The sequence below is a fragment of the Gordonia sp. IEGM753 genome (genome assembly GCF_050321825.1).
Taxonomy (GTDB): domain Bacteria; phylum Pseudomonadota; class Gammaproteobacteria; order Pseudomonadales; family Pseudomonadaceae; genus Aquipseudomonas.
The window spans coordinates 2,708,394-2,821,622 of record NZ_JBNQGB010000001.1; the positions used below are offsets into that span (position 1 = coordinate 2,708,394).

The 113,229-nt window shown below is 58.9% G+C and carries 116 protein-coding genes and 2 pseudogenes (2 of these 118 running past the window's edge); 62 read left to right on the top strand and 56 right to left on the bottom strand.

Features of this window, described 5'->3' with window-relative positions; translation table 11 throughout:
- Nucleotides 1–24 carry the end of a polyphosphate kinase 2 gene (ppk2, locus tag ACQR3R_RS12095; RefSeq protein WP_428272417.1) on the top strand. It extends 894 nt beyond the left edge of the window, so the window shows 24 of its 918 coding nt (coding positions 895–918); the start codon falls outside the window, past its left edge; it ends in the stop codon at nt 22–24.
- Nucleotides 25–50: 26 nt separating this feature from the next.
- Here ppk2 and ACQR3R_RS12100 read toward each other — a convergent pair whose 3' ends face one another.
- The 5 genes from ACQR3R_RS12100 to ACQR3R_RS12120 all read right to left on the bottom strand — a co-directional run bounded on the left by ACQR3R_RS12100 (nt 51) and on the right by ACQR3R_RS12120 (nt 5,605).
- Nucleotides 51–395 (bottom strand): DUF202 domain-containing protein, encoded by a 345-nt coding sequence (locus ACQR3R_RS12100; protein WP_428272419.1) that lies wholly within the window; start codon nt 393–395, stop codon nt 51–53.
- Nucleotides 392–751, bottom strand: a complete 360-nt coding sequence (locus tag ACQR3R_RS12105; protein WP_428272420.1) for a DUF202 domain-containing protein — start codon at nt 749–751, stop codon at nt 392–394. Before ACQR3R_RS12105 ends, ACQR3R_RS12100 begins: the two co-directional genes overlap by 4 nt.
- Before the next feature lie 65 nt (nt 752–816).
- Nucleotides 817–2,148 carry an MFS transporter gene (locus tag ACQR3R_RS12110; protein WP_428272421.1) on the bottom strand — a complete coding sequence of 444 codons (1,332 nt, stop codon included), beginning with the start codon at nt 2,146–2,148 and terminating at the stop codon, nt 817–819.
- Nucleotides 2,149–2,232: 84 nt separating this feature from the next.
- Nucleotides 2,233–4,410 (bottom strand): acetate--CoA ligase family protein, encoded by a 2,178-nt coding sequence (locus ACQR3R_RS12115; RefSeq protein WP_428272422.1) that lies wholly within the window; start codon nt 4,408–4,410, stop codon nt 2,233–2,235.
- A 40-nt stretch (nt 4,411–4,450) separates the two neighbouring features.
- Complete coding sequence (locus ACQR3R_RS12120; protein ID WP_428272423.1) at nt 4,451–5,605, bottom strand: acyl-CoA dehydrogenase family protein; 1,155 nt, start codon at nt 5,603–5,605, stop codon at nt 4,451–4,453.
- A gap of 153 nt (nt 5,606–5,758) precedes the next feature.
- Here ACQR3R_RS12120 and ACQR3R_RS12125 point away from each other — a divergent pair, with 153 nt between their 5' ends.
- Nucleotides 5,759–6,646 carry an IclR family transcriptional regulator domain-containing protein gene (locus ACQR3R_RS12125; protein ID WP_428272424.1) on the top strand — a complete coding sequence of 296 codons (888 nt, stop codon included), beginning with the start codon at nt 5,759–5,761 and terminating at the stop codon, nt 6,644–6,646.
- Nucleotides 6,647–6,658: 12 nt separating this feature from the next.
- Nucleotides 6,659–6,976 (top strand): DUF7693 family protein, encoded by a 318-nt coding sequence (locus ACQR3R_RS12130; protein WP_428272425.1) that lies wholly within the window; start codon nt 6,659–6,661, stop codon nt 6,974–6,976.
- A 183-nt stretch (nt 6,977–7,159) separates the two neighbouring features.
- Here ACQR3R_RS12130 and ACQR3R_RS12135 read toward each other — a convergent pair whose 3' ends face one another.
- Together ACQR3R_RS12135 and ACQR3R_RS12140 are read right to left on the bottom strand one after the other, a co-directional pair.
- Complete coding sequence (locus tag ACQR3R_RS12135) at nt 7,160–7,495, bottom strand: hypothetical protein (RefSeq protein ID WP_428272427.1); 336 nt, start codon at nt 7,493–7,495, stop codon at nt 7,160–7,162.
- A gap of 149 nt (nt 7,496–7,644) precedes the next feature.
- Nucleotides 7,645–8,661 carry a M14 family zinc carboxypeptidase gene (locus tag ACQR3R_RS12140; RefSeq protein WP_428272429.1) on the bottom strand — a complete coding sequence of 339 codons (1,017 nt, stop codon included), beginning with the start codon at nt 8,659–8,661 and terminating at the stop codon, nt 7,645–7,647.
- A gap of 116 nt (nt 8,662–8,777) precedes the next feature.
- Between ACQR3R_RS12140 and ACQR3R_RS12145 the strand changes: the two genes are divergently transcribed.
- The gene (locus ACQR3R_RS12145) at nt 8,778–9,413 is read left to right on the top strand and encodes a TetR family transcriptional regulator C-terminal domain-containing protein (RefSeq protein WP_428272430.1); all 636 of its coding nucleotides are present in this window, start codon (nt 8,778–8,780) and stop codon (nt 9,411–9,413) included.
- A 45-nt stretch (nt 9,414–9,458) separates the two neighbouring features.
- Here ACQR3R_RS12145 and ACQR3R_RS12150 read toward each other — a convergent pair.
- From ACQR3R_RS12150 to ACQR3R_RS12170, 5 genes and pseudogenes are all read right to left on the bottom strand, one after another.
- Nucleotides 9,459–10,280, bottom strand: a pseudogene (locus ACQR3R_RS12150) (DMT family transporter); the annotation flags it as partial.
- Nucleotides 10,280–10,978, bottom strand: coding sequence for an ABC transporter permease subunit (locus ACQR3R_RS12155; protein ID WP_428272609.1), 699 nt, complete (start codon nt 10,976–10,978; stop codon nt 10,280–10,282). The pseudogene ACQR3R_RS12150 and the gene ACQR3R_RS12155, both read right to left, overlap by 1 nt.
- A 5-nt stretch (nt 10,979–10,983) precedes the next feature.
- Nucleotides 10,984–11,697: an ABC transporter permease subunit gene (locus ACQR3R_RS12160; protein ID WP_428272431.1), complete on the bottom strand. Its 714-nt coding sequence runs from the start codon at nt 11,695–11,697 to the stop codon at nt 10,984–10,986.
- A 143-nt stretch (nt 11,698–11,840) separates the two neighbouring features.
- The gene (locus ACQR3R_RS12165) at nt 11,841–12,623 is read right to left on the bottom strand and encodes a transporter substrate-binding domain-containing protein (protein WP_428272432.1); all 783 of its coding nucleotides are present in this window, start codon (nt 12,621–12,623) and stop codon (nt 11,841–11,843) included.
- A gap of 29 nt (nt 12,624–12,652) precedes the next feature.
- On the bottom strand, nt 12,653–14,656 hold the full coding sequence (locus ACQR3R_RS12170) for an aminotransferase class I/II-fold pyridoxal phosphate-dependent enzyme (RefSeq protein WP_428272433.1): 2,004 nt from the start codon (nt 14,654–14,656) through the stop codon (nt 12,653–12,655).
- Between the two features lie 196 nt (nt 14,657–14,852).
- Here ACQR3R_RS12170 and ACQR3R_RS12175 point away from each other — a divergent pair, with 196 nt between their 5' ends.
- Nucleotides 14,853–14,975 carry a hypothetical protein gene (locus tag ACQR3R_RS12175; protein WP_428272434.1) on the top strand — a complete coding sequence of 41 codons (123 nt, stop codon included), beginning with the start codon at nt 14,853–14,855 and terminating at the stop codon, nt 14,973–14,975.
- A 413-nt stretch (nt 14,976–15,388) separates the two neighbouring features.
- Here ACQR3R_RS12175 and ACQR3R_RS12180 read toward each other — a convergent pair whose 3' ends face one another.
- Complete coding sequence (locus ACQR3R_RS12180; RefSeq protein WP_428272435.1) at nt 15,389–16,438, bottom strand: diguanylate cyclase domain-containing protein; 1,050 nt, start codon at nt 16,436–16,438, stop codon at nt 15,389–15,391.
- Between the two features lie 352 nt (nt 16,439–16,790).
- Between ACQR3R_RS12180 and ACQR3R_RS12185 the strand changes: the two genes are divergently transcribed.
- From ACQR3R_RS12185 to ACQR3R_RS12210, 6 genes are all read left to right on the top strand, one after another.
- Complete coding sequence (locus ACQR3R_RS12185; RefSeq protein WP_428272437.1) at nt 16,791–17,639, top strand: LuxR C-terminal-related transcriptional regulator; 849 nt, start codon at nt 16,791–16,793, stop codon at nt 17,637–17,639.
- Between the two features lie 103 nt (nt 17,640–17,742).
- Nucleotides 17,743–18,870 carry a polyamine ABC transporter ATP-binding protein gene (locus ACQR3R_RS12190; RefSeq protein WP_428272438.1) on the top strand — a complete coding sequence of 376 codons (1,128 nt, stop codon included), beginning with the start codon at nt 17,743–17,745 and terminating at the stop codon, nt 18,868–18,870.
- Between the two features lie 39 nt (nt 18,871–18,909).
- On the top strand, nt 18,910–20,052 hold the full coding sequence (locus ACQR3R_RS12195) for an extracellular solute-binding protein (protein ID WP_428272439.1): 1,143 nt from the start codon (nt 18,910–18,912) through the stop codon (nt 20,050–20,052).
- A gap of 30 nt (nt 20,053–20,082) precedes the next feature.
- Nucleotides 20,083–21,000, top strand: coding sequence for an ABC transporter permease subunit (locus tag ACQR3R_RS12200; RefSeq protein ID WP_428272440.1), 918 nt, complete (start codon nt 20,083–20,085; stop codon nt 20,998–21,000).
- 1 nt (nt 21,001) lies between these two features.
- Nucleotides 21,002–21,829 carry an ABC transporter permease subunit gene (locus ACQR3R_RS12205; RefSeq protein ID WP_428272441.1) on the top strand — a complete coding sequence of 276 codons (828 nt, stop codon included), beginning with the start codon at nt 21,002–21,004 and terminating at the stop codon, nt 21,827–21,829.
- Nucleotides 21,822–23,294, top strand: coding sequence for an aldehyde dehydrogenase family protein (locus tag ACQR3R_RS12210; RefSeq protein WP_428272443.1), 1,473 nt, complete (start codon nt 21,822–21,824; stop codon nt 23,292–23,294). Before ACQR3R_RS12205 ends, ACQR3R_RS12210 begins: the two co-directional genes overlap by 8 nt.
- A 9-nt stretch (nt 23,295–23,303) precedes the next feature.
- Here ACQR3R_RS12210 and ACQR3R_RS12215 read toward each other — a convergent pair whose 3' ends face one another.
- Nucleotides 23,304–24,257, bottom strand: coding sequence for a LysR substrate-binding domain-containing protein (locus tag ACQR3R_RS12215; RefSeq protein WP_428272444.1), 954 nt, complete (start codon nt 24,255–24,257; stop codon nt 23,304–23,306).
- 146 nt (nt 24,258–24,403) lie between these two features.
- On the opposite strand from ACQR3R_RS12215, the gene ACQR3R_RS12220 reads away from it, so the two are divergent.
- On the top strand, nt 24,404–25,582 hold the full coding sequence (locus ACQR3R_RS12220; protein ID WP_428272446.1) for an amidohydrolase: 1,179 nt from the start codon (nt 24,404–24,406) through the stop codon (nt 25,580–25,582).
- A gap of 45 nt (nt 25,583–25,627) precedes the next feature.
- A complete protein-coding gene (locus ACQR3R_RS12225) occupies nt 25,628–26,932 on the top strand; it encodes an MFS transporter (RefSeq protein WP_428272447.1) in 1,305 nt (434 codons plus the stop codon).
- Nucleotides 26,933–27,068: 136 nt separating this feature from the next.
- On the opposite strand, the gene ACQR3R_RS12230 is transcribed toward ACQR3R_RS12225, so the two are convergent.
- From ACQR3R_RS12230 to ACQR3R_RS12280, 11 genes are all read right to left on the bottom strand, one after another.
- On the bottom strand, nt 27,069–28,547 hold the full coding sequence (locus ACQR3R_RS12230; protein ID WP_428272448.1) for an aldehyde dehydrogenase family protein: 1,479 nt from the start codon (nt 28,545–28,547) through the stop codon (nt 27,069–27,071).
- On the bottom strand, nt 28,540–29,505 hold the full coding sequence (locus ACQR3R_RS12235) for an NTP transferase domain-containing protein (protein WP_428272449.1): 966 nt from the start codon (nt 29,503–29,505) through the stop codon (nt 28,540–28,542). Before ACQR3R_RS12235 ends, ACQR3R_RS12230 begins: the two co-directional genes overlap by 8 nt.
- Nucleotides 29,506–29,563: 58 nt before the next feature.
- On the bottom strand, nt 29,564–31,072 hold the full coding sequence (locus tag ACQR3R_RS12240; protein WP_428272450.1) for an aldehyde dehydrogenase family protein: 1,509 nt from the start codon (nt 31,070–31,072) through the stop codon (nt 29,564–29,566).
- Nucleotides 31,053–32,126, bottom strand: a complete 1,074-nt coding sequence (locus ACQR3R_RS12245) for a phosphotransferase (protein ID WP_428272451.1) — start codon at nt 32,124–32,126, stop codon at nt 31,053–31,055. Before ACQR3R_RS12245 ends, ACQR3R_RS12240 begins: the two co-directional genes overlap by 20 nt.
- Nucleotides 32,127–32,131: 5 nt before the next feature.
- On the bottom strand, nt 32,132–32,476 hold the full coding sequence (locus ACQR3R_RS12250) for a cupin domain-containing protein (protein WP_428272453.1): 345 nt from the start codon (nt 32,474–32,476) through the stop codon (nt 32,132–32,134).
- 257 nt (nt 32,477–32,733) lie between these two features.
- Nucleotides 32,734–33,102 carry a cupin domain-containing protein gene (locus ACQR3R_RS12255; protein WP_428272454.1) on the bottom strand — a complete coding sequence of 123 codons (369 nt, stop codon included), beginning with the start codon at nt 33,100–33,102 and terminating at the stop codon, nt 32,734–32,736.
- Complete coding sequence (locus tag ACQR3R_RS12260; RefSeq protein ID WP_428272455.1) at nt 33,095–34,378, bottom strand: nucleotide disphospho-sugar-binding domain-containing protein; 1,284 nt, start codon at nt 34,376–34,378, stop codon at nt 33,095–33,097. Before ACQR3R_RS12260 ends, ACQR3R_RS12255 begins: the two co-directional genes overlap by 8 nt.
- 32 nt (nt 34,379–34,410) lie before the next feature.
- The gene (locus ACQR3R_RS12265; RefSeq protein WP_428272456.1) at nt 34,411–35,490 is read right to left on the bottom strand and encodes a polyamine ABC transporter ATP-binding protein; all 1,080 of its coding nucleotides are present in this window, start codon (nt 35,488–35,490) and stop codon (nt 34,411–34,413) included.
- Entirely contained in the window at nt 35,483–36,289 is an 807-nt protein-coding gene (locus tag ACQR3R_RS12270) for an ABC transporter permease subunit (RefSeq protein ID WP_428272458.1), read from the bottom strand. The genes ACQR3R_RS12265 and ACQR3R_RS12270 overlap by 8 nt, the downstream gene beginning before the upstream one ends.
- Nucleotides 36,286–37,146 carry an ABC transporter permease subunit gene (locus tag ACQR3R_RS12275; RefSeq protein ID WP_428272459.1) on the bottom strand — a complete coding sequence of 287 codons (861 nt, stop codon included), beginning with the start codon at nt 37,144–37,146 and terminating at the stop codon, nt 36,286–36,288. Before ACQR3R_RS12275 ends, ACQR3R_RS12270 begins: the two co-directional genes overlap by 4 nt.
- A 96-nt stretch (nt 37,147–37,242) precedes the next feature.
- Complete coding sequence (locus tag ACQR3R_RS12280; RefSeq protein WP_428272460.1) at nt 37,243–38,217, bottom strand: extracellular solute-binding protein; 975 nt, start codon at nt 38,215–38,217, stop codon at nt 37,243–37,245.
- Nucleotides 38,218–38,492: 275 nt separating this feature from the next.
- Here ACQR3R_RS12280 and ACQR3R_RS12285 point away from each other — a divergent pair, with 275 nt between their 5' ends.
- Nucleotides 38,493–39,425 carry an FCD domain-containing protein gene (locus ACQR3R_RS12285; protein WP_428272461.1) on the top strand — a complete coding sequence of 311 codons (933 nt, stop codon included), beginning with the start codon at nt 38,493–38,495 and terminating at the stop codon, nt 39,423–39,425.
- Between the two features lie 98 nt (nt 39,426–39,523).
- Complete coding sequence (locus ACQR3R_RS12290) at nt 39,524–40,807, top strand: nucleotide disphospho-sugar-binding domain-containing protein (RefSeq protein WP_428272462.1); 1,284 nt, start codon at nt 39,524–39,526, stop codon at nt 40,805–40,807.
- A gap of 26 nt (nt 40,808–40,833) precedes the next feature.
- Here the strand turns inward: ACQR3R_RS12290 and ACQR3R_RS12295 are convergent, their stop codons facing one another.
- The 6 genes from ACQR3R_RS12295 to ACQR3R_RS12320 form a co-directional block, all read right to left on the bottom strand.
- Entirely contained in the window at nt 40,834–41,943 is a 1,110-nt protein-coding gene (locus ACQR3R_RS12295; RefSeq protein WP_428272464.1) for a hypothetical protein, read from the bottom strand.
- Between the two features lie 10 nt (nt 41,944–41,953).
- Complete coding sequence (locus tag ACQR3R_RS12300; protein WP_428272465.1) at nt 41,954–43,105, bottom strand: M24 family metallopeptidase; 1,152 nt, start codon at nt 43,103–43,105, stop codon at nt 41,954–41,956.
- Between the two features lie 66 nt (nt 43,106–43,171).
- Entirely contained in the window at nt 43,172–44,026 is an 855-nt protein-coding gene (locus ACQR3R_RS12305) for an ABC transporter permease subunit (protein WP_428272466.1), read from the bottom strand.
- Nucleotides 44,023–44,871 carry an ABC transporter permease subunit gene (locus tag ACQR3R_RS12310; protein WP_428272467.1) on the bottom strand — a complete coding sequence of 283 codons (849 nt, stop codon included), beginning with the start codon at nt 44,869–44,871 and terminating at the stop codon, nt 44,023–44,025. Before ACQR3R_RS12310 ends, ACQR3R_RS12305 begins: the two co-directional genes overlap by 4 nt.
- Nucleotide 44,872: 1 nt before the next feature.
- On the bottom strand, nt 44,873–45,988 hold the full coding sequence (locus ACQR3R_RS12315; RefSeq protein ID WP_428272469.1) for an extracellular solute-binding protein: 1,116 nt from the start codon (nt 45,986–45,988) through the stop codon (nt 44,873–44,875).
- A gap of 75 nt (nt 45,989–46,063) precedes the next feature.
- A complete protein-coding gene (locus tag ACQR3R_RS12320; protein WP_428272470.1) occupies nt 46,064–47,164 on the bottom strand; it encodes a polyamine ABC transporter ATP-binding protein in 1,101 nt (366 codons plus the stop codon).
- A 132-nt stretch (nt 47,165–47,296) separates the two neighbouring features.
- On the opposite strand from ACQR3R_RS12320, the gene ACQR3R_RS12325 reads away from it, so the two are divergent.
- Nucleotides 47,297–48,190: a LysR substrate-binding domain-containing protein gene (locus tag ACQR3R_RS12325; RefSeq protein ID WP_428272471.1), complete on the top strand. Its 894-nt coding sequence runs from the start codon at nt 47,297–47,299 to the stop codon at nt 48,188–48,190.
- Between the two features lie 3 nt (nt 48,191–48,193).
- Here ACQR3R_RS12325 and ACQR3R_RS12330 read toward each other — a convergent pair whose 3' ends face one another.
- Both ACQR3R_RS12330 and ACQR3R_RS12335 read right to left on the bottom strand, forming a co-directional pair.
- Entirely contained in the window at nt 48,194–48,553 is a 360-nt protein-coding gene (locus tag ACQR3R_RS12330; RefSeq protein ID WP_428272472.1) for a cupin domain-containing protein, read from the bottom strand.
- Nucleotides 48,554–48,571: 18 nt separating this feature from the next.
- Complete coding sequence (locus ACQR3R_RS12335; RefSeq protein ID WP_428272473.1) at nt 48,572–49,969, bottom strand: FAD-dependent oxidoreductase; 1,398 nt, start codon at nt 49,967–49,969, stop codon at nt 48,572–48,574.
- 158 nt (nt 49,970–50,127) lie between these two features.
- Here ACQR3R_RS12335 and ACQR3R_RS12340 point away from each other — a divergent pair, with 158 nt between their 5' ends.
- A complete protein-coding gene (locus ACQR3R_RS12340) occupies nt 50,128–50,952 on the top strand; it encodes a helix-turn-helix domain-containing protein (RefSeq protein WP_428272474.1) in 825 nt (274 codons plus the stop codon).
- A gap of 3 nt (nt 50,953–50,955) precedes the next feature.
- On the opposite strand, the gene ACQR3R_RS12345 is transcribed toward ACQR3R_RS12340, so the two are convergent.
- Complete coding sequence (locus ACQR3R_RS12345) at nt 50,956–52,287, bottom strand: aminotransferase class I/II-fold pyridoxal phosphate-dependent enzyme (RefSeq protein WP_428272475.1); 1,332 nt, start codon at nt 52,285–52,287, stop codon at nt 50,956–50,958.
- 84 nt (nt 52,288–52,371) lie between these two features.
- Here ACQR3R_RS12345 and ACQR3R_RS12350 point away from each other — a divergent pair, with 84 nt between their 5' ends.
- The 5 genes from ACQR3R_RS12350 to ACQR3R_RS12370 all read left to right on the top strand — a co-directional run bounded on the left by ACQR3R_RS12350 (nt 52,372) and on the right by ACQR3R_RS12370 (nt 55,807).
- Nucleotides 52,372–53,268: an EamA family transporter gene (locus ACQR3R_RS12350; RefSeq protein WP_428272476.1), complete on the top strand. Its 897-nt coding sequence runs from the start codon at nt 52,372–52,374 to the stop codon at nt 53,266–53,268.
- A gap of 125 nt (nt 53,269–53,393) precedes the next feature.
- Nucleotides 53,394–54,185: a helix-turn-helix domain-containing protein gene (locus ACQR3R_RS12355; RefSeq protein WP_428272477.1), complete on the top strand. Its 792-nt coding sequence runs from the start codon at nt 53,394–53,396 to the stop codon at nt 54,183–54,185.
- A 73-nt stretch (nt 54,186–54,258) separates the two neighbouring features.
- A complete protein-coding gene (locus ACQR3R_RS12360) occupies nt 54,259–54,870 on the top strand; it encodes a LysE family transporter (protein WP_428272478.1) in 612 nt (203 codons plus the stop codon).
- A 73-nt stretch (nt 54,871–54,943) separates the two neighbouring features.
- Entirely contained in the window at nt 54,944–55,459 is a 516-nt protein-coding gene (locus ACQR3R_RS12365; protein WP_428272479.1) for a GNAT family N-acetyltransferase, read from the top strand.
- A 30-nt stretch (nt 55,460–55,489) separates the two neighbouring features.
- Complete coding sequence (locus tag ACQR3R_RS12370) at nt 55,490–55,807, top strand: NIPSNAP family protein (protein ID WP_428272481.1); 318 nt, start codon at nt 55,490–55,492, stop codon at nt 55,805–55,807.
- A gap of 170 nt (nt 55,808–55,977) precedes the next feature.
- Here ACQR3R_RS12370 and ACQR3R_RS12375 read toward each other — a convergent pair whose 3' ends face one another.
- Nucleotides 55,978–56,373 (bottom strand): VOC family protein, encoded by a 396-nt coding sequence (locus tag ACQR3R_RS12375; RefSeq protein WP_428272482.1) that lies wholly within the window; start codon nt 56,371–56,373, stop codon nt 55,978–55,980.
- Between the two features lie 16 nt (nt 56,374–56,389).
- Nucleotides 56,390–57,133 (bottom strand): SDR family oxidoreductase, encoded by a 744-nt coding sequence (locus ACQR3R_RS12380; RefSeq protein WP_428272483.1) that lies wholly within the window; start codon nt 57,131–57,133, stop codon nt 56,390–56,392.
- A gap of 127 nt (nt 57,134–57,260) precedes the next feature.
- On the opposite strand from ACQR3R_RS12380, the gene ACQR3R_RS12385 reads away from it, so the two are divergent.
- From ACQR3R_RS12385 to ACQR3R_RS12485, 21 genes are all read left to right on the top strand, one after another.
- Nucleotides 57,261–57,506, top strand: a complete 246-nt coding sequence (locus ACQR3R_RS12385) for a hypothetical protein (RefSeq protein ID WP_428272484.1) — start codon at nt 57,261–57,263, stop codon at nt 57,504–57,506.
- Between the two features lie 378 nt (nt 57,507–57,884).
- Complete coding sequence (locus tag ACQR3R_RS12390) at nt 57,885–58,736, top strand: ATP-binding cassette domain-containing protein (protein WP_428272485.1); 852 nt, start codon at nt 57,885–57,887, stop codon at nt 58,734–58,736.
- A gap of 41 nt (nt 58,737–58,777) precedes the next feature.
- The gene (locus ACQR3R_RS12395) at nt 58,778–59,779 is read left to right on the top strand and encodes an ABC transporter substrate-binding protein (protein WP_428272486.1); all 1,002 of its coding nucleotides are present in this window, start codon (nt 58,778–58,780) and stop codon (nt 59,777–59,779) included.
- A 28-nt stretch (nt 59,780–59,807) separates the two neighbouring features.
- The gene (locus ACQR3R_RS12400) at nt 59,808–60,584 is read left to right on the top strand and encodes an ABC transporter permease subunit (RefSeq protein WP_428272487.1); all 777 of its coding nucleotides are present in this window, start codon (nt 59,808–59,810) and stop codon (nt 60,582–60,584) included.
- Nucleotides 60,581–61,348, top strand: coding sequence for an SDR family oxidoreductase (locus tag ACQR3R_RS12405; protein WP_428272488.1), 768 nt, complete (start codon nt 60,581–60,583; stop codon nt 61,346–61,348). The genes ACQR3R_RS12400 and ACQR3R_RS12405 overlap by 4 nt, the downstream gene beginning before the upstream one ends.
- Nucleotides 61,349–61,361: 13 nt before the next feature.
- A complete protein-coding gene (locus ACQR3R_RS12410; protein WP_428272489.1) occupies nt 61,362–61,913 on the top strand; it encodes a cupin domain-containing protein in 552 nt (183 codons plus the stop codon).
- A 4-nt stretch (nt 61,914–61,917) separates the two neighbouring features.
- A complete protein-coding gene (locus ACQR3R_RS12415) occupies nt 61,918–62,802 on the top strand; it encodes an alpha/beta fold hydrolase (protein WP_428272490.1) in 885 nt (294 codons plus the stop codon).
- Entirely contained in the window at nt 62,799–63,635 is an 837-nt protein-coding gene (locus ACQR3R_RS12420; protein ID WP_428272491.1) for an IclR family transcriptional regulator domain-containing protein, read from the top strand. Before ACQR3R_RS12415 ends, ACQR3R_RS12420 begins: the two co-directional genes overlap by 4 nt.
- A gap of 1 nt (nt 63,636) precedes the next feature.
- A complete protein-coding gene (locus tag ACQR3R_RS12425; protein WP_428272492.1) occupies nt 63,637–64,434 on the top strand; it encodes an SDR family oxidoreductase in 798 nt (265 codons plus the stop codon).
- Nucleotides 64,427–66,109 (top strand): thiamine pyrophosphate-binding protein, encoded by a 1,683-nt coding sequence (locus ACQR3R_RS12430; protein ID WP_428272493.1) that lies wholly within the window; start codon nt 64,427–64,429, stop codon nt 66,107–66,109. The genes ACQR3R_RS12425 and ACQR3R_RS12430 overlap by 8 nt, the downstream gene beginning before the upstream one ends.
- 10 nt (nt 66,110–66,119) lie before the next feature.
- On the top strand, nt 66,120–66,923 hold the full coding sequence (locus ACQR3R_RS12435; RefSeq protein WP_428272494.1) for an aspartate dehydrogenase: 804 nt from the start codon (nt 66,120–66,122) through the stop codon (nt 66,921–66,923).
- Nucleotides 66,924–66,932: 9 nt separating this feature from the next.
- Entirely contained in the window at nt 66,933–68,429 is a 1,497-nt protein-coding gene (locus ACQR3R_RS12440) for an aldehyde dehydrogenase family protein (RefSeq protein WP_428272495.1), read from the top strand.
- Nucleotides 68,426–69,391, top strand: coding sequence for a VOC family protein (locus ACQR3R_RS12445; RefSeq protein ID WP_428272496.1), 966 nt, complete (start codon nt 68,426–68,428; stop codon nt 69,389–69,391). The genes ACQR3R_RS12440 and ACQR3R_RS12445 overlap by 4 nt, the downstream gene beginning before the upstream one ends.
- A gap of 13 nt (nt 69,392–69,404) precedes the next feature.
- Entirely contained in the window at nt 69,405–70,547 is a 1,143-nt protein-coding gene (locus ACQR3R_RS12450) for an FAD-dependent monooxygenase (RefSeq protein WP_428272497.1), read from the top strand.
- Between the two features lie 100 nt (nt 70,548–70,647).
- Nucleotides 70,648–70,875 carry a recombinase-like helix-turn-helix domain-containing protein gene (locus ACQR3R_RS12455; protein WP_428272499.1) on the top strand — a complete coding sequence of 76 codons (228 nt, stop codon included), beginning with the start codon at nt 70,648–70,650 and terminating at the stop codon, nt 70,873–70,875.
- Between the two features lie 21 nt (nt 70,876–70,896).
- Nucleotides 70,897–71,931 carry a Rieske 2Fe-2S domain-containing protein gene (locus ACQR3R_RS12460; RefSeq protein ID WP_428272500.1) on the top strand — a complete coding sequence of 345 codons (1,035 nt, stop codon included), beginning with the start codon at nt 70,897–70,899 and terminating at the stop codon, nt 71,929–71,931.
- Nucleotides 71,932–71,966: 35 nt separating this feature from the next.
- Nucleotides 71,967–72,926 carry a 2Fe-2S iron-sulfur cluster-binding protein gene (locus tag ACQR3R_RS12465; RefSeq protein ID WP_428272501.1) on the top strand — a complete coding sequence of 320 codons (960 nt, stop codon included), beginning with the start codon at nt 71,967–71,969 and terminating at the stop codon, nt 72,924–72,926.
- A 375-nt stretch (nt 72,927–73,301) separates the two neighbouring features.
- Nucleotides 73,302–74,531, top strand: a complete 1,230-nt coding sequence (locus ACQR3R_RS12470; RefSeq protein ID WP_428272502.1) for a hypothetical protein — start codon at nt 73,302–73,304, stop codon at nt 74,529–74,531.
- A 109-nt stretch (nt 74,532–74,640) separates the two neighbouring features.
- Entirely contained in the window at nt 74,641–76,017 is a 1,377-nt protein-coding gene (locus tag ACQR3R_RS12475; RefSeq protein ID WP_428272503.1) for a pyridoxal-phosphate dependent enzyme, read from the top strand.
- A complete protein-coding gene (locus ACQR3R_RS12480) occupies nt 76,014–77,192 on the top strand; it encodes a PLP-dependent transferase (protein WP_428272504.1) in 1,179 nt (392 codons plus the stop codon). The genes ACQR3R_RS12475 and ACQR3R_RS12480 overlap by 4 nt, the downstream gene beginning before the upstream one ends.
- A 2-nt stretch (nt 77,193–77,194) precedes the next feature.
- Nucleotides 77,195–78,634, top strand: a complete 1,440-nt coding sequence (locus tag ACQR3R_RS12485) for a M15 family metallopeptidase (RefSeq protein ID WP_428272505.1) — start codon at nt 77,195–77,197, stop codon at nt 78,632–78,634.
- A 4-nt stretch (nt 78,635–78,638) separates the two neighbouring features.
- On the opposite strand, the gene ACQR3R_RS12490 is transcribed toward ACQR3R_RS12485, so the two are convergent.
- From ACQR3R_RS12490 to ACQR3R_RS12515, 6 genes are all read right to left on the bottom strand, one after another.
- Complete coding sequence (locus tag ACQR3R_RS12490) at nt 78,639–79,097, bottom strand: GNAT family N-acetyltransferase (protein ID WP_428272506.1); 459 nt, start codon at nt 79,095–79,097, stop codon at nt 78,639–78,641.
- Between the two features lie 138 nt (nt 79,098–79,235).
- On the bottom strand, nt 79,236–79,367 hold the full coding sequence (locus ACQR3R_RS12495) for a hypothetical protein (protein ID WP_428272507.1): 132 nt from the start codon (nt 79,365–79,367) through the stop codon (nt 79,236–79,238).
- 326 nt (nt 79,368–79,693) lie between these two features.
- Nucleotides 79,694–81,562, bottom strand: a complete 1,869-nt coding sequence (locus tag ACQR3R_RS12500) for an amidohydrolase family protein (protein WP_428272509.1) — start codon at nt 81,560–81,562, stop codon at nt 79,694–79,696.
- A 159-nt stretch (nt 81,563–81,721) separates the two neighbouring features.
- Entirely contained in the window at nt 81,722–82,786 is a 1,065-nt protein-coding gene (locus tag ACQR3R_RS12505) for a LuxR C-terminal-related transcriptional regulator (RefSeq protein WP_428272510.1), read from the bottom strand.
- A 50-nt stretch (nt 82,787–82,836) separates the two neighbouring features.
- On the bottom strand, nt 82,837–83,670 hold the full coding sequence (locus ACQR3R_RS12510; protein WP_428272511.1) for a nitrilase-related carbon-nitrogen hydrolase: 834 nt from the start codon (nt 83,668–83,670) through the stop codon (nt 82,837–82,839).
- Nucleotides 83,667–85,166, bottom strand: coding sequence for a cytosine permease (locus ACQR3R_RS12515; RefSeq protein WP_428272512.1), 1,500 nt, complete (start codon nt 85,164–85,166; stop codon nt 83,667–83,669). Before ACQR3R_RS12515 ends, ACQR3R_RS12510 begins: the two co-directional genes overlap by 4 nt.
- A 153-nt stretch (nt 85,167–85,319) precedes the next feature.
- On the opposite strand from ACQR3R_RS12515, the gene ACQR3R_RS12520 reads away from it, so the two are divergent.
- Together ACQR3R_RS12520 and ACQR3R_RS12525 are read left to right on the top strand one after the other, a co-directional pair.
- Nucleotides 85,320–86,216, top strand: a complete 897-nt coding sequence (locus tag ACQR3R_RS12520; RefSeq protein WP_428272513.1) for a LysR substrate-binding domain-containing protein — start codon at nt 85,320–85,322, stop codon at nt 86,214–86,216.
- 107 nt (nt 86,217–86,323) lie between these two features.
- Nucleotides 86,324–86,968: a TetR family transcriptional regulator C-terminal domain-containing protein gene (locus ACQR3R_RS12525; protein ID WP_428272514.1), complete on the top strand. Its 645-nt coding sequence runs from the start codon at nt 86,324–86,326 to the stop codon at nt 86,966–86,968.
- 16 nt (nt 86,969–86,984) lie between these two features.
- Here the strand turns inward: ACQR3R_RS12525 and ACQR3R_RS12530 are convergent, their stop codons facing one another.
- Together ACQR3R_RS12530 and ggt are read right to left on the bottom strand one after the other, a co-directional pair.
- Nucleotides 86,985–87,518: an isochorismatase family protein gene (locus tag ACQR3R_RS12530; protein ID WP_428272515.1), complete on the bottom strand. Its 534-nt coding sequence runs from the start codon at nt 87,516–87,518 to the stop codon at nt 86,985–86,987.
- Nucleotides 87,519–87,587: 69 nt separating this feature from the next.
- Nucleotides 87,588–89,315: a gamma-glutamyltransferase gene (gene ggt / locus ACQR3R_RS12535; protein WP_428272516.1), complete on the bottom strand. Its 1,728-nt coding sequence runs from the start codon at nt 89,313–89,315 to the stop codon at nt 87,588–87,590.
- Nucleotides 89,316–89,450: 135 nt separating this feature from the next.
- Between ggt and ACQR3R_RS12540 the strand changes: the two genes are divergently transcribed.
- Nucleotides 89,451–89,963 (top strand): methylated-DNA--[protein]-cysteine S-methyltransferase, encoded by a 513-nt coding sequence (locus ACQR3R_RS12540; RefSeq protein WP_428272517.1) that lies wholly within the window; start codon nt 89,451–89,453, stop codon nt 89,961–89,963.
- Between the two features lie 28 nt (nt 89,964–89,991).
- On the opposite strand, the gene ACQR3R_RS12545 is transcribed toward ACQR3R_RS12540, so the two are convergent.
- Nucleotides 89,992–90,579 carry an NUDIX domain-containing protein gene (locus ACQR3R_RS12545; protein WP_428272519.1) on the bottom strand — a complete coding sequence of 196 codons (588 nt, stop codon included), beginning with the start codon at nt 90,577–90,579 and terminating at the stop codon, nt 89,992–89,994.
- A gap of 52 nt (nt 90,580–90,631) precedes the next feature.
- The gene (locus tag ACQR3R_RS12550; RefSeq protein ID WP_428272520.1) at nt 90,632–91,069 is read right to left on the bottom strand and encodes a hemerythrin domain-containing protein; all 438 of its coding nucleotides are present in this window, start codon (nt 91,067–91,069) and stop codon (nt 90,632–90,634) included.
- A gap of 152 nt (nt 91,070–91,221) precedes the next feature.
- On the opposite strand from ACQR3R_RS12550, the gene ACQR3R_RS12555 reads away from it, so the two are divergent.
- Nucleotides 91,222–91,653: a GNAT family N-acetyltransferase gene (locus ACQR3R_RS12555; protein ID WP_428272521.1), complete on the top strand. Its 432-nt coding sequence runs from the start codon at nt 91,222–91,224 to the stop codon at nt 91,651–91,653.
- 32 nt (nt 91,654–91,685) lie between these two features.
- Here the strand turns inward: ACQR3R_RS12555 and ACQR3R_RS12560 are convergent, their stop codons facing one another.
- The gene (locus ACQR3R_RS12560) at nt 91,686–92,036 is read right to left on the bottom strand and encodes a hypothetical protein (RefSeq protein WP_428272522.1); all 351 of its coding nucleotides are present in this window, start codon (nt 92,034–92,036) and stop codon (nt 91,686–91,688) included.
- 160 nt (nt 92,037–92,196) lie between these two features.
- On the opposite strand from ACQR3R_RS12560, the gene ACQR3R_RS12565 reads away from it, so the two are divergent.
- The 9 genes from ACQR3R_RS12565 (at nt 92,197) to ACQR3R_RS12605 (ending at nt 97,099) form a co-directional block, all read left to right on the top strand.
- The gene (locus ACQR3R_RS12565; protein WP_150714095.1) at nt 92,197–92,445 is read left to right on the top strand and encodes a hypothetical protein; all 249 of its coding nucleotides are present in this window, start codon (nt 92,197–92,199) and stop codon (nt 92,443–92,445) included.
- A gap of 20 nt (nt 92,446–92,465) precedes the next feature.
- Entirely contained in the window at nt 92,466–92,795 is a 330-nt protein-coding gene (locus tag ACQR3R_RS12570) for a DUF6388 family protein (RefSeq protein ID WP_428272524.1), read from the top strand.
- A 25-nt stretch (nt 92,796–92,820) separates the two neighbouring features.
- Nucleotides 92,821–93,525, top strand: coding sequence for a DUF1275 family protein (locus ACQR3R_RS12575; RefSeq protein WP_428272525.1), 705 nt, complete (start codon nt 92,821–92,823; stop codon nt 93,523–93,525).
- A 72-nt stretch (nt 93,526–93,597) separates the two neighbouring features.
- Complete coding sequence (tusD, locus tag ACQR3R_RS12580; protein WP_428272526.1) at nt 93,598–94,020, top strand: sulfurtransferase complex subunit TusD; 423 nt, start codon at nt 93,598–93,600, stop codon at nt 94,018–94,020.
- The gene (gene tusC, locus ACQR3R_RS12585; RefSeq protein WP_428272527.1) at nt 94,021–94,383 is read left to right on the top strand and encodes a sulfurtransferase complex subunit TusC; all 363 of its coding nucleotides are present in this window, start codon (nt 94,021–94,023) and stop codon (nt 94,381–94,383) included.
- Nucleotides 94,383–94,676, top strand: coding sequence for a sulfurtransferase complex subunit TusB (gene tusB / locus ACQR3R_RS12590; RefSeq protein WP_428272528.1), 294 nt, complete (start codon nt 94,383–94,385; stop codon nt 94,674–94,676). Before tusC ends, tusB begins: the two co-directional genes overlap by 1 nt.
- A complete protein-coding gene (locus ACQR3R_RS12595; protein WP_428272529.1) occupies nt 94,673–95,008 on the top strand; it encodes a TusE/DsrC/DsvC family sulfur relay protein in 336 nt (111 codons plus the stop codon). Before tusB ends, ACQR3R_RS12595 begins: the two co-directional genes overlap by 4 nt.
- Nucleotides 95,005–96,006, top strand: coding sequence for a glycosyl transferase family protein (locus ACQR3R_RS12600; protein ID WP_428272530.1), 1,002 nt, complete (start codon nt 95,005–95,007; stop codon nt 96,004–96,006). The genes ACQR3R_RS12595 and ACQR3R_RS12600 overlap by 4 nt, the downstream gene beginning before the upstream one ends.
- A gap of 91 nt (nt 96,007–96,097) precedes the next feature.
- Nucleotides 96,098–97,099 (top strand): glutathione S-transferase C-terminal domain-containing protein, encoded by a 1,002-nt coding sequence (locus ACQR3R_RS12605; RefSeq protein ID WP_428272531.1) that lies wholly within the window; start codon nt 96,098–96,100, stop codon nt 97,097–97,099.
- A 115-nt stretch (nt 97,100–97,214) separates the two neighbouring features.
- Here the strand turns inward: ACQR3R_RS12605 and cysG are convergent, their stop codons facing one another.
- From cysG to ACQR3R_RS12635, 6 genes are all read right to left on the bottom strand, one after another.
- Nucleotides 97,215–98,609, bottom strand: a complete 1,395-nt coding sequence (gene cysG / locus ACQR3R_RS12610; RefSeq protein ID WP_428272533.1) for a siroheme synthase CysG — start codon at nt 98,607–98,609, stop codon at nt 97,215–97,217.
- Nucleotides 98,610–99,890 (bottom strand): serine--tRNA ligase, encoded by a 1,281-nt coding sequence (serS, locus tag ACQR3R_RS12615; protein WP_428272534.1) that lies wholly within the window; start codon nt 99,888–99,890, stop codon nt 98,610–98,612.
- Between the two features lie 15 nt (nt 99,891–99,905).
- Nucleotides 99,906–100,280 carry a fluoride efflux transporter CrcB gene (gene crcB / locus ACQR3R_RS12620; RefSeq protein ID WP_428272535.1) on the bottom strand — a complete coding sequence of 125 codons (375 nt, stop codon included), beginning with the start codon at nt 100,278–100,280 and terminating at the stop codon, nt 99,906–99,908.
- Complete coding sequence (locus tag ACQR3R_RS12625) at nt 100,280–101,602, bottom strand: AAA family ATPase (protein WP_428272610.1); 1,323 nt, start codon at nt 101,600–101,602, stop codon at nt 100,280–100,282. Before ACQR3R_RS12625 ends, crcB begins: the two co-directional genes overlap by 1 nt.
- A gap of 210 nt (nt 101,603–101,812) precedes the next feature.
- The gene (gene lolA, locus ACQR3R_RS12630; RefSeq protein ID WP_428272536.1) at nt 101,813–102,436 is read right to left on the bottom strand and encodes an outer membrane lipoprotein periplasmic chaperone LolA; all 624 of its coding nucleotides are present in this window, start codon (nt 102,434–102,436) and stop codon (nt 101,813–101,815) included.
- A gap of 56 nt (nt 102,437–102,492) precedes the next feature.
- A complete protein-coding gene (locus tag ACQR3R_RS12635) occupies nt 102,493–104,898 on the bottom strand; it encodes a DNA translocase FtsK 4TM domain-containing protein (protein ID WP_428272537.1) in 2,406 nt (801 codons plus the stop codon).
- Nucleotides 104,899–105,457: 559 nt separating this feature from the next.
- On the opposite strand from ACQR3R_RS12635, the gene aat reads away from it, so the two are divergent.
- From aat to infA, 3 genes are all read left to right on the top strand, one after another.
- Entirely contained in the window at nt 105,458–106,138 is a 681-nt protein-coding gene (gene aat / locus ACQR3R_RS12640) for a leucyl/phenylalanyl-tRNA--protein transferase (protein WP_428272538.1), read from the top strand.
- A 56-nt stretch (nt 106,139–106,194) separates the two neighbouring features.
- Complete coding sequence (locus ACQR3R_RS12645; protein WP_428272540.1) at nt 106,195–106,902, top strand: arginyltransferase; 708 nt, start codon at nt 106,195–106,197, stop codon at nt 106,900–106,902.
- A gap of 111 nt (nt 106,903–107,013) precedes the next feature.
- Nucleotides 107,014–107,232 carry a translation initiation factor IF-1 gene (gene infA, locus ACQR3R_RS12650; RefSeq protein WP_002553999.1) on the top strand — a complete coding sequence of 73 codons (219 nt, stop codon included), beginning with the start codon at nt 107,014–107,016 and terminating at the stop codon, nt 107,230–107,232.
- A gap of 175 nt (nt 107,233–107,407) precedes the next feature.
- On the opposite strand, the gene clpA is transcribed toward infA, so the two are convergent.
- Nucleotides 107,408–109,678, bottom strand: a complete 2,271-nt coding sequence (clpA, locus tag ACQR3R_RS12655) for an ATP-dependent Clp protease ATP-binding subunit ClpA (RefSeq protein WP_428272541.1) — start codon at nt 109,676–109,678, stop codon at nt 107,408–107,410.
- A 30-nt stretch (nt 109,679–109,708) separates the two neighbouring features.
- Nucleotides 109,709–110,071 carry an ATP-dependent Clp protease adapter ClpS gene (gene clpS, locus ACQR3R_RS12660; protein ID WP_428272542.1) on the bottom strand — a complete coding sequence of 121 codons (363 nt, stop codon included), beginning with the start codon at nt 110,069–110,071 and terminating at the stop codon, nt 109,709–109,711.
- Nucleotides 110,072–110,296: 225 nt separating this feature from the next.
- Between clpS and ACQR3R_RS12665 the strand changes: the two are divergent.
- Nucleotides 110,297–110,518, top strand: a pseudogene (locus ACQR3R_RS12665) (cold shock domain-containing protein); the annotation flags it as partial.
- Nucleotides 110,519–110,641: 123 nt separating this feature from the next.
- On the opposite strand, the gene icd reads toward ACQR3R_RS12665, so the two are convergent.
- Nucleotides 110,642–111,898, bottom strand: a complete 1,257-nt coding sequence (icd, locus tag ACQR3R_RS12670) for an NADP-dependent isocitrate dehydrogenase (protein WP_428272543.1) — start codon at nt 111,896–111,898, stop codon at nt 110,642–110,644.
- Here icd and ACQR3R_RS12675 point away from each other — a divergent pair.
- Nucleotides 111,897–112,124 carry a hypothetical protein gene (locus tag ACQR3R_RS12675; RefSeq protein ID WP_428272544.1) on the top strand — a complete coding sequence of 76 codons (228 nt, stop codon included), beginning with the start codon at nt 111,897–111,899 and terminating at the stop codon, nt 112,122–112,124. The genes icd and ACQR3R_RS12675 overlap by 2 nt on opposite strands.
- A gap of 278 nt (nt 112,125–112,402) precedes the next feature.
- Nucleotides 112,403–113,229: the 5' portion of an NADP-dependent isocitrate dehydrogenase gene (locus ACQR3R_RS12680; protein ID WP_428272545.1), read on the top strand. Its footprint extends 1,399 nt past the window's final position; only the first 827 of its 2,226 coding nucleotides appear in the window; its start codon is at nt 112,403–112,405; its stop codon lies off the right edge, out of view.

Below are 113,229 nucleotides of genomic sequence, written 5' to 3' on the forward strand. Positions count from 1 at the left end.
ATCATTGTGCCGCAGGTGTATTGAAGCCTGCCGCGCGGTTGATCGCGGTGCTATGAAGCCCCTTGCAGCGCGATCGAGACGATCGCGCTCAAACAGGCGATTAATGAAACAGCGGCAACGGCGACCATTGCCAACGCGGACGGCGCACCCGTTACCGCGCTGTCCAATAACTGCCGACGCCGCCACTCCCCATAAAAAAACAACGATGCCGAGGCTAAAAGCAGGGCAAACGCGAGCAAGGTGACAGGGGTTTGCTGGTGCACCCAGCCCGAACGCAGCGCCAATAACGCATTGGTCAGAACCGCCAACCCGGTTCGGTTCCAAGACAGTGCAGTTCGTTCCGCTTGCAGCCCCGGGTCTCGCGACTGCCGTGCTTCACTGTGCAAATGAATCACGTTAACCGTGCCACCAGCAGCGCCACAATCGCCGCCGTAATCAACACCGCGACGCCGGCAATCAGCGGGATGGCAATCGTATTGGGCAAATTTTGTGCGTGACGCATGGCGATTTCATTGGCTCGCCAACGAACATACGCCAGTGTGCAGAGCATCGCAGCCAGCAATCCAAAGACAATCGCCAGCCCCGCCACCACCATCGGCGGGCCTAAGGTGGTGGCGAACTGATCGAGCACCACGCCTCCCGCCAATAGCCCGAGTGCGGTGCGAATCCAGGCCAGAAACGTTCGTTCGTTAGCCAGTGAAAACCGGTAATCCGGTTCCTGGCCTTGTTGACGCCACAACGGTGCGCGCATTGCTGACTCCTTCTTGAAGACGGCGCAAACAAGCGGTTGTCACCACCCGCCTGCGACCGCCCGACTTACGGTTTAGCCGGTACTTTGGTTGCAGGAATGGCTATCAGGATAACAACCGCGCCGATCAGGGTCAGGCACCCCAGAATCGTCAGGCCGGCGTATATGCTGCCGGTGCTCGACTTCATCCAGCCCACGAGTGTGGGGCTCACAAACGCACCGATGCCGCCCAGGCTGGTAATCAGAGCGATGCCGCTGGCCTTGGTATGACTGGTCAGAAAGGTGGCCGGGATCGTCCAGAACACCACAAAGCCACCGTACGAGGCCGCAGCCGCAATCGACAACAAGGTAATCGCGAAGGGAATGCTGTGCGCGAACAACGGCAGCAACGCGAAGCACAGCGCAATCACCACCGCGCAAGCTGCAAGGTGCCAGCGGCGCTCCATCTTCAGGTCCGAGCTATAGCCGACGATGTAAGTGCCAGCCGCACCGGCCAGAAACACCGCACTGGATAACAAGCCGACATCGACCAGATCCTTCACCCCGACGTCCCTGATGATGGTCGGCGCCCAAAAACCGATCGCGTTGAACGACACCAGCACGCAGAAGTAACCGACCATGCCCACGTATACCTTGGGGTTGCGTAAAGCTTCGCGCAAACCGTGGCCCTTGCCACGCGGCTGGCCTTTTTCCTCGACAGCGAGATCACCCAGTACGATGGCTTTTTCGCGGTCGCTGAGCCACTTCGCATCGCCTGGTTGGTCGCACAGGAAATAGAACGCAATGATGCCAAGGAATACCGCCGGCAAGCCTTCCAGCAGGAACAGCCACTGCCAACCGTGCAAACCATGCAAATTGGCCATGTGAACCATGATCCAGGTCGACACCGGTCCGCCAATGATCCCTGCGGTGGCCGCACCCATCATGAAAAAACCGGTGACTCGACCGCGACGCGCGGCCGGAAACCAGTAGGTCAGGTACAGGATCACTCCCGGAAAAAACCCTGCTTCAGCGGCACCCAGCAAAAAACGCATGACATAGAACTGCGTCGGTGTGTTCACGAACATCATGGCGCTGGAGATCACCCCCCACAAAATCATGATGCGCAGTAACGTGCGGCGTGCGCCTATGCGTTGCATCCAGATATTGCTCGGCACTTCGAACAACACATAACCAATGAAAAACAGCCCGGCGCCCAAGCCGTAAGCGGCCTCGGAGAAACCCAGGTCGTTCATGAACTGGAGTTTGGCGAAGCTGATGTTCGCCCGGTCAAGATAGGAAACGATGTAGCAAATGATCAGGAACGGCATCAACCGCAGCGTCAGCTTGCGGTATGTGCGTTCAACCTCGTCGGACGAATAGCTTTCTACAAAGGCAGGTGACTGCTGAGAAATATTCATGTGACCCTCGATGACTCAAATGTGAAGTCGATACAAAGGAGCGGCCGAAACGATCGGTCGCCAGGATGTCTGGAACCCTCGGCGTCAAGAACTGACCAAGGCCTCGGCACTCGCAACGTATGGCTGCGACGCCTCGGCGCAGGGGGTTGAAAACGGCTTCGCCAGTGCATCCCCGGCCTTCACACCGTCACCTTGCTTCATCACAAACAGCGGATTGATATCCAGCTCCTGCACCACTTCTCGCAGGTCGACGGCCATTGCCGACAAACGCATCAGGGTGTCAATCAACGCGTTCACGTCAGCCTTGGGACGACCGCGTGCGCCGTCCAGAATCGCAAACGAGCGCAACTCACGCACCATCGACTCTGCTTCGCAGCGAGTGATCGGCGCCAAACGGAAACTGACGTCCTTTATCACTTCGGCAAAAATGCCTCCCGCCCCGACCATGACCGCCGGACCGAATAATGGATCGTTGTTGATACCAAGGATCAACTCCGTACCGCCGCTGATCATCTCTTGCACCAGCACGCCATCGAGCACTGCGTCGGGCGCATGGTTTTGTGCGTTACAGATGATCTCATCGAAAGCAGCTTCGACGGCAGCAGTGCCGTGGACACCGACCCGAACCCCACCGGCTTCGGTTTTGTGCGGGATGTCTGACGATTGAATCTTCATCACCACCGGCATGTGCATGGTTGCTGCGAAGCGTGCGGCTTCTGCGGGACTGGTCGCAAGCGCTTCGTGCGTGACACCGATGCCGTACGCCTGCAGCACTTTCTTTGCTTCAAACTCTGTAAGGTCGGTAGACCGGCCACGCAGTGACTGGCGTATGTCGGGGCGATCCAGCACCAGCACTTCTTCACTCGACACCTGCGCCAAACGGGCTTGCGCTTCGGCGAACGCCCACAACGCGCTGGCGCCCCGTGCGCAACGAACCGGCGACTGATAACGCGCGATGCCGGCGGCGTCCAGAATGTCGTAGGCTGCCTGCACGCTCGATGGGGCCGCGTTCCAGGCCACCAGCACCGGTATGTTGCGCTCCTCACTGATACGCACAATCTCGTTGGCCAACTCGACCGCCAAAGGGCCACTGGCAGCAGCCAGCGCCAGGCCGATCATGTCGACATTCGGGTCATCGGCGAGTTGCTCCAGGGTTACGCGCAACAGGCTGGCATCGTTCAGCAGGCTGGCGGTCACGTCCAACGGATTGGCGACCGCAGCGAACGATGGCAGCACCTCTTTGAGCGCACTGACAGTCGCCGTGGCCAGCACTGGCAATTGCAGGCCGCCATTGGCTGCACCGTCCGCCATGGCGATACCGGCACCGCCGGATATGGTGACGATAGCCAGACGATTACCTTTCGGCAAACGGCCCGACAGCAGCGCTTTGGCGCAGTCGGCAAGGTCGCCGACATCGTTGACTTCGATGATGCCGCTCTGCCGGAACGCAGCGCGATAAAGCGCCATCGAGCCGCCAAGGTTGGCGGTGTGCGAGGCCGCAGCCCGGGCGCCCGCCTCTGAGGTACCGACCTTCCAGATCAGCATCGGTTTGCCAGCGCTCAGCGCTCGACGACCAATGCCCAGTAATCGATGCGCGTCCTGAAAACCTTCGACGTAGCCGGCGATGACATGGGTGTGCGGGTCGTCGATCATCGCTTCCATGAAGTCGAGCGAGGTGGTTACCGATTCGTTGCCGGTCGAGACGTAGTGCCTGAAGCCGATACCTTCCTGGCTGGCCAGCATCACGATCGAATTGCCAAATGCGCCGCTCTGCGAGGTCAGGCTCAAGTGGCCTGTCGGGTAGGTCTGTCCGTAAGGAGCGCCGAAACCGACATGAATGCCCTCAGTGATATTCATGTAGCCCTGGCAGTTGGGGCCAATCACCTGCATGCCGAATGAGTGCGCAATCGCGGTGATGTGACGTTGCGCCTGCGCGCCCTCTTCACCGGCCTCGGCAAAACCCGAAGACAGAATGACCGCGAACCGGCAGCCCTTCTTGCCGAGTTCGGCCAGTGCCTCGGGCACACGTTTCGCCCCGACCGCAATCACCGCGACATCTGGCACTGTCGGCAGCGATGCGACATCGGGGTAACAGGTGTAGCCGGCCACTTCTTCGTAGCGCGGATTGATCGGCAAAATCTGCCCGGCGAAACCCTTGGCCTTGAGGTGAGCGATGGGTTGCCCACTGATCGAGGCGAGGTCCTGCGAGGCGCCGATGACGGCGATGGAGCGTGGTTTGAAGAACAGCTCAAAAGTAGACATGACGACTTCCTGCAACAGAGGAGACGGGCCGACGTTCGCCTTAGCGATGGGCCGCAAGGACGTGCTTGGCGATGTTCAGCTGATGGATCTGGCTGGTGCCCTCATACAGGCGAAACAGCCGAACATCCCGATACCAGCGTTCAATCGAAGCATGGTCGGCGACATACCCGGCGCCGCCGAACATCTGCACGCAGCGATCTGCGACACGTCCACACATCTCGGTTGCGAAGTACTTGCACATAGACGCTTCGAGCACCACGTCTTCACCGCGATCGCGTTTACGAGCGGTTTCCAGAATCATTGAGCGCGCAGCGAAGATTTCAATTTGGCAGTCGGCGATCATTGCCTGAACCAACTGATAGTTCGCCACCGGCTGACCGAACTGGACACGTTGGGTCGTGTGCTCGATGGCCATTTCCAGCATGCGCATCGCCGGCCCGGTAGACAGGGCCGCCAGATGAATACGTTGTTTGTTGAGGGTTTTCATCACGGTGCGAAAACCGTTGCCTTCCACGCCACCGATCAGGTTGGCGGCCGGCACCCGACATTGATTGAAGTAAACACTGCTGACCGGTGAACCGGCCTGGCCCATCTTGCGGTAAGGCACGCCGGTGGTGAGTCCGGGCATGCTCCGTTCGACGATGAACGCCGACACGCCTTTAGCGCCGGTGCTACCCGGTTGGGTGCGGGCAGTGACCGTGAATACATCGGCAATCGGGCCGTTGGTGATGTAGCACTTCTCACCGTCCAGCAGGTAATCATCACCTTCACGTTGCGCTGTGGTTTGCACGTTGGTGGCCTCGGAACCGGCCTCGGGCTCGGTAACGGCCAGGCAACCGGTCCACTCGCCGCTGGCCAGACGCGGCAGATAGCGCTGCTTTTGCGCTTCGGTGCCATCGACAACAATACCTTCGGAACCGATGCCGGTATTGGTGCCGACCCGGGCGCGGAACGCCACCGAACACTGGGACAATTCAAACGCCGCCAACACCAGTTCTTCGGTGGTCAACCCTGCACCGCCATAGGCTTGCGGGATGCTCCAGCCGAAATAGCCGTTGTCGCGCAGGTTCTGCACCAAATCGGCGGGTACTTCATTTTCGCGTTCGACTTCTGCTTCTCTGGCAAAGGCTTTGTCGCGCACAAAACGGCGGACATCACCCAGAAACAAGTCGAACGCTTGTTGATCTCTGATCATTGCTGTTCCACCTATTGTTGTATTTATTAGGTAGAAAATATGGCACCGACGTTGGCGCACAATCAAATAGAGTTCCGCTCTGCGGAACACTGTTTGAATAGTTGGAACACCTGGCGCAGTATCTTGATCATTAGTTGAATACCGGAGGCAATCGTGGCGACAAATGACAAAACCAAGCGCCAGATGATGACCGCTTTGCACCAGCGAGACAGCGGCACTCACACCGCTCCCGGGGATTGGCATTCGCCGGCCAGACACTACCTGCCAGAAGACTTCGCGGATGATCGGCAATTTGCCGCGACGCTGGCGCGAGGCCTGGAGATTCTGCATTGCTTTACGGCACGCGACACGCAACTGGGCAATGCTGAACTGTCCTCGCGAACCGGCATGGCAAAAGCCACGATTTCACGCTTCACGTACACGCTGGTGCGCCTGGGCTATCTACGGATCAACCGTCAAAACAACAAGTATCAACTGGGCTCGGCCGTTCTATCGCTGGGCTATCCGTTACTCGCCAGCCTCAACATCCGGCAGATCGCCCGGCCGTTCATGAAAGAGCTGGCGGACCATATTCGTGGCTCGGTGTCGCTTGGCATGCGTGACCGGCTCAGCGTGGTTTATCTGGAAAGTAGCCGTAGCGCGGCCCCTATGAGCCATCCGCCCGACGTTGGCCTGAGTTACCCCATCGTCAGGACGGCCATGGGTCGCGCGCTGATCGCGGCGTCTTCGCGCGATGAGCGCACGGCACTGCTGAACGAGATAAAAGTGCGCACGCCCGACGACTGGAAAACCTTTCAGGTGCGCATTGAAGAAAGTGTCCAGGAGTTTTATGACCATGGTTTTTGCGTGTCGTATGGCGACCTGCGGCGTGAGATCCATGCCGTCGCGGTGCCCATGCGGCCAATGGCTGATGGCGAAATACTGGTGTTCAACTGCGGCGTATCGGCGTTTATGCTCAACGAGGGTCAACTGAAAAACGACATCGGTCCACGGCTCGTCTCGATGGTGAGAAGCATCGAAGGCATGCTGGGCATTTACTAGGATGAGCAACCGATGACATTGAACGACAACGCGCCCGCCATCACCGCTCGAGAGGTGTATCAGTTGCTGAAGGATGTGGCATTGGGTACGCGCACGCTGCGCAGCAACGGCTCAACCAACGGTAACGGTCATGTGGCCGTCGCGATCGATGGCTGGCAGCTCACGCTTTTCATCGAGGGCGATGTTCTGCGGCATTGCGAACACTGCATTTCACCAGAAGGCAGAAGCGCAACCGTGGAAACCTGGCAGCGTTACGGCACCGACCCGGTGGCCTTGTTAAGTGGCTGGGAACATCAACAGTGGGTGCAGCTCATCAAACCGTTGCGATGATGGTGAAAAGGCCTGGGTCGCCATCGCTGGCAAGCCAGTCTCCTACGGATCGGTGGTGAATGCCGCCATTCAGGGTTCCAACACAAACCCGTCGGAAACCGGCTTGCCGGTGATGGCGATTTTGGAATCGCGAACAAGCTCCCACCGGCATATCTACTGCCGTCGACGTTGTGGTCGCTTTTATTACTGAACGTTCTTTAGCTTGACCACATCACCCGATACCGTGGTGGTGTAACCGGTCAGAACCCAAGCCCAGAACCAGTTTTCCTGGACCTGGGTATTAATCATTGCGTCTCCGCCCTTGGCCTTGATTGCTGCATCCTGAGCACGAACAAAACGGCTGTTCTGACGGATAGGGATCACGCCGAACAACAACATGCCAGTGGCACTCGCTTCGCTATGACCGACGACCGTGTACTGGTCGCTGTCATAGTGCTGGGTGTTCATCGGAGCGCCGGTGCAGCCCGCCAAAACCAGGCCGAACAGAGTGACGGCAACGACTTTGCTGATGTGATTCACTGTAAAACTCCATAGGTAAACGCCCGGGATCCATCTCTCGGGCGGCGCACACTCTAACGGATGAGCCAAGTGATGGGTATCGGTCTGATACGCCATCACCGAGCCATTGACTCCCCTGTGCTAAAACCAAATGGGTGAAATGAGCTTTTTTAATTCGGGTCCAGCAAGCCGCCGCTCCAGTTGCGCGATACCCGGCTACCCGTGAACTTCGCCACCACCATGCCTTGAGGTACCAACCGGTCCCGATGGCGGGTGACCATTCGCCCGGCCTGTTCGGCAAACAGCACCACTTCGGAAGCAGGATCACCCGGGCGGCGCAGAATTCGGGCAAAGCGCTGCCCTTCCTCGACAAAATCGCCCAGCTCTTTTTCAAAGATCAGCACACCGGGATGCGGAGCAAGAATGGTTTCCATGTGGCCCATTTCCATGACCTCGACAGGCCAGTCAGCGGGCACCAATGCTTCATCGACAGCCCCGACACTGCACAGCCAGGTGTACAGTCCCTCGGCATCCTGTTCGGCAAACCGGTCACTGACATCGCCTTGCCCGCGAAGCTCCAGGGTCGCTGCCAAATGATGCTCCGTGACCCCGTCGCGCAACCATGGCGCAATAATCGTCTCTTCGAAGGAACCGTCGTCGCCGTCATCCCAGATGATCGCTACCTCCATTTTCATGGCTACCGCCAATTCACGTCCGCGTGGCCAGAAACTGCGATGGATGTAGAGGTACGGTAATGCCTCGTCATCGGTGTGCAGGTCGAGCACCAAATCTGCCGAGGCCACAAGCTGCACCAGGCTTTTTTGCCACGCTTGCACGTTACTGGCTAACCGGGTCATCGCGGTCGACTGGTCGAACGAACGGTTAAAGTTCTGGCCAGTCGCGTCATGGTAGCGGCCCAGGATTCGCCCTTGGCGAAACTGCCCGATACCCAGAGGGTTGGCCTGCGGTACCACGGTCACCTGGCCCTTGAGCCGGCCCTCGGCTTCGGCGGTCTGAAGCCGCTGCATCAACAGATGCAGAACCAGCATTCCGGCAATTTCATCGGCGTGTACGCCTGCTTGCAAGTGCACTTTGGGGCCACTGCCGTCCCCTTCAAAACGCCAGGCACCGACCGGCACCGCATCACCATTATTGTTGCGAACACTGAACGAAATATCCTGCGCCATACGCTTGTCCTCCCGTCATGATCGTTAAAAATCGCTGTTTCACCGCCGCCCCACTGGAGATTGAACGTACGTTCAACTAAGCTCGCCAACCAGGCACTGCACCCAAGGACATCCTTGTGACGACCCTCACTCCAAAAAACCGCCGCGCCGAACCCGATGAACGCCGCGAATTACTGGTGGCCGCCACACTGCGTTGCCTGGTCCGCGACGGTCACGCAGGCATCTCCGTGCGTCGTATCGCCACCGAGGCCGGGGTGTCCGTGGGCTTGCTCAACCATCATTTCGGCACCATCGATGCGTTGATCGCCGACACCTATCAAAAGCTTGCGAGCGAGCTGACCACGGCACTGCACCGGGAAATCGATCTGGCACAAACACCCGCCGAAAAGATCGACGCATTCCTGACGGGCTCGTTCTCGCCGCGGGTCATGGCTCCGGAATTGCTTGGTGCCTGGGTGGTGTTCTGGAGCCTGATCCGGCACTCGGAACACGTCAGCCAGTCCCACGAAAAAAGTTATGGCGCCTACCTCGACCTGCTCAGTCAACTGCTGGCCAACCTGGCTGCCAGCGAGGGGTTCGTCATCCACGACACGCGCCTGGCAGCCATTGGTTTATCGGCGATGCTCGACGGACTCTGGATCGAGTGGTGCCTGAACCCCGATACTTTCAGCCCCGCCAACGGGCTCCACATCTGTCGCTGCTGGATAAAAGGGCTGCGACACGGAGCATTCAGCACCGACGACGTCGTTTGACGCGTGCCGGCCGAAGATCATTGCCAGCGTGCCGCTGATCGCGATCAGGACGGCACCGATGATCAGTGACCCGTCCATCAGCGTGCCCCAGACCAGACTCGACAGCAGGAACGCCCAGATCAGGCCGGTGTACTCGAACGGTGCCAGCACCGTCGCGGTGGCGCGCCGAAAACTGGCGAACAGCAGGAACTGACCAATGCCGCCCACGATCCCGGCACCCACCATGCCCAACAAGGCCGGCGTCGGCGCGGGTGTGTAAGTCCAGGGCAACGCGGCCATCATGCAAATCACAAACACCACGTTGGTGATCAGCATCTGCTCCAGCACCGAGGTCTGTTCGTCTACCTGCCGCAACTGGATATAGGTGAACGCCCAGCACATCGCCGCCAACAGCGACAACACGATCGGCAACGGTTCGACCAGGTTGTTCGGGCGGCAGGCGATGAGCACGCCGACAAAACCGATCACCAGGCTCAGCCACTGCCAACGGCTGGCCCGCTCCTTGAGAAAGATTGCCGCCAGCACCGTGACCATGATCGGCGCCGAAAAATACAACGTGGTCATCTCGGCCAGTGTCAGGTCCTTGGCGGCCGTGTAATACAGCACCCACGCCACGAGCGACAACAAGCCGCGCTGCACCAGAACGCGCCGGCTCGGCGAATGCCAGGCGCGCCGGACCATTCGCAAGCGTCCGGCCAACAGGCACGCCACGACCACCACAAGACTGCGCCAAAACAGAATAGTGACCACCGAATAATCGGCGACCAGCCACTTGATGACCGCATCCTGCAAAGCCAGGAATGCGTAGCCAAAAGTGCACAGCCCAATAGCTTGCAACGTGCGGTCAACCACCATTGACTTGCTCATCACACCGACCTGCGTACAGGCGTCCCGCGCCGTTCAAAAAAGGCAAACATCGCTTCGATCAGGAACGTCAGGCAGACATACACGCCCGCCACCAACAGCAGCGGTTCATACACCTGGAGGGTTTGTGCGCGCACTACGTTGGCAGCGCCCAGCAGATCAATGATCGCGATGGTTGATGCCAGCGCCGTGGACTTCAACAACATCACGGTTTCACCGGCCAAGGTCGGCAACAGCAAGCGCATGGCCCGTGGCAAACGTACCCGCAACAACGACTGGCGCGGGGTCATGCCGAATGCCGAGGCTGCTTCCATCTCACCTTTGGGCACTGCCAGCAATCCACCACGAATCACCTCGCCGACATAAGCGCCCACCGACAGCACCAGGGCGAACACGATGTACCAGTAGCCGTCTCGCAAATAGGGCCAGATAAAACTGCCGCGAATCAGCGGAAATTGCGCAAACAGGCTGCCGAGTCCGTAGTAGAAAATGTAGATCTGGATCAGCAGCGGCGTACCGCGCAACACGCTGGTGTAGAACAGACTCAGCTTGGCGATCACTTTGTTTTTCGAGATACGCGCCAACGCGACCAGCACCGCCAACGCGAAACCGAACACGCTGGAAATCAGCAAAATGGTGATGGTCGTTTGCAACCCGCGGACCAATAGCCCCGCGTATTCAATTATCCACGCTGGAATCATTTCATTCACTCAGCCAAAGGCATCCAGCGACGGATGCGTCGCTCAAGCCGTCCCGACAGGTAGTTGGACACCAGCGTCACCGCGTAATACATCGCCGCGGCGGTCAGGTAGAACAACAGGTAGTGACGCGTCGAACCCGCACCTTGCTTGGCGGTGTACAACAGCTCGTTGGTGCCAACCACACTGATCAATGCGCTGTCCTTGATCAGGTTGATCCACAGGTTGGCCATGCCGGCCATTGCGTACGGCGCCATGATCGGCAAGGTGACGCGACGGAACAGGCCAAACCCGCTCAAGCCAAACGCCCTCGCCGCTTCGATCTGACCGTAAGGAATGGCCTGGATGGCCGCCCGGAAAATCTCCGAAGCGTAAGCGCCTTGCACCAGTCCCAGCACCAGGATCGCGGCCAGCGGCCCACTGACATTCACCGCGTCGTAGCCCATGCGAGCCATCAGCGAATTGAGGAGCATGGACCCCACGTAATACAGCAACAGAATCAGCAACAACTCCGGAATGGCCCGGAACAACGTGGTGTATCCGCGCATTAATGCGGCGATCGGTTTTGGCGCGCCGAGCTTGAGACACGCGACCACCAAGCCGATGAACAGCCCGACCACGAAAGCCCCGGCGGAAATCTGCAGGGTCATCAACAACCCTTTCAGCAGCGCACCGCCCCATCCTGTTTCGCTGAAATTGATCAACTCGAACATTGCCGGCATTTCTCTCTCCCGTAACCACCTCGCCCCTGCAGGAGCGAGGCTTGCGCGCGATACTTATGGCGGCTTCAAGGGCCCCATCGCGGGCAAGCCCGGCTCCCGCAGGAATATGCGTTTCCCATGGGATTTGCGTTCAGCCGTGACGGTCAGAACGCAGGCTTGACGCTGGTGCCGAAGTAGTTCTGGGAGAGATCGTCATAGTCTTTACTGGCGAGCAGCGTCTGGATGGCCTTGTCGAGTTTGGCCTTGAGTTCGGTGTCATCCTTGCGCAAACCGGCGCCCACGCCTTTGCCGAAGATCGGGTCATAAGGCACGGCGCCGAGGTATTCCAAGTCCTTGGCGTCCGGGGTTTTGACGAACGAGGCCATGGCAGTGCCGTCCGCCATCATCAGGTCGATGCGCCCGGCAATCAGGTCCGCGTTAGCCGAATCCTGAGTGTCGTAATATTTAACGTTGGCGATTTTCTCGTAGTAGGCCTTGAGGTAGCTGGCGCTCACAGTCGAGTTTTGCACACCGATGATTTTGCCCTTGAGGTCGTCCGGGTACTTGCTGACCGTTGTGCCTTTAGGCCCGACGATAGCGACCACTGAATCGTAATAGGCACGGCTGAAAGCGATCTGCTTTTCACGTTCTTCGGTGACCGACATCGAGGAGAAAATCACGTCGATCTTCTTCGCCAGCAACGATGGAATGATGCCGTCCCATGCCACTTCCTTGATCTCGCACTCGGCTTTCATTTCGCTGCAGAGTTTGTGAATCAAGTCGACTTCAAAGCCTTTCCACTCACCGTTAGCTTGCTTCTCGGTGTAGGGCGGATAAGGTTCGGCTGCAACCGCGAACCTGATCGGCTGGGCCTGCGCCGCACTCATACCCGCCAGCAATACGCAGGCCACGCCTGTCATCCAGTTTGCAAAACGTCGATTTCCCATGATTTTGCCCCGTTTATTTTTATGATGTATTAGCGAGTCTGATGAGCGTTGACGAATTGTCGGCAACGCTCGCTGCGTGGGTGTACGAACACTTCGTCCGGCGAACCGGCCTCCTCGATCAGCCCTTGATGCAAATAGGCGACTTTGGAGGAGACATCGCGTGCGAAAGCCATTTCATGCGTCACCAGGATCATGGTCCGGCCTTCTTCCGCGAGAGAGCGGATCACCCGCAGCACTTCACCGACCAGTTCCGGGTCGAGTGCCGAGGTGGGTTCATCAAACAGCATGACTTTGGGCCGCATGGCCAGGGCCCGGGCGATTGCCACCCGTTGCTGTTGCCCCCCGGACAAAAACGCCGGGTACTCGTTACGCTTGGCGGCAAGCCCCACTCGCTCCAGTAGTGCTTCGGCCCGTTCAGTGGCCTCGGCACGGCTTTCACGCAAGACCTGCGTCGGCGCTTCGATCAGGTTTTCCAGCACCGTGCGATGGGGCCAGAGGTTGAAGTTCTGGAACACCATGCCCAGGCTCGAACGGATTCTTACGAGTTGCTTGGCGTCGGACACCAACGGTGCACCGGGACGATTCTGGTTCAGGTGAATGCTTTCACCGTCCACCAGGATGCGTCCCTGATCCGGAATTTCCAGCATGTTGATACAGCGCAGCAAGGTACTTTTTCCCGAGCCACTGGCGCCGATCAGTGAGATCACGTCGCCTTCCCGAGCGGTGAGTGAAACGCCTTTGAGCACCTCGATATTGCCGAACCGTTTATGCAGTCGATCAACTTCGATCATGGTCTTGCCCGCCACCGGTTCAATGATTGGCTGGCAAGTGACACGACTGATAACCGGCCTTGGCGCCTCGCCCATCAACACCAAAACAAACTTGCGAATGCGCTGGCAGGCCTGGGCCAGCCGATCTTCACCCAAGGTGAATGAAAGCCTGACAAAACCTTGCGCCGGCTCGCCAAAAGCAGCCGCATCCAGCACCGATACATGAGCCTCGCGCAGCAGCCGCCAGGCGAACTCAAGAGACGTCAGGCCGGTGTCGCGCACATCCACCAGCACGAACATGCCGGCGTCGGGCTTAAGCACTGCAATGCCCGGGCAATCAGACAGTCCCGCGACAACCAGGTCACGCCGGCGACGATAGATTTCGCGCATGCTGTGGGTGACCTCGGCGTGCGCCTCGACGGCCTTCAACGCCGCCTCCATGACAAAGCCCGGCAAGCCGTAAAGCATGCTCAGTACCAGGGTTTCAGCATGTGCTACCAGTTTTTCATCAGCGATAATCCAGCCGATGCGCCAGCCCGTCATGGCATGGGATTTCGACAGGCTGCCAATCACCACACAGCGCTCGGCCATACCCGGCAACGCCGCCAGGCTGAGGTGTTCGCGCTCAAAGGAAAGGCTTTCATAAACCTCGTCCACCACCACCCAGAGGTCATGAGCAATGGCGAGATCGGCGATGGCTTGCAGCTCTTCGCGGTTGAGCACGACGCCGGTCGGGTTGTTCGGATTGGAGAGAAAAATAGCCCGGGTACGCGCGGTGATGGCTTTGGCCAGAATGGCCGCATCCAGTCTGAAGTCGTCCTCAGCCGAACAGGCCACACGCACCAGCGTCGCACCGGAAGCCTTGAGCGTTGCCTCGTACGTGACGTACATCGGATCCAGCGCAATCACTTCGTCGCCCTGGCTAAGCAGGCACATCGAGGTAGCGAACAAGGCGTTCTGTGCGCCGGCCGTCATGATCACACTTGAGGCTTGCAACTCGCGGTCGAACAACTTGCTGTAGCGGCTGGCAATGGCTTCGCGCAACGCCATGCGGCCAGCGATTTCGGTGTAATGAGTGTCGCCTTCTCGCAATGCATGGATTGCCGCATCGGTGATGAAATCAGGCGTCGGAAAATCCGGATCGCCGACGCTGAGGATAATCACATCCTCACCACGACGCTGGGCTTCAAACGCCGCGTTGTGAATATCCCACGCGGCAACGCCGTCGCCTGAGATCCGTTCAACAAAGGGTGAAAACCGCATGCCAGTGCCTCGTTCGAATTGAAGAAACGCAAGCCCGCGCTACCAGCCGGGGAGGTGAAGCCAACATAGTCGAAGCTGAACAGTCGTTCAACAGAAAAGTCACAGGGGTTCGTGTTCAGCGCAAACAGGTCGTTTTTACGACAGTCGAGGCGTTTTTGGATTTGCTTCGGGGGAGGATTGATCAGGAGAGCATTGCATGCGCCCCGCAGAAAACCGGCTTGCCGGTGATGGCGATTTCAAAGACGCCATCGCTGGCAAGCCAGGCTCCTACGGATCGGTGGTGATTCCCGGATTTATGTCGTTAACGCAGATCCCGTAGGAAACCGGCTTGCCGGTGATGGCGATTTCGAAATCGCCATCGCTGGCGAGCCAGCCTCCTACGGGTCGGTGGTGATGCAGAAATGTGTGATGCGAACGCAGATCCCGTAGGAAACCGGCGTGCCGGTGATGGCGATTCCAAAGACGCCATCGCTGGCAAGCCAGGCTCCTATGGGTCGGTGGTGATGTAGAAATGTGTGGTGCGAACGCAAATCCCGTAGGAAACCGGCTTGCCGGTGATGGCGATTCCAATGACGCCATCGCTGGCGAGCCAGGCTCCTACGGATCGGTGGTGATTCCCGGATTTATGTCGTTAACGCAGATCCCGTAGGAAACCGGCTTGCCGGTGATGACGATTCCAAAGACGCCATCGCCGGCAAGCCGTTCTCCTAGGACCTGTGCGGGTATTAGGTATCACCCTGCTGAGCGATAAACCTGATTGCGACCACTGCGTTTCGCTTGATAAAGCGCGTCATCGGCACGAATCAGCAGCGCTTCGGGATTCTCACCCGGCTGAACCATTGCGACGCCAAACGAGGCCGTGACCGTATCAAGAACATCGCCGTTGCCACGAGCCTTCACCCGCAGCGATTGGATTTTCAGGCGTAATTGTTCAGCGAACGCCGCCGCCGTGGCGAGATCGGCGCATTGCTCCAGCACCACACAAAACTCTTCGCCGCCGTAACGCGCTGCCGTCGCGTGAGGTGGTAAAGCGCTGCGCAATACTTGCCCGACATGTTGCAATACCCGGTCGCCCAATGGGTGACCGTATTGATCATTGAACTGCTTGAAATGATCGATATCGAGCATGACCAGCGCCACACCCTGGGTCGCATTACTCAAGGCCTGTTCCAGCAAACGAGTCAACGCCGAGCGGTTCAGCAGCCCGGTCAAACCATCAAGGGTCGCGGCCAATTGAGCGCGCTGAAGTTTGCTGCGCAGGCTTTTGATTTGGTCTTGCGCCGAATGCAACTGGGACAGAAATTGCTCCTGCTGGCTTTGCATCAACTGCGTACTGTGCTGCAGCTCACTCAAGATGCCCGGCAGCCGTTCGTCCACCGGGGCCTCAAGCATTTCCAGGCATTGCCCCAGACTGGATTGAAAGTTGAGACTTCCTGCCACGCTGCGCGAGACGTCTCGCGCCATGTCGTCAACCAGATTGATCGCTTGTTGTTGCCCGGCGCGGGCGTCTTCCAGCTCATCACGAATGATGTAATCGCGAAAAAGTCTGCTCGCGGATTCGGGCGGGAAGCTATCGAAGTCTTTGACGACCCGATCCAGATGCCGATTCAGCTCTGGGTCCTGGCCTTTGCTGTAGGTGTACCAGAGTGCGTAATGCACCGGATTGGGCGGGATGTTATGACGGACCATCAGCGGTACAGCTTGTTTGAGCAGAGCCGCCGCCTCGCGGGAATCTTCCGGATACAGCGCTAGAACAGTCGCTCGCGTCTCTGATTGGCTCATAACATCACTGTAGTTGTTAATCATTGGCAAATGGAAACCGCGCTGAGCATAACCGTACGTCTGGAAAACGGCTATCCCACGGGCCTAAACAATGCGTTGATCGAGCAGCTACAGATAAGTGGGTCGAATATTGCGATGCCCGGACGGTACGCTGGTAGCGCTCTGCACACCGATACAGCCGCAAGCACACCCACTCACGTTTGCTACCAACCTTGTAGCTGTCGGTAACACCTGGCCCCATTGTGGTGCGAATCGACAACAACTTTTCGCGCCCCTCCCCGCCCCACAAGGCCAGCGCCGGCGTGGCGTACTTTGTGCATCACAACGCAATCCAATCCCGCTTGAAGTCACCATGCGCCCCAAGGAACTCAAACTCTGGACCACCGGTGTCGCCCACCTGCTTGACCTGCCTCCCGGGCACGCACGGTTAGCGGGATTGAGCCACTGGCTGCGGCAAGTGTGCCCGGTCGACCATTTCGTTCTGTTCGTGTACGAAGGCAACCATCGGCCACTGGCGTTGTTCGATACCTTTGCCGCCGACAAGCGCGCGGTGTATGTCGACGACTACCAATGCGGGCCTTACCTGCTTGATCCGTTCTACCTCGCCTGCACGCGCGGGCAGGCACCCGGGCTGTGGCGTTTGCGCCAGTTCGCACCCGACCACTTTTACCTTGGCGAGTACTACCTGACCTATTACCAGCAAACCGGCCTGGCGGAAGAAGTGGCGTTTTTCGTCGACCTGGGCGACGGCGCCATGGCCGTTCTGTCGCTGATGCGTTCTACCGCCAGTTGTGCGTTCGGCCGGGACGAGATGCAGTTGATCGAGTGCGCACAAGCCGTGGTCGAACAGGTGATCAATGAAGCCTGGCGCTTGCGTCAGGCACAGCAGCCACGCCCGGCGCAGGACCTGGATTTCAAGATTCGCGAGGCGTTCGATCAGTTCGGCGCGCACATCCTCACCACGCGTGAACAAGAGATCGTGCAGTTGCTGTTACGCGGTCACTCCAGCGCCTCGGTGGCGGAGCAATTGAGCATCAGCCCCGGCACGGTGAAAATTCACCGCAAGAACATCTACGCCAAACTCGGCATCGGCAGCCAGTCGGAATTGCTCGGGCTGTTTATCCGCGACCTCACGGACAATCAGCTGCAAGCCTCAAGTGACAAGCCGCAAGAGAACCGCAGTCGCACTGTGCGCTTGTAGCTTGTAGCTGCCCCTATCCCCCAAGGGATATATACAGCGCAAAACCACGATTGCTAGTTTGGGCCCCGACGCACTGATTCATCACTGCAAGGGAGCCCGCCTCGTGAACAACAGCGTGAACGACAACCCGCCAAGCGATATCGAATTTTGCAACGTGGTCAAACGCTACGGCGAGGTGTCGGCCGTCAATGGCCTGAACTTCGCGGTGCGTCGCGGCTCATTCCACTCCTTCCTCGGTGGTTCCGGCTGCGGAAAAACCACCACCCTGCGCATGATCGCCGGCTTCGAACAGCCCACCAGCGGTGAAGTGCGCCTGTCGGGTAAAAACGTTGCCGGTGTGCCCGCGTTCGAACGCCCGGTGAACATGGTGTTCCAGCATTACGCGCTGTTTCCACACCTGACCGTGGCACAGAACATTGCCTACGGCCTGCGTTATCGCACCCCGCGCCCCGACAAGAAAACCCAGCTGCGCATGGCCGATGAAGCACTGGAGATGGTGCGGCTCAGCGGCTTCGGCCAGCGCAAACCGAGTGAACTGTCCGGCGGTCAACAGCAACGCGTCGCCCTCGCCCGGGCCTTGGTCAACAAGCCCACCGTGTTGTTGCTGGACGAACCGTTGGCGGCGCTCGACCGCAAGCTGCGCAAGGAAATGCAATCCGAATTACTGCGGCTGCAACGCGAGGTCGGCATCACCTTTGTGTTGGTCACACACGACCAGGAAGAAGCGTTGTCGATGAGCGACAGCATCAGCGTAATGCACAACGGATCGATCATTCAGACCGCCACCCCGGAACAGCTGTATGAGGCGCCGGCCAGCCGCTATGTCGCGGACTTTATCGGTGAATCCAATCTGTTCAACGGCACCGTCCGCCACCTGCAGGGCAATTCAGTGGTGCTGCGTACCGAGCAAGGTCTGGAGCTGACCAGCCCGCTGACGCCCACCGGTAAAGCCCTGAGCGCCGACGCCGCCGGTTGCATCGCTGTGCGCCCGGAACTGATCAGCATCACCTCTGCCAATGCCGAGATGGCCCGTGAAGTGAAGCTTCAAGGCTGCGTGGAGGACCGTATCTACCTCGGCAACTCCACCGAATACCGCGTGCGCACCCAAGCCTTTGGCGTGGTCTGTGTGCGTGTGCCGCGCCAGCAGGATCACGGCGCCAACGCATTCGAACACGGCGCAGCAGTGAGCGTCGGCTGGGACCACGCCAACGGCTTGGCCATGGCGTTGTAAATCATCGATTCGTTTCATCAACCGGATGGGGAGCGTGCTATGGACCAGAAAACATTTATCAAAACCTTGCGTAGCTGGCAGAACGGCTCGATCAGTCGTCGCGAATTTCTTGGCCGCACCGGCCTTGGGATTGCTGCAGCGGTGGTCGCCACCAACATGCCCGGCCTGCTGACGTCCACCGCCGAAGCTGCCGAGCAGGCGAAGCTTGGCGATCGCCTGTCGCTGGCGACCTGGCCGAATTATCACAGCCAGGAAAACCTCGATAACTTTGCTAAAACCACCGGTGCGCGCGTTTCGATGAGCGTGTTCGGCTCCAACGAAGAAATGCTCGCAAAACTGCAAGCCGGCGGCAGTGGCTGGGATGTACTGGTACCGACCAATTACACCATCAGCACTTACGTGGGCCTGGGTTTGATCGAACCGCTGGACCTGTCACGCATTCCCAACTTCGATGCCGCAGCTTTCCAGCAGAAATTCATGGCCCAAGGCACAGTGGACGGCAAGGTCTACGCGGTGCCGAAAAACTGGGGCACCACTGGCATGCTCTACGACACCGCCAAACTGAAGAATGGCCCCACCAGCTGGAAAGAATTCTGGGCTGCCGCGCAAGGCCCGGCCAGTGGCCGGACGATGGTTCACGATTACCAACTGACCGCCATCGGCAACGCCCTCAAAAGCTTCGGCTACAGCTTCAATTCCCTGGACCCCAAGGAACTCGCCGATGCCGAGAAACTGCTGATCGAGGTCAAGCCGCACCTGTTTGCGATCAACTCCGACATCCAGCCATCGATGCGCAGCGGCGATGCCTGGCTGGCGATGTCCTGGACCGGGGACGCTTCGCAGTTGCACCGGGACAACGCGCAAATGCAGTTCGAACTGGGCAAGGAAGGTGGCGAACTGTGGAGCGATTTCTTCGCCATTCCCAAAAGCTCGGAACACAAGGATGCGGCCTACGCCTTTATCAACTACCTGCTCGATCCGCAGCACAACAAACTGGAAGTGTTGAGCCACGGCTACCCGAGCGGCGACAAACGCGTGGATGCCTTGCTGCCGACCGCCATGCTCGACGACCCGATCATGTACCCGGCCGCAGAGGCGCTCAGCCCGCTGGAATTCGGTGCTGCCGCGACGCTCACCAGCCCGGCGCGCGCCGAACTGATGGCGCGTTTCAAATCCGCCTGATGCCTTGCCATGGCCAATGAGGAGTCACCCATGAACGCCGCCGCCCACCCGCAAACGGTGCAGCCGGGCAATGCCCTGTCAGTCGAGGTTCGCCAACGACGAAGCCTCGGCCGGCGGATCACCCTGCTGATGCTCTTGCCTTCGACCCTGTGGTTCCTGCTGCTGTTGTTGATGCCGCTGGTCATTATCCTGGTCTTCAGTTTCGGCGAGCGCAGTGCCGTGGGCGGTTACGCCGGGGGCTTCACGCTGGCCAATTACCTGAACCTCGGCTCACGTGGCGCAGCGTTCAGCAACACGCTGATGTTGGCACCACTGGGCACGCTGGTGTGCCTGGTGGCGGCTTATCCGTTGGCGTACTTTCTAGCGGTGAAGGTAGGCAAGAATCGCTCGTTGCTGCTGACGCTGGTGATTGTGCCGTTCTGGACCAGTTTCCTGATTCGCACCTATGCCTGGATCTTCATCCTCAGCGGCAAGGGTATTCCCGCCCTGCTCGCCAGCTTAGGCCTGGAATACGTGCGCCTGATCAATACGCCTTGGGCGGTGCTGATCGGCATCGTTTACGGCTACCTGCCGCTGATGGTGTTTCCCATCTACGTCAGCCTGGAAAAACTCGACAAGCGCCTGCTCGAAGCCTCGGCGGACCTGGGCGCCAGCGCCTTCGAAAGCTTTCGCCGGATCACCTTGCCGCTGTCTGCACCGGGAATCATCACCGGGGTGATGCTGGTGTTCATCCTGCTGATGGGCGAATTCCTGATCCCGGCGATTCTGGGTGGCGGCAAAGTATTTTTCGTCGGCAACGCACTGGTCGACCTGTTCCTGCAATCACGTAACTGGCCGTTTGGCAGTGCCTTGGCAATGACGTTGGTGGCGATGATGCTGTTGATCATCGGCGTGTATTTAAAACTGGTGGCGCGCTACGGCGGTCGTCCTGCCGATGGAGGGTTGTGACATGTGGCTGCGCAGCTATTCAACTTCGCTGTACCTGTTTCTCTACGCGCCCATCGCGTTGATCGTGGTTTTCAGCTTCAACGCCGGACGCAGTGGCCTGGCCTTTGAATGTTGCTCGACGCAGTGGTTTGGTCGCGCGTTCGGTAACCCGTTCATCATGGAAGCACTGGGGCACAGCGCGTTCATTGCCTTCACGTCAGCGGTCATCGCAACCCTGTTCGGCACCTTGGCGGTGTTCGGATTGCAACGTGCCGGACCCAAGGTTCGGCTGTTGTTCGATGCGTTGACCTATTGCGCAATCATTGTGCCGGGGATCGTCATCGGCATCTCGACGCTGATTGCGTTCATCAGCCTGTTCGATTTGATCAACCCGTTACTGGCGACATTGATCCCGAGCATGCCGCGTTTGAACATGGGATTTTTCACCGTGATTGCTGCGCATTCACTGTTCACCATGGCGTTGGTCATGGTGATCGTGCGCAGCCGTGTCGATTCGATGGACAAAGCCCTGCTCGAAGCTTCAGCTGATTTGTACGCACCGCCGATGCAGACTTTTTGGCGAGTCACGCTGCCGCAGATAAGCCCCGCGATCATGGCTGGGTTCCTGCTGGCGTTCACCTTCAGTTTCGACGATTTCATCATCGCGTTTTTCGTTGCCGGATCGGAAACCACGTTGCCGATTTACATCTTCTCCTCTATCCGCCGTGGCGTTACGCCAGAGATCAACGCCGTGTCGACGGTGATCATTTGTGCCTCGCTGGCATTGCTATTCACTTCCCGTTCTCTGCAAAACCGCCGCACCGGCGTCCAGGAGTCTCACCATGCGTGATCAGCTTTACATAAACGGCGAGTGGGTCAGCCCGGACCTGGGCGGTTATCTGGACGTTGTCGACCCGGCCACAGAGCAGGTCTTCCAACGCGTAGCCGCCGGCACTGAAGAAGACATTGATCACGCAGTACGGGCCGCGCGACGAGCGTTCGATAACGGTTGGAGCCAAACCACCGGCGCCGAACGTGCACAGTGGCTGGAAGCGCTGGCTGATGAACTGGACAATGGCCAACAAGCGTTGGCCGAACTGGAAGTGCGCGACAACGGTAAACCGCTGCCCGAAGCACAATGGGACGTTGGCGACGCGATTGGCTGCTTTCGTTACTACGCCGGCCTGGCGCGAGAACTCGACCAGCAACAGGATCAACCGCTGGCGTTGCCGGACTCGCGTTTCACCTGTCGCATCCGCCATGAACCGATTGGCGTCGCCGGGCAGATCATCCCCTGGAACTACCCGTTGCTGATGGCCGCATGGAAAGTCGCGCCGGCCTTGGCTGCGGGTGCGACGCTGGTGCTGAAACCGTCAGAGCTGACGCCGCTGACCGCGTTGGAACTGGCAGCTGCCGCCGACCGCATTGGCCTGCCAGCCGGGGTGTTGAACGTGGTCACCGGTTTGGGTGCCGACGCTGGCAGCCCGCTGACCGAACACCCGGGCGTGGACAAACTGGCCTTCACTGGCAGCGTGCCAACGGGTGCAAAAATCATGTCGGCGGCTGCGCGTGACATCAAGAACATCAGCCTGGAGCTGGGCGGAAAGTCTGCGTTCATTGTGTTTGACGACGCCGATGTCGACGCGGCGGTGGAATGGATTCTGTTTGGCATTTTCTGGAACCAGGGCCAGGTGTGCAGCGCGACTTCACGACTGCTGGTGCAGGAAAACATCGCCTCGCGGTTGATCGAACGCCTGGTCGAGGAAACCCGCAAGATCAGCATTGGCCCCGGCATGGAAGCAGGTGTGTTGCTCGGCCCGCTGGTCAGTCAAAGCCAGCACGAAAAAGTGCTCGGTTTCATCGACCAAGGCCTCGCCAGCGGCGCCCGTCTGTTGACCGGAGGTCGGCGGCCGGCGCACTTGCCTCAAGGCTATTTCATCGAACCGGCGATTTTCGACGAGCCCGGGCACAGCAGCATCCTCTGGCGCGAAGAGGTCTTCGGCCCGGTCTTGTGCATCAAGCGCTTCAAGACCGAAGAACAAGCGGTGCAAATGGCCAACGCCAGCCGCTTCGGCCTCGCCGGGGCGGTGATGAGCGCAGACATGCAACGCACCACCCGCGTCGCCAATCAACTGCGCGCCGGAATTATCTGGGTCAACTGCTCGCAACCGACCTTCGTCGAAGCGCCATGGGGCGGCATGAAGCACAGTGGTATCGGCCGTGAACTCGGCCAGTGGGGATTGCACAATTATCTGGAGGTGAAACAGGTGACCGAGTACGTCGGTGACCAACCGTGGGGTTGGTACCTGAAATAATCAAAGCCCTCAGATCAGCAGGTCCAATGTGTCAAACAGCTCAACATCCTCTGGCCGCGCCGAGCGGGCGCGGCGGCGGATGACCTGCAACAGGCATTCGACAAAGCACTGCGCGGCAACACCCAGTTGCGCGTTGCGCGGTGTGACAATGCCGATGGTATCGGTGGTAAAGGTTTCGACCAGTGCCAGCCGGCTCACCCGTTCGCGGTAACCCGGTACGGTCAGCATCGGTTCAGGGAAGTAGCTGAGCATGTCGGTTTGCTCGATCAGCGACAATGTCAGCTGCGGCGAGTGGGCGCGGTGGATGTGCTGCATGTCGATCTGCGCACCGTGCTGCCAGAACAATTCGGTCATCAACCCTTCGTGATTGGCATCCGGGTAGTTGACCACCCAATCCTGATCCAGCAAATCATGGATGGAACGGCAGTTGCGCAACGGGTGATCATGCCGGGCAACCACGGCCATCCGGTAGGCAAATATCTGCTCGCAGGCAAACTCTGGGCGCGGTAACAATGAAGACACCAGGCCGACGGCAAACTCCATGGTGCCGTCACGCAAACGCGGCAACGTCACCGCCATCAACCCTTCGAAAAGCTCCAGGCGCACTCGCGGCATGCGCTGCCGAAACAGGGTGACCACTTCGGGTAACAGGGTCATGCCCATCCACGGCGAGATACCGAGACGCAGTTGCCCTTCGGCCTGATCACTCAAATGCGCCAGCTCCAGCTGCGCACGCTCGAGCTGATTGAGCATCTGCCGGGCATGCTGCAGCAGTGATTGGCCATAGTGGGTCAGGATGACACCACTGGCATTGCGCACCAATAACGGCAAATTCAGCTGTTCTTCCAGTTCCCGCAACGCCTTGGCCACCGCTGTTTGCGAGACGCCCATTTGCCGCGCGGCTGCGCGAATGCTGCCGCAATCGGCAATCATCACCAACGCGCGCAATTGATGCAGCTTCATCCATTCCTCCTGACCGATAGTGCGGGTGTAAACCAACGGTTTTCAGCAGCCGGTTTTTGCGACTGCCACGGCATTCAGCAACTCATTAGGATCGCAGGGTATCAGTGCAACACCTGAAAACCAGCCATAAAAACAAGGAAAACCTGATGACCCAACACCCTGCGCTGCCCGGCATACGTGCGCTCGAAGCAGAGATGATCGCACTGCGTCAACACATTCACGCCCACCCGGAATTGAGCTTTGAAGAGTTTGCGACGGCTGATCTGGTCGCTGCCAAACTTGAAGAATGGGGTTATCAGGTGCATCGCGGCTTGGGCGGCACGGGTGTTGTCGGGCTGCTGCGCAACGGTGAAAGCCAGCGGATGATCGGCCTGCGCGCCGACATGGACGCGCTGCCGATTATCGAGCAAACCGGCCTGGCCTACTCAAGCCGTCACGAGGGCGTAATGCACGCCTGTGGCCATGACGGGCACACCGCCATGTTGCTGGCCGCCGCCAAATACTTGGCCGACAGTCGCGAATTCGATGGCGCGCTGGTGGTGATTTTCCAGCCCGCCGAAGAAGGCGACGGCGGCGCGCAACGCATGATGGATGACGGGCTATTCGAGCTGTTCCCCTGCGATGCGATCTTCGCCATGCACAACATGCCAGGGCTGCCGGCTGGCAAACTCGGCTTCCTGGCCGGGCCCTTTATGGCGTCGACCGATACCGTGAGAATTCGCGTCGAAGGCGTGGGTGGTCACGGCGCCATGCCGCACAAGGCTGTTGACCCGGTGCTGGTCGGCTCGGCCATCGTGATGGCGTTGCAAAGTATCGTCTCACGCAATGTCGACCCCCTCGACACGGCGGTCGTCACCGTCGGTTCATTCCACGCGGGCCTGGCGCCCAACGTGATTGCGGATCACGCCGACCTGCAACTGAGCGTGCGTGCCTTGAAGGCACAAGTGCGCGACGAACTGATTGCGCGAATCACACAATTAGCCGAAACGCAGGCGTCGAGCTTCGGCGCGCGCGCCAAGGTCGAGGTGGATGAGGCGCAGCGTTTCCCAGCCTTGTTCAATCACCCTGAAAGCACGGATTTTGCACGGCAAGTGGCGCTGGACTGGTTGGGTGAGGATGGGCTGATCCCGCACATGAAACCACTGACCGGCAGCGAGGATTTCGCAGTGATGCTGCAACGCCTCCCTGGCTGCTATTTGCTGATTGGCAACGGTGATGGCGAAGGTGGCTGCATGGTGCATAACCCAGGTTATGACTTCAACGATGACTGTTTGGCGACGGGTGCCAGCTATTGGGTACGCCTGGTCGAGCGCTTTTTGGCTTGATCTATCGACCTGGCAGTATTGCCCTCGCCTACAGGAGTCCGCTGCATGTCCACGCCCCTTTCCACGACTGTCCCTGTCGCTGCTGCTAAACGACGGCCCATCGGCGCACGCGCCATTGCCGCCATCACTATTGGCTCCGGCCTCGAGTTCTACGATTTCTCTGTCTATAGCTTCTTTGCCACGTTGATCGGTCGCCAGTTTTTTCCGGTCGAAACTTCACTTGGGCAACTGTTGCTGTCATTGGCAACGTTTGGCGTCGGTTTTGGCATGCGCCCGATCGGTGGGTTGGTGCTTGGCGCCTATGCCGACCGGGTCGGCCGTAAACCGGCGATGATGCTGACCTTGTGGCTGATGGCGCTGGGTTCCCTGATGTTTGCCATCGCGCCCACCTACGCGCAAATCGGCATGGCTGCGCCCATGATCATTGTGCTGGCGAGGCTGATACAGGGCTTCGCGATTGGCGGCGAAGTGGGTGCTTCAACAGCGATGCTGATGGAATACGCGGACGATAAAAGTCGCGGTTTCTACGGCAGTTGGCAGCTGTTCAGCCAAGGCTTGAGTTTCTTGCTTGGCGCGCTCGTTGCCTTGGCTCTTAGTGCCTCGTTGTCGCCCGAGGCGCTGGAAAGCTGGGGTTGGCGCCTGCCTTTTGTACTAGGCGTCCTGGTCATTCCGGTGGGGATTTATATCCGTCGCCATCTCAAGGAAACCGCCGCCGAAACACCTCAACACGAAGCAGCACCTTCCAGCATCCGGCTGATTTTTACCCGGTATCGTCGAATGATACTCACCGGTGTGCTGCTGGTGATTGGCAGCACGGCCTCCAGCTACATCGTGCTGGACTACATGACCAACTACACCGTGACCGTGCTTCATCTGCCGATGACCATGGGCACCACTGCCGCATGCCTCGGTGCGCTGGTGCAAATAAGTTTGTCGATATGGGCCGGCCGGCTCAGTGATCGCATGGGCCGGCGTCGGACGATTGCGCTGGGCAGTTTTCCGATGTTGTTGCTGATTTACCCGGCCTTCATGCTGATGAACCACTTCCCGAGCCTGGGCACGCTATTAGGCGTGTCGCTGGTGACGACGCTGCTGCTGGTGTTGATCACCGTGCCGACATTGGTCTTGGTGACCGAGCTGTTTCCACGGGCGATCCGGGCCACCGGGCTGTCGATTGTGTATTGCCTGGGTGTCTCGGTGTTTGGTGGTTTTGCGCAGTTTTTCGCAACCGGACTGATTGGCCTGACCGGCAACAATAACGCACCGGCGCTGTACGTGATGGTGTGCCTGTGCTTGACGTTGACGGGTTTGGCAATGGCAAAAGAGACCGCCGGAAAGCCTCTGGACTAACGAGACCTGTCGCTCATTCACCCTTGTGCAGGAGCGAGCCTGCTCGCGAAAAACGGCAGCGCAACGCGTTCATTCAGGCCGCACGCGTTGGCGTTGAAGTCCATCGCGAGCAGGCTTGCTCCCACAACGGACAAGGTCAGTTCAGATACCAGCCCCATGCCTCGCCGTTGTAGCGGGTGATCTGTTTGGTTTCGAGGTAGCTGTTGTAGCCCCACTCTCCCAGTTCGCGACCGATGCCACTTTGTTTGTAGCCGCCCCACGGTGCTTCGACAAAAGTCGGTTGCGAGCAGTTGACCCAAACGATACCGGCGCGAAAGCGTCGGGCGACGCGCTCACAGCGTGGAATATCACGCGACATCACAGCCGCCGCCAGGCCGAACGGCGAGTCGTTGGCAAGGCGTATCGCTTCAGCCTCAGTATCGAATGCGCGCAGGCACACTACCGGGCCGAAAATTTCCTCGCGCCATACCGAACTGGTTTCCGGGACGTCGGCGAAAATTGCCGGGGTCAGGTAGAAACCCTGCTGCAGATGCGCCGGGCGCGTACCGCCAGATACCAACCGCGCCCCCTCTTGCTGACCGGCAGTAATTGCCGCAAGGACTTTGTCCAGTTGGCCCTGGCTGACCAACGGCCCCAGCTTCACACCGTCGGTGAAACCCTGGCCGATCTGGATCTGTTCAGTGGCGGCAATCAAGCGTTCCAACAGCGCCGGGTATAACGCGCGTTCCACCAACACTCGCGAAGTTGCCGAACATACCTGGCCCTGATTCCAGAATATCCCGAACAGTATCCATTCCACTGCCGCGTCAAGGTCACTGTCCGCGAAAATCACGAACGGTGATTTCCCGCCCAGTTCCAGGCTGATGTTTTTAATGTCGGCGGCGGCGGCCTGCATGATCTTGCGCCCGGTCGGCACGCTGCCGGTGAAGGCGATTTTGTCGATATCCGGGTGCTCGGCGAGTGGTGCACCGGCCTCGCGTCCCAACCCGGTGACCACATTCAACACCCCCGCCGGCAAGCCTGCCTGATCGGCAATGCAGGCCAGCTCAAGGGCTGTCAGCGGTGTCAGCTCTGAAGGCTTGAGCACGACGGTACAACCCGCCGCCAGCGCAGGGGCAACTTTCCACGAAGCCATCAGCATCGGAAAATTCCACGGAATAATCGCCGCGACCACACCCACCGGTTCCTTGATAACCGAAGCATTGAAGCGCTGATCGGGCAGCTCGATCGCCTGTTCACTGTGCGGATCCGAACCTTCGGCGAGGCCTGCATAGAAGTCAAAGCAACCCGCGGTGTCGGCTATATCCCACAACGCTTCGGGCAATGGCTTGCCGTTGTCGCGAACTTCGATGGCGGCCAATTCGTCCTGACGCGCGCGGATACCCTCAGCGATTCGGCGCAGCACGTGTGCCCGCTGCGCGCCAGTCCAGCGGGGCCAGTCACCTTCGTCGAACGCTTTGCGAGCGGCGACAACGGCCAGCTCGATGTCTTCAGCTGTCGCAGAAGCGACCTGTGCCAGAACCGACTCATCGCTCGGGTCGAACGTCTCGAACACGCCGCGCTGGACCGGCGCGATCCATTCGCCGCCGATGTACAGCCGTTGATAATCACGCATGGCACACTCCTTCATTCAGTGGCTGCTCCAGCCGAATATTTTCCAGACGACTGAACGCGTCCACCCGCACCCCGCTACCTACGCTTACCCCGGGCCCAAACACTACGCAGGGTTCAATGCGCACGTCGTGTGCCACTTCGGTATCGGCACTGAAGAACACCGTGTCCGCCGCCACCAGGCTGACGCCCGACTGCATTAACGCGTGGCGCCGACGCTGCTGAAAAAGCTGTTCGGCGGCATGCAGTTGCTCGCGATCATTAACCCCGAGCACATCGGTTTCATCCACCTCGACCGCCGTCACTTGCAGCCCGGCGCTGTTGGCCACGGCCACCGCGTCGGTCAGGTAATACTCGCCTTGGGCATTCTGATTGCCAATGCGCTCCAGCAGCCAAAGACAGGTGTCGGCACGCAAGCCCATGACGCCGCCATTGCAGAAGTTGACTTGCAACTCTTGTGCGTTGGCATCCTTGGCTTCGCGGATCGCCAACAGGCGCCCCTCTTCCACCAGCAATCGTCCGTAGGGTCCGGGCTGTTCGGTGTGAAACCCCGCGACGGCAACGGCGGCACCGTCAATCAGCGTCTGGCGCAGTAGCAATAACGTCTGCGCACTGATCAACGGCGAATCGCCGAACAACACCAGCACGCAACCTTGCTCATGTGCCTGCAACGCCTCGCGAGCGGCAAGCAAGGCGTGCGCCGTGCCCAGTTGTTCATGCTGGGTAAACAGCCGCGCTGCGGGCGCAGCGTGCTGTAAATAGTCGGCCACCGGCCGGCTACCCGCGCCCAGCACCACCGCCACCTGTTCGACACCCGCCGCTTCAACCGCCGCCAGCACGTGGCCAAGCAAGGGGCGATTACCCACCGGATGCATCACTTTGGGTAACTGTGAACGCATACGGGTGCCCTGCCCGGCGGCAAGAATCACCGCCAGGGTTGGCCAGGAAATGTTGTCGCTCATGGCGACCCTCCCAAGTACAAAAATGAGGAGCACAAAAAATGAGGAGTACGGGATTGACCTAAACCTGGTCGCGATAAAACACGTCGTCAGGATACGGATACCACCAGTCCTGAATCTTCGGCTGATGGTCGATGATGACCATTTTCGAGCGCCGGAACGCTTCGAGGCCCTGGCGCCCGAGTTCACGTCCCAGACCGGACATCTTCCAGCCACCAAACGGAAGCGCGTCGTTGTCGATCAACGGGTTGTTGACCCAGACCATGCCGGCTTCGAGACGCTCGGCAGCCTCCATGGCTTCGGCAAGGTCGGTGCTGAACAGCGACGCACCCAGTCCGAACGGCGAGTCGTTGGCCAGCCGTACTGCCTCGTCGAAATCGCTGACACGGCAAATCGCTGCCACCGGGCCGAAGCACTCTTCCTGGAGAATCGCCATGTCGCTGGTCACACCGGTCAAAATAGTCGGCTCGTAAAACCAACCCACCGTGTGCTGTGGCGGTATCCGTCCACCGCACACCAGTTTCGCACCCTTTGCCACGGCGTCATCCACCAGGCGCATGACCTTGCTGCGTGCAGCCTCACTGACCATCGGCCCGATTTCCGTACGCTCCAGGCCATGGCCGATGCGCAAGGCACGCGTGCGTTCGGCGAATTTGGCGACAAACTCATCGTGGACCTCATCGACCACGTAAAAGCGCTCCGCCGAGGTGCAAATCTGCCCGCTGAGGTGGAACGCAGCGGTCACCGCCCCTGCTGCCGCAACGTCCAGCGGCGCGTGCCTGGAAATGATCAGCGGATCGCTGCCACCGGCCTCGATCACACAAGGCTTCATCTGCTCTGCACACGCCACCGCGACAGCTTTGCCCGCCGCCACGCTGCCGGTAAACGCCACGGCATGCGTGCCCGTCGATTTCACCAGCAACTGCGCAGTGACCGCATCACCCGGTACACAAGACACCAGGCCGGGCAACAGCGTGGTGAAATGCTCCATGAACTTGAGCGTGCACAACGTCGTCGCTTCGGCCGGTTTGACGATGCACGCGTTGCCCGCCGCCAACGATGCTGCGACCGTCCAGCACATCAGCAGGATCGGAAAGTTGAACGGCATGATGTGCACACTGACGCCGTACGGCTCGTAGCGCACATGCTGAAACGAGCCAATTTGCGTGGTGCCAGCGACTTTGCCGGCATCATCGCGGGCCATTTCCGCGTAGTAGCGAAAGATCGGCGCGCAGTTGGCCAGTTCACCCATGGCTTCAGGAAATGGCTTGCCCATTTCCAGCGTCATCAAGCGTGCAACTTCACGGTTGCAGGCAACATCGTGCTCGATGGCATTGGCCAACTGATGCAAGCGCGCCGCACGGCTCTTGGCATCGATCAGCCGCCATTGTTTTTGTGCACCCGTGGCGGCATCGACAGCCGCTTGCACGTCGATCTCATCACACAGGCCGACCTGCCCGACACGTTGCAGCGTGGCCGGGTCGAGTACTTCGCGCACTCGGTCATTACCCAATGGCAAGAATTCGGAGTTGATAAAACGCAGTGCGGTGTCAGTGTTGAACGTGGCCATGGGATGATCCTTGAACCAATCGATAAGGGGTTTCGCGCAGCGCCTCAAGGGTCGCGGGCGGCAATTCGTCGCGCCAGCCCGGCACATGTTCGTCCAGCCATGTGCGCAGCGGTGCGAAGGCTTCGGCGTCCAGCGCTCGAACAAACAAGCCGAGGGTGCGGGGTAAATGAGCCAGGTAACCGTGCTTGCCGTCACGGCCCGCCAGGCGCACAAAAATCCCCAGCACCTTGGCGTGACGCTGGGCGGCCAGCCTGCGGTAATCCTCAAGAAAACGCGGTGCATCAAGTTCCGGGCGTTGCATCAGGTAATGCGTCAGCAACGCCACGCGCAGTGCTTCGGGCACGTCGCGGCGAGCGTCTTCGAGCAACGACATCAAGTCGTACGCCGCCGCGCCGAGCAACGCATCCTGAAAGTCCAGCAAGCCGCAGGCAGCCACGCCGTCGCGACCTTCGAGCAGCATCAGGTTGTCGACGTGAAAGTCGCGCAACACCAGTGCCTCACGACGTTGCGCCACATCGCCACACGCCTCGGTGAACAGCTGTAGAAACGCGTCGCGCAGGTCTTGCGCTGCTGGCTGGCCAATCAACAACGGGATGTACCAGTCGATAAACAGCGCATATTCGTCACGCAGTTGCCTGGCATCGTATGGCGCCATTTCTGCGCTCGTTGGCGCGCGATGCAACACCACCAACGCATCGACCGCCAAGCGATACAGCGCCGCTTGCGGATGCCCGGCGGCGAGCAACCTGGTGTAGGTGTCGTGGCCAAAATCTTCGATCAGCGCCAACCCGGCGGCCTCGTCGACCTGTATCAGGGCCGGCGCGGAAAGGCCCAGGCCACGCAAGTGTTGGGCAACCTGCACAAACGGGCCTATCGGCTCGCTGTGCGCAGGCGAATCCATCAACAACAGCCCTTCGCCGCTCAGGCGGAAATAGCGTCGGGTGGACGCATCCGCCGGTAGCGCGATCAATGGCGTTTCGGCGAAGCCGGCACGGGCCAGAAAGGCTGCGCGCTGCTCTTCACGGGTTGGCGATGACGCCGATGCATCAGTCATGGCAATCACCGAATCATGTAAACCTTTTTCACCGTCTCATGAACGGTGCATACGCCTTTCCAGTCTTTGCGAAAAAAGGCTGCGGTATCGGGTTTGATCTCGATCACTTCGCCCGATTCGTGGACATACGTGCAGCGACCTTCCAGGAAGTGGCAGAACTCGTCGCTGGTGACATGGCAAAACCATTTGCCCGGTGTGCAGATCCACACACCGCATTCGGACTGACCTTCCGGCCCTTTGTGCAGTACCACGCCAGAGACATGGGATTGCCCTTCAAGCATGGTCGGGATCACGCCCCAGTCTTTTACGTCGGTAATTTGCAGCGGGTCGTACAGAAACGGGGTAGTCATTATTGCTCTCCAATAAAATCCAGGTTCAAAAACACATCAATCCTTTGTGGCGAGGGAGCTTGCTCCCGTTGGGCTGCATAGCAGACCGTTTTGGGACCGCTTCGCAGTCCAGCGGGAGCAAGCTCCCTCGCCACAAACCTCACAGGCCAGACCTGACAAACTTCACAAACCTGGCAGACCTGACAAACCTGACAATCCTCACAGACCTGACTGACTTCACAGAACTCACAGAACTCACAGGTCCGGTGAGATCAGGTTCAGGCCAGCATGTATACGTTGCGCAGGGTTTCCCGGACGTGGCATTCGCCGGTCCAGCCCGCCGGGAACAGCACCAGCGTATTGGGGCGGACTTCAATCACCTCGCCGTTGTCATTGCGGTAAGTGGCAACGCCGGCGATGAAATGGCACAGCTCGTCACGTGGAATCGACAGCCGCCAGCGACCGGGAGTGCACACCCACAGTCCGGTTTCAGGGCTGTTATTCGGCCCTTTGAACAGCAGGCGGCCACTGGAATGCGAGACGCCTTCCACCGCGTCGCTTTGCACGCCCCAGTCCACCAGATCGTTGCGACTGCTGACGGATTCGAGGTAAGGCGTAAACCCCGCCGTGGTGTTTTGATCAGGCATTTTTCAGCACCTTGTCGAGAATGTCGGCCGCGTCCGCCGGCCCTTTGCGTGATTGCATGTGTGCACTGGTGTGCTGCAGGCGTTGGCGCATCGCCTCGTCGTTGAGGCACGCTGCGAGTTTTTCCGCCAGTTGCGCATCGCTCCATTCGTAGCGGTCGAGCTTGAAACCATGACCGCTTTCTTCAGCGCGCATGGCGTTGTCGTGACCGTCCCAAACGTACGACATGACAATCGCCGGTTTGCCGAAGAACAGGCATTCCGTAAAGCTGTTGTTGCCACCGTGGTGGATCACCGCATCAACCTGGGCAATCACCGAAGGCTGCGGGAACCAGTTGGAGATCAGCACGTTGTCTGGCAGGTCCGGGTATTCATCGAGGTGATCGCCGACATTGAACAATGCGCGGTACGGCAACTTGCCCACCGCATTGATCAGACGCTGGAGCAAATCGACATCGCCGGATCCGAGGCTGCCGAAACTGACGTACAGCAGAGGCTTGTCGTTATCGGCACGAAACTGCGGAATCTCGTACGTGGTGTCCTGGCGCACGCACCCTTGCAGGTAGTGAAAGCGTTCGGTCGGTAACGGGTGGCGGCGCTCGAACTTGACCGCGTCCGGGTACAGCAGCAGGTTCATGTATGGCGAGGCTTCGAAGAATGTTCCCAGCGGGTACGGTTGCTCGCCATGGGCTTGCAGGAACTGGTTGAAGTCTTCGTGAATCGGCCCGACCACTTCCTCAAAACGCTGGCGAAACTGAGCGTGGCCAGCCTTGTCGTCGATGCTCATGCCCGACAGATGCGGCGGGATGTCCGGGTCTTCGATCTCGTTCTCGGAGCACGAAATAATCCGCACCCACGGCTTGCCGTATTGCTTGATCGCCGGGAACAAAATCACGTTATCGACACAAATCAGGTCCGGTTTGACCTTGTCCAGCACCGCTGGCAAATCCTTCTGTGCCCACTTCGCGGTATCGACGATGGCAGCCCAGCATTCCTTCACATAGTTGTCGATCTGATCGAGCGGCGCCTTGCGAAAGTTGGGTATGTGGCCATTGATGAAGTCGACCCAATAACGGGCCATTTCTTCGGCCGGCATTGGCGCCGACATGTTCACCATGTGCTCTTCAAAACCATAACCGGCATACACACCACTCATGCCTGGGTCGGTGAGGAACACGGCTTTGTGGCCAAGGGCTTCGCACGCCTGGGCGATACCGACTGAGTTCAGTGCCGGGCCATAAGCGGCTTCCGGAAAGAAGGCGATCACTTTCTGTTTCATCGAGAGGTACTCCTGCCTGGTCTTTTTATTGTTCAGCGCGTCAATACGCGGGCGTGGCGGGCCTGCCAGCCCAGCCGGATGTTCATACCGATAGCAAAATGAGCAAATTCGAACTGCGAGGACGGCACGCGGACAATCAAGGCCTTATCGCTGAGCGCGGTCTGCACATGCACGTTGGTGTCGAGACCGTGATAAGCAATTTCGACGATTTTGCCGGTCACCTGGTTGGCGCAAATCTGATCCTCGCCGGTCAATACCTGCAGGCGTTCAGGGCGCACCACCACCGCAACCTTTTGCCCCGGAACCAACGGTGCGTCGGTCTCCACTACAAGCTCCTGACCGTTGACGCGCACCGAGCGCTCCCCCGAACGCACGCCTTCAAACAGGTTGCTGACGCCGATAAAATTGGCGACAAACCGGCTGTTGGGGTTTTCGTAAAGTTCGGTCGGGCTACCGCACTGGCACACCTTGCCGCCATCGAGCACGGCCATGCGGTCGGACATCACCAAGGCTTCTTCCTGGTCGTGGGTGACGATGATGAAAGTGATGCCGCTCTCGAGTTGCAGGCGTTTGAGTTCGAGCTGCATTTTTTCCCGAAGCTTTTTGTCGAGCGCACCCAGCGGTTCGTCGAGCAGCAATACACGTGGCCGCTTGACCAGTGCCCGCGCCAATGCAACGCGCTGCCGTTGTCCGCCAGAGAGCTGATCCGGCTTGCGCTCGGCCAGTTCACCGAGTTGCGCGGTGTGCAGCACTTCATCGACCCGTCGGCGAATTTCCGACTCGGGTAAACGCTCCATTTCCAACCCATAAGCAATGTTCTTGCGCACGGTCATGTTGGGAAACAACGCATACGACTGAAACATCAAGTTCAGCGGGCGCTTGTTGGCCGGCAGCGGCGAAATATCTTTACCGTCCAGATAAATGCAGCCTGCGCTGGGTGTTTCGAAGCCGGCGAGCATGCGCAACAACGTGGTCTTGCCGCAGCCGGACGGGCCCAGCAACGCAAAGAACTCGTTCTCGCGGATGTTCAGCGACACCTCGTCAACCGCAAGACCATTGCCATAAGACTTGCTGACCTTGTCCAGGATCAGTACCGCAGATGAGTTATTCATGGGTGCGAGGAGCCTTGTTGAGACGCTGCGAAGCCAGCAGCGCGGTAATGCTGACCAGCATTACCAGCGTCGCCAGAGCATTGATTTCCGGGGTGACACCAAAGCGGATCATGGCGTAGATCTGCATCGGCAACGTGGTGGAAGCCTGACCGGAGCCTGAGTTGAAAAAGGCGATGATGAATTCGTCCACCGACAACGTGAACGAGAGCAAACCACCGGCCAGTACCCCCGGGAAAATCGCCGGCAACAGCACCCGGCGAAACGTGGTGAACCAGCTCGCACCGAGATCGATCGACGCTTCGAGAATTGAATAGTCGAAGTGTTTGAGCCGCGTACGCACCACTGCGCACACAAAAGCGATGTTGAATACCGCGTGGCTGATGATGATCGAGTGCAGACCCAGGCCAACCTTCAGCAGGTTGAAAAAGCTCAGCAGCGCAATCGCCAGCACGATGTCGGGAATGATCATCGGCGCCATCAACAAGGTGTCGACCACTTGCCCCTTGTCGTTACCCTTGCGGCGTAACTCGATGCCCAACGCGAGGAAGGTCCCGAGCACACAGGCAATGAACGTCGCCGACAGCGCAACAATAAGCGTGTTGAGCGCGGCAGACAGAATCGCTGTGTTGTGCGCCAGCGACACATACCATTTCAGCGAGACGCCGCCCCACGCGGTGGGCAAACCGGACTTGTTGAACGACAGCAGAATTAGCACCAGGATCGGCACATAAAGGAAGGCGTAAACCAGACCCAAATGCGTGCTGAGCACCGTGCCGCCAAGCGAACGTGACTGGCTCATGCGCGGCCCCCTTCTGCACGACGGGCCACCAGCGCCTGAACGAACAACAGAATCAGCATGATCGCGATCAGGAAGAAACTCAGCGCGGCACCGAACGGCCAGTCACGCGCTGTCAAAAATTGCGAATAAATCAGATTGCCGACCATCTGCACCTGCTTGCCGCCCAACAGGTCGGCCGTAATGAAATTGCCGATGCTGAGGACGAACACAAACACCGCGCCGGCCGCCACACCGGGCACGCTCAATGGCAGGATGATCCGGCGAAAGGTCATCCAGCCCGAAGCACCGAGGTCTTTCGAGGCGTCCCACAGTTCATTGTTGATGCGTGACAGCGACGAGAAAATCGCCAGGATCACAAACGGGATGTAGTTGTAGACCAGCCCCAAAACTACCGACGATTCGGTGTACAGCAGGCTGATCGGTTCGCCGCTGTAGCCGAACATCTGCAGCATCTTGTTGATCAATCCTTCGCGGTTAAGCAAGACGATCCAGGCATAGGTGCGAATCAGGTAGTTGCTCCAGAAAGGCAGCATCACTAGAAACAGGAACACCGCTTGCCGGCGCCGAGGAGCGCGGGCAATCGCATACGCCGCCGGGTAGCCAATCAACACGGCGAACAGCGTTGCAAGCCCTGCGATCTTGGCCGACTTGAGCAAGATGCCGAGGTACAGCGGATCAAATGCGCGCTGGTAGTTTTCCCAGGTAAACAACCAATCGATACCACCGTAAGCACCGCGTTCGACGAAGCTGTAGACCAGTACCAGCAGGCACGGCACCACCAGAAAAATCAGCAGCCAGCCAAAGCCGGGCGCAAGAAGCCAGGCCGACAGACGCCTGTCAGCATGCAAAGCACTCATTACCCATATCCTCCCGCCCCGGAACAGAGGCGGCTTGCGAGTGTGGCGAGGCATGCAGGCATGCCTCGGTTCGGTGCGGCGTACGTTTTTTAAGGCTTAGTTCTGTGCTGCCATGATTTCGGTGACAGCCCGGGTGTAAGCCTTTTGCGTAGTGCCGCCCAGATCACGCAACTGTTCCATCTTCAACAGCTCGCTCGGAGCGATCGTCAAGTTGGGGTATTGCTTGAGCAGGTCAGCGGACAACCCGGCCATTGCGGCCTGGTTGGGGATTTTGTAGAGAATGTTTTCCGCGACCCAGACGTGGTTTTCCTTGGCCAGCATGAAGTTGACGAATTTGAAGGCTTCGTCCTGATGCTTCGAGCTTTTCAGCACGACCATGGTGTCCACCCACAAATCAGAGCCTTCTTTGGGCACGACAAACTTGATGGCCGCGTTGGCCTGGGTGCCGTAGTTGCACCAGCCATCCCAAGCGTGGGCCATCAGCGATTCGCCGGAAGCGAGTTTGGAGTAGAAGGTGGTGTCGTCGAAGGCGAGAATGCGCTTTTTGGTGGCGATCAACTGGTCGCGCACCGCTGCGATGTGGCTGGTGTCGTTGTCATTGACCGACCAGCCCTTGGCCAGAAAACCGGCCCCAAGCATCCAGCGATCCGTGGCAAGCATCGTCACTTTGCCCTTGAGCGCATCGCTTGGGTTGAGCAGTTCGTTCCAGCTCGAGGGTGCCGGCGTCACCTTATCGGAGCGATAGCAAATACCGGTTGTACCCCAGGTGTACGGCACCGAGAAATGGTTGCCCGGGTCATATTCAAGCTTGTTCGCTTCGGGATAGAGGTTTTTCAGATTGGGGACTTTGACCGGATCGATATCGGCCAGCAAACCCTGCTTGTGCAGGACTTCGGCGAACGGCGAAGAGACAAACACCACGTCATAGCCTTCACCACCAGACGCCATCAGCTTGCCCATGATTTCTTCGTTGGTCGCGTGCAAAGCCTTGTCGACGTCAACGCCGCTGGCCGCTTTGAACGCGTCCAGCGCATCCGGGGCCATGTAGCCGTCCCAGATCGAGATCACCATGTCTTTTGCACTAGCAGCCTGTGATGCGATCGCCAGGGAGACGCTCAATCCCAGACACATAAGGCCTTTCAGCTTTCTCATAATACTCACCCGACGATTGTTTATTGTTGTGTTCGAAGGCAGTACGGCAAAAAGAGAAACGATTGCATGTGTTTTTTTTTAGAAATTAGGACCAGCATGATTCGATGTCAACGATTTTTTTGCGCCTGACGATTTTGCAGTGCATGGCATAAGATGTGCACCTGAGTCCGAAGCGACCAAAAGAGATAAGACGCTTGAGCACACCACCCGAGAAAAGGCCTCGCACCAATCACTTGGAACTGGCCCGCAGAATTCTGGAGCACACCCAGGAAACCGGCCTGGTGGCCGGCGACCCGGTCGCTGAGCAAGCACTGTCGCGAACCTTCCAGGTATCGCGCACACTGATTCGCGGCGCGCTGAAAGTGCTGCTGGAAGAAAACCTGCTGAGCCACGAAGCCGGCAAGGGCTACCGACTGATCGCACCACCGACCGGCCAGGCGTTCAACACAGCCTTGCCACAAGCCGAGGAAGAAGAACTGGCCACCTCGGTACTGCGCGACCGTATGGCCGGGCGCTTGGGCGACAGCATCAGCATCAGCGAACTGATGCGGCGCTACGACATCGGCCGGCCCGCAGCCCAGAAAGCCCTGCAGCAACTCAGCGAGAGCCAGGCGATTGAGCGCGGGCCCGGCCAGTCCTGGTTGTTTCGCCCATCGCTGAACAGCTTGGCCGCCCTTGAAGAAAGCCTGAAATTTCGACTGATTCTGGAACCCGAAGCCCTGCTCAGTCCGCAATTCAACGCTGACCCGCAACGCCTGGCGTTGCTGCGCGGGGCCATGCAGACCTTGCTCTCCAGCCCGGTCGAACATTTCGATATCCAGCAATTTCGAGAACTGGACATCAGCTTTCACGAACTGCTGGGCCAGAGCTGCGGCAACCGCTTTATCGGTGACGCCCTGCTGCAACACCAGAGCCTTCGACGCCTGCCAAACCTGCTGCCTACCGTCAGCGTGCACCGCTTGCAAGAAGCACTGCGCGAGCACCTGCAAATCATCGCCCACATCGAGCGCGGCCAGTTGGAGATCGCTGCCGACCTGCTGCGCCTGCACTTGCGCTTGAGCGCAGCCCAGCGCCCGCAAACAGCCAACCGTGGCATTCCGCAGGGGCAGTTGTTCGGGCGCCGCTGATTGGCTCAAAAAAACATGATGATTTTTTTTATAAAATAAGACAGCATCCAGTCATCTTCAGGAACGGCGGGCTTTAACCGCCATGGACTTCCTCTGCCATGCACACACAAAAAATTATCGCGTTGTTTCCGGAAGCCAGTTTCGGCGCGGCCTTGAACTGCATTGGCATAGCCCAATCACTGCGTGAGCTGGGAGCAAAACCGGTCTTCATCTGCCACGAACATTTTCAGGGACTCTTCGCCGAGTACGGCTTCGACGAGTACCCGATTCCGCAAGCCAGCCCATTGTCGGCAGCGGAACACCAGCACTACTGGGAACGCTTCATCGAGCGCAACATTCCCTATTTCGACCAGACCCCGCTCGCACAGATCGACAGCTATGTCGCGCCGGCCTGGGAAGCCATCATCAACACGGCGATCGAAGCGGAAAAACCACTGCAACAGTTGCTCGGCCGCCTTAAGCCAGACGTCATCGTGCTTGATAACGTGGTCATGTTCCCTGCCATCGCCAACGCCGGATGTCCTTGGGTCCGGATGGTCTCCTGCGCTGAAACCGAATTGCCGGACGCCGCCGTGCCTCCCTATTTGTCAGGCTGCCTGGCAAACGATGCGGAAGGCCGCGAACGTTTTTCCGAGCATTACCTGAAGGCCGTCGCACCGGCGCATCAGCGCTTTTCGCAATTTTTGGCCAACAGCGGTACGCCACCCTGCCCGCCCGGCCAGTTCCTCGTCGATTCGCCGTGGCTCAATTTGCTGCTGTCGCCCACACCCGTGCGCTATGAACGCCAACCACCGCTGGACCCACAGCGCTATGTGTACCTCGACGGCTGCGTACGCCGTGAAGCGCCTTACATTGTTCCCGACTTCCCGCGGCACAACGACGCGCCACTGATCTACATCAGTTTCGGCAGCCTCGGGGCCGCCGACACCGGCATGATGAAGCGCCTGATCAGCACCATTGAAACGCTGCCCTATCGCTTCCTGATCAACGTGGGTGCCTATCGGGACATGTACACCACCGTCCCGGACAACGTGTACCTCGACAGCTGGTTCCCACAACCGGCAGTGCTCAAGGAATGCCAGTTATTCATCCATCACGGCGGCAATAACAGCTTCTGTGAAGCGCTGTACTTCGGCATGCCGTCGTTGATCATTCCTTACTGCTGGGACGGCCACGACAACGCCGCACGCGCAGAAGAAGTCGGCGTCGGCCGTTACCTGCCGCGTTTTGCCAACCCACTCGAAGCGCTGCCTGAGGCCCTTGAACAGCTACTGGCCGATCAGTCGATGAAACAGAACCTGGCCGCCATCAGCAAAAACATGCAGGCCACCCGCGGCACCGACATCGCTGCACACGCGATCATGGCACTGCCCAAGGCCTGACAGCGGGAGCCCGCCTGCTCCTACATTCAGCTCTGCAGATTCCACCCGACCTGTCGCAGTGCTGTGTCGAGTGCCGCAATATCATCATGGCTGCGGGCTTCAAACGCGGGCATGTAGGCCAATGGATCTGCCAGTGTCGATGCCTGCTGCAGAAAACCCTGAGCCGCCGCGTGCAGACAAAACGCGCTGTAGGCCGGGTTGTAACCGCCCTCCTGCACTATCAGCAATCGGCCCTCGCAATGTTCATCGGCGAACCGGCGTGCTCGTTGCGCAAGCGTGTTGAAGCCGTTCATGGTCAGCAGTTGCCGGCCATTCGGGTCGAATTGCGAAGCATCCAGACCGTTGGCGATGATCAATAGCTGAGGTGCGAACGCGGTCAGCACTGGCGTGACGAAACGCTCGAACGCCAGGTCGTAAGTCAGGTCGCCGGAACCCATCGGCAAGGGGATGTTCAGGTTGCTGCCGACACCTGCACCGCTGCCACGCTCATCAACGCCACCGGTCTGCGGATGACTGGCGCCCCAGGCGCCATGATCCATGTGCAACGACACCGTCAGCACGCTCGGGTCCTGATAAAACCCTTGTTGCGTGCCGTTACCGTGATGCACATCCCAGTCGACAATGGCCACACGTTCGATGCCGGCGGCCTGCGCCGCGCGTGCTGCCACAGCGACGTTATTGAAAAAACAATAACCGTCCGCCATGTCAGGCGCAGCGTGATGCCCCGGTGGACGCACCAGGGCCATGGCCGGGCGCCGTTCGCGAAGCGTTTGTTCGAGCGCCGCGACACTGGTGCCGGCTGCGGCCAGAAGCCCCGCCATCCCGCCTGCATTAACCAGCGTCGTACTGCTGAAACGCCGCCCCTGAACACCAGCCGCCTGAATTTCCCGCCAATAATCATCAGTATGAAAGCGCAGTATTTCTTCACGCGTTGCATGCCGGCCGGTGTGCCACAACAACTGCCCGGCCACGGGACCCTTACGCAAAATCTCGCGCATGTTGATCAGTCGCGGGCTGCTTTCCGGGTGCTGGGTTTGCGTCTCCAGAAGCTCGCTCGGTGGCGCCTCGAACACCCCGTAGCCGGTGTCGTGGAGCAGCACATCGTCATGCCAGAAAACGTCCATCAATGCAGACATAAAGTGCTCCTCAGTCGATGATTACAAGCTCTGGAGGAATCTGCGACAGGCTGCGCGAACCATCGGCTTCGCACAGCACCGTATCGCCCAGCTTGATACCGAAACCTTCGGAATACAGCGACAGGTTCGGCTCGATCGAAAACGACATGTTCGGCTGGAACACGTGATCGTCCGCTTCATCGACCATCATTGCTTCCAGCCAGGTGGGCGGATAGGCCAGGCCAAGGCTGTAGCCGATGCGGTGAACACGGGTACGAGACAGGTCGATGCGGTCGAGGATTTCGTTGCACACCCGATTGGCCTCACCAACCGGCGTACCCGGTTTCGCGACGTCGATAGCGGCGTTGAACGCTTCGGTCAGCAACGTTGAAACCTCACGCACCCGCGCCGTCGGTTTGCCGATGACCGCCGTGCGCATCAAAATCGCGTGGTAGCGGTTACACACCCCCGCATGCTCAAGAATCACCACATCCCCAGGGCTGATCGTGATGCGGTGCGGCATGGCATGGGTCATGGTGCTGCGGCGTCCCGTCGCGCACATCGGGCTGATCGCCGAGTATTCGCTACCTGCCTCGCCCAGCGCCTTGGAGACAATGCCGGAAATTTCCACCTCGGACATCCCCGGGCGTAATGCTTCAAACGCGGCACGCATGCCGTAGTCCGCCATGCGCGCGGCGCTGCGCTGGTACTCGATTTCTTCTGCGGTCTTGATCAGGCGCTCTTCAGCGACAACCACCGAGGCATCCTCGAAATGCGCATCAGGCATGTGTCGTAGCAGCGTGGTGTATTGCAAGGCACTGAAGGTCGAGGCTTGCATTTCGAGGCCGATACGGCCTTGGCTCAACCCTAATCCTTCCAGCGAATCGGCCACGATCCGCAGTGGGTCCTGCTTGGCGATGTCGTAGAAAATCCCCTCTTCCAGACACGACAGTTCGTAGGTGCAAGGCTCTTCGCTGGTGCGGGTCAGGAAGATCGGATTGGCCAGTTTCGGCGAAATAATCAGCGCCTGGTACCAGAGAAAACCGAGGCTATCGAAGCCCGTCAGGTAGTTGATGTTGTCCGGGTAATTGACCACCAGCGCGTCGAGCCCGCGTTCGCTCATTCGACGTTTTACGGCGTCGATACGTTGACGATAAGTGCGCAGCGGAAATGCAGTCATCATGAGGTATCCCTCCTTAGGGAAAAGGTGCACGGGTAACAAATGAAAAATCGGAAGAATGCGGGTCGGCTAGCGACCCGCCGAGTCAGCGTTTTTGTCGTGCCGGTACAGGCGCACCAACAAAACGATCAGGGTGATGAAAATCATCAACGTGGAGACGGCAGCGATGGCCGGATCAAGGTTGTAGCGCAAGCCATCCCATATCCGTTTGGGCAACGTGATGACGTTGAGCCCGCTGGTGAACAGCGTGACCACAACCTCTTCCCAGGACATGATGAAGGCCATGAAAAAACTGCCCGCCATGCCCACCCGAACGTTGGGCATCAGCACTTGGCGCAGCGTCATCCATAGCCCGGCACCCAGTGAGCGCGAAGCTTTGTACAAGCTGGTATCGAGGCGACTGTAGGCCACCAGCATGGCGATCAGCGAGTACGGCAGCGCCATCATCAAGTGCCCAAAACCCACGCCGATCAGCGTGTCGAGTTGCTGCACTTTGGCCCCGAGGTAGTAGATGGACATGGCCGAAACCACCTGCGGCACGATCATCGGCAGCAACACCACGCCGGTCAGCGCGACACGGTAACGCGGCTCTAGCCAGATACCGGTGGCAAACATGAAGGCGAGCGCAGTGCTGATCACGCCAACCACAACCGCCAGCCCCAGACTTTGCAAGATCGAACTCAGCCAGGCGCCGTTGAGCAGTTCCAGATAGTGGCGCCACGACCATGCGCCGTCGGGAAATGCCAGGTAGCGCTGGTCACCGAACGACAGCGGCACAATCACCAGGATCGGCAGCAGCAAAAACACCGCCGCCAGGCATAAACCGGCGTACGACAGCAGCTTCGCCAGATCGACACGCGGCTTGAATCGGGTCTTGGCGGGCGTTTGCGCCGCCAGTTGGCTCACTGTAGGCAGCGAATTCATGCGGTTCTCCCGGTAAAACGTCCAAAGCCCACCCACTTGCCGAACACCAACGCGCACACCGCAACCATCAGCATCAACACGATGCTCAGCGCCGCACCCAACCCCCAGTTTGATAACTGGAACATCTGGATGTAGATGCTTTCGGCCAGCATCGCAGCCTTGCCGCCGCCCAGCAGTGCTGGCGTGACGAAGCAGCCGAGACTGAACACGAACACCGTCGCCGATGCTGCGGCGACACCCGGCACGGTCAATGGCAAAAACACGTCTTTAAGCGTCGCCCAACGCCCTGCCCCCAAGCTGCTCGCCGCCCGCAACAGGCTGTCGTCGATCTGACGCATGGAAGACAACAACGGCAAAACGGCGTACGGCACCATGAAGTGAACCATGCCAATCAACGCGCCCAGCTCATTGCGCACCAGCGCCAGCGGCTCGTCGACAATGCCCAGCGTCAGCAGGCTCTGGTTGATCAAACCGTCGTTGCGTAACAACACCAGCCAGGCAAAGGCACGAATCAACATCGACAGCCAGAACGGCAACAACACGAACAGCTCGATGAACTGCCGACCGCGGCCCGAGGCGAACCGCCAGCGGTAAGCAATCAGGTACGCGATGGCGACACTGATCAGCGTGGTCAGCAGACAGATACGCAGCGTTCGCCAGATCACCGTGTGTATCGTTGCACTGTCGATGATGGTTGCGTAATGCTGAACGCCCGGTTGCGGCAGGCTGAGGCTCCAGCCCAATACGCCGAGCGTCGGCAGCAGATAACCCACCAGAATGATCAAAGGCAGCGGCAGGATCAGCAGCGCATAAATACGCAACGTGCCTTGGGAACCGATTCGCATATCAGCCCCCAATCAACGCCAGGTAACGCTCGAGCGTCTCGCCGTAGTGATCGGCGTACCACAGGTTATTCATCGACACCTGCTTGCTCAGATTGTCCGGCGCGGTCGGGTTGATCCGCTGAAGTTCCGGCGAAAGCAACGCGTTCACTTTGGAATCCACCGGGCCCATGTTGTAAATCTCCATCAGCTTCGCCTGGACCTCCGGGCGCAGTGCATAAGCGATGAATTTCATGGCATTCGCGCTGCCTGCCGGGTTGTTTTTCGGCACCATCCACACTGAAGGCGCGACGATGGCGTTGTCGAACGTCCAGTCAATGGCGCCACCGGTGTCGTGTTTGACCAGCTCCGCACGGGTGTGCCAAACCTGGCCCATCGTGGCTTCGCCATCACGCAGCAACTGTTGCGACTCGGCACCGGTCGACCAGTGCGTGACCACGTGCGGCATCAGCTCTTCGATCTTGCGCAGTGCACGGTCAACATCCAGCGGGTACAGCTTGTCGGGGGCGACGCCGTCAGCCAGCAACGCGCACTCAAGGTTGGCGCTCATCCATTTATAAAGTGTACGTTTGCCGGGGTATTTCTTGACGTCCCAGAAGTCTGCCCAGCTCTTTGGCGGGTTCTTGCCGAAGCGTTTGGCGTCATAGCCGATGACGTAGCTGTAGGTGTAGTTCGCCAGGCCGAACTCATGGATATCGCCGTAGCCAATCAGCGATTTATCGACGATCGAATAATCAATCGGCGCCAGCACGCCCTCTTTGCCCAAGCGGTACGAGGAATACATTTCGCCGTCGCACACGTCCCAGCGTACGGCACCGCTGTTGACCTGAGTCTTGACGGCGCCTTCAGTGGGGCCACTGCCATCGATCTTCAATTTAAGGCCACTGGCGGCGTCGAAACCCTGGTAGCTCTTCTCGAACGCTGGGACCGCATCGCCGCCCCAGTTGGAGACCACCAGCGATGCACCGTCAGCGAATGCGTTGCGCATCGGTCCCAGGCCCGCCATGGCGGCCATGACCATCAGCGCCTGATTGAAGCTGCGACGGCTGAGCGTGCCAGCCTCGAACTGCTCGCGGGCGATTTCCAGTGTGTCGTCGATAAAGCGCTGTTTGTCTTTCATCCTCGGTACCCCATGCAAAAGGTTGTGGGCAGGTGATCGAACCAGTTTTTTATTAGGTGCTGTGTGGCTTGTTTTTTAGTTTGAAATCAGGTGTCCGTGCTGTCTGGACCAGGCACACCAGTAAGGTTGGCCACGCTCCAGGCTGCTCAACATCGGATGGCTGACGGGAATTCGCACCGCCATGGGTTGCGCATCGTCCAGGCGCATATCGAGGCTGACGTGCGTGCCTAGATAGGTCAGTTTCTCCATGCGAGCTACCACGCCGTTGCCACCCCCGGCCTGCGCAAACGGCTGCAGATCGACATGCTCGGGACGAATCGCCAGCCAGTGTTGGCCAGCGGTGCCGACGGCGGCCTGCTCGCCGCGCTGATTAACCGCCAATGGGTGACCGTAGTAATCGCACAGCAGCACGTCGTCCTGTCGGCGGATGCCCTGTACACCGAGCAGGTTCATGTCGCCAAGAAAATTGGCAACGAAACGGCTGGCCGGACGCTCGTAAACTTCTTGAGGTGTACCCAGTTGTTCCAGGCGCCCGTGATTGAACACCGCAACCCGGTCGGAAAGCGCCAGCGCTTCTTCCTGGTCATGCGTGACAAACACAAACGTGGTGCCGAATTCTTTGTGCATGCGCGCCAACTCGACTTGCATTTCCTGGCGCAGGCGCCGATCAAGCGCCGACAGCGGCTCATCCAGCAGCAACAACGACGGCTCGAACACTAGCGCCCTGGCGAGTGCCACGCGCTGTTGCTGCCCACCGGAAAGCTGCTTGATGCCGCGATTGCCTTTACCTTCAAGACCGACCCTTTCCAGCATCTGCCCGACTTTCTCGGTGATCTGCGCGGCAGGCACGTTGCGCACCTTCAGCGGGTAGGCAATGTTCTGCGCCACCGTCATGTGCGGGAACAGTGCGTAGCCTTGAAACACCACACCAAAATCACGCTGATCAGCCGGCAACTGCGTGATGTCCTGGCCATTGCGCTCGATGCGGCCCTCGGTCGGCTGCTCGAAGCCTGCCAGCATCATCAGGGTGGTGCTTTTTCCGGAGCCGGACGGCCCCAGCAAAGTCAGGAATTCGCCGCGTTTGATGTGCAATGTCAGGTCGCTGAGCGCGCGGGTTTCACCGTAAGACTTGCCCAGCCGTAACAGATCGACAAAGTGCTCATGCTGAACCGACATTCGATATCCCTCGCTCACAAACCGGATAAGTTGCTAACTCGTGGAGCCATCTTCAGGACAAATCAGATTGACATCAAATGATTTGTTTTCTAGCTTTCATGTGAATTTAACTAACCGAAAAGAAGCTTAAAAATGGCCCTTAAAGCGACCCGCCGGCTGCCCTCCCTGATCGCATTACGCGCCTTTGATGCGCTCGTCCGCCAAGGCAGCACGGGGGGTGCGGCGCTGGAACTGCACGTCACCCACAGCGCCATCAGCCATCAGATCAAGAAGCTCGAAGAAGAGTTGGAGGTCGCGCTGGTGGAGCGCCCCGGCAAAGGAGTGCACCTGACCTCGGCCGGCAGGAAACTCAGCCAATTGGTCAACGGCGCCTTCGAGCAGCTGCGAGATATTCAAACCGCGCTGCCCACCTCAACGCCTTCCGGCAGTTTGCGAATTGCCTGCGCCCCGGCGCTGCTGGCGCGGATCTCGAAAATACTCGATCGATTTCTCAGGGACTACCCGGACGTTTCGTTGTACCTGTTGCCCATCGATCAGGCCAACCACAACGCCGACATGGTGATCTCGTTTGGCGACAGTGAAGTCGAAGGCCAGCGGATCGCGGCCCTGGGCGACATCATGTACTTTCCGGTTGGCAGCCCGCGCCTGCTGAACGGCAGCGAGCCATTGCGCAAACCTCGCGATCTGGAACGCCAGGTGTTGTTGCATGAGGACGAAGGTTACGACTGGAGCCGGTACTTTCTGGCGGCGGGCATTCCCAGCCTTCAGGGCCGGCAAAACATTTACCTGCCGAACGCCGCGCTGACGATTGACGCGGCCATTGCCGGCACCGGAATCACCATCAGCGATCACATTCTGGCGGGCGAGCAGTTGGCACAGGGTACGTTGATCCGGCTGTTCGATATCGAGTTTCCAGCCCCGCATCCGTACTTCATCATCATGCCGCCACGCGGCGCGAATGAGCTGGCCAAAGCGTTCTCGGATTGGTTGATGCGCGAGCTGGAAATGATTGCGCGCGTGGACTGAACCTCAGCCCTTGAGGATCATGAATACCTTGCGCACCGGCGTCAGGTTCTCCCACGTGCCCTTGAACCCTGCCGCGACCACAAATGTATCGCCGGCCTTGAACGACTGGCTGACGCCGTTGCTGTCGGTCAATCGAACCTGGCCTTCGAGCAAGTGACAGAGCTCGTCGTAATCACATTCACAACGTTCAAGATGCTGTGGCGCTTCCCAGATGCCTGCGACGGCTTTTTTTTCGGGTGACACAAAGTGCCGCCAACTGCGGCTGCTATAGGGCGTGTCGACCAGTGCCGGGTCGCTGGTTTGCAACTCGACCACTGGTAAATCGGGATTGGCAAAATCGATGACGTGCGAAGGTTTACTCATGTGCATGTTCACTCCAGTTCAAGAATCAAAACCGATACCCAGTGCGTCAAACCCTTTGAGCAACCAGTCGCGGTGCCCGGTAAGGTCTTCGCGAGCCAGCGAACGCTGCGCCAACGACACGCCCACGTAACGCAAAGGTTCGGGTGGAAACGCAAAAGGCGCCGTCGAAGTCATTGCCAGTCGGGTGCGCTCGGTGGATTTTCCTTCCAGCAAATCCAGCATTGTCAGTGCGGCGAAACGACTGGCCGAAACGCCCTGCCCGGTAAAGCCCTGGGCATAGGCAACGCGCCCGCCGGACGATGTTCCGCAGAACATTGTGGTGCGCGCCGAGGTGTCGATAATGCCGCCCCAGGCATGACTGAAGGTGACGTCGGCCAAGGCCGGAAACACCGATTTGAATTGCCGGGCAAGCGTTGCAAAGCTTTCCGGGCGTTGGGTCAGCGCTTCTTCACGCCGGCTACCGAAGTGGTAGATGGCGTCGTAGCCGCCCCAAAGAATGCGGTTGTCCTCGGTTTTGCGTGTGTAGTGGAACTGATTGCCGCTGTCGGCAATTCCGTAGCGGCCCACCCAGCCGATGGCGCTCAGTTGTGCCTCATCGAGCGGCTCGGTCGCCAATGCGTAGTCGTAGATCGGAATAACCTTGGACTTCAGTTCCCCCAGTAATGGCGGCGCGATGTTGGTGCCGAGTGCGACTTTCGCTGCTTTGACCGTCCCCAATCCCGCTTCGAGCACCTGATGATTGGCGTCTTGACGCATTGCGCTGACGGGCGAATGTTCGAACAATTGCACGCCTTGCTCCAGGCACACGCGTCGCAGTTCGGCGACCATTTTCACCGGATTCAACAACGCATAATTGGGCTCGAACACGCCGGCGACATAGGCCGGTGAGTTGAGGCGTGACTTCAGCGCCTCACCCTGCAAATAGTCGCAGGCAATACCAAAGCGCTCGTAGTTACGCTGCATCGACTTGAGGCCCTCAACCTGCCAGGGCTGACTCGCCACGTTCAATTTTCCGGAACGCTCAAACGCTGCATCGATGCCATAACGTTGCAGGTCTTCCTCGAAAGCGACCAGGTTTTCCCTGCCGAGCCGCACCAGTTGCTCCGCTTCCTTGGGCCAGCGCTTCAGTGCATTGGACACACCATGGGAAATACTCGGCGCACAAAATCCGCCATTACGCCCGCTGGCCTCACCCCCGCACTGCCCGGCTTCAAGCACCACAATGGATGCATCGGGCCAACGCTGGCGGGCCATCAGCGCCGTCCACAACCCGACAAAACCGCCGCCAACAATCGCCAGATCACACGTCACCTGCCCCGTCAGCCTCGGCGCAACGGGCACATCGCTGCGTGTTTGCTGCCACACCGGGTAAGGCTGGGCATCTGCCAGGGATTGGTTCACGGTCTGAAGGGTCATGCGCTCATGCTCCATAATTTTCATGCGCCGACGCTAAAGCAATCAAGGTTGCTTTCACAGGCGCAATGGGCCGGTAAACATCGCAGCGGACACGGGCGCAAAAAGTCCGCTTCTGGAATACTCAGCACCTGGCCCTGATTCCTGCTCTGGAGACCGACGTGCAAACCCCTGATTTACCGACCACCCCAACCTTCCAGGCAGACCCTTCGAGCACACAGACGCATGAAGTTGCCGTGCGCTACCACCAGGCATGGAAGCTGCGCGACCTGGACGCGGTGATGGCGCTCTATCACCCCGACGTTGAGTACAACGACTTTTTCCAGAACCGAAGCATCGACCACTCGCAACTGCGTGATTATTTGGCGGCGAGCATGCCGTTGGGGTCGCAAGAGTTTCAGACCTACACCGATCGCTTGCGCATCGACGGCGATACCGCTTTTTTGCAATACCGGGTGACGCTCAATGGCAGTGAGGGGCTGGTTTCATTTCGCACCGTCGAAGCCTTATCGGTACGCGACGGGCTGATCGTCAAAGTCAACGAACACGCAGTCCTGGTGAGTCAAGCGACTCCGGCAACCCGCCCCGCCTACAGCGCCGAGGCGGTCAGTCGTCTTGGCTTGTCTGCACGCCAGGTGGGGGCGCTGGCCAATGATTTGCAGCAGTATTTCGAACAGTCCAAGCCTTACCTCAACCCAGAGCTGGACCTGTCGCAAGTCGCGGCATCCACCGGTTACACGCGCAACCAGATCTCGTTTTTTTTGAATCAGGTTCGCGGACAAACGTTTTACACATTCCTCAATCAGCTGCGTCTGGATGAAGCGCTGGAGCGTTTGAATGCGCAGGGTCCTGCGCCGCGTATAGAGGAGATTGCCAGCGCTTCGGGCTTCAACTCGTTGTCGACTTTTTACCGTTGTTTCAAGCAAAAAACCGGCTGCTCGCCGAAGGTCTATTTGCAGGGACTTGCCGATCGAAACCGCCCATAAGCCCTACGAATAAGCCTCAACCACCCACTTGACCCTCATCAGCGCTGCCCGCAACGTGTCCATGTCCACCGAGCCCAGCGCGATGCGCAGGGCATGCGGCACGTGGGCCGAAGTCGCAAACGGTTCGGCGGTTGAAACCGAGATGTTTTCGCGCATCAAGGCCTTGGTGATCTGGTCTGCCCTGGCATCTTCAGACAATGGCAGCCACAAGAAATAAGAACACGGGTGCGTGACGTAGCGCATGCCCGCCAGCACTTCGCGGGCCAGGTTCTGACGCGCCTGAGCATCTTCGCGTTTTTCATCTTCGAGTTGGGTGATGGTGCCGTCGTCGATCCAGGCAGTGGTGATGGCGGTCATGACGCCCGGCGTATTCCAGGTGGTCGCCCTGATGGCTCGCTCCAATGCGAAGACCTTTTCCAGGGGGGCGACGATAAAACCGACGCGCAACCCGGTGGCGATGCTCTTGGACAACCCGGACACGTACACCGTGCACTCGGGGGCCAGTTCGGCCAAGGGTGGCGGCGGGTCTTGCGCCAGAAAGGCGTAGGCAGCGTCCTCGATGATCAGCAGTTGATGTTTGCGCGCAAGGCTCACCAGGTTTTCGCGTTGCTGCGCGCTCATCACCCATCCCAGCGGATTGTGCAACGTGGGCATTGAATACACGGCCCGCACGCGTCGGCTGCGGCAAAGTTTTTCCAGTGCGGCCAGATCAGGCCCATGTTCGGTCACAGGTATGGCGACGATTTCAAGGTGCAGCGATTCAGCCAGCACCTTGAACCCGGAATAGGTCAAGGCGTCGGCGGCGATCACATCGCCGGGTTGCAGCAACGCCATCATCGTCACGGCCAAACCGTGCTGGGCACCGCTGACCATCAGTACTTGTTCGGCATCGACCGTCAACCCGCGAGCGCGTAAATGACGCGCCACCGAGGCCCGTTCGTGCAGGCGCCCCGCATGCGGCTGATAACGCAGCAGCGCCTCCAGGTCACCGGCCGACGCCAACTGGCGCAATGCACCGCGCAGCAATTCAGCCTGCCCTGGCAGCGATGGATAGTTGAAATTAAGGTCGATCATGCCGGCGGCAACGTTTTGCTGGTCTATGCCGAGGTTGGGCGGCAGCGACGTTTCCCGCACGAACGTACCGCGCCCCGCCTCGCCGCTGACCAATCCCATGGCTTCAAGCTCGGCGTAGACACGGCTGGCAGTGACCAGCGCCAGCCCTTCTTCTGTGGCCAGTTGGCGATGGGTGGGCAAGCGCGTGCCAGGCAACAAGCGACCGGTACGGATATCCGCCGCAAAAGCATCCACCAGGGATTTGTAGCGCGAGCGAGGCATGTCGAGTTGTATCCATGACAATTTTTTGATTGTGCTGATTCTCACCCCTACGATGCAAGTCTGCAAATTTGAGTGTGACTCGAAATGGAACATGCATCGAACCTGCAACACCCAGCAGTAGAAAAACAGGCCAGCGGATGGCTGAACGGGTTCATCGGCGTGCTGATATTCAGCGGTTCGTTGCCTGCTACGCGTTTGGCAGTGGCCGAATTTGACCCGGTATTCCTCACCGTTGCCCGTGCCACAATCGCCGCGGTCCTGGCGCTGTGCTTGCTGGTTTTGTTCAAGGAAAAGCGCCCGGCCAGGCAGCAGATTGTGCCGTTGGCCATTGTCGCGCTGGGCGTGGTCCTGGGATTCCCGCTACTGACGGCGATGGCGCTGCAGTACGTGACGTCCGCCCACTCCATCGTTTTCGTCGGCCTGCTGCCGCTGGCCACTGCTGTGTTCGGCGTCGTGCGCGGCGGCGAACGACCACGGCCGGTGTTCTGGTTGTTCTCGATACTGGGCAGCGCACTGGTGGTCGGGTTTGCCGTTTCCCAAGGGCTGACAGCATCGCCACTGGGCGACTTGCTGATGTTGCTGGCGATCATCGTTTGCGGGCTGGGCTACGCCGAAGGCGCAAAGCTGTCCCGTACCCTGGGCGGCTGGCAAGTCATCTGCTGGGCGTTGGTGCTGTCATTGCCGGTGATGGCGCCGATGATGTGGTTGAAAGCCCCGCAGACGTTCAACGGGATCAGCACACCGGCGTGGATCAGCCTGGCGTACGTCTCGTTGTTCAGCATGCTGATCGGCTTCGTGTTCTGGTACCGCGGCCTCGCGCAAGGCGGGATTGCCGCCGTCGGCCAGCTTCAATTGTTGCAGCCGTTTTTTGGCTTGGCACTGGCGGCGACGCTGCTGCACGAACATGTCAGCCTCGGCATGATCGCGGTGACTGTTGCGGTAATCCTCTGCGTTGTCGGGGCGAAAAAGTTTTCCAGGTAAACGCGCAAGCCCCGTCGCGGCCAGGTGCCTGGTTGAGCCGATGGACGAACACAGCGCCTTTTTGCTAGCTTCGTCCAGGCTTGCGGCCAGTTGCTGCCGCCCGTTCAGAAGTCCGACGATTACCGATGATTTCCATACAACAATCATGGCTGGGTTCATTAGAGGTCACGGCCGTCAATGGCACGGGGCACCGCTTTGCCAAGCACAGCCATGATGAGTTGGTGATTGGCGCGAACCTGGTTGGCGAAGAACACATCTGGCTGGATGGGCGCAGCTTTACCGCGACACCGGGCTCGATCACACTCTACAACCCGGGCCAGGTACAGGGCGGTGGCGTGGCTGACGGTGCACCGTGGCAATACGTAGGGCTCTACATCGATGCCGGGCAACTGGGCCAGAACCTCGACCTGCCTCACGTAGAGTTCAATCGTGCGCTGTGTCACCAACCGGAGTTTGTCGCACGGCTTGAATCGGCCATCCGCCGTGCAGCCGCAAGTGATGGGCTGATCCGCGAACGCGCCGAAGAAGCGCTGATTCTTTTACTGGGTGACATCGTCGCCCTGAGCGGAACGCGATTGGCGGTTAGCCAGCCGATGGGCTTGGGCTTGATCGGACGCATCAAGGAACTGCTCGCAGAACACCTGCATCAAACAGTCAGCCTGGATGCGCTGGCAGATGAACTGCAGCTCTCGAAATTTCACCTGTTGCGTGCCTTTCAAAAAGAAACCGGGCTGAGCCCGAGGCAATGGAGCATGCAATTGCGCACGCGACGTGCTCAGGGGCTTTTGCGGATCGGGGTCAGCGCAACCGACGCTGCGCACGCTGTCGGTTTTGTCGACCAAAGCCACCTGAACCGCCACTTCCGCGCCGCTTACGGCATTACCCCGGGCACGTTTCAACGCCTGCCGAAATCCTGACCCGTGCAATCTGGTACAAGTTTTTTATCCTTTTGATCGGCAAACTGACGGCTCTTATTCAAGGAGGCGCAGCATGTACGCGGTTTTTTTCTCGGCTTTCGTGTTCGGTTTTGTATTCTGTTTCTCGCCAGGCCCGGTGCTGGCAGAAACCCTGCGCCGCGGCCTCAGCCATGGCTTCAAACCTGCCCTGCTGGTGCAACTGGGTTCACTGCTGGGTGATGCGGTTTGGGCGGTGATAGGCCTCACAAGTTTGTCGTTATTGCTGGCTAACAAGGCGATTCAGGCGCCGCTGACATTGGTCTGTGCGCTGTACCTGGTATGGCTCGGCTACCAGAGTTTCAGGGACGCGTGGGCGTTGCCCAAAGCCTGCGAACCGCAGGGCACCGACGCACGTAACGCACTGGTATCAGGTGCTGCCATTTCGCTGACCAACCCGAAAAACGTTGTGTATTGGGGCGCACTTGGCAGCGCCTTGTCGGGCATCGTCGGTACGGTGCCCAGCAGCCAGGAAACCACGGTGTTCTTTGCCGGCGTCATGAGCGCTTCCGTCCTGTGCTGCTTTATCACGGCCGGCCTGGTCGATTGGCTGAAGCGCTCGAGTTCGCCTGTGTGGCACCGGGTCAGTCACGCTGTTTGCGGGGTCTTTTTACTGGTTTTGGCCGGCCTGGCGTTGCGCGGGATGTGAGCATTGACGGCAGATCGTTCAACGGGTCTTATAAAGCGCATATTTTTTGCCGCTACCTGAGGCTGACCGGACCATGCAACGCAGCACTTCACGTTTGATCTTGCGGGAGCCGATTGCAGCCGATCTGGGGCGTTTTTTTGCAATCCACAGCGACCCGGCCACTAACCAATTCAACCCCGCAGGCCCTCTGACCAACATTGCGCAAGCGGCGGCGACGCTTGAAGACTGGATCGATCACTGGGAAATCCATGGCTACGGTCAATGGGCGATTGCAGCGAGTGACGCACCGCAATACGTGATCGGCTTCGGCGGCATCGCCCTGCGCAACTACCTCGACGTGCCGCGACTGAACCTGGGCTATCGGTTTGACGTGGCCGCGTGGGGCAAAGGCTACGCGACAGAGTTGGGTCGAGCGTCGCTGGAATATGCGTTTAACGAGCTTGTAGTCGAGGACGTCTTTGCAATCGTGAGGCCCGCGCACAGGGCGTCGATCAGTGTGCTGGAGAAAATCGGCATGCAACACGTGGATGCGCTCGACGACGTACCGGGGCAACCGCCCAGCCTCGTCTATAAAGCCAGCCGCGGCTAAACATTACACATCACGTTAGGGAGAGAAAAAGTGGTCACTTGTTACTTGCGGTATGTGCTGGATGCTTACCAGCTCAAGGAATTTGAACATTACGCAAAGCTGTGGATTCCCCTGGTCGAGAAGTTTGGCGGCCAGCACCACGGCTATTTTCTGCCGTCCGAGGGCGCCAACAACATTGCTTTGGCGATGTTCACGTTCCCAAGCCTTGCCGAGTACGAACGTTATCGCCAAGACTCGATGAACGATGCCGAGTGCATCGCAGCCTTCAAATACGCAGAAGAAACAAAGTGCATTCTCAGCTACGAGCGCACCTTCTTCCGGCCGGTGTTTGGGGATCAGGCGCAGTAGAGAACAATCCAGCTACGCAGGCGCACGAACGCAGCGGTGCTGCGTCTCGCTGAATACCCTCGCTGCACGGTTTGTGTTTTGCAGAAAGTGCCGCTGGCCATGCTTTGTGGTGAGGGGATTTATCCCCGTTGGGTGGCGCAGCCCCCCTGAAAAAGACGGCGTAAAACCCTTCAGTGCTGCCACTTTTTGTAGACGAATTCGAGGCTATAGCCGTCCGGGTCGAATACGTTGGCGGCGTAGTAATCCGGATCGTAGTGCAGGCGTGCGCCAGGTGCGCCATTGTCGGTTGCACCTGCCGCCATCGCCGCCGCGTAAGCTGCATCGACCTGCTCTGTGCTGGCCGCTACAAAGCCTACGTGTGCGGCCCGGCCCTCTACCAAGCCTTCGCGCAACCAGAAAAACACCCGGCCGTTGGCACCGAACCCTTCGAGGTCTGGATGTCCCGGCGGGCCGTCCTTGCCGCCGTAATCGAGCCGGCCGGTAATGCCCAGCGGCTTCAGCGCAGCCGTGTAAAAAGCGATGGAACGTTTGACGTCGCTTACCGAGATAAAGAGATGGTCGAGCATGAATAACCTCACTGATTCAGATGGCGTAGCCACCGGCAACTTCGATGGTTTGTGCGTTGATCCAGCGGCTGTTATCGGACAGTAGATCGGCAATCACTTGTGCAACATCGTCCGGCTCTCCGACGCGACCCAACGCGGTTTGCGAGGCGAGCAAAGCCTCGAACTCATCGTTCAGGCCGCCGCCCAACTCGGTACGGATCGCACCCGGCGACACCGCATTGGCGCGGATTTTCCGCTCACCAAACTCCTTGGCCATGTAGCGCGTGAGCACCTCCAAACCACCCTTGAACGCCGCATAAGGCGCCACGCCCGCCGTGGCAACACGCGTTGTCGCGCTGGTCAGGTTAACAATACTCGCGCCCGACTCCATCAGTGGCAGTAATGCCTGGGTCAGGAAGAACGGCCCCTTGAGGTGCACGTTCAGCAAGCCGTCGAACTGTGCCTCGGTGACGGTTTCAATCGGGTTGAACACACCATAACCGGCGTTATTGACCAGGCCGCGCAGGGTTTTCTGGCCAAAGGACGATGCCAGTGTGTACTCCACGGCTTCGCGAAAAACACCGAAACTGCCGACGTCGCACACGTCCAATTCAAGGGCCACGGCATTGCCACCGTCAGCCTGGACAGTGCGCACGACCGACTCGGCGGCTACGGGGTTGCTGTTGTAAGTGAGGATGACGCTCATGCCGCGCCGGGCACATTCGATGGCGGTGCTGGCACCGATGCCTCGGCTGCCGCCAGTGATAACGATGACACTCATGTGTTGCTCCACGTTCAATCAGGTGAGCAACCAAGGTAGCGATTAACGTTTGATCGCATGCGCAGGTTCCTACTCGAAACCTGCCTGTTTCTGCTTTTCGCTTGCGCGCTGCGGTCAGATGGACGCCATGACAAATCAGCTGACAGAACGTCGAAAACTCGCTGCCAGAGCAGAAAACCGGTGTACTGAAACCGGGATTCCCCGCGTGGCCATGGTTCAGGGCAAGATCCCGGAACATCAGCTTGCAGCCGTCTACGACCCGATGATCAACCTGATTTTACTAAGCCGCGATTACGCCCGCGTATTCGGCTTGCCGCCGGCCAGGGATGCGGCGCGCATAGTGGCCGAGACACGAGGACTGGACGTTAGATAAGCGGCTTATCAAACATGATGTCTATCACCGGCTCACCCATCGCCGAATAACAGCCGACTTATATAAACCAGACAAATAAACACAATAAATTTCGCACCATGTTTCGTATATAAAACAAATCCGCTTATTCCCCACCTTCAACGTTACTTAAAAAAGCACCGCCCACTCGCATTTCCCCAACATGCGCACAAACGATGTGCAGTTTCGTGCCGTATAAGAAACCTCGTTTCATATATGAAACAACCGCAATTATCAAAAAATCTCATAAGCCTTTAATAAAAAAGCCTTTTTAAACAAAAAACGCGCTTGGCAACCTGCTGGCATTGTTCATGCAATAAACACTGTATCACCTATAAAACAGACCAGAGACCCTTCCCAATGGCTGTGAACGAGATGTACGCCATCGCCCCTCAGTGGAATAAAAATACTGCGCAGGAAAACCCGGAGCCCACCGAAATTGAATTCCGCAATGTCGGTAAATGTTTTCCGGCCAAGGGAAAGTCCGAAGCGCCTTTTGCCATTCGCGAGGTTAATTTCAAAATTCGTCGCGGTGAAGTTGTGTCGATTATTGGCCCTTCCGGTTGTGGCAAGAGCACCATTTTGAACATGGGTTCGGGTTTGTATCGACCGACTGAAGGCGAAGTGTTCGTCGGCGGTGAAGCGGTCACCGGCCCGGTACGCCAAGTGGCATTCATGCTGCAAAAAGACTTGCTGATGCCTTGGCGCAGCATCCGCCGCAATGTCGAACTGGGGCTGGAAATTCAGGGCGTCGCCGCTGCGAAACGCCAGGCTGTGGCCAACAATCTACTCGAGCGATGCCACCTGCAGGGCTTCGCCGATCACTACCCCTTCCAGCTATCAGGCGGCATGCGTCAGCGCGCTGCACTGGCCCGCACGCTGGCCATTGACCCGCAGGTGCTGTTCCTCGACGAACCGTTTTCGGCGCTGGATGCCCAGACCAAAATGATTTTGCAGCAAGACATGGCGCGGATGCTGTTCGATGAAAAGAAGACCGCGCTGTTCATTACCCATGACCTGATCGAAGCCATCGCCATGTCCGATCGGTTGCTGGTCATGAGTGCTCGACCCGGCACCATCATCGAAGAAATCAGCATCAACCTGCCGTTTCGCGACAACCCGCTGGAGCGCCGCAAGTTGCCGGAAATCGGCCCTCTGGTGGGTCGCCTGATGGAGTTGTTGCAAGTCAGTGAGAACACCGAACTGCATTGATTTAACACCCGCCACGGCCATCCACAGATTCAGGAGTACGCATGTTCAATTCATTGTTTCAACGCTTGCCCCAGGCCATCGGCATTGTGCTGGGTCTGGGCGTGGCATTCGCCGTTCAGGCGCAGCCGACCGACGTCACCTACTTGTTACCGGCGCCGCCGAACCTGCCGGCATTTGCCCCCTGGATCATCGCCCAGCAAAAGGGCTACTACGCGGCCCAGAACCTGAACATGAACTTCATTGCAGCCAAGGGCGGCGTCGACGTGGCCAAACAGATCGGCGCCGGCAATGCGATGCTCGGTGGTGCCATCGGTGACACCCCGATCATAGTGCGGGCCAACGGAATTCCAGTGCGCGCAGTGGCCGTGCTCGGCGCCGGTGGCGTGACCATGATCGCAACCAATGCGGCGCAAAACATCAATTCGATCGCCGACCTCAAGGGCAAGACGGTGACCGTCATGTCGTACTCGGACACCACTTACTACGCCCTGCTCGCCTCCTTGCGTAAGGCCGGCCTGAGCAAAACCGATGTGAACATTCAGGCCGCCGGACCGGCCGGCGTCTGGCAGCTGTTCTCGGCAAACAAGGCCGAAGCCATGGCCGGTGTTCCGGATTGGGTCGTCAACTCCGAAGAGTCCGGGCTGAAGATCAAACTGATCCCGCAAGCGCAAATCTTCGAAAGCATGGCCCAGTCGATCCTGGCCTCTGACGACGCCATCGAACATCACCCGGACATTGTGCACGGCACCGTTCAGGCAACGCTGCAGGGCATGCGCGACATCATCCAGGACCCACGAGCAGCCGCCGTGACCTTCGCCAAGGCTGTCCCGGCCTACGCCGGCAAGGAAGATTCGCTGGGGAAAATATTCAAGCTTTACGTCGAGCACGTTTACGCCAACCAAACCGTTCTCGGGCGAATCGATCCCGCGCGTCTGGAAGCGGTCCGCGAGTTCTATGTCAGCGAGGGCATCGTCACTCAAGAGCCCAAGCTCGACGAGCTCTACACCAACCAGTTCATCGACACCCAAACAGCTGCGCAATGAACGCACGTGAGAACAAGGTAACGATACGATGAAAAACCTCAATAACTCCGTGTTTGGCAGCATCGCTCTGCTGATCCTGTTCCTGGCGCTTTGGCAATGGGGGCCTGGACTGCTCGGCATGCCCGAATTCGTGATGCCCAAACTCAGCCGGGTAGCCCAGGAAGGCCTGGTGATGTGGCAAACCGGTGGCTTGCTGCAACACACCTTGATCACCGCGTTCGAAATCATTGTCGGCTTCGGTCTGGGAGCCCTGTTGGGTGTGGCCATCGGCGTGTCGCTGGGACTCTCGCCTGGCGCGGAAGCCATGCTCTCGCCATACATTCTGGCACTGCAAATCGCCCCGAAAGTCGCCTTCGCGCCGCTGTTCGTGATGTGGTTGGGCTACACCATCTACCCGAAGATACTGATCGCCATCCTGATCGTATTTTTCCCGGTGATGATCAACGTGCTCTCGGCGATTCGCACCGTAGACCCGGACATGATCAACCTGGTGCGCACGATGAACGCCAGCCGCTGGCAGATCTTCCGCCTGGTGGAGTTTCCCTCGGCCATGGCTGCGTTGTTCTCCGGTTTGCGCATTGCGTCGACGCTGGCGGTGATCGGCGTCACGGTCGGCGAGCTGGTCGGTGGTAACCAGGGCCTGGGCTTCCTGCTAGTAGATTCCGAGGGTCAAGGCAACACCGCAGGTGTATTCGTCGCCATCGTCATGCTCACGTTGATCGGCGTACTCGCTTATGGCGCTGTGGTCTGGAGCGAAAAACGCGTCCTGCACTACATGCCCAAAGCCATGTTGAGTACTCAATGATGACCGCCCTTAATCGTTTGCTCGAAGGCCGACGCGTCCTCGTTACCGGGGGTGCCCGTGGGTTGGGTTACGCCTTTGCCCGGGCTATCGGCCGCGCCGGTGCGCACGTGGTTATCGCCGATATTCTCGCCGAGCGCGTGCAGCACTCGGCGGCTGAACTGGTCGCCGAAGGCCTGAGCGTGCATGGGGTAGCGGTCGATCTTGCGCAACCCGACTCCATCGAGGCGTGCATCGCCGACACCACCCGGTTACTCGGTGGGCTGGACGGTCTGGTGAACAACGCCTCAATCACAAATTCCGGCGGCAAGACGTGCGAAGAGCTGAGCCTCGACACGTGGGATCAGGTGATGCAAGTCAATGTGCGCGGCACCTGGCTGATGACCAAAGGGTGTCTGCCGGCCCTGCGTGCCAGCGGCCATGGCGCCATAGTCAACCTGGCGTCCGACACCCCGCTGTGGGGTGCACCTAACCTCCTGGCCTACGTCGCGAGCAAGGGCGCAATTATCGCCATGACCCGCAGCCTGGCCCGGGAACTTGGCGCTGACAACATCACGGTCAACGCCATCGCGCCCGGCCTAGTGCTGGTCGAAGCCACTGCCTACGTGCCCGAGGCGCGTCATCGTTTGTACAACGACCAACGGGCCATTCAGCGCCCACAACTTCCCGAAGACGTCAGCGGCGCCGTGCTGTTCGCATTGTCCGACCTCGCCCGTTTCATCACTGGACAAACCTTGCCGGTCAACGGCGGGTTCGTCATGCCTTGATCAGGAGACTGTCATGACCGATCTATCCGCAAACCTCACCGCTCAGCAAGACACCCCGAAAAGTTGGGAACAGCCGGCCGGCAGCAATCTTGAAAGTTGGATGAAAACCCGTATCGCTCGCTATGACACACGCAAATACGACTGGAACGCGCTGAAATTCCAGGCCGACTACGACCCCAAGTTCCGTCGTGCGCAAATGCGTTACATCGGCACGGGCGGCACGGGTGTGAGCACCGACATGAACACAATTCCATCGGAGAACTTCACGTTTTCGACCATGGTGATTCCGGCGGGTCATGAAGGTCCGCCACACCTGCACACCGATGTCGAAGAAGTGTTTTTTGTACTGCGCGGCAAGCTCAAGGTCGTGATTGAAAAGGACGGTGAGCGTTTCGAAACGATCCTCACCGATCGTGACGTGATTTCAGTTCCGCCCGGCGTGTATCGCGAAGAGATCAACATCGGCGACGAAGACGCGCTGATGTGCGTGATGCTCGGCGCGAAAAAGCCGCTGACCCCAACCTATCCGCCAGAGCACCCTCTGGCTTCGATCAAGCGCGGATAAGCCCATGATGCACGCCATCGAGCATCTCGCCCCGCAGATCACTGCAGACCTTGAAGCGCAGCTGGAACTGCACTTTCCCCTGCGCACGCTTGCGGTTATGGGCGGACGCCAGGCCATTCGCGAATGCGGAAGTGGCCCGGCCATTGTGTTGTTGCACGGGATCGGCTCGGGCTCGGCGTCATGGCTGGAGGTGGCGCAGGAGCTTGGCCAGCGCGCCCGGGTCATTGCCTGGGACGCACCTGGTTACGGTGATTCCACACCGTTGAGGTCGCTGGCCCCCGACGCTACCGACTACGCCGAGCGACTGCTGCAGATGCTCGATGCAATGGACATCCAGCGCTGTGTGCTGGTCGGCCACTCCCTGGGAGCGATCACTGCCACAGCGTTCGCCAGCGGCGTGCACCAACAGCGCATCAGCCGATTGGTGCTGATCAGCCCGGCCCAGGGCTACGGCCATCCATCGCGCGCCTTGCAGCGCCAGGAAGTGCGCGGCAAGCGCCTGAGTGCCCTGGAGCAACTGGGCATTGAACGCATGGCCGAGCAACGCAGTGGCGCCATGCTTGCCCCCGCTGCCAGTCCAAAAGCGCTGGCCTGGGTGCGATGGAACATGGCGCGACTGAATCCCGAAGGCTATCGCCAGGCCATCGAGTTGTTGTGCGGTGAGGACTTGCTACGGCACGCGCCGCTGTCGATGTCTTGCGAGGTGCACTGTGGCGAAGCCGACGCCATCACGCCCCCCGAAAGCTGCCTCACCCTGGCCAAGGCCTTGGGCGGCACATTCAACCTTATCGCCGATGCAGGGCACGCCAGCCCCATCGAACAACCTTGTGTGGTGGCGGGCCGCCTGGCCTTTGCCATCAAAGAATCCCTGACAGGTGTATCGCTATGAACGACTCTGATCCGCTGAAGGACGCTCAGGACAAATACATTGTGCCGGGCCTGGAACGTGGCTTGCTGCTGCTGTGTGAGTTCAGCCGGCGTAATCGCACGTTGACCGCGCCGGAACTTGCTCGGCGCCTTGCGCTGCCGCGCTCGACTATCTTTCGCCTGCTGACAACGCTGGAGACCATGGGTTTTGTCACCCGTAGCGGCAATGAATACCGCCTCGGCATGTCGGTATTGCGCCTGGGTTTCGAATACCTGGCGTCGCTGGAGCTGACCGAGCTCGGTCAACCGCTGCTGGCAAAGTTGTGCGACCGTCTCAATTACCCGAGCAATCTGGTGGTGCGCGACGGCCGCTCGATTGTCTATGTGGCGAAGGTTTCGCCACCGTCGGTGTTCTCCAGCGCGGTCAATGTGGGCACTCGCCTGCCCGCCCACGCCACCGTATTGGGGCGCATCCTGCTCGAAGACCTGTCGCTGGCAGAGTTGCGCGAGCTGTACCCGGAAGATCACCTGGAACAGTTCTCGCCTTGCACACCCAAAACCGTGATGGCGTTGTTTGACATGGTCCAGGCCGACCGTCAGCGAGGTTTTGTCAGCAGTGAAGGTTTCTTCGAATCGGCCATCTCGACGGTCGCCGCACCGGTGCGCGATCAGTCCGGGCAGATTGTCGCCGCCCTCGGCGTGACAATTCCGACCACACAGATTGCCCACGTCAATTTCAACGAATTACTCCTGCAAGTGCGTCGCAGCGCCGATGAGCTGTCGCGGCTGCTCGATTACAACAGCGCGGCCGGTCAGGACGGCCAGAACCGCGTGACTGCGTTGATGAGGGATTGAAATGAGCCTCTATCAACTACAGGGCTGCACTGCCGTCGTCACCGGAGGTTCTTCGGGGATTGGCCTGGCCTGCGTCGAGTTGCTGCTTGAAGCCGGTGCCGCCGTGGCGTTCTGCGGCCGCAATGAAAACCGCTTGTTGGACGCCGAGGCCGGTTTGCGTCAACGCTTCCCCCAAGCACGGTTGCTGGCACAGGTGTGCAACGTACTCGACGCGGACTCGGTCAACGCCTTCGCCGCCGCTAGCCTCAAGGCGTTGGGGCCTGCCAGCGTGCTGATCAACAATGCCGGGCAAGGCCGGGTATCGACCTTTGCCGACACCTCTGACAGCGCTTGGACCGAAGAGCTGAACCTGAAATTTTTCTCGGTGATCAACCCGGTCCGTGCCTTCAAGGCACAGCTGCGAGGTGAGCCGCACCCAGCCATTGTCTGCGTCAACTCGCTGCTGGCCAGTCAGCCCGAACCGCACATGGTTGCGACCTCGGCGGCCCGTGCCGGCGTGATGAACCTGGTGCGTTCGATGGCGACCGAATTTGCCGTTGAAGGCATTCGGGTCAACGGCATTCTTATTGGTCTGGTCGAGTCCGGGCAGTGGCGCCGACGTTTCGAGGCCCGCGAAGAACGGGCGCTCGACTGGCCCCAATGGACCGCACGGCTCGCCCAACAAAAACACATTCCCCTAGGACGCCTGGGCCTGCCGATTGAAGCGGCCCGCGCGATCCTGTTTTTGGCCTCGCCTCTGTCGGCTTACACCACAGGCAGCCATATCGATGTTTCCGGAGGTCTGTCTCGCCATGCGTAATGAAAATACTGTCACCGTTGGCGCAGCCATCACGGCGTTCCTTGAGCAGTGCGATGTGAAAGCCGTATTCGGCGTGATTTCAATCCATAACATGCCGATCCTCGATGCGTTCGCGGTGCGCGGCAACATCCGTTTCGTCATGGCTCGCGGTGAAGCGGGCGCCACCAACATGGCTGACGCCTATGCCCGCACCACCGGCGGCCTCGGCGTGTGCCTGACGTCCACCGGCACTGCCGCCGGTAACGCTGCGGGCGCGATGGTCGAAGCACTGACCGCGGGTACGCCATTACTGCACATCACCGGGCAGATCGAAACGCCGTACCTCGATCAGGAGTTCGCGTATATACACGAGGCTCGCGACCAACTGACCATGCTCAAGGCTGTGTCCAAAGCCGCGTTCCGGGTACGCAGCGTCGACACCGCGCTCAGCACGATGAAGCTTGCCGTACAGACTGCAATGACCGCGCCCACCGGGCCGGTAAGCGTCGAGATTCCGATCGACATTCAGTCGACCTTCATTCCAATGCCGGCCGACCTGTCGCCGCTGCCCGTTCCGGTCGCCGTGCCTGCACCGGATGCGCTGGACCTGGTCGCCGAGCGCCTGGCGGCCGCCACCCGCCCACTGCTGTGGCTCGGCGGCGGTGCACGCCATGCCGGGCCCCAAGTCAAACGCCTGCTGGACATGGGCGTCGGCGTTATCACCTCGACCCAAGGGCGCGGCGTGGTCAACGAAGATGACGATCGCTGCCTCGGCGCGTTCTCGCAGAACAAACTGGTCGAACAGTTCCTGCAAAGCTGCGACGCGCTGCTGATCGCCGGTTCACGCCTGCGCAGTAACGAGACCTTCAAGTACGCGCTGAAACTGCCACGTAACACCTTGCGCATCGACGCTAACCCGGCCATTGAAGGTCGCAGCTATAACAGTGAACTGTTTATCTGTGGTGATTCGGCACTGGCGCTTGAGGGGCTGGCGGACCGATTGCAAGGTCGCCTGCGCATCGACCCTACCTTCCTCACGGACTTGAAAGCGGTACGCGAGAAGTCGCGCCAGCAACTGATCGCCGACCTTGGCCCGTACTCGGCAATGGTCGAACAACTGCAGGCGATGACCGGGCGCAATTTCTCGTGGGTACGCGACGTCACGCTGTCCAATAGCATCTGGGGCAACCGCTTGCTGACCCTGTTTCACCCGCGCTCAGGCGTGCATGCACTGGGCGGCGGCATTGGCCAGGGCTTGTCGATGGGCATTGGTGCTGCCGTGGCCGCTGCCGAAACGGCGCCTGGGCGCAAAGTGTTTGCCCTGGCCGGTGACGGCGGTTTCATTCTCAACCTCGGCGAACTGGCGACGCTGGTGCAAGAAAACGCCAACGTGGTGATCCTGCTGATGAACGATCAGCGTTACGGGGTGATCCGCAACATTCAGGACGCGGTCTACGGCAGCCGCCATTGCTACGTCGACCTGCACACACCCGACTATTCGAAGCTGGCCGAGTCGCTGAAGCTGCGCCACGCACTGGTCACCGACCTGAAGGATTTCGGTCGCGTTGTCGATGGCGCACTGGCGCAACCAGGGCCGTTCCTGCTGGAAGTCGACATGCTCAGCGTCGGTAGCTTCGCCACCCAGTTCGCCGGTCCGCCCAATAGCGAAACCAACGCGCAAAAAGCCACGGCCTGAGGAATTCGTCATGTTGCATATCACCATGATCGGCTGCGGCGCCATTGGCGTCGGCGTGCTCGAACTGCTGGAGAAAGACCCGCAGTTGTGCGTCGACTACGTCATTGCATCGCAAGGTTCCGAAGCATTGGTACGCCAGCGGCTGGCCAGTTTCAAACAGCCACCACACGTGCTGACCGAGCTACCGGCTGATGCGCGCCCAGACCTGTTGGTCGAGTGCGCCGGCCACCGAGCCATCGAGGAACACGTGTTGCCGGCGCTGGAACGTGGCATTGCCTGCCTGATTGTTTCGGTGGGCGCGCTGTCCGAAGTGGGTCTGGTGGAACGCCTGGAGGCAGCCGCCGAGCGCGGTCAAACCCGCATCGAGTTACTGCCGGGTGCCATCGGCGGTATCGACGCCTTGTCGGCAGCCAAGGTCGGCGGACTGGACTCGGTCAACTACACCGGACGCAAACCGGCACGCGCCTGGAAAAATACCCCCGCTGAACAGGTCTGTGACCTGGACAGCATCACCGAAGCGACTGTGATTTTTGAGGGCAGCGCTCGCGAGGCGGCTCACCTTTATCCGAAAAACGCCAACGTCGCCGCCACCTTGTCGCTGGCGGGCCTCGGCCTCGATCGCACCCATGTGACGCTGATTGCCGATCCGGCGATTGAAGAAAACGTGCATCACTTCGAAGCGCGCGGTGCCTTTGGCGGGTTCGAACTAAGCCTGCGTGGCAAACCACTGCTGGCCAACCCGAAGACCTCGGCGCTGACTGTGTACAGCGTCGTGCGCGCCCTGGGTAACCACGCTCACGCGATTTCGATTTAGGGGACAGCAATGACTCTCGAACAGACTTTACCGATCTGCATTGCCGGCGAATGGCGACTCGGTCGCGGCGAACGCTACGCCACTTGTTACCCCGCGACCGGTGAAGCGGTGGCCTGGCTTAACGCCGCCAGTGTCGAAGACGTTGAGGACGCCGTACACGGCGCGCACCAGGCGTTTTTGCACAGCGGCTGGGCGCAACGCAAACCTCACGAGCGGGCCAGTGTTTTGTACCGCATCGGCGAACTGATGCGCGAACGCAGTGAAGAGCTGGCACACCTGCAACGCCAGGACAATGGCAAGCCGATCAACGAAACCCGGGCATTGGTTGCCAGTGCTGCCGGTACTTTCCAGTTCTTCGCTTCGGCCTGTGAAACCCTCGAAGAAACCATCACACCGTCCCGTGGTGATTTCGTCAGCATGAGCGTTTACGAACCGATGGGCGTGATCGCCGCCATCACTCCGTGGAACTCTCCGGTTGCCAGCGAAGCGCAGAAAGTTGCACCTGCGCTGGCCGCTGGCAACGCCGTGGTGATCAAACCGGCGGAAATCACGCCGTTGATGGCCTTGCAACTGGCGCGTATTTGCGACGATGCCGGCTTGCCAAAAGGCCTGCTCAGCGTATTGCCGGGTAAAGGTTCGCTACTCGGCGATGCGCTGACCCGGCACCCGCTGGTCAAACGTGTGTCGTTCACTGGCGGCACTAAAACCGGCAAGCACATCGCCCACATCGCTGCCGACAAAATGATGCCGGTGTCGCTGGAACTGGGCGGCAAATCGCCGACCATCGTGCTCGACGACGCCGACCTCGACCACGCGGTGGCTGGGGTGTTGTACGGCATCTTCAGTTCTTCGGGAGAGGCCTGCATTGCCGGTTCGCGATTATTTGTCGCCCGCGCCTTATACGAACCGTTCATGGCGCGGCTGGTGACCGCCGCAGCCGAGTTAAGGGTTGGTGATCCAGCAGATGAAGGCACGCAAATGGGCCCGCTGATCAGCGCCGCTCACCGTGAGTCCGTGGAGCGCTATGTCGCGCTCGGGCTTGCCGAAGGTGGACGCCTGCTGCTCGGTGGCCGGCGGTTGACCGGCAGCGTTTACGACCGGGGTTTTTACTACCCGCCGACCATCATCGAAGGCCTGAACAACAGCCAGCAGGTGTGCCAGGAGGAGATTTTCGGGCCGGTATTGGTGGCGATGCCATTTGATGACGAGGCGCAACTGCTGGAGCAGGCCAACGACAGCCTGTACGCCCTCGCCGCCGGCATCTGGACCCGCGATTACAAACGCGCCTGGGCGCTGGCCCGGAAAATCCAGGCTGGCACGGTATGGATCAATACCTACAAGCAGTTTTCGATTTCGACCCCGTTCGGTGGCTGGCGCGACAGCGGCCTGGGCCGTGAAAAAGGTCGCCTCGGCATCCTGCAGTACATGGAACAAAAAAGCCTTTATTGGGGCATGAACGAACAGCCACTGGCCTGGGCCGGTGTGCAACGAGAGGTTGGATTATGAGTGTTTTGGGCATTGATGAAGTGACCTACGGCGTCGAGGACCTCGACACCAGCAGCCGGTTTTTCAGCGACTGGGGCCTGAGCAAAGTCAGCGAGCAGCCTGACGAAGTGATCTTCGAAACCCTCAACGGTTGCCGCGTGGTGCTCGCCGACATCAACAAGGCAGGCTTGCCGCCCGCCATCGAAGCGGGTTCGACGGTGCGCGAAGTGGTTTGGGGCGTTGAAAGCGACGCCGACCTGAAGCTGTACAGCGAACGCATCGCCAATGATCCAGGCTTCGTTGAGGCCAACGGGCGCATCGGCTGCACCGACCCCAACGGCTTGGCGATCCGCCTGCAAGTGACCCGCAAGCGTGAACTGAATATCGAGTGCAGCGGCCACAATACGTGGCAAACCAAAGGACGCATCAACAAGGCTGCGCCTGTTTACGACCGCGCCACGCCGATAGAAGTGGGGCATGTGGTGTTTTTCGTCAAGGACGTCAACGTTTGCGAAGCCTTCTACCACCAACGTTTCGGCTTCCAGGCCTCAGACCGCTATCCGGACCGTGGCGCCTTCCTGCGCACCGCTGAAGAAGGTGGCCACCACGACTTGTTCATGCTGCAACTGCCCGCCCCTCGCGCCGGTTTGAACCACGTCGCCTTCACCGTGCGCGATGTGCACGAAGTGTTCGGCGGCGGCATGCACATCTCCCGCAGTGGCTGGGCGACCGAAATCGGCCCGGGGCGGCATCCGGTGTCTTCAGCGTTTTTCTGGTACTTCAAAAATCCGGCCGGCGCACTGGTCGAGTACTACGCCGACGAAGATCAACTGACCGGTGAATGGCAGCCACGCACGTTCGAGCCCGGCCCGACGGTCTTCGCCGAGTGGGCCATTGCCGGCGGCATCGATGGCAACACGCGGCGCCAGCAAAATATCGAAGCACCGCAGGGCAAGTTTCTTACCGACAAACCGAAATCCTGAGCAGGAGTCGTCCATGTCTTCGCTGAATATCGCTATTGCCGGTGCCGGCATCGGTGGCTTGACTGCCGCCATTGCGCTGCACCGTGCGGGTCATAACGTCACCGTATTTGAACAATCGAAAGCCTTTCTGCGGGTCGGGGCCGACATCAACCTGACGCCCAACGCGGTGCGTGCTCTTGATGGTTTGGGCGTGGGCGCGGCGGTGCGTATCCCGGCCGCACGTCCGACACACCGGATCAGCCGCTTGTGGGACACCGGCGAGGAAACGTCGCGCCTGGAAATGTCTGATGCTGCCGAAAAGAAATATGGCGCTCCGCAATTGACCATTCACCGTGCTGACCTGCTGGCCGCGCTGGCCGATGTCTTCCCGCAAGCACACGTGCAGTTTGGCAAACGTGCCGAACAGGTGCTGCAAACCGCTGGCGGAATCGAATTGCGCTTCAAGGACGGCACTCGCCACGTCAGCGATCTGTTGATCGGCGCCGACGGTATTCATTCGGTGGTGCGCAATGCGCTGTTCGGCGATGAACAACCGCGCTTTACCGGCGTGGTCGCTTATCGCGCCGTGGTGCCCGCCGAGAGCGTCGCCCACGTGCCAAACATTCAGGCATTCACCAAATGGTGGGGCCCGACACCGCACAGCCAGATCGTGACATTCCCGTTGAATCAAGGGCGGGATATTTTCATCTTCGCCACCACGGCGCAGGACAGCTGGCATGAAGAATCCTGGACCAGCGCCGGCGATGCCGATGAGTTACGCAGCCACTACCAGGACTTTCATGCGGATGCGCGCGCGTTGCTCGATGCGTGCAGCGAAGTGCTGAAAACCGCGTTGTACGAACGCGACCCACTGCCGTTCTGGTCCAAAGGTGCGATGACCCTGCTGGGTGACGCCTGTCATCCGATGATGCCGTTCATGGCCCAAGGCGCCGGCCAGGCAATCGAAGACGCGGTGGTACTGGCTCGCCATCTGCAGGACCTGCAAGGCACCGCGCAGATCGCCGCTGCGCTTGAGGCTTATCAGCAGGCGCGACTGCAACGCACCAGTCAGATCCAGATTGGTTCACGTGGCAATCAATGGCTGAAGGACGGTGGCAACGCCGATTGGGTCTACGGCTATGACGCCTGGACCGTGCCGACACCCAACGCGGCCTGAAACATGACAGATGCACCCGCGAAATATCGCGGGTGCCCCGTAGACGTTATTCCCCTGCGAGAAATGATCCGCCAAGGGGTACTCAACCGAGATCGACGAGATGAGCAATAGCGAACCTTATGTGGAGCCGCATCAGGCCCGGAAGCGTCCGAACACCCAATTTGAAGAGTTGCTCGGGGACTCCATTGAACGCGCCTTTGGCAACGGGGTGACTGAACTGCCGGCATTGCTCGCGCACTTGAACCTGGCCGGGCCGCCCTGCCCCCTGACCACGGGTGAGTGGACTGAAGACGCCTATAAAACCCTGATGGCTCGGCTGGGCGAATGACCCGCCGGAGGACGATAAGAAATGAACATGCAAACAACCGTCGACCCTGTTGAAAACATCTTGGCCAATGGCCTGAAGGACTTGTGGTTTCCTGTCTTGCCTTCGGACCTGTTGGGCGTAAAACCGGTGTCCATCCGTCGATTGGGCTACAAGATAGCGTTGTGGCGCGATAACGATGGCGGCGTGCACGCTTTGGAAGATCATTGCCCGCACCGCGGCGCGCCTTTGTCGCAGGGGCCGGTGTTGGGTGACCGCCTGCAGTGCCCTTATCACGGCGTGGAGGTGCGCTGCGACGGTACTGTCACCAAAGTGCCAGGGAGCCCGGGGTGCAAACTCGAAGGCAGTCGACCGACGCGGATGTTCCACACACGCGAGGCTGCTGGCGCAATCTTCCTCTACAACGCCACCGACCCGCACATCGGCACGCCGCCGGAGCTGGTGTTGCCTGAACAACTGACCTCGCCACTGTGGAGCAGTTTTGTTTGCTACACCGAATGGAAAGGCGATTACCGCTATGTGATCGACAACGTCATGGACCCGATGCACGGCACCTATCTGCACAAGATGTCGCACTCCATGAGCGAAGGCGAGGCCACGGCTAAATTCGTCACTCGCGACACCGACCATGGTTTCTTCTTCGAGAAGGAGGGTCAGCGCGGGGTCAACTTTGACTGGACCGAGTTCATGGACAACGGTTGCCACTGGTTGCGCCTGGAAATTCCTTACCCGAAAACCGGTGGCCCCGGCGGCAACTTCACCATCATCGGCAGCTACACACCCAGCAGTCGCGCCTTGTCGGCGGTATTCCACTGGCGCTGCCGGCCGCTGACGGGTTGGCAGCGCGACACTTGGCGCTTCCTCTACAAAAATCGTCTGGAAGCACGACACTGGGCGGTGCTGGAACAGGACCGGGTACTGCTCGAATTCATGGAGCCCGACGCCAACCAACGAGAAAACCTCTACCAGCATGACTTGGGCGTGGTGCGCCTGCGTCGTTACCTGAAGAACGCTGCCAAGTCGCAGCTGGAACTGATCGAAGCGAAACAACTGCCATGAGCACTGTTTTGCGAATTGTCGAAAAGAGGTGAGCCATGTCCCATTCATCCCCCCTCTGCGCTCGTGTGCATACGCTGCGCTACGAAGCTGAAGGCATTATCAGTGTTGAGTTGCGGCCGTTTGGCGACACGGTATTCGCCCCGTTCGATGCCGGCTCGCACATCGATCTGCATTTGCCCAATGGACTGGTACGCAGCTACTCGCTGCTGAACTCGCCCAGCGATCAAGGTCGCTATGTCGTCGGCATCCTGCGTGATCGCAACAGCCGCGGCGGCTCGGAGTATGTGCACGGACAATTGCGCGTCGGCATGCAGCTGTCGATCTCGTCACCGCGCAATAATTTCGAACTTGATTTAACGGCCACGCACAGCGTGCTGGTGGCAGGTGGTATTGGCATCACACCTGTTTACTGCATGTTCCGCCAACTGCTGGCATTGGGGAAATCCGCCGAGCTGATCTACTGCGCACGCTCACGGCAGGAGGCCGCCCTGGTGGAAGAGCTCGGCGGCCTGAATGCCAAAGTGATTTACCACTTCAATGACGAAAAAGGTGTGCCGCCAAACCTGGCCACTTATCTGGCGGATCAGCCGCGCGATACGCACTTTTATTGCTGCGGTCCAACGCCGATGCTCGATGCTTTCGAAAGCACCTGTGAAAGTCTCGGGTACCCACATGCCCACATCGAGCGCTTCGCGGCAGCCGAGCTACCGCCGTCGCAAGACGCGCAAAGCCGTTACAGCGTCGAGCTGAAAAAGTCCGGCAGGACACTGTCGGTCGAGCCAGGCCTGAGTTTGCTGGATGTGTTGCTCAAGGCCGGTTGCGATATCGACTACAGCTGTCGTGAAGGGGTGTGCGGTTCGTGCGAAACAGCTGTGCTGGCGGGTGACGTCGATCATCGCGATGGCGTGTTGACCAAAGCCGAACGAGCCGCCAACAAATCGATAATGGTGTGTGTATCGGGATGTAAAAGTCAGCGGTTGGTGCTTGATCTATAACACATCACTTTAAACTCTAACTCTTAAAAGGCCGACATTGTTGTCGGCCTTTTTTATGAACAGCGGAGTAAGAACGCACACTAAGCGTGCAGTTTAGTTACTCCGTTCAGCTTGCGTTTCAAGGGCAATACAAGAAAACCTGTTTCCTATATAAACAATTGTTTTTAAACAATTTATTCAAACAAATACAACACCCTTAACGTTGGCACGCTTTCTGCTCAAGCCATAACAAGTTCACCTGTCATACACCGTACCACCCACGAAACAGCAAACAATCACGCAGCACGTTGAGTCACTCGCTAATGGTCATCTTAAAGACAAGCGGGAAAGTGTTGCCTATCGCTTTACAACGCTAAACGTTCAGGGGAGATCGACATGAAGAAGTACGTTATATGCTTGGGCTTGATGTTAAACAGTTGCTTTAGCTTCGCCGGTGAGCCCGGGCCTGCGACTCCGGAAGTAACCAGTACAGTAAAAAAACCGTTTCCGCACATCGCCTGGCGCAGTGATGACGGCGAAAGCAGCCTGGACATCGGTGGCGCCTTGCGAACCAACTACCGGGATGAACATTGGGACACCACCGAAAACAACGGCAGGTTTCTGTTCGATACCTTTCGCCTGGACGTACAAGCAACCTATAAAAACCTGTTCAGTGATGTCGGCTACTGGTTTCAGGACGATGGCAAGCGCGCCATCGATCGCGGCTTTGTCGGCTATCGGCTGAACAGCCATTCAAACCTGCAACTGGGGGCGCCGTTCAAGCCATTCGGCCTGGAACCGTATCCGCAGTTCGGCTGGAGTTATCACCTGCCATTCTTCATGGGCTATGCCGTGAGTGCCGGCACCGGTTTGAAGTACAGCTACAAGGATCAGGACTGGGATGTGCAAGTGGGCTTTTTCCCGCGCATGCTGCCCTCCGATATTCGTTACTCGCCGGAAATCGGACGCTACGCCGACTTGAAGGACAATGCGATTGCGTTCACCCAATCGCGTCAGGACAACGAGAAGCACAACCAGATCAATGCACGGGTCGCACGGACGTTCATCAACGACGGCTGGAAAACTGAATTGGGTGCTTCGCTAGCGACTGCTCAACTGTACAACGCCACCACCAAAGACGATGGCGATTACTGGGCCGGCGGCATTCACGCCATCATCAATGCCGGCCCCTGGACCGTGACCACCCAGGGCATTCGCTATGAATACGATCCGAAAAACCCTGCTGGGGTCAGCGACGATTCGGTACTGATGGGCGGTAATGGCCTGACGCCCGCTTACCTGATTGCCGCAAAAGCCACCATCGGTTCGCTGAACGTCAGCTACGACGTCCTCACGCCGAAACTGGGTCAGCTGAAAAAGATCAAGCTCTACAATGATTACAGTCGGCTGATGAAAGACAAAAGCGGCTGGGACGACTCGCAAATGTACACCGTCGGGGCGCAGTTCCTGGCGATGCCGATCATTGCCTGGCTTGACCTGACCTGGGCCAAAAACGCCAACCCCTACGGTGGTGCGGAAAACGGCAGCGGATTTACCAACACCCGCTCCAGCGGCAGTAACGAGTGGTTCTACCGGACTAATATCAACATCGGTTATTACTTCTGATAACAGCCATCGTTGTGCAGGGCAAAAGCAACCGGCCGACTGCGCACGGTTGCGGCTATCGTGATCCCGGCCTAAGGTCCAAGCAAGGCTTTGCCAACGAGGTGACGACATGCAGAACGACTCACGCCCGGCCGTACTGGAACTGATCGGCAACACGCCACTGGTGCGTGTCAGCCGTTTCGATACGGGGCTGTGCACGCTGTTTCTCAAACTCGAATCACAGAACCCCGGCGGTTCGATCAAGGACCGTATCGGGCTGGCAATGATCGATGCCGCAGAGCGCGACGGCCGCTTGCGACCGGGCGGTACCATCGTCGAGGCCACGGCCGGCAATACCGGCCTGGGCCTGGCGCTGGTCGGGCGCGCCAAGGGCTATCGCGTGGTGTTGGTGGTGCCGGACAAGATGTCCACCGAGAAGGTGCTGCACCTCAAGGCCATGGGTGCCGAGGTGCACATCACCCGCTCCGATGTCGGCAAGGGTCATGCCGATTATTACCAGGACGTCGCGGCACGGCTAGCGCAGGAAATTCCCGACGCATTTTTCGCTGATCAGTTTAATAACCCGGCCAATCCACTGGCTCACGAGTGCAGCACTGCGCCCGAGATCTGGGCTCAAACACAGCATGATCTGGATGCGATTGTGGTCGGGGTCGGTTCGGCCGGGACGCTTACCGGGCTCACGCGTTTCTTTCGTCGCGTGCAGCCGGACCTGGCCATGGTGTTGGCCGATCCGGTCGGGTCAGTGATGGCCGAATACAGCCGCAGTGGCTCCCTCACAACGCCCGGTTCGTGGGCGGTGGAAGGGATTGGTGAAGACTTCATTCCATCGATTGCCGACCTTTCCAGCGTGCGTCACGCTTACTCCATCAGCGATGAGGAAAGTTTCGATCATGCGCGCCAACTGCTGCGCGCCGAAGGCATTCTGGGCGGCTCGTCCACCGGCACCTTGCTGGCAGCGGCGCTGCGGTACTGCCGCGAGCAAACCACACCCAAACGCGTGGTCAGTTTCGTCTGCGACACCGGCACTCGCTACTTGTCGAAGGTGTACAACGATCAGTGGATGAACGATCAGGGCTTGCTCAAGTACAAGCGCTACGGTGATCTGCGCGACTTGATCGCACGGCGTTTCGAGGATGGCCGGGTGATCAGCGTCGGGCCGGACGACACGCTGCTGACAGCCTTCCAGCGCATGCGCCTGGCGGATGTATCGCAACTGCCGGTGTTGGTGGACGGGAAACGTCTGGTGGGCGTGATCGACGAATCGGATATCTTGCTCGGCATGCGAGAAGACGCCTCGCACTTTCGCCTGACCGTGGCCAGCGCCATGACCGACAAGTTGCAAACCCTGGCGCCCGACGCCAGCCTGGCGCAATTGCGAGCGGAACTCGACCGTGGGTTGGTGGCGATCATCGCCGATGCCTCAGGCTTCCACGGCTTGATTACCCGCGTCGACATGCTCAATCATTTACGGAGATCCCTGACATGAGCCAGCACGATGAAAGTGCCACGCCACACGCGTTCGCCACGCGGGTGATTCACGCCGGACAATCGCCAGACCCTTCTACCGGCGCACTGATGCCGCCGATCTACGCCAACTCCACGTATCTGCAACAAAGCCCCGGCGTGCACAAGGGCCTGGACTACGGGCGCTCGCATAACCCGACGCGTTTTGCGCTGGAACGTTGCGTCGCCGACCTTGAGGGCGGCACCCGGGCATTCGCTTTCGCCTCCGGGCTGGCGGCGATTTCCACGGTGCTCGAACTGCTCGACGCCGATGCTCACATCGTCTCTGGCAATGACTTGTATGGCGGCACGTTTCGACTGTTCGACAAAGTTCGCCGGCGCAGCGCCGGGCATCGTTTCAGCTTCGTCGACCTGACGGACCTGGCAGCGTTCGAAGCCGCGTTGCAGGACGACACGCGAATGGTCTGCGTGGAGACGCCCAGCAATCCCCTGTTGCGCCTGACTGACCTGACCGCCATCGCTCGAATCTGCCGCGAGCGCGGCATCCTCTGCGTGGCCGACAATACCTTTGCCAGCCCATGGATACAGCGCCCGCTGGAGCTGGGCTTCGATATCGTGGTGCATTCAACCACCAAGTACCTGAACGGCCATTCCGATGTGATCGGGGGCATCGCCGTGGTCGGGCAAAATGCCGAACTGGCCGAGCGCCTGGGCTTCCTGCAAAACGCAGTGGGCGCCATTGCCGGGCCGTTCGACGCGTTCCTGACATTGCGAGGGGTGAAAACCCTGGCCCTGCGCATGGAGCGCCACTGCAGCAATGCACTGGACCTGGCGCAATGGCTGGAGCAACAGCCGCAAGTCGCACGGGTTTACTATCCGGGCCTGCCGTCGCACCCGCAGCACGCGTTGGCGCGCAGCCAGATGCGCGGTTTTGGCGGGATGATTTCGCTCGACCTGAACACCAACCTCGCAGGCTCCAGACGCGTTCTGGAGAACGTACAGATTTTCGCGCTGGCCGAGAGCCTGGGCGGCGTCGAAAGCCTGATCGAGCACCCGGCGATCATGACGCACGCCACCATCCCGGCAGACACCCGGGCGCAGTTGGGTATTGGTGATGCGCTGGTGCGTTTGTCGGTGGGGGTCGAGGACGTCGAAGACTTGCGCGCAGACTTGGCCCAGGCACTGAAACGGATTTGAACATGCGTCCTCTGAGCCATTTCACCCGGCCATGGCTGCTGTCGCTGTGCTGCCTGAGCCTTGCAGTACCAGGCATGGCCGTCGCCGAATCAAAACCTGAAGGCATGGTGTATTTACGCGATGTCGACGCCAGCATCGAGCAAGACATGCGTTACGCCGGCGCCCACAACTTCACTGGCCATCCGCTGGACGGTTATGCTGCCGCAGAATGCATGCTGTCACTGGACACCGCCAAAGCCCTCTCGCAAGTCCAGACAGCGTTGCGCGCCCAGGGTTACGGCTTGAAGGTATTCGACTGCTACCGACCGAGCCGCGCGGTGGCGGACATGGCCCGTTTCGCGACGCAGCCGGGAGACCCGCGCAAAGCCGAGTTCTATCCACGGGTGAACAAGCAGGATTTCTGGCGCCTGGGCTATGTGGCGCGGGTGTCTAATCACTCCAGAGGCTCGACCGTGGACCTGACATTGACCGGGCCGCACGCGTTGCCCGCCGCTACCTGGACGCCTGCCGCAGCGCAAGCCGACTGCACCGCGCCGTATGGACAGCGCTGGCACGATGGCGGCCTCGACATGGGCACCGGTTTTGATTGTTTCGACGAGCGCGCGCACACCGCCAGCGCCGCGATCAATGCAACCGCTAAGGCCAATCGCCTGCGACTGGGCAGCGCCATGGAAAAAGCAGGATTCAGCGGGTATTCGAAAGAGTGGTGGCACTTCACTTTCGGTGGAGCAGACGCCCCGAAAGCGGTCATGGACTTTCCCGTTACCGCGCGCAGCAGCAGCGATGCACTCGGCAGCAGCCACCAATTGATCGTTGTCACCAGCAAAAACTGGGATGACATCCACGGCATCGCACAACGTTATGAGCGCGACGGGACAACCTTTCGCAAGGTGGGCGAGGCCTTTGCGGTGGTGGTGGGCAAAAGCGGAATGGCCTGGGGCAAGGGATTGAACAGCAACGCGCCGGGTGAAGGCCCGAGCAAGCGTGAGGGCGACGGCAAGGCACCCGCCGGGGTTTTCACGCTGGGAACGGCGTTTGGTTTTGAAGAAAAAGCCGACACCAAACTGCCCTACCTCGCGCTGACAGCGACCACCGAATGCGTGGATGACAGCCACTCCAGGCACTACAACGAACTGGTCGATGGCGCCGCTGAAAGCAAAGACTGGGCCCATTCGGAACACATGCGCAGCGAGGATGTTTTGTATCGAAAAGGCATCTTCATCGAGCACAACACGCCAGCATCGCCCGCGTCGGGCTCATGCATCTTCTTTCACATCTGGCGTGGCCCCGACTCGCCGACGCTCGGTTGTACGGCGATGGCACCGGCGAACATTACGCGTTTGTTCGACTGGCTGGATCCGCGTCAGTCGCCACTGCTGGTGCAAATGCCCGAGGCCCAATACGACCAGCAGCGTGCAGGCTGGAACCTGCCGCCACGCTGATCGGTCAGCCCTGTTTCAAATCCAGGCAGTAAGTGAAATACCCGGTATCGCGCACATAGCCCAATGATTCATATAACCGCTGCGCGGTGGCGTTATCCGTGGCGGTTTCCAGGGTCATGCCTTTAGCGCCGCTCAACACGGCGAAGGAGCGCGCCGTGTTCATCAGCAACGTCCCCACCCCGCGACCCCGGGCGGCCGGTGCGGTAAACAGATCGCCGAGCAGCCAGGTGCGATGCGCGTCGATGGAAGAAAAAGTCGGGAACAACTGCACGAATCCCAGTGGTTCGCCATCAGGGTCCTTGGCGAAGAAAATCACCGACTCATCACGGGCGATGCGCTCACTGATGAAGGCTCGTGATTGCGCAAGGTTTGATGGCTGGCCGTAAAAACCACGGTAAGCGTCGAACAGGCCGGCGATGGTGTCGAGGTGGCTGGCGTCGGCGCGATGGGCCTGAAGCGTCATGGCAATCGTTTCCTTACGGAGGAGTTAAACATCGGGGATCATCTCTTAAAGGTTATAGCCGATCAGTCAGCACCTGTAGATAGCCTGACTTGCCAGCGATGGCGTTTTTGGAATTGCCATCACCGGCAAGCCGGTTTCCTACGGGATCTGCGTTAACCACAACAATCCGGCATTCACCACCGATCCGTAGGCGTCTGGCTTGCCAACGATGGCGTTTTTGGAATCGCCATCACCGGCAAGCCGGTTTCCTACGGGTTCTGCGTTAACCATAACAATCCGGCATTCACCACCGATCCGTAGGCGTCTGGCTTGCCAACGATGGCGTTTTGGGAATCGCCATCACCGGCAAGCCGGTTTACTACGGGATCTGCGTTAACCACAACAACCCGGCATTCACCACCGACCCGTAGGCGTCTGGCTTGCCAGCGATGGCGTTTTTGGCATCGCCATCACCGGCAAGCCGGTTTCCTACGGGTTTGCGTTGGAACCATGAATTGCGGCATTCGCCACGTATCTGGAGCGAGCACGCTCGCTCCTACAATTTACTCCGCTAAGCGGCAATCAGGATCAGCCTGTTTGCCTTCTGAACAGCGCTTTTATTGTGCTTGCGAAGGTGCAACGGCGACTTCGGCCAGCCTCGGATCAAGGCTTGCGAACGGCGCCTTCGCCCACACCACTTTGCCGCCCACGACGGTCAGCAGTACTTGATTGCGGCCCAGCTCAGCCTCGGGCACCTGCATGAAGTTTTTATCCAGCACGATCAAGTCGGCGAACTTGCCTACCTCCACCGAACCGACCACCGCGTCCAGCTTCAGTTGCTGCGCCGCATTCAAGGTGATTGCGCGCAATACTTCGGCACGCGACAGCGCCGGGTCGGCATTCAACCTGCCTGCGTATTTGGCGCCATAGCTGTGCGGATTCAGCGGATCCCCCGAGCGGGTAACCCCAACCTTCAGTGCAAGGAACTCATCCAGCGGGTCCACCGGCCAGTCACTGCCATAGGCGACGCGACCGCCGGCATGGGCGATGCTGCCTGATGGCTCCATGCGCGCAAAACGCGCCGCGCCAAGATGCTCTTCGGTACCATCGACCGTGGACGGCGCCTGCTGAGCCCATTGAAAGGACATGGTGGCGGTCACATCCAGTGCCTTGAAACGCCCATAGTCCGCGGGGTCCACCGATTCGGCATGGGCGATAGACGGGCGAAATTCGTTGCCGGGCAGTTGTTTGCGCACGTATTCGATGCTGTCCAGCGAGTCGCGCACGGCGCGTTCGCCAGTGGCATGAAGGTGCGGATCAAAACCACTGCGCACCGCTTGCAACAGCAGCGGATTGAGAACTTGCGGGGGGAAATACAACTCGCCGAGGTTTTTGCCGGGTGTCCATTTTGGCGCCTTGTCGGTACCGCTATTGTGCAAGTACGGCGTCAGCATGGCGCCCGTGTCTGCCGGGGCATTGATGATGCCGTCCATGAACAGCTTGACGTGGCGCATGCTCACTCCGGGCGCCACCTTGACTTCACCTTGATCGTAAACATCAGCCAGTGCCTTGGCGTCGGCAATGGTTTTTACCGGGTCGGCGGCTGCGGCGGCCGGGTCCAGTTTGATCGCCAGCAAGGCACGGGCAGTCAGTTCGCCCGACTGCTGCAGGCGAGTAAAGGCCTGGCCATTTTCCGGCCCCGACAAGGCATCGAAGAAACTGGTAATACCTTGCTGGCGCATGGCGTCGAGCGCTGCACGAATCTGGATCAGCTTCTGCGCATCGGTGGCTGGCGGCACGACGGCGGCCATGGTATCGGCAGCGCCATCCTCACAAATACCGTTCGGATTGCCAGCGCTGTCACGCCGGTATTTGCCATCACTCGGATCGACCGTGAGCCTGTTGATACCGGCCACTGCCAGGCCGCGAGAGTTTGTCAGCGTGGTATGGAAATCAGTGGAGCGCACCTGAATCGGCCGAGAGGTCTTGAGCGCGTCCAGCGTCGATTTGTCGGGATCGCCATCGATTCCGTCCATGCCCATGCGATCCCAGCTACCGACTTCTAGCCAGACGTCGGGCCCCTTGTCCGGTTCGGCATCCAGGCATGCCTGGATGCTTTGCTGCATTTGCGCCCGCGTCATCGTCTGGTACTTGAGGTCGCACAAGGTCATGGCGCGGCCACCATCGCCGGGATGCATATGCGCATCAATGAACCCCGGCATCAGCATGCGTCCCGCCAGGTCAACCTGCTGCGTCTGCTTGCCGACGTAGGCAGCAACGCCTTCGTTACTGCCCACATAGACAATCTTCCCGCCCGTGACAGCAATCGCCTGCTGCACCGGGTTTTTGCCATCGACGGTGTAGACATAGCCGTTGCGCATCACCATGTCAGCGCCAGTCGAACCCTGGGTCTGGCAACCCACCAGCGCCATGCAGGAAAATGCCGTAGTCGCTGTAACGGCGATAAATAGCCTGGAAAATTTCACCTGCCTCACCTCTGTTTTTATAGTGTTGGGCGTGCTCAGGCACACGGCCGTGCAAGCCCCTGATATGCAGGGCATACCCTATAGAGCGCAGCGGCTGGATGGACCTCTGCAAATGAGGAGGGTCGAAGCAAAAAACGCCAGTGCAGCAGGCGGCTGCACTCAAGGCTGGCGGTTGAAGTCCGGGGGCGGGATGGGCGAGCGCAGCACTGAACCCAGCTCAACCTTGCTCTTGACACCAAGCTGCAAATAACAATTACGCAGATAGGTGCGCACGGTCGCCGGGCTCAGTGCGAGCATTTTGGCGATTTCCTTATAGGAATGGCCGGCCGCAAACAACATCGCTGCCGTACGTTCCCGTGGCGCAAGCATCGCCCCACGTGGCTGCACCTCCAGAGACAAAATCACATGCCCGGCATTCGGAGTCAGCGTCAGCGCACAACGTCCAAGGCGTATCACGCAGGGCGCGTTTGGCAACTGCGTGGTGACCTGCGAGGGCAGCATCGACCCGCTCCACTGCGGCAACTCGCGCTGTATGGCCGCGCATAACGTTGCGCCCACGTACAGCAAGCTGCCGTCCATGCGCGCAATGGCGAAGTCGGTTGCTCCGTTGCCAGTGTCGAAACGGATCATGTCCTGCACCTGAAATCGCCACAACTGCAACAAGTGATCGCAGAACGCCGAGAACAGCAGGCTTTGCGCATCGTCGAACGCCGGCCCGAGCGGTCCACGGTACAGACAGACAAAAAACATCAGGCCGCTTTCAGGTAACTCGAAGGTGATGCACATCGCGTGGTAAAGATCGTGTCGCAGCGCAAACGCACTCACCACTTCGTCGAGACCGTCATACCCGCTTTCGCGTACCACCTCACCGGGTTGGCTCAACGTGGCATGGGAAAAACTGTCGGTGCCCGCCCCCGTGTGCCATTCGGCAGCGAAGGATTCCGGCAGGTTGATGCGCCCGTGCATCCAGCTTTTGGGAGGCACCTGGGAGCCAGACGCGGACATCTCGCCCCACCAGGCAGAAGCAAACGGCACTAACTGGCCAAAGGCGTGCAAGCCATCAGCGATAAACCGCGATGCGCCGCGATCCCGCGCAAGCCGACCCAGCTGCAGTACACATCGGTTGAACGCCGCGAGCGTTGCCATGGACGTCACGCCGTCGAGTTGCTGCCCCTCCTGCATCGCACCGATCCCGTCTGCTACACGCTGTATTGATCGGACCATGCCATGGCGCAGCGATGTCGTCCAGTCAGCGACTGCGATGACAACGACAACTACAGAACGCCATACAACTGCGCGCGCCGATCCCGATGCAGATCATTGCGTGCACTGATTCGCTTGTTGCGCGCCTCCCCAAGGTTCAGCGATGCCAGCAGGATCTGCTCGCCGCCCTGCTCTGCCGGGCCGGCCAACGGATAACCATCGGCGTCGACAATGACCGAACCTTGTACCCAGCTCACCCCACGCTCGTGGCCGTGACGATCGCACGCGGCGATAAACATCCGGTTGACCGATGCGTTCGCCTGAACCCGCACCACTTCTGCCGCGCGTTCGGTGGGTGGCCGAGGTCCATCGGGCCAGTTGACCGGGGCGCACAACAAATCTGCGCCCGCCAACGCTGGAAGTCGCACCCATTCGGGGAATTCGAGGTCATAGCAAATCAACATGCCGAGGCGTCCATGAATGGTATCAATCACGGGCGGCGCTTCATTTCCGGCACTGAAGATTTCATTCTCGGCATCCCACAGATGCGCTTTGCGATAAATGGCTCGCAGACCTTGTGCATCGATCATCGCGGAGCTGTTGGCGAGTTGGCCATCCGCCAGCCGCTCGCAAAATCCGCCGACCACAACAATGTTCAATTCCTTCGCCAACATTTTCCACAGCGCCAGGGTTGGCCCGTCGGCGGTTTCTGCCAGCGACAGCGCTTCATCGCGGTCGGCGAACAAGTAGCCGCTCTGAACCAGTTCGGGCAGCACCACGACATGCGCGCCACGCAGCGCCGCTGACCGAATGGCGCGTTCGGTCAACGTCCGGTTGAACGCCAGATCACCTATTTTCGGTGCCAGTTGGCAGCAGGCAACCACGGTATTTTTTGCAATGCTCAACGTCCCTCCTCCGCAGGCTGATGGGTCATGGCGACGATGTCGCGCTCGGTCATCGAGTCGATGATGCCGCGTTCGTAGTCAAGGTCTATCGAACGGCTGAGCAGGTAGTAAGTCAGGCCCGACACAACCAGGCCTACCAGCCAGGCGATGTCTACGCCCTCAAGCATGCGAGCCATCGGCCCGACGAATACCTCTTTGTTGGCCGCCGCATCGAAGATGTAAAAGAACGGCACCATGGCGGCGAACCCAATCAGGTAAGAGACGATGCCGCGAAATTGCCAAGCGCCGTAAATGCCCTTTGGCGTAAAGAAATGGGGGATCGCGTAACGCCCCTTGCGCACGAAGAAGTAGTCCACCAGGTTGACGGCTGTCCATGGCACCAGGAAGTACAAGAGCAGTACCAGGAAGGTGTTCAGCAGGGCGATGCCATCACCTTTGATCGACAGGACACAGGTCAACAGAATCAAGCTGATGGCGGAAATCGACATCACCCGTGCGCCGGGCGTCGGGGTAATTTTTTTGATCGAATCGACCCCCGTCAACAGGGTCAACATGGCGCTGTAGGTGTTGAGTGCGATGATCGGCAGGAAGCCCAATACCGACACAATCACCAAAAAATTGCCCAGTCCGGGAATCATCGAAGAGCCGACCTGATTCAGCGCCACCAGCGCGTCGGCCGCTTTCAATTGCTGAGCAAGGAACGCGCCGAGCCCGATCATCCAGCTGCCGGACAGTGACGCGCCGATGAACACCGCCGCGATCAGTTTCGGGCGGCTGGTGTTCTTCGGCAGGTAGCGCGAATAGTCAGAAACATACGGCGCATAAGAGATGTTGTAGCTCGCGCCGATGGCGAACAGCGTGGCAAATGCTACCCAATTGAAACCCAGGTCCGTTGCGGGCGTAACACCTTCCTGCCCGGCACCGAACATCAAGGCGATGGTCACTAGCGCATACAGCGGCAAGGTGACCAGTAATGCCCACTTGAAGACCTTATGCATCAGGTCGTGGCCGTATATCGACAACAAGGCACCGACCAGCACGACCGCAACGGCGACAATTGTCGGGTTAACGCCAAACACGTGTTCGAGGCCGCTCATGATCAGCGAAATATTGACCACGTTGAAGCCGACGAACACAAACATCGTTGCCATCAACGCCAGGATTACCCCGCGATAACCAAACTGAGCCCGGGACTGGATCATTTGCGGCAGTCCCATTTCCGGGCCTTGTGAGCCGTGAAATGCCATGAAAATAGTGCCGAACATGATGCCGAGTGCACCGGCTAGCATCGTCCACAACGCCGACAACCCAAGGCTTGGGCCGACAAAACCGATCGAGATGGTGAAAAAGTGAAAGTTGCCCAAGAACCAGAAAGGTCCCTGGCTACTGAGCTTGGCGTGGCGTTCGTTTTCCGGGATGTAATCGATCGAGTGGCCTTCGATGGCCAGCCCGCTACTTGCCTCGACGGCGTGTGCAGAAAGTGGAGCCCCTGACATACGATTGTTCCTATGTGGGTAATTGTTGTTTTTGTGGGCAATACGCCGGTTTCACTGCAATGTATGGGGCTGGTCGGGGCGGTAAAATATCGCAGATCCACTGTTTACATAGATGCACGTCTATGTGATCTAACTTTATGATTGGGAGGGCGCATGCTCGGGACTGTATCGGAACTGGATCTGCGTCTGATTCGGGTATTTCTGACCGTGGTCGAGGCTGGCGGAATTTCGGCCGCGCAAACGGCGCTGAACACCACGCAACCGACCATCAGCGCGCAATTGGCGACACTCGAAGCGCGGGTGGGATTTCGTTTGTGCGAACGCGGGCGCAGCGGATTCTCGGTCACGCCCAAAGGCACCCAGTTTGTCGAGGCAGCCCGACGCTTACTGGCCGCCGCAGAAGGTTTCCGGGTTGAGGTGCAGCACATCAACCGCAAAGTATCGGGCAGCATCAACATTGGTTTATTGGGTCAAATCGATCCCGTCGCCAACAAGAAAATCGCGCTGGCCATTGCTCGTCTCAGAGCCCGCCATGAAGGATTGTATTTCCACTTCACCGAGCTGTCGTCATCACTGCTGGAAGAGAAAATCATCAATAGCCATATCGATTTGGCGATCGGTTACTTCTGGCATCGCTTGCCCAACATTGATTACTTCCCGTTGTTCCATGAAACCCAGATCGCCTATTGCGCCCCTTCTCACCCACTGTTCGAGCAAGTGGGTGAACTGACTCGCGACGATGTCAGCCATTACGATTGGGTATGGCCCAGCCATCCGTTGCCGGAAATGCCGGCGCCAGCGTCCATCGAGCGTTTGACAGTGCTGACCGACAGCATGGATGGCGCCGCGCTGCTCATTCTATCGGGCCAACACCTGGGATTTTTGCCGCAACACTATGCGGCGAAACATGAACAACTTGGGCAGTTGCATCCGCTTAATCCCGAGCTGCTGCGCTATGAGGTCGGCTTTCATGCAGCCGTCAGGCATTCCGCTCGCCAGCGGGATCTGGTGAGCGCGTTCCTGACGGAGCTGGTGGATATTTTCACTTAACCCTTTCGTGCATCCAATTGGCTGCAGCGGGGAGCTAGCCAATTTGCATCTGGCTCACCGCTATATAGTTTTGTATATTGCGCAGCTTCAATCACCAAGACATCCCCATGAGTCGCATTCGCCAGCACAATCAGCACCTCATCCTGGAGGCTGCCAGCGCAGAGTTCGCCGCCAAGGGCTTCGATGCCACGCAAACGCGGGATATTGCGGCGCGCGCGGGGGTGCCAAAACCCAATCTGTACTACTACTTTCAGAGCAAGGAAAAGCTCTACGCCAAGGTCTTGCTCGGGTTTGTCGAGCCGTTACTGGAGGCATCGGCGGCGTTGCGCGAAAGCGATGACCCGGCGACGGGCCTGCAGGCCTACATCACCTCGCGCATTCGCATCGCCCGCGAGCATCCACACATTGCGAAGGTGTTCAGCGGCGAGCTGCTGTTGGGTGGCAGGCAATTACCCGAGGAATGTCGCGAACTGCTGTATGCCGAAGCGCAGCGCAATGTCGACTGCCTGCGCAGCTGGATCGAGCGCGGATTGCTGGCGCCGGTCGATCCCGAGCATTTGATGTTGTTCATCTGGTCGGCGACGCGCACCTACACCAATCTGGGTTGGCAGATCGCGCACATCACCGGGCGCGAGACGCCGCAGGATGAGGATTATCAGAATGCAGCAGCGACCATTACGCGCCTGGTGTTGGGCGGCGTGATGCCGGCAGCCACGGTGCCGGCGAATCAGGTGCTGATGTTCGCCACTTGAACAGGGTCGAGTGGTTCTAGAGTTTGACCTGGCTGGCAGGGATGACATCGACCCGAGCCACAGGGCCGGTCAGTCTGGCGAGGTCCTCGTTGTGCTCGGCAATGATGTCGGCGGCGGTCATGCTGTCGTTGTCGACGGTGGAGTGGGCATCGGACACCAGCACCACGTCGAAACCCCGCTCATGTGCCTGGCGACTGGTTGCGTTGACGCAATAATCGGTTTGCAAACCACACATGATCAGCCGATCGATGTTGTGCTCTTGCAGGAGCGCACCGAGGTTAGTGCGGTAGAAGGAATCCCGGGTGGTCTTGCGCACATAAAGGTCTTGAGGTGAGGTGTGCAACCCTTGCGCCAGTTGCCAGCCTTCGCTGCCATGCTGCAGCAGGTCGACCTTTTCTTCGTGTTGAACAAGGATGACCGGCACCCCGGCCTCGCGCGCCCTGGCGCTCAGTCCATTGATGGTTTCAATAATGCGCTGGATGTCGAAACATTCGTATTTGCCAGTGCACAAGGCGTGTTGCACGTCGATGATCAGCAGTGCAGTGCTCATGGGGCCGTCCTTGAAATGTCGGTGAATCAGGGGACACAAAATAGAGCTGTCCCCCTGCAAAAACAATCCTTAATAGCCGAGCGATAACCCGGTATTGCGCCGTGGATCGTTGGCACCGTAGAAACGGTTTTTGCCGACTGGTTTACCGTCCAGCGACGGCGCTCCAACCAGAATAGCCGCTACGTGGTTGGCGTCTTGCGGCCCGGCAAACTTATGCCCCCAACTTTCGAGAATCTTCACCGTGTCCGGGCTGGTGGTGAAGGTTTCCAGGTTGGTTTCTTCGGGCAACCATTGCTGGTGGAAACGCGGCGCATCGACCGCTTCCTGGATATTCATCCCGTAATCGATCACGTTCAGAATGGTCAGCAGCGTCGCGGTGATGATACGACTGCCACCGGGCGTACCGACCACCATGACGACCTTGCCGTCCTTGGTGACAATGGTCGGGCTCATTGACGACAACGGTGCCTTGCCGGGCGCAATGGCATTGGCCTCGCCTTGCACCAGGCCGTACATGTTCGGCACACCGATTTTCGAGGTGAAATCGTCCATTTCATCGTTGAGGATCACCCCGGTTTTACTGGCCATCACGCCAGCGCCAAACCAGTCGTTAAGTGTGTAGGTCATCGACACCGCGTTGCCCCATTTATCGACGATCGAGAAATGGGTGGTGTTGCTGCCCTCGTGCGGCGCTACGCCAGGCTTGATGTCGCGGGACACACCAGCCTTTTGCGGTTCAATGGCAGCGCGCAGCTTGGTCGCATAATTTTTATCCAGCAGATGCTCGATCGGATTTTTCACGAAATCCGGGTCACCGAGGTAGCTGTTGCGGTCCACATACGCGTGGCGCATGGCCTCGATCTGGTAATGCATACCTTGCGCCGAGTGGTAACCCAACGCCTTCATCGGGTAGCCGTCGAGGATGTTCATGATCTCGCAAATCACCACCCCGCCTGAGCTTGGTGGTGGTGCCGAAACGACGTGATAACCACGGTAATCACACTCCACGGGTGCCAGTTCGCGGGTTTTGTATTTGTCGAGGTCGGCCTGAGTGATGATGCCTTTGTTCGCCTGGCTGGACGTGACGATAGCGTCGGCGACCCAACCTTTGTAGAAGCCATCGGCGCCCTTCTCGGAAATCTCGCGCAGGGTTTTGGCCAGGTCTTTCTGCACCAGTTTTTGCCCGACCTGCATCGGCTCGCCATTGCTCAGGAAAATCGAGCCGGAGTCGCGCATGTCTTTCTTGAATACATCGGTCGCGGTTTCCAGCAAATCGACGTCGCCCTGCTCCAGTACAAAACCGTCTTCGGCGAACTTGATGGCCGGTGCGATCAATTCCTTGCGCGGCTTGGTGCCGTATTTCTTCAGGGCCAATTCCATGCCGGACACGGTCCCCGGTACGCCAACCGCCAAGTGGCCGCGGGTACTGAGGTCTGGAACGACGTTGCCCTCTTTGTCGAGGTACATGTCGGCGGTCGCGGCAAGCGGTGCTTTTTCACGGAAGTCGAGGAAGGTCTTGCGACCGTCCGCCAACTGAATGGTCATGAAACCGCCACCACCGAGGTTACCCGCCGCGGGATACACCACCGCCAGCGCATAAGCCACCGCCACCGCGGCATCGACCGCGTTACCACCGTTCTTGAGTTCATCGACGCCGACTTTACTGGCAAGGTGCTGCGCGGTGACCACCATGCCGTTTTCGGCCGCGACCGGGGCCACAGAAGCCGCGTAAGTGCTAAGGCAGGTGAGTGCCAACGAGGTCGCTATCAGCGATTTGGCAAAAGGTTCGAACTTCATGAGTCAGTCTCTTCTTGTTTTATCGTAGGAAAGCGCTTCAAGAGCAGTAGGAAGTATGGCTGGGATTGCGGTTTGCGCCTCCCCGTTCAGGCAGTATGCTCGTCCCTTGTCCACCTGATTTTGGAGTTCGCCCGCATGAGTTTTACCTTCACCACCGTGGCCTCGCCGGTCGGCGAATTGAAGCTGGTCGCGAACGGCGCAAAATTGGCGGCGATCCTCTGGGAAAACGACAAACCAAACCGAGTAAAGCTTGGGCCGATGAAGCAGGCGATGGACAACCCGATCTTGCTGCGCACTGCACACCAGTTGCAGGAGTACTTTGCCGGCACGCGAAACAGGTTCGAGTTGGAACTGGATTTTGTCGGGACAGATTTTCAGAAGAAGGTTTGGGCCGCATTGCTGACCATTCCGTTCGGTGAAACGCGCAGCTACAGCCAGATTGCCGAGCAAATCGGCAACCCGACCGCCGTTCGGGCAGTGGGCGCGGCAAATGGCAAGAACCCGATTTCGATTGTTGCGCCGTGTCATCGGGTGATTGGCGCATCGGGCAAGCTCACCGGTTTTGCCGGTGGGCTTGAAGCCAAAGAGTTATTGCTGACGCTGGAGGGCGGGCAACGGGGTGAAACCGGGCGCCTGGAAGGCTTCTGATTCGCCCTGCTGCAGGCGCGCCTTGCGGTCAGTCGAAGATATTTTTCATCGCCGCATACTGCAGCAGCATGATGGTTTTCGCATCGCAGATCTCGCCGCGATAAAACGCTTCAAGTGCCTGATCGAAAGTCCACTCCAGCACTTCGAGTTCTTCGGTTTCCTCTTCGAGGCCGCCACCCTCGCTGACTTTAGAGGCGGCGTCGTATTCAGCGATGAAAAAGTGCAATTTCTCAGTCACTGAACCCGGGCTCATGTAGGCCTCGAACACCTTCTGCACATGGTGTACGCGGTAACCGGTTTCTTCTTCGGCCTCACCACGAATGCGCTCTTCAGGTGCAGCCCCTTCGAGCAGACCTGCTGCCACTTCGATCAGCAAACCGTCGTGGCCGTTGACGAATACCGGCAATCTGAACTGGCGGGTCAGCACCACGGTGTTCTTTTCGCGATTGAACAGCAAGATCGCTGCGCCATTGCCACGGTCATAGACTTCGCGGGTCTGGCGTTGCCATTCGCCATTATTGCGTAGGTAATCGAAGGTGATTTTTTTCAGCAAGTACCAGTCGTGGGACAACACCTGCGACTCGACAATGTTGACCCGCTCGGCTGTGTTCGCCATGACAACTCATCCTTTTTTCGTCAGAAGGCCAGCATAGTAGACGAAAAAACCTTCAAGGCAGCTGTGCCTTGTATTCCTTTTCGTATTGCCCGGCCAAGGTCTCTTTCTGTTTGTCATCCAGCAATTTTCCGGCCATCTGGAAAAACTTCTGCTCTTCCTCTTTCAAGTGGTGATGCACTTTCTCGGCGAGTTTCTTTGCGGTCGCAAGCCAGGCTGGGCTGGACATCTCTGTCTCGTCGAGTTCTTCCATCATCTCGTCCATCTCGTGGTGCTCGGAAATCGCATGGCGGCTAAGGTCCACACCGTTATCGAACTCCATCAACGGGATATAGAAATGCCGTTCTTCCGCCGTTTCGTGGGCTTGTAACTCGGACTTGAGCTGCTTGTAGGCCTCGACCCGCTCCGGCGTATCGCCACTAGTCTTGATCAAGGCGTCGGCGTAGGTGCGTTGGCGGTCATGACTTTCGCGCAAGGCTTCAAAGATATTCACGGGATGTCCTCATAGGCCGCGTCCTGGAGTGACGCTGTTTAGGCTAGACATCTGCGCGCAAGCGACGGTTCCACCGATGCGCTGGAACAACCGAGGTCCGGCGCGATAGGCTAGCCACAGTTGTCCCATCTCAAGCCATAAGGATGTAGCTGATGCCGCTGCGAATCGAACGCTCACTGAACCCCTCTGAGGAAGAACGCCAGGCGATTCTGCTGCCGTTACGTGCCTATAACGCCTCCAAGGCTGGCGTCACGGTGTCGGAACAAATTGCCTTGCTGGTGCGCGATGAGCATGACGAAATTCTTGGCGGGCTGTACGGCCGAGTGTTTTATCAGTGGTTTTTTGTCGAGTTGCTTTCAGTGCCCGAGCAGGGCCGTGGCCAGGGTATTGGTTCAAGGCTGATGCAGATGGCCGAAGACCTGGCGCGTGAGAAAGAGTGCGTGGGAATCTGGCTGGACACCTTCGACTTTCAGGCGCCGCAGTTCTACAAAAAACTGGGCTACAGCGAATTGGGGCACATTGCCGACTACCCGCCAGGCCATCGGCGCTTCTTTTTCCAGAAGCGCCTGAACAACGACGCGTGAATCACGCCGGGGTTGTCGGCCGGCTTAAAAAATCACAGGCAGGTGGCCAACGCCGCCAAGCGGCGTTTGGCGACAAAATCATCGTGCTGCGCGTAATAGCTCAGCACCGTGCCGGACGCATCGGTGGTCACGTCGACGAAGGACTCCGCCGAGCGCGTGTACACCGTCGAGCCGCTCTTCTTGCCCGGTTGCAGATACGCGCCGGCATCCACCCCGAACACCGCCTCGTCCTGCCAGGAAAACTGCACGCACTGGGCGACCACTTTTTCCGGTTTGTCGGAGTTCAGCACCCTGTACGGCGTTCCAGTGCGGGCACTGTCCATTGCCGAGCCCGCGCACCCGCCCAGCACCGTTGCCGCCAGCGCTACCATCAGAATTCGCATTGCCTTCGCTCATTGATAAAAAGCGGACTGTATCACCGCGGCGCGGCGTATCGTTCTGCTTTACTTCATTTATACCGCGACACCGAGTGACGATTGCCGCACCCTGTCGCGCCATTCACACAGCAATGCCCGTTTCACGGGCTCTTTCTCTGGAACATCCATGACACCCAACGCCGAATTCTACAAACCGACCGCTGAATATGCTGACAAACTGATCAGCCAGATCGGCCAGACACCGTCCTGGATCGCCAAGCGAATCGGCGTTACCGACAAACGGATTCGTTACATCCTGGACGGCGAACGCACCGTCAAAGGCGAAACCACGCCGATACAGATGACGTATCCCGAGCAGTTTGCCCTCGAATGCCTGGCCGCTGCAGCCAAGGCCAGCAAGAAGCAATCTTCGTAACCGGTATTCAAGGAGCGACCATGGCGGCCACCGAACAGCAACACGAGCAGGCACTGGAAAAATTCCTCGATGAGCGTCCAGAACTGCGCACGGAACTGGACCATCTCAATCCACTGCTGGCTCAGGCCAAGGGCGAGACCGCGGCGCAATACCGCGAGGAACGTCTGCATGAAGCTTTTGAAGCTGAAGCCGAGCGCCTGGGATTGTTTGCCTGGGAACTGACGCTGCAGCTGACCGCCACCACGTCCGAGGACTATCAGGCGCAACGCATGGAAGTGCACAAGGAAGTGGCCGAGATGGCCGGCATGGACTGGCTGGAGTATTGCGAGTTATATGGGCTGGGCAAATAACCGTCGCAGCGTAAGGATGCCTTCGATGTTGCCTTCACGTTCAACTACTCGCGCCAGCCCGGGCCACCTGCACACCCAGAAATGGCGCGGCCGCATTGGCATGTCGCTGGTGGCCGCGCTGTCTGTGCTCGCGGGCATGACCGACGCCATCGGCTTCATGGCCAGCGGTGATTTCGTTTCGTTCATGAGTGGCAACACCACCCGCCTCGCCGTGGCGATCAGCGTGGGTGACTGGAGCCTGACGTTGCGCCTGCTGGTGCTGGTAGCCACGTTCATTATCGGCAATGCCTTGGGCATCATCGTCAGCCGTATCGCTGGCCGACGGGCGCTGCCGCTGATGTTGTGTGTCGCCATGTTGTTGTGCACGGCAGCCTCGTGGCCTTATGACGAACAACTGCCGGCGTTGCTGGCGGCGATCATTGCCATGGGCATGTTGAATGCAGCGGTGGAACAGGTGAACGGCTTGCCGGTTGGCCTGACGTACGTCACCGGCGCCCTGTCGCGCTTCGGCCGTGGACTGGGGCGCTGGATACTCGGCGAACGGCGCGATGGCTGGCGAGTTCAACTGATTCCGTGGACGGGAATGTTTGCCGGCGCGGTACTGGGTGCAGTGTTGGAACATCATCTGGGACTCAAAGCACTGGCCGTCAGCGGATTGCTCGCGGGTGTGCTGGGACTGGTATCGCTGAAGATTCCAAGGCGTTGGCAGTTGGGGTATATGCCGCGCTGAATCTTGCGTTGGCGATTTTCGCCCCATCGTCGAATAACATCGATTTAGCCGCCTCGTCGATAAAGCTTTATCATGGCCAAAGTTTTACTGATCGAGTCCGTCATGAAGTTCGCCATTGCGCTGTTTTCCGCCGCTCATGCGCCCTCCTCGCGCCGCGCCCTGCTGTTTGCCCAGGCTGCACTGGCCGGTGGGCATGAGATTGTGCGGCTGTTTTTCTATCAGGACGGCGTTTACAACGCCTCGGCCGCCGTGATCACACCCCAGGATGAGATGGACCTACCCAGGCAATGGCGCGAGTTTGTGAGCGAATATCAACTGGACGGTGTGGTGTGCATCGCGGCCGCCCTGCGCCGTGGCGCATTGAATGGCGAAGAAGCCGCACGGTATCAACGTCAAGCGGTTGCGGTCGGCGCACCTTGGGAATTGTCGGGCCTGGGTCAACTGCATGATGCGGTGCAGGATGCCGACCGCCTGATCTGTTTCGGAGGCGCGTAAATGCCCAAATCCCTATTGATTATCAGCCGCCAGGCGCCGTGGTCGGGGCCCAATGCACGCGAAGCGCTGGACATCGTATTGGCGGGCGGTGCGTTCGACTTGCCGATTGGCATGCTGTTTCTCGATGACGGAGTGTTCCAGCTCAGCGCGAAACAGGACGCCAAGGCTTTGCAGCAAAAAGACTTGAGCGCCAATCTGCAGGCCCTGCCGATGTTTGGTGTCGAGGAGCTGTTCGTCTGCAGCGACAGCGCCGCCGAACGCGGTGTCGATACGGCCTGTCTGGCACTGCAGGAAGCCCAAGCGCTGGACGCTGCCGCGATCACGGCTCTCATTGACCGCTACGACCAGGTGATTACGCTCTGATGTCGACTTTGCACGTGTTGTCTCACTCCCCGTTCGGCGACAGTCGCCTTCACAGTTGCCTGCGCGTCATCGGCGCGGACGATGCGTTGCTGCTCACCGGTGATGCGGTCTACGCGTTACAGGCGAACACGGCGCCCTTCACTGCGCTGAACACACGCCATTTGAAGCTGTTTGTACTGGCCGAAGACGCTCAGGCGCGTGCGCTGGAAGTGCCCGGCACGGCGACCGCCATCGATTACCCGGCCTTCGTCGAACTGTCGATTCACTACGACAAGGTCAACAGTTGGTTATGAATGCCCTGACCGTCGGCGCACACACCATCGAGCTGGATAAAGACGGATTTCTGGTTGACCTCAGCGACTGGTCCGACGATGTAGCCGCCGCCCTTGCCGCCGCTGAAGGCATCGAGTTAAGCCCGGAGCATTGGGAAGTCCTGAAACTGTTGCGCAGTTTCTACGCCGAGTTTCAGCTGTCCCCAGCCACTCGCCCGCTGATCAAATACACCGCGTTAAAACTCGGCCCGGAAAAAGGCAACAGCCTGCACCTCAACCGACTGTTTAAAGGCACCCCTGCCAAACTCGCCGCAAAACTGGCGGGCCTGCCCAAACCGACGAATTGCTTATGACCGATTATCCAGCGCTGACTCTCGAAACGCCCGCCGAGCATCCGTTCGCCCAGTTCGTGCGCATCCTTGGCAAGGGCAAACGTGGCGCCCGCGACCTGACCCGCGAAGAAGCTCGCCAAGCCATGGGGTTCATCCTCGACGATCAAGTGGAGGACACCCAGCTCGGCGCATTCTTGATGCTGTTGCGGCATAAAGAAGAAAGCGCCGAGGAAATGGCAGGTTTCGCCGAAGCCTTGCGCGCGCGCCTGAAGCCACCGGCGATGGCGGTTGACCTGGACTGGCCGACCTATGCCGGCAAAAAGCGTCATCTGCCGTGGTACCTGCTGGCGGCAAAATGCCTGGCACAAAACGGCGTGCGTATTTTCATGCATGGCGGCGGTGCACACACGGCCGGTCGGTTGTACACCGAACAGCTGCTGGCAACGCTGAACATCCCGCTGTGCCGCGATTGGCAGCAAGTCGGCGCAGCGCTGGATAACGGCGGCCTGGCGTTCATGCCGCTGGTGGATTGGGCACCGCAGTTGCAACGCATGATCGACCTGCGTAATACCCTGGGCCTGCGCTCGCCGATCCATTCGCTGACGCGCATTCTCAATCCGTTGAGCGCGCGCTGCGGCCTGCAAAGTATCTTCCATCCGGGTTACCAAGCGGTGCATCGCGATGCCAGCGGTTTGCTCGGTGACACCGCTATCGTGGTCAAAGGTGACGGTGGCGAGATCGAGATCAACCCGGACGCCGACAGCCACTTGTATGGCACCATCGGCGGCGAAAGCTGGGACGAGGAATGGCCGCAGATGTCGAGTCAGCGGCACGTCAAACCGGCATCGCTGGAACCTGAGCATTTGAAAGCGGTATGGCGCGGCGACGTCGTCGACAGCTACCCGCAAATGGCGCTGATTTCGACCATGGCCCTGGCCTTGCGCGGGCTCGGCCAATCCCGCGAACACGCCTTCGAGACCGCCCAGCAGTACTGGGACGCCCGAGACCGATCGATTTAGCCGATCATAAACGCCCAACCTTTGCGCTTTTTGTTCGAACCTATGCGAATAGACTCGACTCCAACGATTATTGATTTTTGGAGTCTTGAACATGGGTTTGTTAGTTGAAGGCCGCTGGCATGACCAGTGGTACGAAAGCGGCAAGGACGGCGCGTTCCAGCGTGAACAGGCGCAACGACGCAACTGGCTGACGATTGACGGCAAGCCCGGCCCGACAGGTGTCGGCGGTTTTACCGCCGAGGCTGGTCGCTATCATCTCTACGTGTCGCTGGCCTGCCCTTGGGCGCATCGCACGTTGATCCTGCGCAAACTAAAAAGCCTGGAACAGTTGATCGATGTGTCGGTGGTCGGCTGGCTGATGCTGGAAAACGGCTGGACCTTCGACCAGCGCTACGGCTCGACGGGCGACAAGCTCGACCACTTCGATTTCATGCACCAACGCTACACCGCCGACACTGCCAACTACACCGGCCGTGTGACAGTGCCGGTGCTGTGGGACAAGCAGCAGCATTGCATCGTCAACAATGAGTCGGCGGAAATTATCCGCATGTTCAACAACGCATTTGATGACCTGACCGGTAGTGATCTGGACTTCTATCCCGAGCCCTTGCGCGGCGAGATCGATGCCTTGAACGAGCGCATTTATCCGGCGGTGAACAACGGTGTCTACCGCGCCGGGTTTGCGACATCGCAACAGGCTTATGAAGATGCGTTCGATGGGTTATTTGCGGAACTGGATCGACTGGAAGTGCTGTTAGGCGCCAATCGCTACCTGGCAGGCGAGTACCTGACCGAGGCCGACATCCGGCTGTTTACCACAATCATTCGGTTCGATGCGGTGTATCACGGGCACTTCAAGTGCAACCTGCGCCGAATTGTCGACTATCCGAATCTGTCGAACTGGCTGCGCGAGATTTATCAGTGGCCGGGAATTGCCGAGACTGTGGATTTCCAGCACATCAAGAACCACTACTACGGCAGCCACAAGACCATTAACCCGACCGGGATAGTGCCTAAAGGTCCGTCGCAGGACTTCACCGTCGCGCATGATCGTGAGCGGTTGAGCGGGAAAGGGGTTTGGCGCAAGGCCTGAGGTTTGTACCGTTTATGAGGCCCAATCGCTAGCAGGCTAGCTCCCACACTGGACTTGTGTCGTTCACAAATCCCCTGTGGGAGCTAGCCTGCTAGCGATGGAAGCGACTCAGTCTCTAGACTTGTGCCTGCGCCCCTTCGAACCAGGCCAGTTTCTCGCGCAGTTGCACCACTTCCCCAACGATGACTAACGTCGGCGCGTGCACTTCATGCTCCGCCACCAGGCGCGGAAGGTCGGACAGCGTCCCGGTAAATACCCGCTGGTTAACCGTGGTGCCCTGTTGGATCAACGCGGCCGGGGTATCTGCTGCGCGACCATGCTTGATCAACTGCTCGCAGATAATCGGCAACCCCACCAACCCCATGTAAAACACCAGGGTTTGCGCTGGAGCGACCAAATCCGCCCAAGGCAAATCAGTCGAGCCATCCTTCAGATGCCCGGTGACAAAACGCACAGACTGCGCGTAATCACGGTGCGTCAACGGAATACCGGCATACGCCGCACAACCGCTCGCAGCGGTAATACCCGGCACTACCTGGAATGGAATGCCGTGGGCGGCCAGTTCTTCGATCTCCTCGCCACCGCGACCAAAGATGAACGGGTCACCGCCCTTCAACCGCACAACGCGCTTGCCCTGTTTGGCCAGATCCACCAGTTGCTGGTTGATCTGATCCTGCGGCACCGCGTGATCGGCGCGACGCTTGCCGACGTAGATACGCTCGGCATCACGGCGGCACAAATCCAGAATTGCCGGTGCAACCAAACGGTCATACAGCACCACATCGGCTTGCTGCATCAGGCGCAAGGCGCGAAAGGTCAGCAAATCGGGATCACCTGGCCCCGCGCCCACCAAATACACTTCACCGGTGGTTTTCGGCGCATCGCCAGCGATTTTCGCCAGCAACAGGCGCTCGGCTTCGGCGCCCTGCCCGGCTAATTGACGGTCGGCAATCGGGCCCTGGAAAACATCTTCCCAGAACGCACGACGCTGCTGCACATCCGGAAACAGGCCTTTGACCTGGCTGCGAAAACGCGCAGCCAGCCCGGCGAGTTGACCGTATGTCGACGGAATCCAGGTTTCCAGTTTGGCGCGAATCAACCGCGCCAGCACCGGCGCATCACCGCCGCTGGACACCGCGATGATCAGTGGCGAGCGGTCGACGATTGCCGGGAATATAACGCTGCACAAGGCAGGCGAATCCACCACATTGACCGGCACGCAACGCCGATGAGCATCTGCAGACACTTGCGCGTTCAGTGGTTCGTCGTCAGTGGCGGCAATGATCAGCCCGCAAGCATCCAGGTCCGACTCGACGTAACCTCGCAACAGGCACTCGCCACCGCTGCCGACAACCAGCTCACGCAGTTGCGGTTCAATTTCAGGTGCGACCACCCGCAGCAGCGCACCGGCTTCGGCCAGCAGGCGGGATTTGCGCAAGGCAATTTCCCCCCCACCGACGACCAACACACGACTGCCGCGCAGGTTGTGAAACAGCGGCAGATAGTCCATTTAGCCGATGACCTCAAGGCCACCCATGTACGGTTTCAGCACGTCTGGCACACGAATCGAACCATCGGCCTGCTGGTAGTTTTCCAGCACGGCAACGAGGGTACGGCCGACTGCCAGCCCGGAACCATTGAGGGTGTGAACCAATTCCGGCTTGCCGGTTTCCGGGTTACGGAAGCGTGCCTGCATACGGCGCGCCTGGAAATCGCCGCAGTTGGAGCACGAAGAAATCTCGCGGTACTTGTCCTGGCTCGGAATCCACACTTCCAGGTCATACGTCTTGACTGCGCTGAAGCCCATGTCGCCCGTGCACAGCGCCAGGGTGCGATAAGGCAGCTCCAGCAGTTGCAGGACTTTCTCGGCATTGGCGGTCAGGCCTTCCAGCGCCTCCATCGACGTCGACGGCTCAACGATCTGGACCATCTCTACTTTGTCGAACTGATGCTGACGAATCATGCCGCGCGTGTCGCGACCCGATGCACCGGCCTCGCTGCGAAAGCATGGCGTGTGCGCGACAAACTTGATCGGCAGCAGTTTCGAATCGACGATTTCACCCGCGACGATGTTGGTCAGCGACACTTCAGCAGTCGGAATCAAGTACAGATCGGCTTCGCCTTCGCGAGTGATCTTGAACAGGTCTTCCTCGAATTTCGGCAATTGGCCGGTGCCTTGCAGTGCTGGCGCCTGAACGAGGTAAGGCGTGTAAGCCTCTTCGTAACCGTGCTCGCTGGTGTGCAGGTTGATCATGAACTGCGCCAGGGCGCGGTGCAGGCGGGCAATCGGGCCGCGCAACAGGGCAAAACGAGCGCCGGAGAGCTTGGCCGCCGTTTCGAAGTCCAGCCAGCCGAACTTCTCGCCCAAGGCCACGTGGTCCTGAACCGGGAAGTCGAATACGGTTGGCGTGCCCCAGCGGCGCACTTCGACGTTGCCATCTTCGTCAGCACCGACCGGTACCGATTCGTGCGGCAGGTTCGGAATGCCGAGCAGGATAGAATCCAGATCGGTCTGGATCGCGTCCAGCTCAACTTTACCGGCGCTCAATTCATTGGCCATGCGCTCGACGTCAGCCATCAACGGTGCGATGTCTTCGCCGCGTTGCTTGGCCTGACCGATGGATTTGGAGCGCGCATTACGTTCAGCCTGCAGTGCTTCGGTGCGGGTCTGGACGGTCTTGCGCTGTTCTTCCAGCGCTTCGATGCGCGCAACATCCAGCGTATAGCCTCGGGATGCCAGGCGGTCCGCTACGTCCTGAAGGTTGCTACGTAACAGTTTGGAATCGAGCATGTCGGTCTCTCGTTATCAAAGTTTGGTCAAGGACAGGCCAGCCCAGGTGGCGAGCAGCCCGCCGAATACGCTGATGGCCGCATAGCCCAGGGCCAGCGGAACCTGCCCGCTTTCCAGCAAGCGCACCGTATCCAGTGAAAAGGATGAAAAAGTCGTCAGCCCCCCGAGGAAGCCAACCAACAAACCGGCACGCACCTCAATTGGCACCTCCGGGCGTATCAGAAACAGACCGTAAAGAACGCCGATCAGCAGACAGCCCACGATATTAACGGCCAGCGTCGCGGTATAGAAGTGCCGCGGCCAATTAGCGTTGACCCAGTTGCCCGTCGCGAAGCGCAACAGCGTGCCGGCAATTCCGCCTACGGAGACTGCAACGATCAAAGGAATCACTATTTTCTCCGCTGCCGAGGGCTGAGGCGATCAAGTTGAGCAAGGTGATTGAGCTTCTCGCCGATCTTCAATTCCAGGCCACGCGGCACCGGCTGATAAAACGGCTGCGGTTCGAGTTCATCCGGGAAGTAGTCTTCGCCCGCGGCGTAGGCGTCCGGTTCATCGTGGGCATAACGATATTCGTCGCCGTAGCCCAATTGCTTCATCAACTTGGTCGGCGCATTGCGCAGGTGCAGCGGCACTTCGAGCGAGCCGTGTTCAGCAGCGCTGCGCATGGCGGCTTTGAAGCCCATGTACACCGCGTTGCTTTTTGGCGCGCAGGCCAGATACGTAATGGCCTGCGCCACCGCCAATTCACCTTCGGGGCTGCCGAGGCGCTCCTGCACGTCCCACGCGGCCAGGCACAGGCTGAGGGCGCGAGGGTCCGCATTGCCGATGTCTTCGCTGGCCATACGCACTACGCGTCGGGCCAGGTACAACGGGTCGCAACCACCGTCGATCATTCGCGCGAACCAGTACAGCGCGCCGTCGGGATTGGAGCCGCGCACCGATTTATGCAGCGCCGATATCTGGTCGTAAAACGCCTCGCCGCCCTTGTCGAAGCGACGACGCGTATCACCCAGAAGACTTTGCAGCAGATCAACGCCGATTTCGCTGTCGTCTTCAGCCAGGTCCGAGGCGTTTTCCAGCAGGTTAAGCAGACGTCGGCCATCACCGTCGGCGGCCGAAAGCAGCATCTGAAAACCTTCATCGCTGAGGGTCAGTTGCCGTTTGCCCAAGCCACGCTCTTCGGTCAGCGCGCGATGTACCAATTTGCGCAACGCGGCTTCGTCGAGACTTTTGAGCACGTAAACCCGTGCCCGGGAAAGCAGTGCGTTATTGAGTTCGAACGAGGGGTTTTCAGTGGTTGCGCCAATGAAAATCAGCGTGCCGTCTTCGACGTACGGCAGAAACGCATCCTGCTGCGACTTGTTGAAGCGATGCACTTCGTCGACAAACAGGATGGTGCGCTTGCCGTACTGCCCGGCCTGTTGCTTGGCGATTTCCACCGCTTGACGGATTTCCTTCACACCCGCCAACACCGCCGAAACCGTTTCGAAGTGTGCATCCGAGACTTCTGCCAGCAAACGCGCCAACGTGGTTTTGCCCACGCCCGGCGGGCCCCAGAAAATCATCGAGTGCAGGGCACCCTGCTCCAGCGCTTCGCGCAAAGGCTTGCCGCGAGCGAGCAGGTGCTCCTGGCCGACATACTCATCCAGATTGGCGGCGCGCAAGCGAGCAGCCAAGGGTTGAGCAATCGGGGCACTGCGGAACAGGTCCATCACGTATTATTAAAACCTCGGATTAATACAACGCTCCCAAGCCTGCTGCAAATTTGTGGCGAGGGGGTTTATCCCCGTTCGGCTGCGCAGCAGTCGGGAAATCATTGCATGCGGCATGCCTGATACACCGCATTGGCAGATCTTGGGGCCACTACGCGGCCCAACGGGGATAAATCCCCTCACCACAAAAGCCTGTTTTCAGGTGTTGCCTTACTCTTGGATCACGTCCGCCCCTTTAGGGATATCGAACTTGAACTTGGACGCCGGGATTGGCTCGTTGGCCTTGACGCCGGTGAACAGGATATTGGTGCGCTGACCGACGCTGTCGATCAATTGCATGTCGTTGACCAGACCATTGCGGAACGACAGACGCAAGCTGTCGAACAAGGTGTCCTTGGTTTTCGGCTTCAACGTAAAGTCGATCACGCCACCTGCTTCTTTGGCGCTGATGTCGAAGCTTTGGTTGATTTTGGAGACATCACCGGACAACAACAACGCCGGCGTTTGCGTCAGGCGCAAGTCGAGATTCTTGATGGTGACCTGCTCCAGGTCCGGGTCCCACAGGGTGACTTTCTTGCCGTCGGAAACCATGGTTTGTTCGGCCGGCGCGTTGGTGTGCCAGTAGAACAGGCCAGGCCGTTGCAGCGACATTTCGCCAGCCGTTTCCTGCAACTGGGTACCGCCGCCATCAAGGGTCAACTGCGAAAAACGTGCAGTCAGGGTCTGGGATTTTTCCAGGAGCTGGGTCAGACGCGCTACGTCCTTGTCATCGGCGTGGGCCGACAGCGTGGTCAAGGCCAATACCGGTAGTAACAGCATGCGGATAAGACGCATCGGAGTCCTCATAAATTCGTGGGGGGAACGGGCGGCGTACCGCCCTTTCAAAACAATCAGTCGCGCACCGGGCCAGGAGCCAGGACTTCGCGCGAGCCGTTGGTGTTCATGGACGTCACGACCCCGGCCATTTCCATGGATTCGATCATGCGCGCGGCGCGGTTGTAGCCGATTTTCAGCTTGCGCTGCACCGCAGAGATGGATGCGCGGCGGCTTTCAAGAACGAACTGCACGGCTTCGTCGTACAGCGCATCCGTTTCGGCATCATCGTCGCCACCGCTACTGCCGCCGTCAAAACCGCTACCGGCCTCTTCAACTCCGGCGAGAATGTCATCGTTGTACTCCGGTGCGCCGCGCAGTTTCCACGCCTCAACAACCCGGTGTACTTCATCATCGGAAACGAAGGCGCCATGCACACGAATTGGCAGGCTGGTGCCTGGCGGCATGTACAGCATGTCACCGTGACCCAACAGTTGCTCGGCGCCGCCCTGGTCGATGATGGTGCGCGAATCGATCTTGCTCGATACCTGAAACGCCATACGCGTCGGAATGTTGGCCTTGATCAAACCGGTGATCACGTCAACCGATGGACGCTGGGTGGCGAGAATCAAGTGAATACCCGCAGCCCGCGCTTTCTGGGCGATACGGGCGATCAACTCTTCAACCTTCTTGCCGACGATCATCATCATGTCGGCGAACTCGTCAACCACCACGACGATGGTTGGCAGCTTGCTCAACAGCGGCGCTTCGTCGTGAATGCTTTCGCGCTTGTACAAAGGATCGGTCAGCGGCGTGCCAGCATCCTGAGCTTCCTTGACCTTGGCGTTGAAGCCCGACAGGTTTCGTACACCCATCTTCGCCATCAATTTGTAACGGCGCTCCATCTCCGCAACGCTCCAGCGCAGGGCGTTGGCCGCGTCTTTCATATCGGTCACAACCGGGCACAGCAAATGCGGAATGCCTTCATAGATCGACAGCTCAAGCATTTTCGGGTCGATCATGATCAGTTTGGCGTCTTCCGGGCCCGACTTGAACAGGATCGACAGAATCATCGCATTCACGCCCACCGACTTACCGGAACCGGTCGTACCGGCCACCAGCAAGTGCGGCATTTTTGCCAGATCGGTGATCACAGGCTTGCCGCCAATATCGTGCCCCAGAGCCAACGTTACCGGCGACTTGAAGTTGTCGTACTCAGGCGTCGACAACACTTCGGAGAAGCGCACGATCTGGCGGTCTTCGTTCGGAATCTCGATACCGACAGTGGTCTTGCCCGGAATCACTTCCACTACCCGCACGCTGGTCACGGCCAGGGAACGCGCCAAGTCTTTTGCCAGATTAGAGATGCGGCTGACCTTGACCCCGGCTGCAGGCTGGATCTCGTAGCGGGTAATCACCGGGCCTGGGTGAATCGAATCCACCGACACTTCGACTCCAAACTCCTTGAGTTTGATTTCCAGCAAATGGCCGACGGCTGCCAGTGACTCCGGCGAATAGTTGAGTTGTTTTTTCTCGGCGGGGTCGAGAATCGAGATCGGCGGCAAAGTGCCTTCGACGGCGCTGTCGACGAACAATGGCGCCTGTTTCTCTTTTTCTACGCGTTTGCTTGGCGCTGAAGGTTTGGGCGGCGCGGGGGCGATAACCGGCGGCACCTGTTTCTCGCGCTCGGACATGTGTTTGCTCAAGGCCTGTTCACGCTCGATCAGGCGCTCCTTGACCTTGGCTTGCTCGCGTTTGTCGGTGACCGTGGGCGCCACAACGTCATGCACGCGATCGTCGACTTCACGCAACTGTGCAACCAGCTGCTTGCGTTCTGTTCGGGCGGCCCACCAGCGGTTGGCGGCCCCTTGGAACAGCTCGAAAAGGTCGAGGGTAATCTTGCCGGTAACGTCCATTACCTTGAACCACGAGAGGTCGGTAAAGACTGTGAGGCCAAACAGGAAAAGCGCGATGAACAGCAGTGTGCTGCCTTGAATATTCAGCGCATTGCGCGCCAGGTCGCCGAGGCTTTCACCCAGTGCGCCACCGGCACCCGCCGGCAGACCGGTCGCTGCGTGAAAATGGATATGAGCCAAAGCAGCGCCCGACAGCACCAGGAATACCAGGCCGATCAGGCGCCATGAAAACAGCCAGCCGCTCCACTGCCATTGCTCGTGGCGTTGACGGAAGATCTGGTAAGCCTTGATCGCCAGTAACAACGGGAAGATGTAGGCGAAATAACCCAGCACCATGAACAGGATATCGGCGCTGTACGAACCTGCGGGCCCGCCGAAGTTCTGCACATCGTCAATTTTGCTGTTATGGCTCCATCCCGGATCGTCCTTGCCGTATGTCAACAAGGCCATCATCAGGAACAGGCACAAAGCCCCGATGGCGATCAACGCACCTTCCTTGAGCCGGTAGTGCAATTGCTGGCGCCAAAGCGGAACAGCTATTTTTGGTACTGCGGTGGATTTCTTCAAAACGCTACTATTCCTGCGCCTGAGGCGCGTCCATCTGTTGAATGACTATAAAAACTGCCCTATCCAGGCAGGTAAAAAAATTATCACACTTGATCGAGGCTACTTTTAACACTGAGCCGTGGTTTCTATAAACATGGAGCACGTCAGTTATTCTATTACAAACGCTGTAACAGGCTGGCATTGTACGGGTTTGTTCGCACGATGCCATGCTTGGTGCCTCTGGATGCAGCATAGCCAACGGCACATTACACGCAGTCCAATTTGAGCATGCATTGTCTTTTGTGACAAAGGCTTATGAGGTGTTTTTATGATCGACGCGAAGCGTTCATCCCTGATCATTCGACGCTTCAGCGCGCAGCTCTTATCGACCGTTTACGACCACATCCACAGCGCCAAGTTGCAACAGTGCACATTCGAAATAATCGGCCGCTTCGGTTCTTGCATTTGCAGCGCACCGGATGGCGGGAAATACCTCTGCGACATTCCAACGGTTTAGCGGCAAACTTCGTAGCAGGCCAACAGGTCTGCCCCGCCCTCCCCTATTGCAAGCCTGGATGCCATGCTGACTTGGTTACAACGCAACACCCTGACCTTCCCGCCACTCGCCAGAGCGATGCGCGAACCTAACGGCCTGCTGGCCGCGGGCGGTGATTTGTCCGCCGATCGGCTGATCCAGGCTTACCGCCATGGCTGCTTTCCATGGTTCTCCGAGGGCCAGCCAATTTTGTGGTGGTCGCCCGATCCACGCACAGTCTTGTTTCCCGACGAACTGCATGTCTCGCGCAGCTTGAGCAAGTTATTGCGCAAACAGCGCTATCAAGTGACCTTCGATCAGGATTTCGCCTCCGTCATTCGCGCTTGCGCTGCACCGCGCGATTACGCCGACGGCACCTGGATCACCCATGCGATGCAAGACGCTTACCTGGAACTGCATAAACGTGGCTACGCCCATTCGGTTGAGGTCTGGGACGCCGGCGAGTTGGTCGGCGGTCTGTATGGACTGGCGATGGGACAGCTGTTTTTCGGTGAGTCCATGTTCAGCCGAGCCGACAACGCCTCCAAGTATGGCTTTGCCACATTGGTGCGGCATCTGAAAGACTCGGGGTTTGTACTCATTGACTGCCAGATGCCTACCGACCATCTGCAAAGCCTGGGCGCACGATCCATCCCGCGTAATGAATTCGCTGACTACCTCGCGCAGCATCTGGATCAACTCAACCGCGCCACATGGGTTTGCTGAGCGACTTTCGCGCGCGTGGCTTACACTTATTCAAAAGCTTATCCCGAGGGTTGATCATGACCGAGTTGGCGCGTTTGAAGTTTTATGCCACTCAGCCCCACTCTTGCAGTTATCTGCCCGAGGAGCAGGCCACAACCCTGTTTCTCGACCCTAGCCAGCCCATGGATGTGCATGTCTATGCAGACCTGTCCGAAATGGGTTTTCGTCGCAGTGGCGATCATCTTTACCGGCCGCATTGCCAGAATTGCAATGCGTGCGTCCCGGCGCGCATCCCTGTGGCGCAATTTATCCCCAGCCGCCAACAAAAACGTATTTTGAAGCGTAACGTCGACTTGCAAGTACGCCCGGCCAAGCCGCAGTTCAGTGAAGAGTACTTCGACCTGTATCAGCGCTATATCGAGCAGCGTCACGCCGATGGCGATATGTACCCGCCGAGTCGCGACCAGTTTTCGACATTCCTGGTGCGCGATCTGCCGTTTTCCCGATTTTACGAGTTTCGCCTCGACGGCCGATTGGTCGCAGTGGCCGTAACTGACTTGCTGCCCAACGGTCTGTCGGCGGTTTACACCTTCTACGAACCCGCCGAAGAGCGCCGCAGCCTTGGGCGCTACGCGATTCTTTGGCAGATAGGCGAAGCACAGCGCTTGCAGCTAGAGGCGGTTTACCTCGGTTACTGGATCAAAAACTGCAAAAAGATGAGCTACAAGACTCAATATCGCCCTATCGAACTGCTGATTAACCAGCGCTGGGTCATCCTGAACTAGGGCAAACCCTAAACCCCTTGGCTTAAACCCCATTTTTCGGGCACAATGCACGCCGCTTTTGCCTGGCGCAGTTGCACCGGGCCATTCATTGGACACCGAGGGCTTTACTGCATGTCGAAAGAAGACAGCTTCGAAATGGAAGGCACTGTCGTCGACACCCTGCCCAACACCATGTTTCGCGTGGAGTTGGAAAATGGGCACGTCGTAACCGCGCATATCTCCGGCAAGATGCGCAAGAACTACATTCGTATTCTTACCGGTGACAAAGTGCGCGTCGAGCTGACGCCCTATGACTTGAGCAAAGGGCGCATCACTTACCGCGCTCGCTAATCAAGTCAATACAAGACGCCCGGTTTATGCCGGGCGTTTTTGTTTGCCTGCGATTTGGCGCTCCACACAATCCCAATGTGGGAGCGAGCAAGCCCGCTCCCACCGCTAATGCGTGGATGACGGGCAGACAGCAAAAAGGCGCCTTTCGGCGCCTTTTTGCTCTGTTGCGATAACGTCAGGCCATTTCCGCCGTGGTCTCAAACTCAAAGGTCAACTCACCATCCTTGAGATCAATGTGCACCACGCCGCCGTGATCAGCCAACTCGCCAAACAGAATCTCTTCCGCCAGCGGACGCTTGATCTTGTCCTGAATCAAACGCGCCATTGGTCGAGCACCCATCGCCGAGTCATAACCACCTGCCGCCAGCCAACTGCGCGCAGCGTCGGTCACTTCCAACTGCACGCGTTTGTCTTCCAACTGCGCCTGAAGCTCGGTAAGGAACTTGTCCACCACACTTTTGATAACCTCATGACTGAGGCGACCAAACTGGATAATGGTGTCCAGACGGTTGCGGAACTCTGGCGTGAAGCTCTTCTTGATCACTTCCATCGCATCGGACGAGTGGTCCTGATGGGTGAAACCGATCGAAGCGCGAGCTGCTGTTTCGGCGCCGGCGTTGGTCGTCATGATAACGATCACGTTACGGAAATCCGCCTTGCGCCCGTTGTTATCGGTCAGCGTACCGTGGTCCATGACCTGCAGCAGCAGGTTGAAGACTTCCGGATGCGCCTTCTCGATTTCATCGAGCAGCAGCACGCAGTGAGGCTGCTTGGTGATGGCTTCAGTCAGCAGACCGCCCTGATCAAACCCGACGTAACCCGGAGGCGCACCGATCAGACGCGATACGGTGTGACGCTCCATGTACTCGGACATGTCGAAGCGAACCAGCTCAATGCCCAGCGCTTTAGCCAACTGACGCGCCGCTTCGGTTTTACCGACACCGGTTGGCCCTGCGAACAGGAACGAACCGACAGGTTTGTCAGGCGACTTGAGACCGGCACGCGACAGTTTGATCGCAGTCGACAGCGAGTCGATCGCCGCATCCTGGCCGAAAACCGTCAGCTTCAGGTCACGCTCAAGATTGCGCAGCAGCTCTTTATCGGAGCTGGTGACATGCTTAGGCGGAATCCTCGCGATTTTCGCAACAATGTCCTCGACCTGAGGCACTTCGATGCGTTTCACACGCTTCTCGACCGGTTGCAGACGCTGGTAAGCACCCGCCTCGTCGATAACATCGATGGCTTTGTCCGGCATGTGCCGATCGTTGATGTAGCGCGACGCCAGCTCAGCAGCTGCGCGCAATGCTTCATCGCTGTACTCGATGCCGTGGTGCGTTTCAAAACGACCTTTCAAGCCGCGCAGGATGCTGATGGTGTCTTCCACGGAAGGCTCCGACACATCGACCTTCTGGAAACGCCGAGCCAAGGCACGGTCTTTCTCGAAGATGCCGCGGAATTCCTGGAACGTGGTTGACCCGATGCAGCGAATGTCGCCCGAGGACAACAACGGCTTCAGCAGGTTGGAGGCGTCCATGACGCCACCGGACGCGGCACCCGCACCAATAATGGTGTGAATCTCGTCGATGAACAGGATCGCCTGCGGGCGTTTTTTCAGCTCATTGAGCAGCGCCTTGAAGCGCTTCTCGAAATCACCGCGGTACTTGGTCCCGGCCAGCAAGGCACCCAGATCAAGCGAATACACCACGCTGTTCGCCAGCAAGTCCGGCACCTGGTTGTCGACAATGCGCTTGGCCAAACCTTCGGCAATCGCAGTTTTACCCACGCCTGCTTCGCCCACCAACAACGGATTGTTTTTGCGACGACGCGCCAGAATCTGCGCGACGCGCTCGACTTCAAGCTCACGGCCAACCAATGGGTCTATTCGGCCCTGGCGCGCGAGTTCGTTAAGGTTGCTTGCATAAGCATCCAGAGGATTGCCTGAAGAAGAAGACTCACCGCCCTCGTCGTCCTGCATATCTTGCTCACCTTCAGAGTGATCGCCATGCCCCGGCACTTTGGAAATGCCGTGAGCGATATAGTTGACGACATCGATGCGCGCAACGCTCTGCTGTTTAAGCAGGAACACTGCCTGACTCTCTTGCTCACTGAAGATTGCAACCAGCACGTTGGCACCGGTGACTTCGCGTTTGCCCGAGCTCTGCACGTGAAAGACAGCACGCTGCAGAACACGCTGGAAGCCCAGGGTTGGCTGGGTCTCACGATCCTCATCATGTACGGGGATCAGTGGCGTGGTGGAGTCGATGAACTCCTGCAGGTCATGCTTGAGTTTGTCGAGGTTTGCGCCGCATGCACGCAAAACGGTGGCGGCAGCCTCATTGTCCAATAGCGCCAGAAGGAGATGCTCGACGGTCATGAACTCATGACGCTTCGAACGGGCCTCCTTGAAGGCAAGATTGAGGGTGACTTCGAGCTCGCGGTTTAACATAGCTTCACCTCATACCCAAGTGGTCGGCGATTAACCGTCCTTCTCGATTTCACAGAGTAGCGGATGCTGGCTTTCCCTGGCGTATTGGTTGACCTGCATGGCCTTGGTCTCGGCGATGTCGCGGGTAAACACTCCACATACTGCCCGTCCTTCTGTGTGAACGGCCAGCATGACCTTGGTCGCCAGCTCGCGATTCAGGTTAAAAAACACCTCGAGCACTTCGACGACGAAATCCATCGGTGTGTAGTCATCATTGAACAAAACCACCTTGTACATCGGTGGCGCCTGTAAAGCAGGCTTTGCCTCCTGAACAGCAACGCCTGCGGAATCGTCGTCGTGTGAATCAGGGACATCCTGATTGAATGTTAGTCGAATCTGGCTGATTGCATGCATGGAAAGAAAGGTTCGTCAGTTGTGCGAATACAGTAGTGGGGACGGTCGTCAACGATTTCAACTCCGACTGCCTGGTCACCTTGACTATCAGCAAAACGGTGTTACAACCAATAGAGCCCACAGTGGGTAAAAAAGGTCCGCGGAGTCAATCTTATTTATGAGATTCGACTGCGGATGTACTGGATGATACTCCAGTGATGGAGTCTGTTGCAGAGGGATATGGGTATGTCAGTCGGTAAGGTGAAATGGTTCAACAATGCCAAGGGGTTTGGTTTTATCAACACCGAAGCCCGCGAAGGTCGCGACGAGGACGGTCATCTTATTGATTTCTTTGCTCACTACTCCGCCATTGAAATGGAGGGCTATAAAACCCTCAAGGCTGGACAGGCTGTAAGCTTCGACATTGTGCAGGGCCCAAAGGGGCTTCATGCAGTCAAGATTGCAGCGCCGGAATCCACGCATGGGACGGTTGTTGACGTATCGACCCAAGAAGAGAAAGTGTCCGGCTGAAGCTAAAAACATCCAGTCATTAAAAAACCGCCCGAAGGCGGTTTTTTTGTATCTGCCCGCTTACATGTGCGAAATCAGCGCATCGCCGAAGCCGGAAGAAGACACCAACTTGGCGCCATCCATCAGACGTTCGAAATCATAGGTAACAGTTTTGGCGGAAATCGCGCCGTTGGTGCCCTTGATGATCAGGTCGGCCGCTTCGGTCCAGCCCATGTGACGCAGCATCATTTCTGCAGACAAAATCAGCGAACCCGGGTTGACCTGGTCCTTGCCGGCGTATTTCGGCGCAGTACCGTGGGTGGCCTCGAACATCGCGATGGTGTCGGACAGGTTCGCACCCGGTGCGATACCAATACCGCCCACTTCGGCCGCCAGGGCGTCGGAGAGGTAGTCGCCGTTGAGGTTCAGGGTCGCGATCACATCGTACTCGGCCGGGCGCAGCAGGATCTGCTGGAGCATGGCGTCGGCGATGGCGTCCTTGACGATGACATTCTTGCCGGTTTTCGGGTTTTTGAACTGCATCCACGGGCCACCATCGAGCAAGGTCGCGCCGAACTCTTCAGCCGCCACTTCGTAAGCCCACTCTTTGAAGGCACCTTCGGTGAACTTCATGATGTTGCCTTTATGCACGATGGTCAGCGAGTCGCGGTCGTTGTCGACCACGTATTGCAAGGCCTTGCGCGCCAGACGTTTGGTGCCCTGCAAGGAAACCGGCTTGACGCCGATGCCGCAGTTCTCGTCGAAACGGATCTTGGTAACGCCCATTTCTTCTTTAAGGAACTTGATGACTTTGGTCGCTTCCGGCGAACCTGCTTTCCACTCGATACCGGCGTAGATGTCTTCCGAGTTCTCGCGGAAAATGGTCATGTCGACGTCGCCAGGCTTCTTGACCGGGCTCGGCACGCCTTCAAACCAGCGCACCGGGCGCAGGCACACATAAAGGTCGAGTTGTTGGCGCAGGGCCACGTTCAGGGAGCGGATGCCACCACCGACCGGCGTGGTCAGAGGGCCCTTGATGGAAACCACGTAATCCTTCACCGCGTCCAGGGTTTCCTGAGGTAGCCAGGTGTCCTGATCGTAAACCTGAGTCGCTTTCTCCCCGGCGTAGACTTCCATCCAGGAAATTTTGCGATCGCCGCCGTAAGCCTTCTTAACAGCAGCATCGACAACCTTGATCATGACCGGGCTGATATCAACACCAATACCATCACCTTCAATGAAGGGGATGATCGGGTTGTTAGGAACATTGAGAGAATGGTCCGCGTTGACGGTAATTTTTTCGCCAACGGCTGGAACCTGAATCTTCTTGTATCCCATGCTGAACTCCATTGTTTGGATTGAACATCTGGCTTCGTTCGAGCGTACCCCAGTTAAATCGGCGCGCAAACCCTATGTTCTGCTCATCTGCTGCAAAGCCGCGCAGTTCATGTTCTACAAGATTGAAAGCAAAGGGAAAAGCGCCAATCTCGAGCACAGCCAGCGACTTTACGCCGCGCACAGCCCTGCGACCTTTAGACCAATGGACGATCATCGTTGTGTATGAACCATCGGCAGATTGCCAGCTACCTATGTATAATGCCGCCGCTGACCACAGAGTCACGACGGCCGACCGCTCTGCCACTGCACTGTAGCCGAGACATGAGCCCGAAAAGCAGGACTGCTACCAGCAGCCCACCCGCTTGACGCTCGACTGATGCACCCAACATCACCGCGCAAAAATCTCGACATTCGGCTCATGGATGACTTTGAACGAACGCGCTTACCCTGCGCCCCTCGAGTTTCTGCGCATGCTTTAGCATAGAAGAGAGAGTTAATCCGAATATGCCCACCCGCTCGAAGATCATCTATACCTTCACCGACGAAGCCCCAGCCCTCGCCACCTATTCACTGTTGCCTATCGTAGAGGCCTTCACCGCCTCCGCTGATATCGCCGTGGAAACCCGCGATATCTCTCTTGCAGGGCGCATTCTGGCCAGCTTCCCCGAGCAATTGGGTGAAAAAGCCGTAGCCGACCACCTCGCCGAACTGGGCGACCTGGCCGTTACGCCTGAAGCCAACATCATCAAGTTGCCGAACATCAGTGCCTCGGTACCGCAATTGCAGGCCGCGATCAAAGAGTTGCAAGCCCAGGGCTTCGCACTGCCGGACTACCCGGAAACCGTGACCAGCGATGCAGACAAAGAAGCCAAGTCGCGTTACGACAAAATCAAGGGCAGTGCCGTAAACCCGGTGCTGCGCGAAGGCAACTCCGACCGCCGCGCCCCACTGTCGGTCAAGAACTACGCGCGCAAGCACCCGCACAAAATGGGCGCCTGGGCTGCAGACTCCAAGTCTCACGTGGCACACATGAGCACCGGTGATTTCTACGGCAGCGAGAAAGCTGCCCTGATCGACGCCGCAGACGCTGTCAAAATCGAATTGATCGCTCAAGACGGCACCACCACCGTCCTGAAAGAAAAAACCACCGTGCAAGCCGGTGAGATCCTCGATTGCGCAGTCCTGAGCAAAAAAGCGCTGCGCAGTTTCATCGCTGCCGAGATCGAAGACGCAAAAGCCAAGGGCGTGCTGCTGTCGGTTCACCTGAAAGCCACCATGATGAAGGTCTCCGACCCGATCATGTTCGGCCAGATTGTTGCCGAGTTCTATAA

Coding starts and splice junctions, on each gene's coding strand:
- ACQR3R_RS12195 (WP_428272439.1), top strand. CDS start 18,910: ATGGACCAGAAAACATTTATCAAAACCTTGCGTAGCTGGCAGAACGGC.
- ACQR3R_RS12335 (WP_428272473.1), bottom strand. CDS start 49,969: ATGACCCTTCAGACCGTGAACCAATCCCTGGCAGATGCCCAGCCTTAC.
- ACQR3R_RS12270 (WP_428272458.1), bottom strand. CDS start 36,289: ATGAGCCAGTCACGTTCGCTTGGCGGCACGGTGCTCAGCACGCATTTG.
- ACQR3R_RS12385 (WP_428272484.1), top strand. CDS start 57,261: ATGACAAATCAGCTGACAGAACGTCGAAAACTCGCTGCCAGAGCAGAA.
- ACQR3R_RS12460 (WP_428272500.1), top strand. CDS start 70,897: ATGAACATGCAAACAACCGTCGACCCTGTTGAAAACATCTTGGCCAAT.
- ACQR3R_RS12325 (WP_428272471.1), top strand. CDS start 47,297: ATGGCCCTTAAAGCGACCCGCCGGCTGCCCTCCCTGATCGCATTACGC.
- ACQR3R_RS12105 (WP_428272420.1), bottom strand. CDS start 751: ATGCGCGCACCGTTGTGGCGTCAACAAGGCCAGGAACCGGATTACCGG.
- ACQR3R_RS12645 (WP_428272540.1), top strand. CDS start 106,195: ATGACCGAGTTGGCGCGTTTGAAGTTTTATGCCACTCAGCCCCACTCT.
- ACQR3R_RS12245 (WP_428272451.1), bottom strand. CDS start 32,126: ATGACTGATGCATCGGCGTCATCGCCAACCCGTGAAGAGCAGCGCGCA.
- ACQR3R_RS12345 (WP_428272475.1), bottom strand. CDS start 52,287: ATGCCTCGCTCGCGCTACAAATCCCTGGTGGATGCTTTTGCGGCGGAT.
- ACQR3R_RS12420 (WP_428272491.1), top strand. CDS start 62,799: ATGAACGACTCTGATCCGCTGAAGGACGCTCAGGACAAATACATTGTG.
- ACQR3R_RS12545 (WP_428272519.1), bottom strand. CDS start 90,579: ATGGCGAACACAGCCGAGCGGGTCAACATTGTCGAGTCGCAGGTGTTG.
- ACQR3R_RS12495 (WP_428272507.1), bottom strand. CDS start 79,367: ATGGTTAACGCAGAACCCGTAGGAAACCGGCTTGCCGGTGATGGCGAT.
- cysG (WP_428272533.1), bottom strand. CDS start 98,609: ATGGACTATCTGCCGCTGTTTCACAACCTGCGCGGCAGTCGTGTGTTG.
- ACQR3R_RS12315 (WP_428272469.1), bottom strand. CDS start 45,988: ATGAAAGACAAACAGCGCTTTATCGACGACACACTGGAAATCGCCCGC.
- ACQR3R_RS12110 (WP_428272421.1), bottom strand. CDS start 2,148: ATGAATATTTCTCAGCAGTCACCTGCCTTTGTAGAAAGCTATTCGTCC.
- ACQR3R_RS12130 (WP_428272425.1), top strand. CDS start 6,659: ATGACATTGAACGACAACGCGCCCGCCATCACCGCTCGAGAGGTGTAT.
- ACQR3R_RS12480 (WP_428272504.1), top strand. CDS start 76,014: ATGAGCCAGCACGATGAAAGTGCCACGCCACACGCGTTCGCCACGCGG.
- ACQR3R_RS12440 (WP_428272495.1), top strand. CDS start 66,933: ATGACTCTCGAACAGACTTTACCGATCTGCATTGCCGGCGAATGGCGA.
- ACQR3R_RS12260 (WP_428272455.1), bottom strand. CDS start 34,378: ATGAAACAGAAAGTGATCGCCTTCTTTCCGGAAGCCGCTTATGGCCCG.
- ACQR3R_RS12445 (WP_428272496.1), top strand. CDS start 68,426: ATGAGTGTTTTGGGCATTGATGAAGTGACCTACGGCGTCGAGGACCTC.
- ACQR3R_RS12200 (WP_428272440.1), top strand. CDS start 20,083: ATGAACGCCGCCGCCCACCCGCAAACGGTGCAGCCGGGCAATGCCCTG.
- ACQR3R_RS12430 (WP_428272493.1), top strand. CDS start 64,427: ATGCGTAATGAAAATACTGTCACCGTTGGCGCAGCCATCACGGCGTTC.
- tusC (WP_428272527.1), top strand. CDS start 94,021: ATGCCCAAATCCCTATTGATTATCAGCCGCCAGGCGCCGTGGTCGGGG.
- ACQR3R_RS12185 (WP_428272437.1), top strand. CDS start 16,791: ATGCGCCCCAAGGAACTCAAACTCTGGACCACCGGTGTCGCCCACCTG.
- ACQR3R_RS12330 (WP_428272472.1), bottom strand. CDS start 48,553: ATGAGTAAACCTTCGCACGTCATCGATTTTGCCAATCCCGATTTACCA.
- ACQR3R_RS12450 (WP_428272497.1), top strand. CDS start 69,405: ATGTCTTCGCTGAATATCGCTATTGCCGGTGCCGGCATCGGTGGCTTG.
- ACQR3R_RS12300 (WP_428272465.1), bottom strand. CDS start 43,105: ATGATGACTGCATTTCCGCTGCGCACTTATCGTCAACGTATCGACGCC.
- ACQR3R_RS12515 (WP_428272512.1), bottom strand. CDS start 85,166: ATGTCAGGGGCTCCACTTTCTGCACACGCCGTCGAGGCAAGTAGCGGG.
- ACQR3R_RS12595 (WP_428272529.1), top strand. CDS start 94,673: ATGAATGCCCTGACCGTCGGCGCACACACCATCGAGCTGGATAAAGAC.
- ggt (WP_428272516.1), bottom strand. CDS start 89,315: ATGAAGTTCGAACCTTTTGCCAAATCGCTGATAGCGACCTCGTTGGCA.
- ACQR3R_RS12275 (WP_428272459.1), bottom strand. CDS start 37,146: ATGAGTGCTTTGCATGCTGACAGGCGTCTGTCGGCCTGGCTTCTTGCG.
- ACQR3R_RS12115 (WP_428272422.1), bottom strand. CDS start 4,410: ATGTCTACTTTTGAGCTGTTCTTCAAACCACGCTCCATCGCCGTCATC.
- ACQR3R_RS12180 (WP_428272435.1), bottom strand. CDS start 16,438: ATGAGCCAATCAGAGACGCGAGCGACTGTTCTAGCGCTGTATCCGGAA.
- ACQR3R_RS12170 (WP_428272433.1), bottom strand. CDS start 14,656: ATGCGGTTTTCACCCTTTGTTGAACGGATCTCAGGCGACGGCGTTGCC.
- ACQR3R_RS12435 (WP_428272494.1), top strand. CDS start 66,120: ATGTTGCATATCACCATGATCGGCTGCGGCGCCATTGGCGTCGGCGTG.
- ACQR3R_RS12310 (WP_428272467.1), bottom strand. CDS start 44,871: ATGCGAATCGGTTCCCAAGGCACGTTGCGTATTTATGCGCTGCTGATC.
- ACQR3R_RS12175 (WP_428272434.1), top strand. CDS start 14,853: ATGCGCCCCGCAGAAAACCGGCTTGCCGGTGATGGCGATTTCAAAGAC.
- ACQR3R_RS12475 (WP_428272503.1), top strand. CDS start 74,641: ATGCAGAACGACTCACGCCCGGCCGTACTGGAACTGATCGGCAACACG.
- ACQR3R_RS12120 (WP_428272423.1), bottom strand. CDS start 5,605: ATGATCAGAGATCAACAAGCGTTCGACTTGTTTCTGGGTGATGTCCGC.
- ACQR3R_RS12320 (WP_428272470.1), bottom strand. CDS start 47,164: ATGTCGGTTCAGCATGAGCACTTTGTCGATCTGTTACGGCTGGGCAAG.
- ACQR3R_RS12390 (WP_428272485.1), top strand. CDS start 57,885: ATGGCTGTGAACGAGATGTACGCCATCGCCCCTCAGTGGAATAAAAAT.
- ACQR3R_RS12380 (WP_428272483.1), bottom strand. CDS start 57,133: ATGAGTGTCATCGTTATCACTGGCGGCAGCCGAGGCATCGGTGCCAGC.
- ACQR3R_RS12160 (WP_428272431.1), bottom strand. CDS start 11,697: ATGCCGGCAATGTTCGAGTTGATCAATTTCAGCGAAACAGGATGGGGC.
- clpS (WP_428272542.1), bottom strand. CDS start 110,071: ATGCATGCAATCAGCCAGATTCGACTAACATTCAATCAGGATGTCCCT.
- ACQR3R_RS12605 (WP_428272531.1), top strand. CDS start 96,098: ATGGGTTTGTTAGTTGAAGGCCGCTGGCATGACCAGTGGTACGAAAGC.
- ACQR3R_RS12350 (WP_428272476.1), top strand. CDS start 52,372: ATGGAACATGCATCGAACCTGCAACACCCAGCAGTAGAAAAACAGGCC.
- ACQR3R_RS12525 (WP_428272514.1), top strand. CDS start 86,324: ATGAGTCGCATTCGCCAGCACAATCAGCACCTCATCCTGGAGGCTGCC.
- ACQR3R_RS12360 (WP_428272478.1), top strand. CDS start 54,259: ATGTACGCGGTTTTTTTCTCGGCTTTCGTGTTCGGTTTTGTATTCTGT.
- ACQR3R_RS12255 (WP_428272454.1), bottom strand. CDS start 33,102: ATGCCTGATCAAAACACCACGGCGGGGTTTACGCCTTACCTCGAATCC.
- ACQR3R_RS12280 (WP_428272460.1), bottom strand. CDS start 38,217: ATGGTGATCTCGATCTGGGACGGCTACATGGCCCCGGATGCGCTGGAC.
- ACQR3R_RS12530 (WP_428272515.1), bottom strand. CDS start 87,518: ATGAGCACTGCACTGCTGATCATCGACGTGCAACACGCCTTGTGCACT.
- ACQR3R_RS12405 (WP_428272488.1), top strand. CDS start 60,581: ATGATGACCGCCCTTAATCGTTTGCTCGAAGGCCGACGCGTCCTCGTT.
- ACQR3R_RS12490 (WP_428272506.1), bottom strand. CDS start 79,097: ATGACGCTTCAGGCCCATCGCGCCGACGCCAGCCACCTCGACACCATC.
- ACQR3R_RS12215 (WP_428272444.1), bottom strand. CDS start 24,257: ATGAAGCTGCATCAATTGCGCGCGTTGGTGATGATTGCCGATTGCGGC.
- ACQR3R_RS12165 (WP_428272432.1), bottom strand. CDS start 12,623: ATGGGAAATCGACGTTTTGCAAACTGGATGACAGGCGTGGCCTGCGTA.
- ACQR3R_RS12455 (WP_428272499.1), top strand. CDS start 70,648: ATGAGCAATAGCGAACCTTATGTGGAGCCGCATCAGGCCCGGAAGCGT.
- clpA (WP_428272541.1), bottom strand. CDS start 109,678: ATGTTAAACCGCGAGCTCGAAGTCACCCTCAATCTTGCCTTCAAGGAG.
- ACQR3R_RS12140 (WP_428272429.1), bottom strand. CDS start 8,661: ATGGCGCAGGATATTTCGTTCAGTGTTCGCAACAATAATGGTGATGCG.
- ACQR3R_RS12400 (WP_428272487.1), top strand. CDS start 59,808: ATGAAAAACCTCAATAACTCCGTGTTTGGCAGCATCGCTCTGCTGATC.
- ACQR3R_RS12520 (WP_428272513.1), top strand. CDS start 85,320: ATGCTCGGGACTGTATCGGAACTGGATCTGCGTCTGATTCGGGTATTT.
- ACQR3R_RS12540 (WP_428272517.1), top strand. CDS start 89,451: ATGAGTTTTACCTTCACCACCGTGGCCTCGCCGGTCGGCGAATTGAAG.
- ACQR3R_RS12570 (WP_428272524.1), top strand. CDS start 92,466: ATGGCGGCCACCGAACAGCAACACGAGCAGGCACTGGAAAAATTCCTC.
- ACQR3R_RS12470 (WP_428272502.1), top strand. CDS start 73,302: ATGAAGAAGTACGTTATATGCTTGGGCTTGATGTTAAACAGTTGCTTT.
- ACQR3R_RS12155 (WP_428272609.1), bottom strand. CDS start 10,978: ATGATTCCAGCGTGGATAATTGAATACGCGGGGCTATTGGTCCGCGGG.
- ACQR3R_RS12675 (WP_428272544.1), top strand. CDS start 111,897: ATGCTGAACTCCATTGTTTGGATTGAACATCTGGCTTCGTTCGAGCGT.
- ACQR3R_RS12230 (WP_428272448.1), bottom strand. CDS start 28,547: ATGCGTGATTATCAACGGCTGTACATCGGCGGCGAATGGATCGCGCCG.
- serS (WP_428272534.1), bottom strand. CDS start 99,890: ATGCTCGATTCCAAACTGTTACGTAGCAACCTTCAGGACGTAGCGGAC.
- ACQR3R_RS12290 (WP_428272462.1), top strand. CDS start 39,524: ATGCACACACAAAAAATTATCGCGTTGTTTCCGGAAGCCAGTTTCGGC.
- ACQR3R_RS12305 (WP_428272466.1), bottom strand. CDS start 44,026: ATGAATTCGCTGCCTACAGTGAGCCAACTGGCGGCGCAAACGCCCGCC.
- ACQR3R_RS12210 (WP_428272443.1), top strand. CDS start 21,822: ATGCGTGATCAGCTTTACATAAACGGCGAGTGGGTCAGCCCGGACCTG.
- ACQR3R_RS12575 (WP_428272525.1), top strand. CDS start 92,821: ATGTTGCCTTCACGTTCAACTACTCGCGCCAGCCCGGGCCACCTGCAC.
- ACQR3R_RS12425 (WP_428272492.1), top strand. CDS start 63,637: ATGAGCCTCTATCAACTACAGGGCTGCACTGCCGTCGTCACCGGAGGT.
- ACQR3R_RS12625 (WP_428272610.1), bottom strand. CDS start 101,602: ATGGACCTGTTCCGCAGTGCCCCGATTGCTCAACCCTTGGCTGCTCGC.
- ACQR3R_RS12415 (WP_428272490.1), top strand. CDS start 61,918: ATGATGCACGCCATCGAGCATCTCGCCCCGCAGATCACTGCAGACCTT.
- ACQR3R_RS12265 (WP_428272456.1), bottom strand. CDS start 35,490: ATGAATAACTCATCTGCGGTACTGATCCTGGACAAGGTCAGCAAGTCT.
- ACQR3R_RS12410 (WP_428272489.1), top strand. CDS start 61,362: ATGACCGATCTATCCGCAAACCTCACCGCTCAGCAAGACACCCCGAAA.
- ACQR3R_RS12555 (WP_428272521.1), top strand. CDS start 91,222: ATGCCGCTGCGAATCGAACGCTCACTGAACCCCTCTGAGGAAGAACGC.
- infA (WP_002553999.1), top strand. CDS start 107,014: ATGTCGAAAGAAGACAGCTTCGAAATGGAAGGCACTGTCGTCGACACC.
- icd (WP_428272543.1), bottom strand. CDS start 111,898: ATGGGATACAAGAAGATTCAGGTTCCAGCCGTTGGCGAAAAAATTACC.
- ACQR3R_RS12560 (WP_428272522.1), bottom strand. CDS start 92,036: ATGCGAATTCTGATGGTAGCGCTGGCGGCAACGGTGCTGGGCGGGTGC.
- ACQR3R_RS12240 (WP_428272450.1), bottom strand. CDS start 31,072: ATGGCCACGTTCAACACTGACACCGCACTGCGTTTTATCAACTCCGAA.
- ACQR3R_RS12600 (WP_428272530.1), top strand. CDS start 95,005: ATGACCGATTATCCAGCGCTGACTCTCGAAACGCCCGCCGAGCATCCG.
- ACQR3R_RS12375 (WP_428272482.1), bottom strand. CDS start 56,373: ATGCTCGACCATCTCTTTATCTCGGTAAGCGACGTCAAACGTTCCATC.
- ACQR3R_RS12365 (WP_428272479.1), top strand. CDS start 54,944: ATGCAACGCAGCACTTCACGTTTGATCTTGCGGGAGCCGATTGCAGCC.
- ACQR3R_RS12395 (WP_428272486.1), top strand. CDS start 58,778: ATGTTCAATTCATTGTTTCAACGCTTGCCCCAGGCCATCGGCATTGTG.
- ACQR3R_RS12465 (WP_428272501.1), top strand. CDS start 71,967: ATGTCCCATTCATCCCCCCTCTGCGCTCGTGTGCATACGCTGCGCTAC.
- tusD (WP_428272526.1), top strand. CDS start 93,598: ATGGCCAAAGTTTTACTGATCGAGTCCGTCATGAAGTTCGCCATTGCG.
- tusB (WP_428272528.1), top strand. CDS start 94,383: ATGTCGACTTTGCACGTGTTGTCTCACTCCCCGTTCGGCGACAGTCGC.
- ACQR3R_RS12220 (WP_428272446.1), top strand. CDS start 24,404: ATGACCCAACACCCTGCGCTGCCCGGCATACGTGCGCTCGAAGCAGAG.
- ACQR3R_RS12225 (WP_428272447.1), top strand. CDS start 25,628: ATGTCCACGCCCCTTTCCACGACTGTCCCTGTCGCTGCTGCTAAACGA.
- ACQR3R_RS12355 (WP_428272477.1), top strand. CDS start 53,394: ATGATTTCCATACAACAATCATGGCTGGGTTCATTAGAGGTCACGGCC.
- ACQR3R_RS12565 (WP_150714095.1), top strand. CDS start 92,197: ATGACACCCAACGCCGAATTCTACAAACCGACCGCTGAATATGCTGAC.
- ACQR3R_RS12250 (WP_428272453.1), bottom strand. CDS start 32,476: ATGACTACCCCGTTTCTGTACGACCCGCTGCAAATTACCGACGTAAAA.
- aat (WP_428272538.1), top strand. CDS start 105,458: ATGCTGACTTGGTTACAACGCAACACCCTGACCTTCCCGCCACTCGCC.
- ACQR3R_RS12205 (WP_428272441.1), top strand. CDS start 21,002: ATGTGGCTGCGCAGCTATTCAACTTCGCTGTACCTGTTTCTCTACGCG.
- ACQR3R_RS12295 (WP_428272464.1), bottom strand. CDS start 41,943: ATGTCTGCATTGATGGACGTTTTCTGGCATGACGATGTGCTGCTCCAC.
- ACQR3R_RS12485 (WP_428272505.1), top strand. CDS start 77,195: ATGCGTCCTCTGAGCCATTTCACCCGGCCATGGCTGCTGTCGCTGTGC.
- lolA (WP_428272536.1), bottom strand. CDS start 102,436: ATGCGTCTTATCCGCATGCTGTTACTACCGGTATTGGCCTTGACCACG.
- ACQR3R_RS12235 (WP_428272449.1), bottom strand. CDS start 29,505: ATGAGCGACAACATTTCCTGGCCAACCCTGGCGGTGATTCTTGCCGCC.
- ACQR3R_RS12505 (WP_428272510.1), bottom strand. CDS start 82,786: ATGGTCCGATCAATACAGCGTGTAGCAGACGGGATCGGTGCGATGCAG.